General features: G+C 48.2%; 86 protein-coding genes, 1 tRNA gene and 2 pseudogenes (1 of these 89 cut by a window edge). 52 read left to right on the top strand and 37 right to left on the bottom strand.

Going from position 1 to position 115,343, the window contains the following annotated elements:
- A protein-coding gene (locus G451_RS0102880; RefSeq protein ID WP_245587760.1) for an EAL domain-containing protein crosses the window boundary here: on the top strand, positions 1 to 790 show its 3' portion. 32 nt of this gene lie to the left of the window's left edge; only the last 790 of its 822 coding nucleotides appear in the window; its start codon lies beyond the left edge, outside the window; it ends in the stop codon at positions 788 to 790.
- A gap of 74 nt (positions 791 to 864) precedes the next feature.
- Here the strand turns inward: G451_RS0102880 and G451_RS0102885 are convergent, their stop codons facing one another.
- The 9 genes from G451_RS0102885 to G451_RS0102925 all read right to left on the bottom strand — a co-directional run bounded on the left by G451_RS0102885 (position 865) and on the right by G451_RS0102925 (position 11,566).
- Positions 865 to 2,937, bottom strand: coding sequence for an HD domain-containing phosphohydrolase (locus tag G451_RS0102885; protein ID WP_084448330.1), 2,073 nt, complete (start codon positions 2,935 to 2,937; stop codon positions 865 to 867).
- A gap of 4 nt (positions 2,938 to 2,941) precedes the next feature.
- Complete coding sequence (locus tag G451_RS0102890; RefSeq protein ID WP_027183092.1) at positions 2,942 to 3,322, bottom strand: DUF1987 domain-containing protein; 381 nt, start codon at positions 3,320 to 3,322, stop codon at positions 2,942 to 2,944.
- Positions 3,323 to 3,343: 21 nt separating this feature from the next.
- On the bottom strand, positions 3,344 to 3,889 hold the full coding sequence (locus G451_RS0102895; protein ID WP_027183093.1) for a SiaB family protein kinase: 546 nt from the start codon (positions 3,887 to 3,889) through the stop codon (positions 3,344 to 3,346).
- 38 nt (positions 3,890 to 3,927) lie between these two features.
- Positions 3,928 to 5,943 (bottom strand): PAS domain S-box protein, encoded by a 2,016-nt coding sequence (locus G451_RS32175; protein WP_051261065.1) that lies wholly within the window; start codon positions 5,941 to 5,943, stop codon positions 3,928 to 3,930.
- Positions 5,940 to 6,530, bottom strand: coding sequence for a SpoIIE family protein phosphatase (locus G451_RS0102905; protein WP_027183094.1), 591 nt, complete (start codon positions 6,528 to 6,530; stop codon positions 5,940 to 5,942). The genes G451_RS32175 and G451_RS0102905 overlap by 4 nt, the downstream gene beginning before the upstream one ends.
- Entirely contained in the window at positions 6,517 to 6,972 is a 456-nt protein-coding gene (locus tag G451_RS0102910; RefSeq protein WP_211236323.1) for an anti-sigma regulatory factor, read from the bottom strand. The genes G451_RS0102905 and G451_RS0102910 overlap by 14 nt, the downstream gene beginning before the upstream one ends.
- Positions 6,926 to 7,423 (bottom strand): STAS domain-containing protein, encoded by a 498-nt coding sequence (locus tag G451_RS27190; RefSeq protein WP_034640510.1) that lies wholly within the window; start codon positions 7,421 to 7,423, stop codon positions 6,926 to 6,928. The genes G451_RS0102910 and G451_RS27190 overlap by 47 nt, the downstream gene beginning before the upstream one ends.
- A gap of 62 nt (positions 7,424 to 7,485) precedes the next feature.
- A complete protein-coding gene (locus G451_RS0102920; RefSeq protein WP_027183096.1) occupies positions 7,486 to 8,295 on the bottom strand; it encodes a PAS domain-containing protein in 810 nt (269 codons plus the stop codon).
- A gap of 745 nt (positions 8,296 to 9,040) precedes the next feature.
- Positions 9,041 to 11,566, bottom strand: a complete 2,526-nt coding sequence (locus tag G451_RS0102925) for a plasma-membrane proton-efflux P-type ATPase (protein WP_027183097.1) — start codon at positions 11,564 to 11,566, stop codon at positions 9,041 to 9,043.
- Between the two features lie 228 nt (positions 11,567 to 11,794).
- Here G451_RS0102925 and G451_RS0102930 point away from each other — a divergent pair.
- The 5 genes from G451_RS0102930 (at position 11,795) to G451_RS35265 (ending at position 16,937) form a co-directional block, all read left to right on the top strand.
- Positions 11,795 to 11,871, top strand: a tRNA-Pro gene (locus tag G451_RS0102930).
- Between the two features lie 246 nt (positions 11,872 to 12,117).
- The gene (gene dndB / locus G451_RS0102935) at positions 12,118 to 13,218 is read left to right on the top strand and encodes a DNA sulfur modification protein DndB (RefSeq protein WP_051261066.1); all 1,101 of its coding nucleotides are present in this window, start codon (positions 12,118 to 12,120) and stop codon (positions 13,216 to 13,218) included.
- Positions 13,219 to 14,628: a DNA phosphorothioation system sulfurtransferase DndC gene (dndC, locus tag G451_RS27195; RefSeq protein ID WP_051261067.1), complete on the top strand. Its 1,410-nt coding sequence runs from the start codon at positions 13,219 to 13,221 to the stop codon at positions 14,626 to 14,628. It begins immediately after the preceding gene.
- Complete coding sequence (dndD, locus tag G451_RS0102945) at positions 14,625 to 16,571, top strand: DNA sulfur modification protein DndD (protein ID WP_027183099.1); 1,947 nt, start codon at positions 14,625 to 14,627, stop codon at positions 16,569 to 16,571. Before dndC ends, dndD begins: the two co-directional genes overlap by 4 nt.
- Before the next feature lie 9 nt (positions 16,572 to 16,580).
- The gene (locus G451_RS35265; protein WP_051261068.1) at positions 16,581 to 16,937 is read left to right on the top strand and encodes a DndE family protein; all 357 of its coding nucleotides are present in this window, start codon (positions 16,581 to 16,583) and stop codon (positions 16,935 to 16,937) included.
- 14 nt (positions 16,938 to 16,951) lie between these two features.
- On the opposite strand, the gene G451_RS0102955 is transcribed toward G451_RS35265, so the two are convergent.
- The 5 genes and pseudogenes from G451_RS0102955 to G451_RS0102985 form a co-directional block, all read right to left on the bottom strand.
- Complete coding sequence (locus G451_RS0102955; RefSeq protein WP_027183100.1) at positions 16,952 to 18,547, bottom strand: hypothetical protein; 1,596 nt, start codon at positions 18,545 to 18,547, stop codon at positions 16,952 to 16,954.
- Between the two features lies 1 nt (position 18,548).
- Positions 18,549 to 20,762 carry a sensor histidine kinase gene (locus G451_RS0102960; RefSeq protein ID WP_027183101.1) on the bottom strand — a complete coding sequence of 738 codons (2,214 nt, stop codon included), beginning with the start codon at positions 20,760 to 20,762 and terminating at the stop codon, positions 18,549 to 18,551.
- Positions 20,763 to 21,056: 294 nt separating this feature from the next.
- Positions 21,057 to 22,168, bottom strand: a pseudogene (locus tag G451_RS33535) (IS3 family transposase).
- Positions 22,169 to 22,233: 65 nt separating this feature from the next.
- Positions 22,234 to 22,704, bottom strand: a complete 471-nt coding sequence (locus G451_RS0102980) for an L-2-amino-thiazoline-4-carboxylic acid hydrolase (protein WP_027183102.1) — start codon at positions 22,702 to 22,704, stop codon at positions 22,234 to 22,236.
- Positions 22,705 to 22,714: 10 nt separating this feature from the next.
- Complete coding sequence (locus tag G451_RS0102985; protein WP_027183103.1) at positions 22,715 to 22,939, bottom strand: hypothetical protein; 225 nt, start codon at positions 22,937 to 22,939, stop codon at positions 22,715 to 22,717.
- A gap of 260 nt (positions 22,940 to 23,199) precedes the next feature.
- Here G451_RS0102985 and G451_RS0102990 point away from each other — a divergent pair, with 260 nt between their 5' ends.
- From G451_RS0102990 to G451_RS0103025, 7 genes and pseudogenes are all read left to right on the top strand, one after another.
- Positions 23,200 to 25,041, top strand: coding sequence for a hypothetical protein (locus tag G451_RS0102990; RefSeq protein ID WP_156921483.1), 1,842 nt, complete (start codon positions 23,200 to 23,202; stop codon positions 25,039 to 25,041).
- 49 nt (positions 25,042 to 25,090) lie between these two features.
- Complete coding sequence (locus tag G451_RS0102995; RefSeq protein WP_027183105.1) at positions 25,091 to 25,525, top strand: GtrA family protein; 435 nt, start codon at positions 25,091 to 25,093, stop codon at positions 25,523 to 25,525.
- A gap of 3 nt (positions 25,526 to 25,528) precedes the next feature.
- Positions 25,529 to 26,248, top strand: a complete 720-nt coding sequence (locus tag G451_RS0103000; RefSeq protein ID WP_027183106.1) for a glycosyltransferase family 2 protein — start codon at positions 25,529 to 25,531, stop codon at positions 26,246 to 26,248.
- Positions 26,249 to 26,554: 306 nt separating this feature from the next.
- Positions 26,555 to 27,703: a UDP-galactopyranose mutase gene (gene glf / locus G451_RS0103005; protein ID WP_027183107.1), complete on the top strand. Its 1,149-nt coding sequence runs from the start codon at positions 26,555 to 26,557 to the stop codon at positions 27,701 to 27,703.
- Positions 27,704 to 28,300: 597 nt separating this feature from the next.
- A pseudogene (locus G451_RS27215) lies at positions 28,301 to 28,924 on the top strand (IS256 family transposase); the annotation flags it as partial.
- Between the two features lie 699 nt (positions 28,925 to 29,623).
- The gene (locus tag G451_RS0103020; protein ID WP_027183108.1) at positions 29,624 to 31,360 is read left to right on the top strand and encodes a caspase family protein; all 1,737 of its coding nucleotides are present in this window, start codon (positions 29,624 to 29,626) and stop codon (positions 31,358 to 31,360) included.
- A 157-nt stretch (positions 31,361 to 31,517) separates the two neighbouring features.
- On the top strand, positions 31,518 to 32,369 hold the full coding sequence (locus tag G451_RS0103025; protein ID WP_027183109.1) for a C40 family peptidase: 852 nt from the start codon (positions 31,518 to 31,520) through the stop codon (positions 32,367 to 32,369).
- Positions 32,370 to 32,734: 365 nt separating this feature from the next.
- On the opposite strand, the gene lipB is transcribed toward G451_RS0103025, so the two are convergent.
- The 3 genes from lipB to lipA are packed head-to-tail and all read right to left on the bottom strand — an operon-like array spanning position 32,735 to position 36,434.
- Positions 32,735 to 33,514: a lipoyl(octanoyl) transferase LipB gene (gene lipB, locus G451_RS27220; protein ID WP_051261070.1), complete on the bottom strand. Its 780-nt coding sequence runs from the start codon at positions 33,512 to 33,514 to the stop codon at positions 32,735 to 32,737.
- Positions 33,511 to 35,589 carry a sigma-54-dependent Fis family transcriptional regulator gene (locus tag G451_RS27225; RefSeq protein WP_051261071.1) on the bottom strand — a complete coding sequence of 693 codons (2,079 nt, stop codon included), beginning with the start codon at positions 35,587 to 35,589 and terminating at the stop codon, positions 33,511 to 33,513. Before G451_RS27225 ends, lipB begins: the two co-directional genes overlap by 4 nt.
- Entirely contained in the window at positions 35,583 to 36,434 is an 852-nt protein-coding gene (gene lipA, locus G451_RS0103040; RefSeq protein ID WP_051261139.1) for a lipoyl synthase, read from the bottom strand. The genes G451_RS27225 and lipA overlap by 7 nt, the downstream gene beginning before the upstream one ends.
- 399 nt (positions 36,435 to 36,833) lie before the next feature.
- On the opposite strand from lipA, the gene G451_RS0103045 reads away from it, so the two are divergent.
- The 9 genes from G451_RS0103045 to G451_RS0103095 all read left to right on the top strand — a co-directional run bounded on the left by G451_RS0103045 (position 36,834) and on the right by G451_RS0103095 (position 47,413).
- The gene (locus G451_RS0103045) at positions 36,834 to 37,811 is read left to right on the top strand and encodes a thiamine pyrophosphate-dependent dehydrogenase E1 component subunit alpha (protein ID WP_027183111.1); all 978 of its coding nucleotides are present in this window, start codon (positions 36,834 to 36,836) and stop codon (positions 37,809 to 37,811) included.
- Between the two features lie 4 nt (positions 37,812 to 37,815).
- Positions 37,816 to 38,793 carry an alpha-ketoacid dehydrogenase subunit beta gene (locus G451_RS0103050; RefSeq protein ID WP_027183112.1) on the top strand — a complete coding sequence of 326 codons (978 nt, stop codon included), beginning with the start codon at positions 37,816 to 37,818 and terminating at the stop codon, positions 38,791 to 38,793.
- Between the two features lie 11 nt (positions 38,794 to 38,804).
- A complete protein-coding gene (locus G451_RS32185) occupies positions 38,805 to 40,502 on the top strand; it encodes a 2-oxo acid dehydrogenase subunit E2 (protein ID WP_051261072.1) in 1,698 nt (565 codons plus the stop codon).
- 10 nt (positions 40,503 to 40,512) lie between these two features.
- Positions 40,513 to 41,904: a dihydrolipoyl dehydrogenase gene (gene lpdA, locus G451_RS0103060; RefSeq protein ID WP_051261073.1), complete on the top strand. Its 1,392-nt coding sequence runs from the start codon at positions 40,513 to 40,515 to the stop codon at positions 41,902 to 41,904.
- Between the two features lie 37 nt (positions 41,905 to 41,941).
- Complete coding sequence (locus tag G451_RS0103065) at positions 41,942 to 43,198, top strand: M24 family metallopeptidase (RefSeq protein WP_027183114.1); 1,257 nt, start codon at positions 41,942 to 41,944, stop codon at positions 43,196 to 43,198.
- An 83-nt stretch (positions 43,199 to 43,281) separates the two neighbouring features.
- Complete coding sequence (locus G451_RS27235; RefSeq protein WP_034640515.1) at positions 43,282 to 44,025, top strand: cupin domain-containing protein; 744 nt, start codon at positions 43,282 to 43,284, stop codon at positions 44,023 to 44,025.
- 76 nt (positions 44,026 to 44,101) lie between these two features.
- Positions 44,102 to 44,992, top strand: coding sequence for an NAD(P)-dependent oxidoreductase (locus G451_RS0103075; protein WP_051261074.1), 891 nt, complete (start codon positions 44,102 to 44,104; stop codon positions 44,990 to 44,992).
- Positions 44,993 to 45,121: 129 nt separating this feature from the next.
- Positions 45,122 to 46,612, top strand: coding sequence for a sodium:solute symporter family protein (locus G451_RS27240; protein ID WP_051261075.1), 1,491 nt, complete (start codon positions 45,122 to 45,124; stop codon positions 46,610 to 46,612).
- A 351-nt stretch (positions 46,613 to 46,963) separates the two neighbouring features.
- Positions 46,964 to 47,413: a VOC family protein gene (locus G451_RS0103095; protein ID WP_027183116.1), complete on the top strand. Its 450-nt coding sequence runs from the start codon at positions 46,964 to 46,966 to the stop codon at positions 47,411 to 47,413.
- A 188-nt stretch (positions 47,414 to 47,601) separates the two neighbouring features.
- Here the strand turns inward: G451_RS0103095 and G451_RS0103100 are convergent, their stop codons facing one another.
- The 3 genes from G451_RS0103100 to murB all read right to left on the bottom strand — a co-directional run bounded on the left by G451_RS0103100 (position 47,602) and on the right by murB (position 51,410).
- Entirely contained in the window at positions 47,602 to 48,834 is a 1,233-nt protein-coding gene (locus G451_RS0103100) for an MFS transporter (RefSeq protein ID WP_027183117.1), read from the bottom strand.
- 5 nt (positions 48,835 to 48,839) lie between these two features.
- On the bottom strand, positions 48,840 to 50,327 hold the full coding sequence (locus G451_RS0103105) for a GNAT family N-acetyltransferase (RefSeq protein WP_027183118.1): 1,488 nt from the start codon (positions 50,325 to 50,327) through the stop codon (positions 48,840 to 48,842).
- 99 nt (positions 50,328 to 50,426) lie between these two features.
- A complete protein-coding gene (murB, locus tag G451_RS0103110; RefSeq protein WP_034640518.1) occupies positions 50,427 to 51,410 on the bottom strand; it encodes a UDP-N-acetylmuramate dehydrogenase in 984 nt (327 codons plus the stop codon).
- Positions 51,411 to 51,713: 303 nt separating this feature from the next.
- On the opposite strand from murB, the gene G451_RS0103115 reads away from it, so the two are divergent.
- Together G451_RS0103115 and G451_RS27245 are read left to right on the top strand one after the other, a co-directional pair.
- Complete coding sequence (locus G451_RS0103115) at positions 51,714 to 53,540, top strand: APC family permease (RefSeq protein ID WP_211236325.1); 1,827 nt, start codon at positions 51,714 to 51,716, stop codon at positions 53,538 to 53,540.
- Positions 53,537 to 54,085 carry a DUF3841 domain-containing protein gene (locus G451_RS27245; RefSeq protein WP_051261076.1) on the top strand — a complete coding sequence of 183 codons (549 nt, stop codon included), beginning with the start codon at positions 53,537 to 53,539 and terminating at the stop codon, positions 54,083 to 54,085. Before G451_RS0103115 ends, G451_RS27245 begins: the two co-directional genes overlap by 4 nt.
- Before the next feature lie 141 nt (positions 54,086 to 54,226).
- Here G451_RS27245 and G451_RS27250 read toward each other — a convergent pair whose 3' ends face one another.
- Complete coding sequence (locus G451_RS27250) at positions 54,227 to 56,527, bottom strand: methyl-accepting chemotaxis protein (RefSeq protein WP_051261077.1); 2,301 nt, start codon at positions 56,525 to 56,527, stop codon at positions 54,227 to 54,229.
- A gap of 900 nt (positions 56,528 to 57,427) precedes the next feature.
- Here G451_RS27250 and G451_RS0103130 point away from each other — a divergent pair.
- The 4 genes from G451_RS0103130 to G451_RS0103150 all read left to right on the top strand — a co-directional run bounded on the left by G451_RS0103130 (position 57,428) and on the right by G451_RS0103150 (position 63,376).
- On the top strand, positions 57,428 to 58,738 hold the full coding sequence (locus tag G451_RS0103130; RefSeq protein WP_027183121.1) for a sigma-54-dependent transcriptional regulator: 1,311 nt from the start codon (positions 57,428 to 57,430) through the stop codon (positions 58,736 to 58,738).
- Positions 58,739 to 58,746: 8 nt separating this feature from the next.
- Positions 58,747 to 60,957: an ATP-binding protein gene (locus tag G451_RS32190; protein ID WP_051261078.1), complete on the top strand. Its 2,211-nt coding sequence runs from the start codon at positions 58,747 to 58,749 to the stop codon at positions 60,955 to 60,957.
- Between the two features lie 390 nt (positions 60,958 to 61,347).
- A complete protein-coding gene (locus G451_RS27260) occupies positions 61,348 to 62,316 on the top strand; it encodes a Hint domain-containing protein (protein WP_084448335.1) in 969 nt (322 codons plus the stop codon).
- Between the two features lie 148 nt (positions 62,317 to 62,464).
- The gene (locus G451_RS0103150; RefSeq protein WP_027183122.1) at positions 62,465 to 63,376 is read left to right on the top strand and encodes a caspase family protein; all 912 of its coding nucleotides are present in this window, start codon (positions 62,465 to 62,467) and stop codon (positions 63,374 to 63,376) included.
- Positions 63,377 to 63,384: 8 nt separating this feature from the next.
- Here the strand turns inward: G451_RS0103150 and G451_RS0103155 are convergent, their stop codons facing one another.
- On the bottom strand, positions 63,385 to 63,936 hold the full coding sequence (locus G451_RS0103155; RefSeq protein WP_034640521.1) for a twin-arginine translocation signal domain-containing protein: 552 nt from the start codon (positions 63,934 to 63,936) through the stop codon (positions 63,385 to 63,387).
- 52 nt (positions 63,937 to 63,988) lie between these two features.
- Positions 63,989 to 65,665, bottom strand: coding sequence for a GMC family oxidoreductase (locus G451_RS0103160; RefSeq protein ID WP_027183124.1), 1,677 nt, complete (start codon positions 65,663 to 65,665; stop codon positions 63,989 to 63,991).
- 241 nt (positions 65,666 to 65,906) lie between these two features.
- Here G451_RS0103160 and G451_RS0103165 point away from each other — a divergent pair, with 241 nt between their 5' ends.
- On the top strand, positions 65,907 to 66,116 hold the full coding sequence (locus G451_RS0103165; RefSeq protein ID WP_027183125.1) for a hypothetical protein: 210 nt from the start codon (positions 65,907 to 65,909) through the stop codon (positions 66,114 to 66,116).
- 222 nt (positions 66,117 to 66,338) lie between these two features.
- Here the strand turns inward: G451_RS0103165 and G451_RS0103170 are convergent, their stop codons facing one another.
- On the bottom strand, positions 66,339 to 68,777 hold the full coding sequence (locus G451_RS0103170) for a methyl-accepting chemotaxis protein (RefSeq protein ID WP_027183126.1): 2,439 nt from the start codon (positions 68,775 to 68,777) through the stop codon (positions 66,339 to 66,341).
- Positions 68,778 to 69,708: 931 nt separating this feature from the next.
- On the opposite strand from G451_RS0103170, the gene G451_RS0103180 reads away from it, so the two are divergent.
- From G451_RS0103180 to G451_RS0103195, 3 genes are all read left to right on the top strand, one after another.
- Entirely contained in the window at positions 69,709 to 69,900 is a 192-nt protein-coding gene (locus G451_RS0103180) for a hypothetical protein (protein WP_027183128.1), read from the top strand.
- A 383-nt stretch (positions 69,901 to 70,283) separates the two neighbouring features.
- Positions 70,284 to 71,213: a radical SAM protein gene (locus G451_RS0103190; RefSeq protein WP_027183129.1), complete on the top strand. Its 930-nt coding sequence runs from the start codon at positions 70,284 to 70,286 to the stop codon at positions 71,211 to 71,213.
- Positions 71,214 to 71,271: 58 nt separating this feature from the next.
- A complete protein-coding gene (locus G451_RS0103195) occupies positions 71,272 to 72,273 on the top strand; it encodes a hypothetical protein (RefSeq protein ID WP_156921487.1) in 1,002 nt (333 codons plus the stop codon).
- A 66-nt stretch (positions 72,274 to 72,339) separates the two neighbouring features.
- Here the strand turns inward: G451_RS0103195 and G451_RS27265 are convergent, their stop codons facing one another.
- From G451_RS27265 to G451_RS35270, 3 genes are all read right to left on the bottom strand, one after another.
- Positions 72,340 to 73,488 (bottom strand): sensor histidine kinase, encoded by a 1,149-nt coding sequence (locus G451_RS27265; RefSeq protein WP_084448337.1) that lies wholly within the window; start codon positions 73,486 to 73,488, stop codon positions 72,340 to 72,342.
- Entirely contained in the window at positions 73,485 to 74,021 is a 537-nt protein-coding gene (locus G451_RS32195; protein ID WP_156921488.1) for a hypothetical protein, read from the bottom strand. The genes G451_RS27265 and G451_RS32195 overlap by 4 nt, the downstream gene beginning before the upstream one ends.
- A gap of 485 nt (positions 74,022 to 74,506) precedes the next feature.
- Positions 74,507 to 74,692, bottom strand: coding sequence for a glycosyltransferase (locus G451_RS35270; RefSeq protein WP_084448338.1), 186 nt, complete (start codon positions 74,690 to 74,692; stop codon positions 74,507 to 74,509).
- 521 nt (positions 74,693 to 75,213) lie between these two features.
- Between G451_RS35270 and G451_RS0103215 the strand changes: the two genes are divergently transcribed.
- Positions 75,214 to 77,328, top strand: coding sequence for a molybdopterin-containing oxidoreductase family protein (locus tag G451_RS0103215; protein ID WP_034640523.1), 2,115 nt, complete (start codon positions 75,214 to 75,216; stop codon positions 77,326 to 77,328).
- A 310-nt stretch (positions 77,329 to 77,638) separates the two neighbouring features.
- Here G451_RS0103215 and G451_RS0103220 read toward each other — a convergent pair whose 3' ends face one another.
- The 8 genes from G451_RS0103220 to G451_RS0103265 all read right to left on the bottom strand — a co-directional run bounded on the left by G451_RS0103220 (position 77,639) and on the right by G451_RS0103265 (position 90,185).
- The gene (locus tag G451_RS0103220) at positions 77,639 to 78,784 is read right to left on the bottom strand and encodes a hypothetical protein (protein WP_027183132.1); all 1,146 of its coding nucleotides are present in this window, start codon (positions 78,782 to 78,784) and stop codon (positions 77,639 to 77,641) included.
- Positions 78,785 to 79,529: 745 nt separating this feature from the next.
- Entirely contained in the window at positions 79,530 to 80,924 is a 1,395-nt protein-coding gene (locus G451_RS0103230; protein WP_027183134.1) for a nicotinate phosphoribosyltransferase, read from the bottom strand.
- Between the two features lie 247 nt (positions 80,925 to 81,171).
- Positions 81,172 to 82,854 (bottom strand): sulfatase family protein, encoded by a 1,683-nt coding sequence (locus G451_RS27275; RefSeq protein WP_051261081.1) that lies wholly within the window; start codon positions 82,852 to 82,854, stop codon positions 81,172 to 81,174.
- A gap of 22 nt (positions 82,855 to 82,876) precedes the next feature.
- Positions 82,877 to 84,019 carry an anaerobic sulfatase maturase gene (locus tag G451_RS0103240; protein WP_027183135.1) on the bottom strand — a complete coding sequence of 381 codons (1,143 nt, stop codon included), beginning with the start codon at positions 84,017 to 84,019 and terminating at the stop codon, positions 82,877 to 82,879.
- Between the two features lie 185 nt (positions 84,020 to 84,204).
- Complete coding sequence (locus G451_RS32200; RefSeq protein ID WP_156921489.1) at positions 84,205 to 84,465, bottom strand: hypothetical protein; 261 nt, start codon at positions 84,463 to 84,465, stop codon at positions 84,205 to 84,207.
- A gap of 53 nt (positions 84,466 to 84,518) precedes the next feature.
- Positions 84,519 to 87,932 (bottom strand): CHAT domain-containing protein, encoded by a 3,414-nt coding sequence (locus tag G451_RS27285; RefSeq protein WP_156921490.1) that lies wholly within the window; start codon positions 87,930 to 87,932, stop codon positions 84,519 to 84,521.
- A gap of 197 nt (positions 87,933 to 88,129) precedes the next feature.
- Positions 88,130 to 88,771 carry a peroxiredoxin gene (locus G451_RS0103260; protein WP_027183136.1) on the bottom strand — a complete coding sequence of 214 codons (642 nt, stop codon included), beginning with the start codon at positions 88,769 to 88,771 and terminating at the stop codon, positions 88,130 to 88,132.
- Between the two features lie 25 nt (positions 88,772 to 88,796).
- On the bottom strand, positions 88,797 to 90,185 hold the full coding sequence (locus G451_RS0103265; protein ID WP_027183137.1) for an MBL fold metallo-hydrolase: 1,389 nt from the start codon (positions 90,183 to 90,185) through the stop codon (positions 88,797 to 88,799).
- Positions 90,186 to 91,268: 1,083 nt separating this feature from the next.
- On the opposite strand from G451_RS0103265, the gene G451_RS0103270 reads away from it, so the two are divergent.
- Both G451_RS0103270 and G451_RS0103280 read left to right on the top strand, forming a co-directional pair.
- Positions 91,269 to 91,478 (top strand): TOBE domain-containing protein, encoded by a 210-nt coding sequence (locus tag G451_RS0103270; RefSeq protein WP_027183138.1) that lies wholly within the window; start codon positions 91,269 to 91,271, stop codon positions 91,476 to 91,478.
- Between the two features lie 1,031 nt (positions 91,479 to 92,509).
- A complete protein-coding gene (locus G451_RS0103280; protein ID WP_027183140.1) occupies positions 92,510 to 92,719 on the top strand; it encodes a TOBE domain-containing protein in 210 nt (69 codons plus the stop codon).
- Between the two features lie 130 nt (positions 92,720 to 92,849).
- On the opposite strand, the gene G451_RS0103285 is transcribed toward G451_RS0103280, so the two are convergent.
- Positions 92,850 to 93,941, bottom strand: a complete 1,092-nt coding sequence (locus G451_RS0103285) for a glycerol dehydrogenase (protein WP_027183141.1) — start codon at positions 93,939 to 93,941, stop codon at positions 92,850 to 92,852.
- Positions 93,942 to 94,099: 158 nt separating this feature from the next.
- Here G451_RS0103285 and G451_RS0103290 point away from each other — a divergent pair, with 158 nt between their 5' ends.
- The 14 genes from G451_RS0103290 to G451_RS27310 all read left to right on the top strand — a co-directional run bounded on the left by G451_RS0103290 (position 94,100) and on the right by G451_RS27310 (position 110,258).
- Positions 94,100 to 94,810 carry an SDR family NAD(P)-dependent oxidoreductase gene (locus G451_RS0103290; protein ID WP_027183142.1) on the top strand — a complete coding sequence of 237 codons (711 nt, stop codon included), beginning with the start codon at positions 94,100 to 94,102 and terminating at the stop codon, positions 94,808 to 94,810.
- A gap of 328 nt (positions 94,811 to 95,138) precedes the next feature.
- A complete protein-coding gene (gene speD, locus G451_RS27290; protein ID WP_084448372.1) occupies positions 95,139 to 95,564 on the top strand; it encodes an adenosylmethionine decarboxylase in 426 nt (141 codons plus the stop codon).
- On the top strand, positions 95,554 to 96,483 hold the full coding sequence (locus G451_RS0103300) for a spermine/spermidine synthase domain-containing protein (RefSeq protein ID WP_034640657.1): 930 nt from the start codon (positions 95,554 to 95,556) through the stop codon (positions 96,481 to 96,483). The genes speD and G451_RS0103300 overlap by 11 nt, the downstream gene beginning before the upstream one ends.
- A 234-nt stretch (positions 96,484 to 96,717) precedes the next feature.
- Positions 96,718 to 99,243: a type VI secretion system Vgr family protein gene (locus tag G451_RS32205; RefSeq protein WP_051261085.1), complete on the top strand. Its 2,526-nt coding sequence runs from the start codon at positions 96,718 to 96,720 to the stop codon at positions 99,241 to 99,243.
- A 9-nt stretch (positions 99,244 to 99,252) separates the two neighbouring features.
- Positions 99,253 to 101,958, top strand: coding sequence for a DUF2169 family type VI secretion system accessory protein (locus G451_RS0103310; protein ID WP_027183144.1), 2,706 nt, complete (start codon positions 99,253 to 99,255; stop codon positions 101,956 to 101,958).
- Entirely contained in the window at positions 101,948 to 102,964 is a 1,017-nt protein-coding gene (locus G451_RS0103315; protein ID WP_027183145.1) for a pentapeptide repeat-containing protein, read from the top strand. The genes G451_RS0103310 and G451_RS0103315 overlap by 11 nt, the downstream gene beginning before the upstream one ends.
- A gap of 9 nt (positions 102,965 to 102,973) precedes the next feature.
- Entirely contained in the window at positions 102,974 to 103,618 is a 645-nt protein-coding gene (locus tag G451_RS0103320) for a DUF3540 domain-containing protein (protein WP_027183146.1), read from the top strand.
- A gap of 486 nt (positions 103,619 to 104,104) precedes the next feature.
- On the top strand, positions 104,105 to 105,940 hold the full coding sequence (locus tag G451_RS0103325; RefSeq protein WP_027183147.1) for a YcaO-like family protein: 1,836 nt from the start codon (positions 104,105 to 104,107) through the stop codon (positions 105,938 to 105,940).
- 108 nt (positions 105,941 to 106,048) lie between these two features.
- Positions 106,049 to 106,336, top strand: coding sequence for an NHLP leader peptide family RiPP precursor (locus G451_RS0103330; RefSeq protein WP_051261086.1), 288 nt, complete (start codon positions 106,049 to 106,051; stop codon positions 106,334 to 106,336).
- A gap of 152 nt (positions 106,337 to 106,488) precedes the next feature.
- Positions 106,489 to 106,770, top strand: coding sequence for an NHLP leader peptide family RiPP precursor (locus G451_RS27300; protein WP_051261087.1), 282 nt, complete (start codon positions 106,489 to 106,491; stop codon positions 106,768 to 106,770).
- A 120-nt stretch (positions 106,771 to 106,890) separates the two neighbouring features.
- Entirely contained in the window at positions 106,891 to 108,720 is a 1,830-nt protein-coding gene (locus G451_RS0103340; RefSeq protein ID WP_027183149.1) for a YcaO-like family protein, read from the top strand.
- 176 nt (positions 108,721 to 108,896) lie between these two features.
- Positions 108,897 to 109,052 (top strand): hypothetical protein, encoded by a 156-nt coding sequence (locus G451_RS34015; RefSeq protein WP_156921492.1) that lies wholly within the window; start codon positions 108,897 to 108,899, stop codon positions 109,050 to 109,052.
- A gap of 499 nt (positions 109,053 to 109,551) precedes the next feature.
- Positions 109,552 to 109,950 (top strand): PAAR-like domain-containing protein, encoded by a 399-nt coding sequence (locus G451_RS0103350; protein WP_027183150.1) that lies wholly within the window; start codon positions 109,552 to 109,554, stop codon positions 109,948 to 109,950.
- 68 nt (positions 109,951 to 110,018) lie between these two features.
- Positions 110,019 to 110,258: a hypothetical protein gene (locus G451_RS27310; RefSeq protein ID WP_034640529.1), complete on the top strand. Its 240-nt coding sequence runs from the start codon at positions 110,019 to 110,021 to the stop codon at positions 110,256 to 110,258.
- On the opposite strand, the gene G451_RS0103360 is transcribed toward G451_RS27310, so the two are convergent.
- Positions 110,255 to 110,734, bottom strand: a complete 480-nt coding sequence (locus G451_RS0103360; protein WP_027183151.1) for a hypothetical protein — start codon at positions 110,732 to 110,734, stop codon at positions 110,255 to 110,257. The genes G451_RS27310 and G451_RS0103360 overlap by 4 nt on opposite strands.
- Before the next feature lie 436 nt (positions 110,735 to 111,170).
- Between G451_RS0103360 and G451_RS32210 the strand changes: the two genes are divergently transcribed.
- From G451_RS32210 to G451_RS34025, 3 genes are all read left to right on the top strand, one after another.
- Positions 111,171 to 114,350 carry an EAL domain-containing protein gene (locus tag G451_RS32210; RefSeq protein ID WP_051261088.1) on the top strand — a complete coding sequence of 1,060 codons (3,180 nt, stop codon included), beginning with the start codon at positions 111,171 to 111,173 and terminating at the stop codon, positions 114,348 to 114,350.
- A 359-nt stretch (positions 114,351 to 114,709) separates the two neighbouring features.
- Complete coding sequence (locus tag G451_RS34020) at positions 114,710 to 114,871, top strand: hypothetical protein (RefSeq protein WP_156921493.1); 162 nt, start codon at positions 114,710 to 114,712, stop codon at positions 114,869 to 114,871.
- 68 nt (positions 114,872 to 114,939) lie between these two features.
- Positions 114,940 to 115,101 carry a hypothetical protein gene (locus tag G451_RS34025; protein WP_156921494.1) on the top strand — a complete coding sequence of 54 codons (162 nt, stop codon included), beginning with the start codon at positions 114,940 to 114,942 and terminating at the stop codon, positions 115,099 to 115,101.
- Positions 115,102 to 115,343 lie beyond the last annotated feature (242 nt).

Here is a 115,343-nt window from a genome sequence, read left to right on the forward strand (position 1 = left end):
GAAAGATTTTATTGGGATGCAACAGCTTTCTTCCCTGGTTGCCCGTCTCCAAGGTTCATGGCTTATAAATCTGCTGCAGGAAGAGCGGCTGACCGCTTTTTTTCAACCCATTGTCCAGGTAGCACAGCCTGATGTCGCGTACGGCTATGAATGCCTGTCCCGAGGGATCGATTCGGCAGGCGCATATATTGCTCCAAACAAATTATTTGGTGTGGCGAAGTCCGCCGACTTGCTTTTCAACCTTGACAGGGCTTGTCGTTTAGCAGTGATACGAGAGGCCAGCTTTCACGGCATAGATAAAAAACTCTTTATCAACTTCAATCCAACGTCCATTTATAAACCTGAATATTGTCTTAAAACAACACTTGCCGCCATCAAGAAGGCTGGAATACCTTCCGAGCAGGTCGTTTTCGAGGTTGTTGAGAGTGAAGATGTCGGTGATACCGAACATTTGACTCGTATTTTGGATTATTATCGAAATCGTGGATTCAAAGTTGCTTTAGATGACATGGGGGCAGGCTATAGCTCTTTGAATTTACTCTCGAAATTGAAGCCAGATTATATGAAACTGGACATTGAACTGATCCGCCACGTGGACAAGGATCTTTACAAGGCGAAGATTACTGAAAATCTTCTTCAATTAGCTCGCGATCTCAACGTATTGAGTATAGCAGAAGGCGTTGAAACCATTGATGAATGGAATTGGATCAAGTCACATAGGGCCGATTTTGTTCAAGGTTATTTGTTCGCAAAGCCTGCTCCAATTCCTCCTGCTCCTCGGATTTTGTAGAGACGTGGACCGGCTATTCTGCGCTGTAGCGCATTGCAAGAAAAGCAGTCTTCTCCCAAAATATATTTCTTTCCTCACTCCTCTGATTCCACAGCCACCTGAAGAAATTTAACAATATCAACGTCGTCGATTTGTTCGGATTTGAGGTGTTTTTCTGCGAAAACGCGGTAGATGCCGCTTTCGAGGAAGAGGTTGAACAAGTCGGGGTCGATGTGGCCGTCGTTGCGCATGAAGCTCATGATGCGTAAGGCTTCATTGAGTGTTTTGGCTTTCTTGTAGGGTCTGTCTGAAGCGGTGAGGGCTTCGAAGATATCGGCTATGGCCAGGATACGGGCTTGGACGGGCAGAGCTGTTTGATCGAGTCCACGAGGATAGCCCGTGCCGATCATGGTCTCATGGTGACAGGCGGCAAATTGAGGGACGCGTGCGAGTTGTCTGGGAAAGGGGAGCTGTTCCAGCATGATGAGCGTATGTATGGCGTGTTCTTTAATCTTGAAAAATTCTTCTGGCGTCAGCGTGCCCCGTGCGATGCGTAAATTGTAGAGTTCTCCCAAGTTGTAGAGATGACGCGGACGCTCCATATTGATGCCGTACTCTTTAGGATCGTAACTGGCTTCTCCTTTGGAGCGGTGAATAATGTGCTCTTTCTTATCAGCAAGCAGATGCTCGGTCGCGGGGAGCGGCGCTTCCGGAACTTTTGCATAGCGGAGCAATTCCGCTTGTGACAAGCCTAGACGATCGTTGAAATGTCGGGTCCATGGTGTTTGAGCGATGGCTTCAAGACGATTGATTTTGTCCGGACTCATGAACTCGCCACCAACATTGCAGTCGGCAACAAATGCAAAATCATCGTGGAGTGCTTGTATTTTCGCGTCGAGTTCCGCTTTCAGGGCATCGGCGTCGGCATCGGGTTGCGCAAGAGCTTCAAGGTAGGCAATGGTTTCGTCACGGAGCAATATCTCGAAACGCATGCGGATTTCGTGAATACGGTTGTAGATGGTTTCGAGTTTGGTCGCTTTATCCACAACATATTCGGGCGTTGTTACCTTCCCACAGTCGTGTAGCCAACTTGCCAGATGAAATTCGCGCCACTCCGCGTCCGTCATGTCGAAATCGGCAAATGCGCCATCATTGGTCTCGCAAACCGCTTTGGCGAGCAGATTTCCAATGATTGGTACCCGTGCGCAGTGGCCGCCGGTATACGGCGATTTGGTATCAATGGCTCCGGCAAGAACTTGAATGATGGAGTCGAGCAAGCTGGTCTGTGCTTGCATGAGGTTTTTGTTGTCTTGAGCCACCGCCGCTTGCGAGGCGAGCGCCTCGATGAATCGTTCGGCATCCTCATTGAATGCAACGATGCGGCTGGTTCCGCTTACACGAGCATTGATGAGAACAAGCACACCGAGGATTTCACCTTTTCGCGGTTTAAGCGGAACAGCAAGGAACGACTGTGATCGGTAGTCGTGCGCTGTGTCGAATGCGAAGATGTCCTGAAAATCGAAATCTGTACTTTCGTAAATATTGGGCACGTTAATGGTGCGTTCGGTCAGAAAGGCATGGGCGATGGGATTGAAATAACGAGGCCTACCTGTCTCATCGCGCAGTGAAATGCATTCTTCGGGGGCATTTCGACCAGAAAGGCCGCCGAGGCGTAATTCAAGTGTGTCAAAGCGAAGAATTTCATAGGCGAGATGGTTTTCGTCACGCAAGGAAAACAGGATACCACCATCGGCGTTGGTCAGTTCCTTCTGGCCCTGTACAACCATTTCCATGAATCGGGCATGCTGGCGTTCCATGGAAAGCGCAATACCGAGTCGCACCAAGCCTTCGAGCTTTTCTTGCGCGGCCATAAGCTCCGTGGTGCGTTCTTTGACTTTTTCTTCGAGATTCTGGGCGTGTTCCGATAGCTTGTGATGCGCTTTTTCCAGTGCCTTTTGCTGGTGCTGGATTTGGACGTTGGCCTCTTTGAGGCGTTCTTCGCTCCGGTCGCTCATGCGCACCAAGCGGTTGGTCGTTTTGAGCAACTTGGAATAATTTTTGAGCAGTTGCTTGTATTCGGATGGGAAGTCGGCTGTTTCCGCCTGGCCCAGAACAGACTCGCCATGCTGGATGACTTTGAGCTCGGTCTGATACGTATCGAAACCCATGGGACTATTGCGCCTGCATGATGAAGGTGGCGTGCTCCAGATCTTCCCCGAACTCCTCTCCGAGCTCCTCCATGTTGTCATCGTCTTCTTCATAGACCCAGATGACGCTGACGGTATTCCCTCGTTCGGCGACTTCATCAAGCAACTCGAAGAGACCCATGAGAATTTTCGCCGTGCTACTATTGAAGTAGATGAATTCGAAGGTAAATCGAACATCGGCATCTTCCAAGTCGTTCAGGTAATCTTCCAACTTGGTGAGCGGTGGCCCGTAGAATTCCTTTACATCTTCGGGGTAGGATTCTCCTTTGATAATGAAATTGTTATTGTCGAAGTCAAAGAAGATTTCGGGAGAGCGTTCTGTAGTGTTTATTTGCAACGTATTCATGGGTGGAGTACCTTGGTGTCTTTAGATGAATGCCTTAATGGTGAAAAACGATCGAGATGCGTCTATTTCCGCGAAATCAAATTCAATTCCTCCTTCAGCACGTCGGGCGATGTCGATAAAACCCACTCCAGCCCCTTTACTCCCCTCAGGGGTTTCGCCTTTCAGTGTTTCCTTCCAGAGGGCTTTCAAGCCTTTTTTGTCAAGACTTTTGATTTTGTCCAATCCTTCCTTAAGACGGGGGACGTCGTTGGCTTCAATAACATTACCGCAGGTAACGAATACCTGACCATCGCTTTCTCCGACTGAAACAATACCATAGCTGAGTTCCGCCTTGTCGACTTGGGTTTCACGTTCGGCCGAATAGCGGATAACATTCTGCATTTGCTCAACAAAGATTGAAAAAACCGACTTGCTCTTTTTTTTATCAATTTCGGAATGTTCCAATTTTCTTTTGATTGTATTGCCGATGCCCAACAACAGATCTTCGGTCATAAATCCACAGTAACAAAAGGCAATGCCTTGTTCCTGCAGTTGGTTTCTGAAATTCATCATGGTTTCGGCCAGCATCGTTCCTCCGCTATGACAGAAGTATCGTTGTCAGTTGCTCAAAACTCCAATCCAAGCATGGAAATGTCGTCACGTCGGCTTTCGTCGCCCTGATAGTCTTCCAACATGGCGTAAAGCCGCTGACCATGTTGTGGAAAGGGAATATCGACGAGCGACAACAACGCGTGCTTAAAGCGTTTTTTTCCGAAACCTCGTCGTTTCTCTCCACCAATTTGGTCGAAAACACCATCACTAATCATATACAGGCGAAGTCCTGGTTCAAGGTGGATACGACGTTCTTCAAATTGCTGTTCTTGGGGGATGCCACGATAGCCAATACCTTTCTTATTGGGTTTAATTTCTTCGATATTTTTACCCTGAACGACAAAGAGAGGGAAGCGCGCTCCGGCATAGATCATCGTATTATTTCCAGGCTCCACATAACATAGCCCGAGTTCCATACCGTCATCGGATTCACCGTTTGCCGTATGTTGGTTGAGCCTGGATTGCACGATTTGGTGTGCACGCCCCAGTAATTTTCCAGGATATCCGGGTTCGACTTCGGTAAGGGCTCGTGACAAGGCGCCTGTCGTAATGAGTGTCATGAATGCGCCTGGAACGCCGTGACCGGTGCAGTCTCCCAAGGCGAAGAGGTGGCCTTGACCCCATTTTGCGCTCCAATAGATATCGCCGCCTACAATGTCACGAGGATACCAAATGATGAAGTGACGAGAAAAAACGTTGGTAAAGTCATCGTCAGGGGGCAATACGGCGCGTTGGATGCGACTTGCATAGCGAATACTACCGGAAATTATATCCAATGCGTCGTGCAGATTATCCTGGGCTTTTTTGCGTTCAGTGGCATCAAGGCCAATACAGAGAAGGCCTGTGGGGTCTCCCGTGTGTTCATCCAGGGTAATTTGATTCGTCCAGCTTACCCACACGCGCGAGCCGTCACGACACATGTTCTCGTTTTCATTTTTTTCGTATTGTTCGGGATGTTGGATGATGTTGCTGATCAATTGTTCTAAATCTCGGCCTCCGGCCTCCGAGGCAGGGACAATGGTACCGACAATCGGTCGTCCCACGATGTCTTCGGATCGCCACCCAAAGAATGTTTGCGCATATTCATTGAAAAAGGTGATATAGCCGTTCAGGTCAAGCTTGAGAATGATACTCTTCGCGGATTCAACGAGTTCTCGATACTTGCTTTCGCTTTGTTGGATACGTTCCTGGGCTTTGACGCGCTCGGTAACATCGCGAAAGTCTTCAATGATCCCAAGTCGCTCACCTTCCGATGAGGTGAAGGGAGTAACGCTGACATCGCAATAGATCGGGATTCCCTGGCTATTGGCCTTACGTGTCGTGAACTCAACACGGTGCTCTCCCGCTTGAATCCGGTGCAATGGGCACGCTGCTGTTTTGCAGGTCGGTCCACCGAACATTGTGAAGCATTTTTGCCCAATAATTCTTTCGCGATCGTAACCCGTTAATTCAACAAAAGCATTGTTGACCTTGAGAACAGTAAAGTCGTTGTCGATGACCCGCATACCGCCGCCAGCCGTATTGAAAATTTGTGTCATTTCAGCTTGAGCACTCCGAAGAGCCTCTTCGGCTTGTCGTCGTTCGGTCACTTCCTGTTCAAGCGCGTCATTTTTTTCTTTGAGTGCCTGCAAGAGTTCTTCACGAGACTGACGGGCGAGCATGTCGCGCAATTCTGCAAGATTGGCATCAGAAAGTTGGAGCTGTTCGCGGGGAAGACGCCGCAAGCAGAGCATGGCGTGAGGGCTGTCGAACTCAACGACATCAAAAAAACGGCGGATATGTCCAGGAAAAGATGAGAGAGATGAAAAACGGAAAGCAAGTGATGGCGCATCCGATGTGATGGAAAGGCGTATTGCGACGGATACGGGAGGGGATCCCGGTTCTGGACGCGTTATCTCCGAAAAGATTGAAGCCAGTCTGGAACCTTCGATCTCGTTAAAACCGAGCCTTTTGGCCAAGCGTAATATTTTACGTCGGCCTTCATTGAATGTCTCGATCGTTCGAATATCGAATGTTCCAAGCTGTATCATTTCAGATACCTCAAAACGAGACACGAGGCATCGTCGTTCTCTTTGGAGAACTGAGAAAGTATTTGTTGGGCAATATTTTGGGCATTTCCACGAAGGAGTTCTGGGCGTTCAAAAAGGTTGAGGTGAGAACGTACGCCATCGGACGTGAGAATGATGACGTCTCGAGGAGTTATCTGCACTCTTGTCAGGCGTGGTGTTGCCATGGAATATCCGACAATGCCGTCGCGAGATAGCAGCGTACGGTGATCACCCATAGTGAATATCTTGGCATTGATATTTCCAATGCCGGTGAAGGAAAACCAGCCTGAAGCAATTTCAAGTCGTCCCACAAAAAGAACACATCCACGAGATCTTTTGATGTGAGTGTGCAGTTCCTGCACGAGTACATCAAGGTTTTCCCGGTTGTGTGCACGGAGGTAATCCTGAACAACGGAAGCCAGTTCGGCGGCTTTGGGACCATGTCCAAGAACATCAATCAAGGCAATGAAGCATGTGTCTTCGTCGGCGATGATGACGCCGGCATCTCCCGATTCGTTTGGGTTTCCGCTCAAAGCCAGATTGGCACAATGAGAGTCAATATGAGGCATATGGTATGTCCAGCCATTTTCGGGCTCGGCATGTGGTACCGCACCCTGTTTGCGAACTTATGCTGAAGTCATCCATGATTCGTTTGACACTGGGGAGCCCAAGACCAAGGCTTTTACCGGTTGTGTAATGGTCTTGCATGGCCTGTTCAACATCGGCAATGCCTGGTCCGGAATCCACCGCGATGACTTCGATGCCTATCTTTTCGCCCTCTTGGATTCGTCGCAACGTAATATGCCCCGCGCCAGCATAACGAAAAATGTTCGTTGCCAGCTCGGAGACAACGGTCGCTATAAGAAATTCATCGGACTCGCCAAAACCTATTGTTCGTGCCATGTCTCGTGCGATGGTAATGGCGCGGGCATTATCGCATGTCTCGTTGATTTCAAGGCAGATTTCATACGGAAGTTCCGTCGTTGTCGTGGTCGATTTCATCGCTGTCATCTGGTTGCTCTTCTGTTACTTCATCGCCTTCATCGTTCTTGTCCTCATCGTCTTCCACTGTGGCACAACTCGACCGCATAGAGCGGTGCAAAGCAAGCCCATCTTCAAGCGTGGACGCGCAGAGAAGATCGTCGCAGGGAATGTCCATATCGATAAGTGCCGAGACAACACCGGGTTGAAATCCAACAAAGACGGTTATTGCTCCGAGGAGTTTGGTCATGCGAGCGCCTTCCGCCAACGTGGAAAAAATCACTCGATCAAAGAAGTGCATTCGGGAGACATCAATAATGACATGGCGGATATGTGCCGTGTGCACTGCGTGGAGAATGCCTCTTTTGAGCTGCGCGTAGTCCGTGTCGGTGGCGTTGGCCGGGGCAGGAACAATAAGGGTTTCCTCCACAATGTGCATGCCTTCGTTTTCATCAAGCCGCGTTCCACGGGACTGTGTCATGTATTCTCCATCTGCGGGAAGACAGGGCATGCCTTTGGTTGATTTGAACGGAGATTCCTCGTTTATTTGCCTTTGCGCACGTCAAAATTCAGCATGGTGAATGCGTCGCTAAGGGCATCTTTCAGGCTTGAGTTGGTGGCAATATCGCCAAGGTCGATGCCGAGTTGGACAATGGCTTCAGCAACGGCTGGAGAAATCCCTGAGATGATACAGCGACAGCCCATCAACTTGGTTGCTTTCGTGATTTTGATCAGATGGTTGGCAACGGCAGTGTCAACGGCAGCCACCCCCTGAATGTCCAAGATGATGATTTTGGCAGAGGTTTCCTTAATCTTGGAAAGCATGGCGTTCATCATTTGCTTGGCGCGCATGGAATCGACCACACCGACAACAGGAAGAACAACAATGCCTTCCCATAAGCTAATGGCTGGAGTGGAAATTTCTTGAATGGTGCGACTTTGTTCTTTGAGTTTTTTTTCCGCGCGGACACGTTCGGTGATGTCAATGATGTATTCCAGGCCACCGACTAAATGACCGTCAGCATCTTTGAGAGGCGTTGCCGAGTATTCGATGGGGATGCGACGTCCATTCACATTCAATTCGTTTCTGGCCATGAATGACTTGCCTTCATCCATTGCGCGACGCATGCAACATTCTGGTGTATTGCAATGCTCTGAGTTAAAGAGTTCATAACAATACCGCCCCTTGGTATCTTCCAAAGACATACCGAGCATGTTGAGACCAACCGTATTGATGAAAATAATTTCGAAACCATTATTAATGGCCATGATGGGAGTTGGAATTTGCTCCAGTACGCGTTTTGCTAAATCTGTTTCAAAATTGTTAATCACTTCATTGTCAGCTTTAGACATAAGGTATCTCCTCTATTGTCTCAGTGCTGTTGTGATGAATTTTTTATCACAGAATAATATTGATCTCATTACTCATGCGACAAATGTACGTGCTGCGTCAAGGTGAATTTACCATATTTGTTGTCGTAGTTGTGTTTGTCAAAAATGACATAACCTGAACTATTTTTTAAAAAAGAATGATTCTGGGAAGTAGCATTATGATGCCTGTCTGTGTTAATTATTATTAAAAAAATAGTGATGTTGATGATATGGCATTGATATGTTATGTGATTTTGTATTACATCTTGTGGTGAATGAAGATGTGGAACATAGCGTATGGTATGAATTGAAAACATATAGAATTTATGATGAAAGCACTGCGAAGAGACGATATGTGTCAACGGGACAGTGGGAACGGTGGTCGGTGTTGTAAAAGGAGGTGTATGATGTTGAGAACAGCGAAAGGCAGTCGAAGAGCGCATAACGGTATTCTCATCTCAATGAGAGGGAACTCACTCTAATGAACGTATTAGTCTCATAGCCATTGTACTGAAAATGATCGTGTATGATGCAGAGATATATCGCTTCTGTTGTGGAGAAGCAAGAACGAGAGAGGAGGAGGGAGACGCCTTGTTGAGGGCTGGATAAAATTAATGTGTGAATGAAGTTTTCTGGAAAGCGGTCGCCTTTGACTTTATATTTGAAAAACGGCTGAGAAGGGTTTCCTTCTCAGCCGTTCGATCTGTGTTTGTGTGTTGAGCGTTCCTTACGATCTGTGCAAATCTCCGTGTGAATGCAGCGAGCGGGACATGTTTCGGAGAAAACCTCGTTTGTGTTTGGCTTCGTTGTTGATGAGCGTGTAGGTACCGAGCTTGACGAGATCTTGCACGAGCATCCAGATAAAGTTGTAGAGCCAGACATACCCGATAAGATCCCAAGGAATCGCTGGAACAAGTCCAAAGCCATACCCGCAGAGAATGACTGCAAAAATCTGAGTAAGAACGATAGCCCAGAATAACTGCCAACTTGGGTAGGGTGGCAGAAAGAAGGCGCGTTTGGTCCGCGTGAGAAAGAGCATGAGGTGGCCGCCGGCAACAAGCTGGAGGAAGAGCATAGTCTGGATATGCTTGATTTGCAGTCCCCACATGGGCATGGCGTACTTTTCGGCGAGGTAAAGCAGGCCGAACGTTTCGACAACCGCTAGCCCTCCGAGGACGCTGGAGATACTCAGCACGCGGTGCATGTCCCATTTGACGGGTTTCTTTTCCAGAAACGCATTATCATACGCAATCGTCATGATGGGGATATCGTCGAGCAAGGCAAGCAAAATGATCATGACGGCCGTCAATGGGTAGATATCGTACACGAGCATGGCCAACACCACGAAAAACATAATGTCGATGGTCATGGCGATACGATAAATGGTGTAGCTCATCATGCGTTCGAAAATGCGGCGTGCCTCTTCGACGGCTTTGATGATGACGGACAGACCCGGAGCGGTCAGAACCAATGCCGCCGCGGCGCGGGCCGCATCCGTTGCACCGGAAACAGCAACCCCGGCATCGGCCTGTTTCAGGGCTGGTGCATCATTGACTCCGTCACCGGTCATTGCCACGAGGTGCCCGCGTTTTTGCAAGGCTTTGACGATGCCATACTTGTGTTCCGGAAAGACTTGACCAAATCCTTCGGCTTTTTCGATGCGGGCCGCCACGGATTCAGGGATATTGTCGATGTCCTGAACGTCTTTGAACACATCCGAAGCAGACTGAATATTCGTGCCCATACCGAGCTGGCGAGATATTTCGCGACCGATGGCCGTATCGTCGCCGGTGACCATTTTGACCTGAATACCATGTTCCATGGCTTGGCGGATGGTTTCGGCCGAGTCGTCGCGCGGTGGATCATAGAGTGGCAGAATGCCGAGATAGGTCCATGTTGTGCCATCCTCGCTTCGGGCAACGGCGATGGTCCGATAGCCTTTGGCGGCAAGCTCATCGACGGTCTGAACGGCTTTGGTCGAGTCGGCTTCACTCATATTGGATAGGGCCAGAATGACTTGCGGAGCGCCTTTGGCAATGGTGAAGGATTTCCCCGATGCATCCGTAATATTGGCCGATGTGCGTTTGCTCACGGGGTCAAACGGCGTAAATTTGGTCTGAGTGTAACCGGAAAGGGTGCTTTGATCCTTCACTCCGCCGAGAATGGCCAAATCGATGGCATCCTGGTTTTCCGCTTTGGAAGCCAGGGCCCCGGCCAGGATGAGTTCGTCGGCATTCTGCGCTCCAAACAAGATGGGGTCACCCAAAGTGAGCTGGTTCTTCGTCAGCGTGCCGGTTTTGTCGGAACAGAGGATATCGATGCCGGCCATTTCTTCGATGGACTGAAGTTTCGCCACAATGGCTTTCATCTTGGACAGCGAGAGCGCGCCAAGCGCCATGGTAACGGACAGCACGGCCGGCATAGCTACAGGAATGGAGGCAACAACGAGGATCAGGACGAACTGAACAAGATCGAGAATGTTCTTTCCGCGCCAGATTTCCGTACCAATGAGAATAATGGCCAGGCCAATGGCGACGAAGATGAGGAAGTCGCCCACCTTCATAACGGCCTTTTGGAAATGCGAGGTTGCGCCGGCCGATTCCACAAGTTTGGCCGTGCGTCCAAAAAATGTATTCCCACCGGTTCCTGTGACAACGGCGACCATTTCGCCTTGTTTAGCCACTGATCCGGAATAGGCCACATCGCCGGGCTGTTTGTTGACGGGCAGAGATTCACCGGTCAGCGCAGCTTGGTCGATGCTGATATAGTCGCCATCGAGCAGTTTGACGTCGGCCGGTATAACGTCGCCAAGACGCAACCGGACAATATCGCCGGGCACGAGGTCTTCGGCCGGTGTTTCCTGCCATTTTCCATCGCGCAACGCACGAGCCTGCAACGCAAGTTGGCTTTTGAGCGCATCCAATGCGTTTGCCGCTTTGAATTCTTCCCAAAACCCGATCAAGGCATTGAAAATGAGGAGCGCCATAATGATGGAGAAGTCGACCCAGTCGCGAACGACCACCGATAAGATGGCCGCAGCTTCAATCATCCAGGGAATCGGACCCCAGAAATAACCGAGAAATTGGAGAAGCGGATTGACCTTGGTGGTTTCCAAAGCATTTTTGCCGACCTGTTCCAGTCGACTGGCGGCTTCGTCCGAGGACAACCCTTGGGAGAGTGACGTCTTGAAGTACTGAAGAACTTCGTCTCCCGATTGTTTCTGCGCGGTATCGCTGTCAATTTGCCAGTCCATGTCACCTCCGTCGCGTTTATCAGGGAAATTCCAAAAAAAACACGGTTCGCCGTATCCTATTGCATAGATAAGAAGAAATGGAAATGGCGAACTGGTGAATATATGAGGTCTCGCCGGCGCAAAATGTGAAGAAAGGCGAATCCCATCCTTCGAATATTTTTTTTCAAAATTTTTTTAAAAAACCTTTGACAACTCCAGTACGTCAACGTAAAAAGTCCTCCTTCGCGTCGGGATGTAGCGCAGCCTGGGAGCGCACCTGAATGGGGTTCAGGGGGTCGGAGGTTCAAATCCTCTCATCCCGACCAGAAAAGAAAAGAATTCAGGCCGGTTAGTTGAAAAGCTAACCGGCCTTTTTTCGTTGCATTGACGAGTACCACCCTTTTTACCACCCACCCAGGATGGCAGGGGGAAGACTACGTCAAAGAAGGAATTGAATCTCATAAGGTTGTGGTTCTTCATCATTGACTGGCGTAAAGACATGTTATACCTGATGTGGAAGTGAAAAAAACAACTTCCACTAGGTGCATTATGTTTTTACCAGGAGATCTTGTGTGTTAATTAATCAGCCGACAGAATTATATGAGCGTAGATTTTTCGCTGTGAGAGGAGTTCAGGCTGGACGAGAATATTATCTTGTGAATTGCCCCTTTTACCTTTTACCCGAAATTTTTAACGATTTAGATAACACAGGGATTCCGCCTTCTCAAAGAGCTCAACGAGTAATTAATAAAACTCGTGTTAAAGCGATTGAGAAGTATTTGCTTTCAAATCTAAATGGTTATGTCTTTTCAGCTGCTACTGTATCGATCGATGGTGATATTAATTTTGAAAGTACTGACGGAACTTCAAATGTTGGATTGTTAATTGTAAAGGATAGAGCTCAATATATTATAAATGATGGGCAACATAGGATTTCTGCAATAATAGACTCTTTAAAAGAACATCGGGGCCATGAATATGAACTTTTACCGATAATTTTTTTTAACGATCCTGGTCTTGAAATGAGCCAGCAAATATTTACCGATTTAAATCGATATACGCTTAAACCAGCACAATCGTTAAATATACTATATGATACAAGAGATGATTTTGCTAAAATAGCACGAACTGTAGCTAGCGATGTTTCTTTTTTTCATGATGTTATTGAATTTGAAAAAACTACAATTTCAAATCGTTCAATAAAGTTATTTACTTTGAATGGAATTTATAATGCGACAAAAATTTTACTTGGAAAACGTAATGACTCTACTAAAAAAAATAGTAGTTACGCGTGTGACTTTTGGGAAAAATTGGGGAACGAACTTAATGAATGGCAGGAACACTTTAGAGGAAAATTAGCTTCAAGTATATTGAGACAAAATTACCTAAGTGGGCATAATATTTTTCTCAATTCTGCTGCTACAATAGCAAGTGCAGCTGGTGAAGCTGGAATTGGAACAGAAGAAATTATATCAATTGTAGCAAATGAAGATTGGCGACGGGATAATCCACTATGGGAAGGTCGTGCATTGCAAAATGGAAAAATTACAAAATCAAACATGAGTCTTATGCTTACCACTAATATACTCAAATTGAGATCAAATATTTCACTTAATGAAAGAGAGTCCAATGCTGAACAATTATATCAGCAAAAGCAAAGGCTGTTAAAATAGATGAATTCAATTTATGCTGGCCGTCACCTTGATGATATCTATAAAGAAATACAGGAACAATATCTCGCAGATAGTTGGCCATGGATTTTGGGCTATAGTGGTGGAAAAGATTCCACTGCTCTTGTTCAGTTAGTGTGGCATGCTTTGGCTTCTCTCGAAAAGAATAGACTCTTTAAACCAATATATATTTTATCATCAGATACACTTGTTGAAATTCCGAAAGTTATTAATCATATTGAGCTAAATTTAAAACGGATGCTTGAAGCTGCAAGATTACAGCAGATTCCAATAAGGCCGATTAAGGTTTTTCCCGATGTGAAGAATACCTTTTGGGTTAATCTTCTTGGAAAAGGTTATCCTGCACCGACGAATAATTTTAGATGGTGTACTGATCGATTAAAGATTGAGCCAACTTCAAATTTTATTCGCTCTCAGGCTTTTGAAGCTTCTGGAGCAATCTTGTTGCTTGGTTCACGTAAAAGCGAAAGTTCAGTTCGAAAAAAGCGAATAGAGTCGCATAAAGTTTTAGGGAAGAAGTATAATCCTCATCCTGACATACCGGCAGCTCATGTCTACACGCTGATAGAGGATTGGGAAACGGAAGAAGTTTGGGATTACCTATTGGAATACAGTTCTCCATGGGGAGCAGATAACAGAGAACTTGTATACATGTATAAAAATGCAAGTGATGGGGAATGTCCTTTAATCTTAGATATTAAATCTCCGAGCTGCGGAAAAAGCCGTTTTGGTTGTTGGTGTTGTACTGTCGTTAAAAATGAAAAGGCATTATCTTCACTTATCAAGCATGGTGAAAATTGGTTAGCACCTCTTCAAGAGCTAAGGGAAATTTTGCTTTTAACCCAAGAACCAGACAAAAAGAAACTCTATAGGGAGCATATAAAGCGAAACGGACAAATCCTTTTCATTCGGGGAAAGCTGGAAGAAGAAGGTGTCAAAGAGCTAGCTCGTGGCCCATATACTATGGAATTTAGAAAAAAATTTTTACGTTCTCTTTTGCAAACAGAAAGGAATTTAAATAACTGTAATCCATATCATGATTCAGATTATATCAATCTAATTCAGCAAGATGAGCTTCATGAAATCCAACGTCTTTGGAAGGAAGAGAAGAACGATTGGGAGAGCAGTGTTTATGCCATATATGAGGAGGTGTACGGCAAGAAAATAGATAATGGTATTGATGAAATTGGATTTCTTACATTTGAAGACAAAGAAGCTGTAATGAGTATTTGCAATGAAGAAGGGTTCCCTGCTGATCTTGCAATGGAATTACTCACAGCGGCCCAGTACCATCAAGGTCTACGATCCAAAGTGCAATTGAAGAACAAGGTGGCTAAGATATTTAGTAAAGAGTGGCGTTCTGAAGTTGAAATATACAGAGACATCAAATGATTATAGATTGTATCAAAATTAAAAATATTGCGTCTTTCAAAGGTGAGCATCAGCTTCACCTTCATCATAAGCCGGGAAATACAATTACTGTTATTTTAGGAGAAAATGGTGCCGGGAAAACGAGTATACTTCAAGCAATAAAAATAGGATTATATGGCCCTTTTTTATTTAATAATAATAAAAAAAATTACCATACATACCTAAATAGTTTTATTCGAAGTAGTGAAATTTCAGCCTCGGTTGAGTTAGATTTTCATCTTCGTACTTTAGCAGGGATTGAAAAATATACACTTAGTCGAGAATGGCAGCATTCTCACAATAAGATTCGAGAATCATTATCCATTTTAAAAGAAGGAATCCCATTTCAGGATGTCACTTCACAATTTTATCAAGAATTTGTTTTTAGTATAATTCCACTTGGGATGATGGGACTCTTTTTTTTCGACGGTGAAAAAATTAATCATTTAGGAGAATCTTTAAGTTCTGGTGAAATTAGTAATGCAGTGAAAAAGCTCATAGGGTTAAGTGCTGTGAATGATCTTGAGGCTGCGGTACAAAAATACAACACCGAATCGGTAGAAGGAAAAACAGAATATAAAGAATTGCTTTTAAAGTTAGAAAATATCAATGCGGAATTGCCTATACTGCATAAAAGAGGAGAAACCCTTCATCAACAATATGCCGAAATCAATGAGTCCATTAAAAAGTGTAAAAAGCAATTGGGAAGTAAGGAAGCAGCTTTTTTTGAGGCTGGCGGCAATCTCGCTTTATCCCATGAAATGTTAAGAGAAAGAAAAAAAAATTTAGAGCAGAAAGTTGAGAATATTCAAACAAAAATAAGAGAACTTTCTCAAAACTACCTTCCTCTTTGTGTTCTTTCAGGAGAGTTAAAAGAATTATCCGATCAATTGATTGTGGAACGAGAAACTTCTGTTAAATTAGTCATTAACAGCTATGTTGAAAAAAAAAGAAAAGAACTTGAATGCGTTTTAATTAAGGAAAAAGTGCCTGTAGATGCTATACAAGCAGCTCTTGATACTCTGGTTGTCTCATACTGTTCAACACAGCAACCAGTTCATGGCCTTTCTTCAAAACAAACCGATGATATTTTAGCTACGATACGAATGGTAAATGATGTCGTTCGACCTCAGGCTTCAGAGCTCTTTTCTGAAATGAATACAGTCTGTCATGAACTCTTAGCAATAGAATCTGCTTTAGAGAAAATTCCTGATGATTCTGAACTTGCTAAAGTACTTTCAGAAATAAAAAGCCTGAACGTTCAGATTATGAAACACGAAAAACATCAGGAAGAGCTGCTTGGGCAAAAAAAACGCATTGAAAACGATGTTACTATCGTTATGAATAAAAAGAAATCGATTTTGAAGCAAATTGAAAAGAGAGATACAGAAAGTAAATCGGAATATCTAGCAAATAGATTCCCTCATATCCTGGGCCGCATCAAAATAGATTTGTTTCAACGCAGATTGGAAACCCTTCAGCGTCTCATTTTACATAACATAAAAATTTTGTTCCGAAAAAAACAACTTATTACTGATGTTCAAATCACAAGCAATTTTTCAGTTCTTCTTTTGGGGCAGAATGGAGAATACATTGACTTGCGATCTCTTTCTGCAGGAGAGCAACAAATGTTTGCTACAGCTATCCAGTGGGCTTTAGCTGCACTCGCAAGCAGTAATATTCCCACAATTATTGATACTCCTTTGGCAAGATTGGATAGTTTTCATCGAAGAAGTCTTGTCGAGAATTACTATCCTTCGATTAACCAATTGATATTGCTCTCTACAGATGAAGAGATAAACAATGATTTACTGCAACAACTCAGCCCAGCCGTTTCAGATGTCTACTCACTTAAGTACAATAAATTAGAGCAATCTACAGACGTACTAAAAGTGAACATCAAAGGAACACGAGAAGCGGCATAAAGAAAACCAATGAAATTTACACGAATAAGACTTCCTAAACAAACAACCAACAGGCTCATTAGCCTGAAAGGAAAAACGAGCCTTAATCCCAATGTTCTCATTCGGTATGCAATTCTTTTATCTCTCAAAGATAAGTCTGACCCGATTTACGAAGAACAAATCTGTGATGGAATGGAGTTTCACAGATCTGTCTTGTTGGGGGAACTCGATCAAATTATAACTGCACTAATCATTCAGCGCTGTGCGAAAAGTCTTCAATACGTCGATACTTTTACATGTTTTAAGGCCCACCTCTATCGAGGTGTGGATATTTTATTTGCCCAATGTGCAAAGTTTAGTGATATTGAAACTCTCTTATCAGTTTAGTTTGTCTTGATTTCCTAAAAGGTCCTGGCCCCAAGCCGAGAGTTATGCTGGCCAAATTTTTGCATTAGATTAGCAAGAATAGAATCTTTAAGCAGGTATCGTGTTTTAAAATTTTCTCTGTCGAATTCACGATGGATGTTTTTTAAATCAAAACAAAAAACGAAATAGGCTCCTTCTTCTATCAGTACCGGTGGTATTTTGTGGAATCTATCTTTTTCAATTGCTCGAAAATATCTGAATGCTTTAGAGTAAGAGCTATATGGATGAATTTCTCCCCCCAGGAATAAGCTTGCGTCTGTATTTCCTTGAGCAATATCACAAGCAGGGGTAATGTTAATATATACTTTACAATTCTCTTTATTAGCTGAGCCGTTTTTTAAAGAAGAACTTTCTGTTAGGTTTTTATTTAAATACAGAAGTCCTGGTAAATTGTTTAGATCAGATACAACAGTATCAAAGAAAGATCGAAAGTTTAATTGTGCTATTATGTCGCACAAAGAAGTTTCAGTAGCGTTTGTAACGCATGATTTGACTATTTTTTCCAATTCTTTTTCGATTTCATCTGGAAGCTTCTTGTTACACTTTTTAAGTGATCTAGAAAAATTTTTATAGTTAGTTTTGACATGATTCTCTATATGTGACAATTTTTGCTCAATATTATTATCCAAATCATCAAATATTCCCGTTATTTTCTTTTGGCAAAAATGGCTTCTTAAGTAGTCATACAATAAACTTGACATATAACTAAAAGAGTATCGTGATAGAATATCACAAAAACCACCTTCTTGTCTTTTAGAAAAACCAAAATAAGAATATGTTGTGTGTTTGAGGATATTAAAAAATTCAGTTTCTAAAGGTGTGTTACTTTCTTTTGCAAGCATTTCTGCGTAGTGCTGCATGTCTTTATACGTTAATGCCGCAGAGTTTAAAACTTCCTCATTCCAGTGGGCAAAGAACTTTGCCATTTTGTCTGATTGTAATTGCTCATTAATTGTTTGGATCAGATTAGAGTAATCGCTATTTTCCCAAAACGTAGCTTTTTTAATGTCAACAATAAACAAAGGCTTCGTGTTCTCTCCTAGTGCTTCGCTATAAAACATTTTTTTCATATATTCTAGAGTTGAATAAGCTTGTCCGTCTGGGTCCTCATGCGGGGACGTTGATTCTTTTGACCAGACGACTATGCCATAAGGCACTGTTTTGGGGCTCAGTTTTTTTTTAAGCAGATTCAAAGCATAGCTGACTTGATTTTTTACATTTTCCGCAGCAAATTCAAATCCAAAATCAATATCTAAAAAAATAAGATTATAGTTACATGTGGTTCCATCTGTCAGTGATGCTATTCTTGTATATGATAGTACTTCGTTGTTAAGTTGTTCATGAAATTTATCTAAAATGTTAACAAGTGTATCCTTCATATCCTCTTCTAATTCATCTAAAAATTTAAGATTTAAACTCTCTTTTAAAGAATCGTTGTCTGGATTGGGATTATAGTAGCTTGTAGAAACTCCATTAGAATTCAGCATTTGTATTAGACTTTTTACTTCCCCCCATTTATCATCAATAATAAGAGCTGATCTAACCCAGTTTGAAATATTAATACTGTTCATTTTAATTAGCCTTCTTGAAATTAAGTGCGATAATTGCTCCTGATGCAAGTGTGTCATCAAGAAATTCAGATACATCATCAAAATCAGGAAAAGAAAGAGATCCTTGCATACCTTCCATTAGTTCATGTGCGATATAGAGCCCGAGACCTGATCCTATAGAATACGGCTTTGTCGATACAAAGGGCTTCATAAGATACTTTGGATTAGCAGGGAATCCAGGGCCATTGTCGGCTATCAAAATTGTTACATAACCGTCTGAATATTGATCAGTAATGTAGACCCTGATAAGCTTATTTTTTTTCCTTGTATTATTTATCCAATAAATAGAATTGTCGAATATGTTTAATAATACATTTGTTGCATGATTCATTGATGCGATGCATTTGGAGTTGGTATCGCTGTCCATAGTTAGTGTAATAGAATGATGAAGAACTCGGAGTTCAACAAATAGTAGGGCCTGTTCATATACAGACTCAATATTGTGTTTTTTTTTGTCTGTTTTTTTTATCAAGAAAGAAAATCTTTTTATCGTCGAATTCAAACGGCGAACAAGCATCTTTACCTTGTCCGAAGCAGGGGCACAACTAATCTGGTTGTTGAGTTCTTTAATCAATTTTTCAATTTCATGAACGACTGATGTGCTCAATAGACCCAATCCTGCACTGAGATAAAGTGTATCGACAATTTCTTTATATTCTTTCTCTATAGTATATATATGTTTCGTGAGGACTGCTTTGTGTTTTTTGTTTTCAATGTATTTTTCAATATAGTCTTGTGTCTCTTTAAGCAAAGCGATTACAGGTTCTGCCGTTTTTGAATAGTAAGAGGATAGTATGTCTTTGTCGATGTTTCTATAATTTAAAAAAGTGTGCTTTATAGCCCATTTCAAAGCATCAGTAAAAAGAAAATATTCATAATTTTCAATAAATCCTTCGCGATTCGTTTTTTCAATTAATTTACCACTGTTTTTTCTATCTAGAAATACATATCCAACGACATGTTCATTTCTTAACTGCTTTCCTATATTGCTCGTGCTGCTTAGTCCAAGCCAATCATTGCCTTTTTCTCCATAATCATAAACGCGCATTCCATTTCGATAGACACGAATACCAGCACTTTCCCTTAAATAGTCATCAACATCTCGACCAAGACCTGTCTCCCTTTTAATGGTAGCTGTTTTTTCAAAAGCATAAAGTTTGATATAGATATCCCCAATTTCTTTTTGAGGAAGCTCAATAACTTCAGATTTTTTAAATAGGCCCTCAGGAGTATTGCCTTCTTGTGGCTCATTCTCGCTAAATTGTTCTGCCTCTCGTTGTAGTAGGCGTTCATTGGCCTGAAGATCGATAATGGTTATAGATTTCTCGTCAAATTTTTCCTCAAGTTTACCAAGGGGGTGGAAGTAATACTGGAAGTCAAGGATTTGGTTGCCACTTAGGAACATATCACATTCGTAACAGGCTGATTCTTTTATTTCATTAAATGTTTTAAGGTTTTTAAAAACAGTACTATTTCCTTCGGACTTTATTTTCACTCGAAATTGGTCACTAGTATTACTTTTATTTGCAAATTGAATAAGCTTCTGAACTTTAGTATTCTCTTTGAGGTTGCAGTCGCTTTGTGAAAATTCTACGTTAAGTGCAGTAAGAGCTCGATAAATATTTCTTAACTTTGTTTTGGACCATTCTCCTTTTATATTTTCGATTCTATAGGTGAGGCCTTTGGGCCTTGAAAATGGAGCTTTATTCTCTTCTATGTTGACATTAAAGTCATCAAATGACTGAGAATGTTTCAATTTTGTCCAGTCAATATTGAAAGAGAGAGGGGCCGTGTGTTCTGTCTTTGTTTTAATGAATATTTTTTCACCTAATTTATGTACTCCAAATCGGCCTATTCCTTTTTCTCCAAGTGGTATTCGCTTCCCTAAGGTGGAGGCTACAACCTCATGCTTTTTATGATCAGTTCCAACGGTCAACCAATAGTTAACAATGTCTTCTCTCGTCATTCCATCGCCATCATCCCAAATTACTATTTTGAACGGTTTATAATTCGACTGATCCGATTCATCGAAGAAAAATTTAACAGTACAATTTTCAGCGTTTGCATCATAAGAGTTCTTCACAAGTTCCGTCAGAGCGATGATCTCATTCCGTATGAGACCATCACCAAAGTGAGCTAAAATTCTTGGCTTTATGGTGAAAGGACTTGTTGACATTGCTTACTCTAGGTCAAAGATGAACGTGTTTGGTGTATTTAATGTCCATATCACGAGTATTTTTAAAAGAGAATGATTAAATACTTAGGAGGGGCGGGTGTGTTGAAAGAAGTAGCTCTCAAAATCTGGACCAGCAGTTAAGGTAATGGCACTCGGTTGGAGAAGTGGCCTCTATTTGTTAGACAGTTCAGCGGCCTTGGCAAGGTGCATTCGTTCATGGATGTGCCGCTAAATCCTATTCCGGTACAGGCCAAATCAGCTACGGCCAGTAACGTCTTCTTTAGACAGCCTTCTTCAGACAAGAGTCATGTGTATCTCTTCCGGCGTACGGCCGTCCAGACTCGAATGCGGCCGATCACTGTTGTAGCTTTTGAACCAATCTCCAAGTACGGTGCGGGTCTGGCTGCCACTTTCCAGCTCGTGCAGATACACGCTCTCATACTTCACCGTCCGCCAAAGTCGTTCGATAAAAACATTATCCATCCATCGCCCCTTGCCGTCCATGGAGATGCTCACACCAGCGTCCTTGAGTGTTTGCGTGAAATCCAGGCTCGTAAACTGGCAGCCCTGGTCGGTGTTAAAGGTTTCGGGCGGCCAAACCTCGTCAAGGCATCCTCCAACGCGGCGATACAGAAGTCCGAGTCCAGCGTGTTGGAAAGCCGCCAGCTCAGCACGCGGCGGCAGAACCAGTCCATCACGGCCACAAGGTAGAGAAAGCCGTGTCGCATCGGGATATAGGTGATGTCCGTGCACCAGACTTGGTTCGGTCTGTCGATCAGCAGGTCTCTCAGTAAGTAAGGATAAATTCGATGAGCCTGGTTTGGAGTTGTGATTCGCGGTTTGGGATAAATCGCAACAAGGCCCATGAGACGCATTAGACGGCACACCTGCTTGCGACCAACACAGTAACCTTGGCGACGCAGCCAGCGCGCTATTTGGCGAGAGCCATAACTCGTCTTTTCAAAAATTGCTCGTCAATCAGACGCATGAGCCTGAGGTTGAAGGGCGACTCGCCTTTGCTTTCGTAATAATGTGTCGCTCGGGCGATAGGGAGCAGCTGGCATTGACGAGTGATGGAAAGCCGGTTGTCGGACTTGACCATATTTTTCCTCCGGGTGTGGCTCAGCGACCGAAGGCCTTGGCTAAAATATCGCGTTCCACGGTAAGTTGGCCCATCTTGGCGTGGAGATCCCGGATTTCGTCCTCGCGCTGTCTCGCCTTGCGGGCATGACCAGTGGCAAAAACTTCAACCGCTTCCTTGCGGATTTTGGCCGTCCACTGGGCAATCAGGTTGGCATGTACGCCGTGCTTGGCCGAGAGCTGGGACACATGGTGAGTTCACCGGTCAACGCTTCGAGACCGACTTTGGCTTTGAACTCCGCGGAGTATTTCTTTCTCTTCGTCATAATTGTGGTCCCCTTTGATAGAGGAATACACCTTAGCACACTGTCTGAATTTGGGGGACCACTTCTCACAGTTGTATTCTTTTATATGTGTGATCACAAAAGCTATCACCCGTACCGATTTGATGAGCCCTTTCGAAAATCCATTTATCTGAGTTGTCATGAGCAATGGCCCAATCTCCCTCGCAAATATATGCACTCAGATTTGGAAAACCGAAGCTATTCAAGGCTTCACAGAAGGGGCAGTTTGAAATAAAAAGTTTAAATACATTGCTGTTCTCTTCAGAAACTTCAATGTCGTAAAAAAGTCTCCATAATTTGAAGTTCCTTTTCATTTTTTGGGGAAATGCATCAAATTCATTCGGGACACAAATTGTCGGTACCCAATATTTCAAAGTTTGTTTTGCAATTACTGTTACTATTGGTCCTATTTTTTCAATGGCTTTTTGTTGACTCATGAAAATGGAGAGAGTTTTTATCGCTATGACAAACGGGAGAACAACTATGATGCCAATCAGTTTTCGAAATATATTTTTCATCGAAATCCCCCTAAGCGTGTTTCTCAATTACCGCAACCAGATGAGACATGAAGCGAGAGTGACCATTCCCAAGAAAGTAATCTCCAATTTCTCGTAACGAGTAACGATCCATCTGATTTTTTTGAGTTTGCAAAAAAAGCACACTACGAGATGTTGTTCTTTGTAAATGTAATTCAACCAGCATCACGGCATTGCGCTTAAATCCCGCATCATATTTTCTACGAGAGTTACTCATCCACATCTCTTGTTTGCTCGTCAGGATAGTGGCTTAACTTCGTGTTCACAATTCTGTAGCAGGATCGCGTTCAGCCCTCTACCAAATAGGAGAAACATTTTGGGTTCGTAGACTGGATGTGGTTGTAAACAAAAACGTAATGATATACCCTTGGTAACATTGTTTTAAGTGGGTGGATTGTTCAGGTTAGATAAGGCTATACGTCAAAGAGATTTGAAAAAGGGAACTCCATTTTGTTTGTTTTAAAGAATTATGGCGATATGCCTAAGTTACCCTTATTATTCAGTGTTTTCGGAAAAATAGCAGTCTGGGGATTTATTGCATTTGTTATCTTCTTGATTTCTTATATTACATATAAAAATTTGTATTTACCTCTTGATTATGATGAGGCGTATAATCTTCAGGTTGTCGATTCTTTCGCCCGTGGTGACGGCTACGCAAGTTATGGGGTCCTTCATGAAAATAGTCCCCAAGAATTTGATTCCAATGTTACGACTGGGCCGGTAATATTGGTACCACTTGCAGCTGTCTGGGCTCTTACTGATGGAAGTATTTTGGCGGTTAGAACTTTTATGGCCAGCTTTTTATGGATTTACGCAGCTGGTCTTTTTTTGCTTCTTCGTCGATTACAGGGAGGAATGCTCCTCTGGTCGCTTTCGATTGCTGCACTGTTATGTATTCATAGCCTCCCTGTAGGGAAAGTCGAGGGTGAACTCCCAGCGGCAGCTGCGCTCATTTTAGCAGCTGCATTACTATCGAGAAAAAAAATATTATTGGCAGCGCTCGCTGTTGGGATTGCGATTCAAATCAAAATTATCTTTGGATTAGCTGGTGTTATTCTATTGTCAACGGTTTTTGTTTATTATGTTTTTTTACAATATAATCTCAGTATTAAACATATTGTATTTGCGCTCGCTCTAATATTAACTCCAACTCTTGCATTTGAATTTTTTCGGTATTGTTCGCTTCATGATATAAGGTCGTATTTATTCTCGATTGATGAATTTCGGTCCTTTTTAAGGATGCAAAATGTGAACAATACTGGAACATGGCTAGACCCTCAAGTCCTTGGGGTTAAAATTTCAGGGCTATATCAGTGTATTCCTTCTTATACATGGGGTGCCGCTGGATTAGCTACGATTGCCATACTTGTTTCCTCTAGCATTCAAATTACTAGAGTTTCGACGGTTCACGTCGATACATTGAGGCAAGATGTAAACAAAAGCGATCCTTTTGTCCTTATTTTATCTGCTGTTTTGCTTATGGCTGGAGGCGCTATGCTATTAGGCTGGCTTACTCAATCTAAACAAGCAGCAGCACGTCAAGCATTTCCGTTTTTATTTTTATTCATGCCTGCTCTTTTTATACTCGGAGCCTCATTTTTCATTAAACTCCGCGAAGACGGTAACAAAAAACAATCTTTTGTTGGTACAATTTTTCTGCTTTCCATATTCATTTTATCTGTTGGTTCACTCGTTTCTGTATTGCAAGAGTCAATAAGCAGTGATTTTAAATTGAGAATAGATGAACAGCTTAAAGTTGTTTCTTCTCTAAAGAAAGCAGCACCGAAATCTCTTTTTGCTGATGGCTGGTGGCAGAATCCGGAATACCAATTGCTAACAGGAATTCCTACAATTCCATTCAAGACCGGCGATTCACAAGTGCTTGTCGTTCAAGACTACCAAGTCCGCTTGCTTCATTCGGATTGGGATTCCTATAAACGCATGTGTTCTAACATCATATATTCTTCCCCATGGAACTTAGTGTGTTGGCTTCCTGACCGGAATTATAACGATGTCGACTTTAAAGTTCTTGATTGGGGACCACAAAATACAGAAGTGGGGAGTGTCCCCAACGAACAAGTTGATGGTGGGGCTGGCATTTGGATCAAAATACAGAAGCTTGATCCTCTTGAAATAGGAAATGTCAAAGTGTACTTTGGGGATACACCTTCTCGATCAACATATCAATCAGCAGATGGCGAACTCATTACTGCTTCCATTCCCCCTCGCCTGTTTGATACTGTTGGTTCATACGAAATTACCGTGCAGCAAATGGCAACAAAACGCCATTACCATGTTGGCGTATTTACCGTAAAATAGGTTTTCATGTGCTATCCTCTCTCATCTTTTTAGGTTTATTAATATCGAAATGAAGTTCTTTAATTCGTCATTGACTGCCCAAAAAGGGCAGACAGTATTTAACCGTTGGTTACTGCAAACGGTGGCTAAGGCTATTAGATATGGGGTTATCGGAGCAAGCTGTGCACTCATTGATTTAGGGCTCTTTGCATTTTTCGTGTCGGTGACTTCATTTTCGCCTGTAATAATTAATGTTTTCACTTACTTCATTGGTACTCTTCTTTCTTTTTACACCAATGCTCGTTTCACATTTTGCTGTAATGACAAGATGTTCCGTCGTGCCAGCCTGTTTTTCTTCGCTGCTGTCGTTGGACTGAGCCTATCTTCTTTTTTATTACATGCAGCACCATGGCTAGGAATAGGCGTTATAACAATGAAAATTATATCCATGATATTTGTGTTCGGGGTGCAATTTTCTTTCAATAACTTTGTAACTTTTGGTTAGCATATGGAAAAACTTTATATTATTATCCCTGCTTACAATGAAGCAAGCAATATCGAAGAATTAGTTTCTGAGTGGATCAACGTAGTATCCAATGTATCTCCAGAAAGTCGATTGTTGATCGTCAACGATGGTTCTCGGGATAATACTTTAGAGATTCTTCATAGATTAAAACAAGAATATATCCAGCTTGAGATAGAAGATAAGCCAAATGGTGGGCATGGGTCCACTATCTATTATGGATATCAACGAGCGATTGAAGCAGGTGCCGACTATGTTTTCCAAACGGATTCCGATCGGCAAACTTTACCTGAAGAGTTCAGTCAGTTTTGGAAAGTTCGAAAAAACTTTGACGCATGTATTGGCGTTCGCTCTCATCGTCAGGATGGGAGCTCTCGTGTTATTGTAACATCTGTTTTGCGCTTGGCTTTGTTTCTTGTCTTTGGATTAAATATCAAAGATGCAAATACCCCTTTTCGACTAATGCGGCATGACGTTCTGCGTGATGCTCTTGCATTGGTACCTCCCAATCATAATCTCACCAATGTTATGCTCTCCATCGTTTTATCCGCTCAAAAACGCAATATCGCATGGTTACCCATAACATTTCGTCCAAGACAGGGTGGTGTGAATAGCATCAATTTGCGTCGCATTTCTCGAATTGGACTGAAAGCTGTCCAAGACTTCTGGGCGTTCCGAAAAACACTTCGGCAAAATGGATTATAATGCCGTGTCTCGTTAGTCGTGCTCTTATCGCTTCCGCAATACAAAAGTGAAGGAACTCCATAGTAGACTTGAAATGAACAAACGAGAGTCGGGAGAGTCCTTTCTTTCAGAGACAACCGGGTAAGAGCGACAGCCCCTAAACAATGTACCGCCTTCATTGAGATGAAGCTTTTTAGGTCTGTGACAGGAAGTCATTATAAACTGCAATAGAATGTTATGCCATTCCTCCAGGCGGGTGAATCGTTTAAGTTAAATATCATATGTCGCCCAGGTTCATAATAATGAAAAACAGGAAAGACAGTTAACATGGAACAGGGACTTGAGTATATCATTGTTGGTGCCGGTTTTTATGGGGCCGTACTCGCCGAGCAAATTGCTGAAAATCTTGGGAAGCATGTTCTTGTTATTGATAAAAGAAATCATATCGGTGGAAATTCATACACTGAAAATGACTTAGAGACAGGGATAGAAAAACATGTCTATGGATCACATATTTTTCATACGGATAAAGAGGCTGTATGGAATTACATAACTCAATTTACATCGTTCAACAATTATAGGCATAAAGTCTTATCGACATATAAAGATAGTATCTATCACATTCCTATAAACCTTCTTACTATCAATGCTTTTTTCAAAACACGTATGAATCCGAAAGAAGCAAAAGAATTTATTCAACAACGAGCTCAAGAGGCTTTAATAAAAGATCCAAATAATTTTGAGGAAAAAGCTATAAGCCTCATGGGGCGCGAGTTATACGAGGCTTTTATCAAAGGCTACACACTGAAGCAGTGGCAAACCGATCCACGGAATCTTCCTGCCTCTATCATCAACCGTATACCAGCGAAATTCAATTATGATATGGGTTACTTTACCGATCCATGGCAAGGAATTCCAGTCGATGGATATACAAAAGTTTTCCAACGAATTCTTGATCATCCTCGCATTGAGGTCCAATTAGGAGTTGATTTTGAAGATATTCAAAATCAACTCCCCGCAACAGCATTTGTTATTTACAGTGGACCAATCGATGCTTTTTTCCATTATAAACATGGGAAATTAAAATACCGTTCTTTGAGATTTGAAGATAAAGTCGTTGATGTTGAAGACTTTCAGGGAACGGCTGTTATGAATTATGCCGAGGCACAGGTTCCGTACACGCGGATTCATGAATATCGACATTACCATCCTGAGTTAAATTATGTAAAAGATAAAACATGTATTACATATGAGTATTCACTGGACACTGGCACTGAGAATGAACCGTATTACCCTGTGAACACTCCACAGGACAAAAAAATACTGTCTAAATACCAAGCTGAAGCGGCTACGCTAAAGAACGTTCTTTTGGGGGGACGTCTGGGCTCATATCAATATCTTGATATGGATGATGCAATTGAATTAGCATTAAATGATTTCAATACTGTCATATTATCCCGAGTGAAAAATATGTAATCCAATGAAAAGCCCACGGTTTTGTCGGTAGACCAATGAAGTTTGACTTTTGCGGGATGTGGTTATTGCCTTAGAGCGTTTTTCAGTGAAACGGAAGAATGCCTCCGGCGGATTAAGAAACTTTTTGGAAAAAGTTTCTTAATAATCTTCAAAAACTTTAAATGGTTACAGTATGACTTGAAATGAACGGTATATCTGTCGGAATTTCAAGTTGTTCAACATAAACGATAAACACTCTAGCTCCGCATGAGAGGAGGTCTCGCTATGCCCTATGCCAGACTCATCTTTCCCTCTTTCGGGGTGAAACTTTATGATGAAGGTGGAGGGTCGCTTCGTCTGTATTTTATAGTATTTATTGAAATAATAGAGATTGTTGGGGATTGATAGTTTTGTTGAGCATTTTGGAATAACTATTGAGTTCTTTTGTGTTTGTTTCATCTGAACCGGAAGCGCTGGATGCTGCGTTTTTGATTTGAACTCTTGACCTCTATCAAAAGAGTTATACCCAGAAGTGGTGTTTGAAGAGGTAAGAGGGGTGACGTACCCTGTCGGGTGAGAATCCACGATGGAAACCGACAAACTGGAAGTACGTCCCCCATGAGCAAGGATAGTCTTTCGATCTTCGAGGAGCAAGCTGCAAAGCGGGATATGTTGACAGACTTGGCTCGGCAAGGAGCAAGGCAGATTTTGGCGCAAGCTCTTGAAATCGAAGTTCAAGAACTATTGGAACGTGTTGCCCAGCCTCTCGCTGACGGTAAAAAGGGCGTTGTCCGAAACGGTTATCTTCCTGAACGTGATATTCTTACTGGAGCGGGTCCGGTCCCCGTGAAGGTGCCGAAGGTTCGCGACAGAACTGCCAACGGGATCAAATTCACCTCCAAACTTGTTCCGCCGTATCTGAAGCGTACGGAGAGCGTCGAAGATTTTTTACCTTTGCTGTACCTGCACGGCATTTCCACCGGCGATTTCAAAGAGGTTTTGACGGCATTGTTCGGAGATAAAGCGCAAGGGTTGTCTTCAAGCAGTATCGGCCGATTGAAGCAACAATGGCAGGATGAACATCAGGAATGGAACAAGCGTTCCTTGAAGGGGCACCATTACATCTCCATTTGGGCTGACGGCGTGTACTTCAATATTCGGGCTGCTGATGACCGCCAATGCATCCTTGTGGTCATTGGCGCTACGACGAATGGTCGCAAAGAGCTTCTTGCCGTGGAAGACAGTTTGATTGGGCGGTACGTGCCTCGTCAACGTTAAGACTGTTGGTGTAATAGCGGCAGCTTTGCTTTCTCGAATCGATTCAATGGGGCAGCAACTTCGCAACTCACTCCATTCCTTTCTTTCCTTATGCCAATCAGTATCAGCAGATTGCCAGCATCGCCATGTCGCTATACAATTATGCTCTTTTTTATAGCAGGGTTAGAGTGCACAAAGAGGAAAAAACTACACACCAGATTAGTCTTGACGAATGTTCTTATAGGAAAAATATGGTGGACGTGATATTTTATTTAAAAAACATCATTGACCAGATTCAAGAAGCGTGGCATTGAATATACGAATATTTTCTTTTATGGTTGTAATGGTATGGATTAATCTGTTATTCGTTTTGTGCATGGTAGCCATGAAGTAGTAGTATGCCTTTCTAAGTAGCAATCAAAACTATTTGCTCCCACTGTTCTGTCTCAACGGAATTCACTGTCCATCTTTTGATTCTCCCGGTTCTTTGCGATTTAACAAATACGCTATTTCGTTATGTTAAACGAAGAGGATCAATCTTCATAAGAAGGCGGAAACCGCCACATCCGAGCCGTCTGACTAAAAGCCTTTAGGTTATCTCCTTTGCGGTGATTCTACTGAGCAACCGATGTTGATTTCGATATTTGCCAGAAAGTAACACTTTTAATGAGGGAGGTTAGTCTCATGTGCCGACGCCCTGAACGCCAGTTTCTTGAACATATTCAGAAAAATTGTGGTGATTTCGTACCTGCTTGGCCCATAGGTCAACAGATTAAGCTTGGTGATATTGTCGAACTTGTTGATGAAAAACGGGTTAACTACTTGGGGTCCATTTTGGATCCACTATTTGGTATTGGGGTTGATGTCCAAGAAGGGGATTCCGTTGACTACATGAATTGGCAAAAGACCACGGAACTTACAGTAGGATTGGACATTTCGGTACCCTTAATTTCAAATGTGGGCGCAACACTCTCCATTGGTTTCGGAAGTAAGGGGAATTTTCTTTTTGTTCTTCGCGACGTCGTTTTTCAGCGAATTCAGAATTTGGTCTCCGTTCGTAGGGAGGCTCTCCGTAAAATCTCTCCTGAATATTTTCTTGGAAAATCTGTTTTTCTTGTCACGGAGGTCGCTAGGGCGGGCTCCTACGCATTGGCCATTTCCAATTCTAGCAATGCTCGCCTTGAGATTACTTCCGATGCGGATCTTCAACTTGGTATTGAGGATCTTGCCAGGGTCGATATCGGCTTGAAAGTGGTTAGCGAAACTGACATGGCCTACACAACCATCGCCAACACAGGCGGGGACATTCTTGGTAAGGTTGAGATGATTCAAGGTAAGCCAGAAGCGAGACGAGAGTTAACTTTGGCCAATCCTCTCTTCGCTCATCTTGGGCAACGAGATTTCATCTATGCAATTCCAAAGACTCTGGCGGATAAAAGCGAGACAGACAGCCTCTTTGAATTTGCTCCCATAGGCCTTGGCGAGATCATTGAGGTTGTGAAAACTCAAAAACAAATCGCGAGAAAAGGTGCTCAGTCAGTGGCGCTTCTGCGCAGACAACAAAATAAGATATATGAGAAACAAAGGCGACTGGCATTATTGGTAGGTATTAATAACTACAAAAGAGAGGAGGACAGGTTGTATGGTTGTGTTAACGATGTCGTGAATATTCGCAATGTGCTTAAAACATTCTATGGCTTTATGAATGATGACATTCGTGTACTCGTTGATGATCGTGCTTGTAACGACGACATTCTTCACCGTCTTGAATGGATGGTTGCCAATGCCAAACCGGGGGATACGTGCGTATTCCATTTTTCAGGCCATGGGTCTCAAATTCTCGAAAGAAACGATTTTGACGAGCTGGAAGACGGTCTTGACGAATTGATTTGTCCCTGGGACATAGATTGGCATAAAAACATCTACATCACTGACGATATGCTCGCTGCTATTCTCAGCGATTTACGCGAAGATGTACATTTTGAGGCCATTTTGGATTGCTGTCACTCCCAAAGTGGGCTTAAAGAAATGAGCTTGCAACCCGCATCGGAACTTATCCCGAATACGGGTTCCCGGAGTAGGTTTATTTCTCCTCCAGTCGATATTGTTTCTCGTTTTGAAGGCGCAGAATTGAATCTGCAGACGAGTCATTTCAAACAGATCCAGACATCGGAATCGAAACCTCTGTTGTGGGCTGCATGTCAGGATTGGCAAACAGCGGCGGATGCTACGATATCGGGTTCTCGTAATGGAGCCTTCACTTACTTCTTATGTCATCACATCAGGCAATCTCAAACGCAGATATCTCGAAACGACTTGATCAATCGAGTTCGCGATTCACTGTTACACAATCGATTTGCGCAAATCCCCGAGCTTGAATGCGACCAGCGCTATCGAGATAAACCGTTGTTCAGTCGGTAAAAGCCTGCTGCAGTTTTGCCTCCGCACATAAAGGCGGAGGCAAAACGCAGTTGAATATTATCTCGTCAGGTTTGACGGCGCTACTGCTCTTCAATCCGACAAAACAGAAGAGTCTCTATTCGTTAACGCCTTATACTAAAAGAAGAAAGGTGATGACATGCAGGTCGTAACCAAAGATGCTCTCCGGACTGGGGACATTTTCTTATATCACTCCGAGTCATTTCTTGGCGGTATGATCCGTTTATTTGATGGTAGCGAATATAACCATGCGGGCATATTCGACGGCGAAAATGTTATTGAATCTCTTGGGGGCGGCATTACGACAAATACAATTTCGGAAAGTACTTGTAAGAACAAGTTCGTTGATGTTTTCCGCTTCCGCAATGATGCTGGAAAGCAGCTTGGTGATGCTGGTATTCCCACTCAAAACGTGACAGATACTATACGTCGTTATGTGAATGATGGCGATCGCTACGCTTTCGAACAAATTCTGCTTTTGGCGGCTCTCGCCACTACAAGGCGTTTCCCTTTTGGGGGTTGGGTTCCCGGGCTCTCCAAGTTTGTGCGCCAAATTACCGATGCTGCGGCGAGCGTGTTGTCTAAATTAATGAGCATGAACAAAGAACCCCTTATCTGCTCGGAACTTGTATATCGATGCTACGTCGAATCGGGGGAAGAATTCTTTATCAACATCGTGGGAGCCGATATTTTAGCTCAACGTTCTATCGGGCATACTTCAACCACGCTAACGCATCAATTTGACATAAGTTCTCAGAAGGAAATGAGCTCCACCGTCATGCAGGATTTCGAGGAAGCACAGTTGGCGAGCTATGAATTTTTGGAGACTTGGCAACGTGTCTCGCGAACTGCTCCTCTCGCACGCAGTGTGCCGGACGTTCAACAAAACGAAGTAGGAGTAGTGCAAAGTCGAGCTATAGCGGATTTTGTGACCCCCAGAGATCTCAAACAATCACCGAACACATATATTGTTGGGCGCTTAGCTTTATAGCGGGCTGGAAATAGAACAAAAGAAAGGTTCTGTCTTTATCGTTATTGTTTTCGATTCAATAGTCTCATGCGGTGAGTCTTATTTCTCGAAACTCAAAACGAAAAGGAAAAAAGAATGGCACTTCTTTTTCCGAGTAAGGCTCTGGTCACAGAAGGAATTGCTTGAACAGCTCTTTTCGACTTACGAAAAACTCGATGAAGATTTGAAGGCAGAGCTTCCTTTGAAACGGATATGGACTGTTACTCCTCAAGATCAGTCATAATGCGTTTCCCGTCTCAACCAAAGGGAACGCGAAAGAAGGTCGGTTCGCTAAAAAGCTACACCACATATTGAACGAAGGCTCATCCGGGAATTATGAGTCTATCCTAAATGATTTCGATTCCCTCATAAGGGCTTTGAGATACGGTCTCACAGGCTCCGCAGGCCCAGCAGATGGGGCATGGTTTCAATCCAAGTGCAGTGCGGATGTCTTCGGGAAGGTCTTCATGGATACGGCAGGGTATACCGAACACCGTTTTGAACGCTTCCACGCAAACCCGCTGGAGTTCGTCTAAAGGAATGGTTTGTTCACATATTGACTTCATAGAAACCATGCGCACGCCATCAATGCCGCAAGGGTTGATCATATTGAAATGATTTAGATTCGTTGAGCAATTGAGCGCGATACCGTGATAGCAGACACCCCGAAGCACGGCGACGCCGAGGGAGGCGATTTTGTCCGAAGGGCTGGTCCACACACCGGGAAAGCCTTTTTTGATGAGCCCTGAGATACCATAATGGGCCAAGGCCTCAATGACCATGGACTCCAACAAATGGACGTATTCTTTGATACCCAGCTTACGGGTCCGCAGATTGAGAATAGGGTATATGACCAGCTGACCTGGTCCATGATACGTGGCAAGACCGCCACGCTCTACATCGTATATGGTAATTCCTTCTTGAGCCAACTGATCAGCGGAGGCAAGGATATCACTTCGTTGGGTGCGACGTCCTGTGGTGATGACGGGATGATGCTCCACGAAAAGGAGCGTCTCCGGGCCCTCCCCGGCAATGATCTGCTCCACAAGTTTTTTTTGCAGAGCATGACAGATCTGGTAATCGAGACTCCTCAGCCATAGAACACGAATATCATGCTGTTTTGTCATGGAGACACCCGAGCAGGAATTTTGAACTCTTTTATCTTCCGGTAGATCGTCGCTCGGCCAATCCCCAGGAGTTTTGCCGCCTGGGAGAGATTGCCGTCGGCCTGAGCAATGGCCTCTGTCACCACTTGTCCTGTCAGATTTTTTGTTCCTGTCGGAAGAATCGTCTGAGTTGCGGGCTGGACTGCCGTGGTCTCCGGAATATATCCCGTGGGTTCCTGTGGGCGCAATATACGGCTGGGCAGGTGTTCCAATAAAATAGCCCCGCCTTCGGCCAAAATGATAGCTCGCTCCAGGCTGTTTTCCAATTCACGGACATTGCCGGGCCAATTGTATTTCAAGAACGCATCCATAACCTTGAAGCTGACACGTGGCTTGACCAAGCCCATACGTTGCGCTTTTTTCGTCAAAATGTGATCGCAAAGCAGTTCAAGGTCTCCTCGACGCTCACGCAAAGGGGGAATGAAGAGATCAACCACGCTGAGGCGGTAATACAGGTCTTCACGAAAGTTATCCTGTTCCACCTCGTGGAGCAGGTCCGTGTTCGTTGCCGCAATGATATGGACGTCTATGGAAATGGTACGGGTTCCTCCCAAACGCATGATTTCGTTCTGTTGGAGCACTCGTAAAAGCTTGGCCTGCATGTCCAGAGGCATGCCGTTGATTTCATCAAGAAACAGAGTTCCCTTGTTGGCGAGTTCGAACTTGCCGATCATGCCTTCGCGTTTTGCTCCGGTGAACGCGCCGGGGACATATCCGAAGAGTTCCGATTCAATAAGATCGTGCGGAATGGCCGCGCACGAAATGGCGACAAACGGCTCATGAACTCGACGGCTGGCGTTATGTATGGCCTGCGCAAAGAGTTCCTTCCCCGTACCGGATTCGCCGGTAATGAGGACCCTGGAATTGATTTTTGCGGCAATGCGGGCCAATTCAATTTGTTTCGTCAGCGATGTCGATGAACCGATAATGTCCGTGAACTGGTATTTGGCATAGTTGCCACCCAGTTTCTTGGCCAATTGTTCGACTTCCTGCGTTTCGGAAAGGCGGATCAACGCACCGTTCACCCCGTGGTGGCTTTTCAGCGGGTCCACAGAACAAAGAAAGTTTTTCTCAATGGCAGCAAACAACACTTCTTTGCTGCGAAACGGTGTTTTACTATGAAGCGCCAAGGCCAACGGGGCGTTCGGCGCAACGAAATCCAGAATGGAGCGGCCTTCCAACTCTTGGTGTTCCAGGTCGAGCATGTAAGCAGACATGGAATTGCAATGCGTCACCCGCAAGGATTCGTCCAACGCAATGATGCCCTCGGACATCGAGTCGACGATCTGAGACAGCATCGTATTGAGACGAATCTTGTCATGATTGAGTCGCTTTTCCCGCAACTGTCCTTCAATCGATTGCGCCGCGGAAATGATCAACGGCAACGTGTGCGGTTGACTTTCGGACATGGGGCCGGACAATGTCAGTGCGCCCATGACATCGCCATTCACATCCAAAAGAGGGGCGGATGAGCAGGTCCAGCCGTGAATGCTGGTACGGAAATGCTCTGGTCCCACCAGTTGCACCGGTTCGCCGAGTTCCAAACACAGGCCGATGGAATTGGTTCCGGCATGGTCGCAGGAACGCAAACAACCGGGGAGATAGTGATTGGCCATGGCTTGTTTCAGAATGTCTCGACCACCGGTAGCGGCAAGTACATAGCCGCTTTTATCTGCCAAGGTGATAATGTACCCGGTGTCCCGTACCGAGACTTCAATAATCTTCAGTGTAGAAGCCGCGGCCTGTACCAATTCTGCATTGGCCTTCCACAGCTTTTTGAACTCGGCCCCCTTCAGGCTTTGCGGCCCGACTTTTGCGTAGGGGTCTAAACCAAGTTTTCGGCATCGTTTCCAAGATTGTTTCACTTCTTCGCGGACCGAGTCGGGCCTCGGTTCTCGCCCATAAACCACCACGGCTTCCCATGCTGCAGACAATTCCTTCAAACGTTCGGGAGCAATCCATGGGTGAGACACATCAGACATATCCACCTGCGCTTGCGACTCTGTAAACTGTTCGATGGAGCTCTGCACTAACATGATGTGCTCGCCTTGTGAAACAGTCTGTCAGCCTTATAGGAACTCCGTACAAAAGAGCCACAAGCAGCGTCGGTAAATCCAATTTTTATAGAAAGCTCTTTGAATGAATTGAATTCTTCTTCTGTAATGTATCGTTTGACAGGGATATGCTTCGCTGAAGGCTGTAGGTATTGCCCTAATGTCAACACATGGCATCCCGTATTCCGAATGTCGCGTATCGTTTTCACTGTCTCAGCTGTTGTCTCACCGAGGCCGACCATCATGCCTGATTTGACAATTTGTCCCGGTCGCGATGCGGCGCGATGTAATACTTCCAGGGAACGCTCGAACCGGGCTTGAGGACGCACTTGCTTATAGAGGCGAGGAACGGTCTCCACATTGTGGTTGAACACTTCTGGTTTCGCGTTCAACACTCGCTCCAAGGCCGGCCAGTTTCCATTGAGATCCGAAAGGAGCACCTCTACAACAGTGCCGGGGCACATCTCTCGCACCGCTTCTATGGTGTCAATAACATGCGATGCTCCGCCATCATCTAAGTCGTCTCTAGTCACCATCGTCAATACGCAATACTTGAGATCCATCCGTTGCACGATCTCCGACACTCGTTGCGGCTCTGTTAAATCAACCGGGGCAGGCAATTGCTTGCCAACAGCGCAAAAACCACAGGTTCGGGTGCATCTTGGACCGAGCAAAAGAAATGTGGCTGTTCCTGCGCTGTAGCATTCGTATTGATTCGGACAACAGGCCTCGGCACAAACTGTATATTGTTCTCCCAATAACTGCGTAACACAACTTCCATCTCGACTTCCCACAGTTTTGATTCGTAACCAGTCTGGTCGTTTCATATCCATCATAACTCCAGCTCAAATGAAAATGCAGAAGGAAGGGTGCCCGATACGCCCGTTAAATGGGGGCTAAAGCAACAATCATACCATGTGTGAAGTGACAAAGGCGAAGAAATGACATCCAAGAAAAACAGATCTTACCAGCTGTTTCCCAGTTTTCTCTTTTGAGACACGTGAGGCAAAACTTGTCTCAAGGTGTCTCATCACTGTCTCTTGAGACATGTGGTGAGACATTGAGTTCTCAGAGAGAATACTGTGCTACCTCGATGTAAAATATCATTTTATCAAAAATCACAGTATATTATATGACTTGATCGATCTATCAATCAATTTGGCATCCATTTTGCCTTTAGCCTCACTGTACATTGCGAAATGAGAATCAACTCTTCGGAGGAATACATGCCAATAGAACGAGAAATCTTACTGCAGATGTACCAATCCATGGTCACCATCCGCCAGTTTGAGGAGCGGATTGCGGATCTCTATGCCAGAGGGTTGGTTCCCGGTTTGGCTCACTTGTATACCGGCCAAGAAGCCGTAGCCGTAGGGATTTGCTCAGCCCTGCGTGACGACGACTACATTACCAGTACGCACCGGGGACACGGTCATGTCATTGCCAAAGGCTCCAAGCTCAATGAGATGATGGCCGAACTCTTCGGTAAAAAGAGCGGATACTGTAAAGGCAAGGGCGGCTCCATGCACATCGCAGACATGGATATCGGCATCCTGGGTGCCAACGGCATTGCGGGCGGCGGTTTACCTATTGCCACAGGCGCGGGCTGGTCTGCCAAGTGGCGAAAGACCGATCAAGTATCAGTTTGTTTTTTTGGTGACAACTCTTCCAACAATGGAACGTTTCACGAAAGTCTCAACCTGGCAGCTCAATTTAAACTGCCTGTAATTTATGTTTGTGAAAACAATCTTTATGGCATTTCCAATCCCCATGAAAATCAAACGCCTATCCGTGATCTGTCGGTAAGAGCCATGGCATACGATATGCCGGGGCAGACTGTAGACGGCAATAGCGTGCTTGAGGTTTTCGAAGCAGCGCAAAAGGCGGCCAAGCGAGCCCGAGCACAGGAAGGACCGAGTCTTATCGAGTGTAAAACGTATCGCTGGCGCGGTCACCATGAGGGCGATCCCAATCAAGGAGAGCGGTATCGTTCCCGTGAGGAAATAGCACAATGGCGTAAAAAAGATCCCGTTGAGCGGTTCGCCAAATATTTAATCAAAGAAAAAGAAGCCACGAAGGCCGAACTGGCCGAGCTGGATGACGCCGTGACCGCGCGTATTAACGAGAGTGTAGAATTCGCACGTTCTTCTGAATTCCCTCTCTTGGAAGAACTGTATCACGATATCTACGTAAACGAGGGCTAGTTTTATGAGACAGATTACCTACTGCAAAGCACTCAACGAAGCCCTGGATCAATGTATGGCGGCCGACGATGCCGTGGTCCTTCTGGGTGAGGATATTGGACAATTCGGCGGTGTATTTCAGGTTACTGCCGGTCTGATGAACAAATATGGCAAAGAGAGAGTCGTGGACGTGCCCATAGCCGAGGCTGGTTTTGTAGGCGCGGGCGTGGGCGCTGCGCTAACGGGCATGCGCCCGGTGGTAGAGATCATGTTCATGGATTTCACGACAGTATGCATGGATATGATCGTTAACCAGATGGCCAAAATGCACTATATGTTCGGCGGTCGAGGGAAGGTACCCATGGTCCTGCGTACCAATATCGGCGCGGGGCGAGGAACGGCGGCTCAACACTCTCAATCCTTGCAATCTTGGTTTATGCAGGTTCCTGGGCTTTATGTAGCCGCTCCGGCCACGCCCTACGATGCGAAGGGCCTGCTGATTGAAGCCATTAGAAATGATAATCCGGTCATGTTTGTAGAGCATAAAAAACTGTACATCACGAAAGGAGATGTACCGGAAGAAGACTATACCGTTCCATTCGGCAAAGCGGCAATTCGCCATGAAGGATCGGATATTACAATCGTCGCAACGTTGGCCATGGTCCAGCGTGCTTTGGATGCTGCAAAGCTTGCCGCTGAAAAAGGAATCAGTGTGGAGGTTATTGATCCTCGCACCCTGGTTCCTCTGGATAAAGAAACCATCCTGAATTCGGTGAAGAAAACCGGTAAAGTGATTGTGTCCGATGAAGGACATAAAACATGCGGCGCAGCAGCCGAAATTTCGGCCATCATTGCTGAAGAAGCAGTGGAATACCTCAAAGCGCCCGTTGTCCGGGTCTGTTCACCGGATACTCCGGTACCTTTTTCTCCTCCCCTGGAGCAGGCTTTTATTCCCGACGTTAAAGATCTCATGCCCGCTATTGAACGGTTGGCTCAATATTAAAGGGGAATCTCATGGCTGTCGAAATCGTCATCCCCATGCTGGGCGTTACCGTAGAACACGGTACAGTGGTCCAATGGCTGAAACAGGAAGGGGACTCCATTGAGAAAGGCGAAATTCTGTTCGTCGTGGAGACGGAAAAAGTCACCACGGAAGTGGAGTCGCCCGCTTCGGGAATTCTCGGTCCGATTTTGATCCCGGAAGGCAAGGAAGTTCCCATTTTGACCGTGGTTTCCCATGTCCTGGAAGCAGGAGAAAGCAGTCCGGCGACGCCGGTTGCATCCGCTCAAGAAACCACTCCGGCCCCCGTTTCGGAAACGCCGTCGACAACGCAAGAGCAGGTTGTACCGGCGCAGGGTGTGACCGAAGTTGTTCTCCCGATGCTGGGCGTTACGGTAGAAAAAGGCATGATTACGCAGTGGTTGCACCATGAAGGTGACACCGTGCAGCAGGGCGAGCCCCTCTTTATCGTAGAAACCGAAAAGGTGACTACCGAGGTGGAAGCGCCAGCCTCGGGGGTGTTGGCTAAAATCCTCTATGGCGAAGGAGTGGAGGCCGATCTCCTCACTGTTGTGGCGTATATCGCCGAGCCGGGAACGGATTTTTCCGGATTAGGGGACATCACTCCATCATCGGCCACACAGGGCGATGAAAATGTAACTGCTCCTTGTACTGTACAGCATTCGACGCCGAATGTTTCGGACTCCGGCATTGTTCGGGCCGTACCTGCAGCGCGACAATTGGCCAAAGACAAGTGCATCGCCTTAGAGACCGTTTCTCCCACCGGCCCGACCGGTGAAATCCTGTACAAGGATGTTCAAGCCGCGATTGCACAACAACCCAAGGCTTCAAGTTTGGCCAAAGTTGAAGCGGCTGCACAGAACGTGAATTTAGCAGAGGTCCAGGGGACGGGAGTACGCGGTCGAATCATGCGGGCCGATGTACAGAACGCGGTGCAAGCCGAAACGTCTCATGCGCAAACCGCCGTACCGACCGCATCCAACGGATCCAACGTCGTGCCTATGAACACGATGCGCAAGGTGATTGCGCGTCGCATGTGCGAATCAAAGTTCGGCGCTCCACATATCTATTTCTTTATGGATATCTGCCTGGATTCGCTATTGACCTTTCGCAAACAAGTGCTTGCCCAATTTGAGCTGGATACTGGAGTGCGAATTTCGATCAATGACTTTCTCCTCAAAGCTGTAGCCCTATGTCTGCGGGAATTTCCCGAGATTAATGCCTCATATGAAGGGGGCGGGGCGGGAGAAGCCATTCGCTACAACGAACGAATCAATGTGGGAATGGCCGTCGCTCTCCCCGGCGGACTGATCGTCCCGGCCTTGGCCGATGTGGACACAGCCGGTTTGGCGGAAGTGGCGCAGCAACGAAGCGATCTTGTCGCCCGCGCCCGTGACGGGAAGTTGACCATAGACGAAATGACACGCGGCACCTTCACCGTCTCCAGTTTGGCCCAGACGGGGGTTCGACAATTTACCGCGATCCTCAATCCGCCACAGTCCGGTATTCTGAGCGTGCCCGCAACGAGAGAAGAATTGTACCTGGAGGACGGTCAAGTGAAACAACATAAAGTCACGACGCTTGGGCTTTCGGTAGACCATCGTATCGTAGACGGTTCCATGGCGGCCGACTTCTTAAAGAGTTTAAAGATCAAGTTGGAAAACCCGGCTTTCACTTTCTTGAAGATATAAGGATATGACCATGTTCGATCTCATTATTGTCGGCGGTGGGCCCGGCGGCTACGTGGGCGCGATTCGTGCGGCACAACTGGGCATGTCCGTCATGGTTGTGGAAAAGGACGCACTGGGTGGAACGTGCTTGAATCGCGGCTGTATTCCGACGAAGTCCTTCTACAATGACAGCAAACTCTTCAAACAGGCGAAATGTTCCACCGTACTAACTGGAAATGAGCAGTTGGATATCTCGGTCGGCGCTGTGGTAGCGCGCAAGCGCTCCTTGGTGAAAGGCCTGGTGGGTGGCATCGCCGGGTTGTTGCAAGCTAATGGCGTGCAGGTGACGTGCGGTTCGGGGCGGATCAACGGAACCGGCTCCGTGACGGTGCAGGCTCACGACGGTTCGACCACAGACTATCAGGCCAAACATATTTTGCTGGCTACGGGATCACGCCCCCAGGTTTTGCCCTTTCTGACCGTGGACGGGCAGTTGATCCAGACGACGGATCACGCCTTGGATGAAGAGAATGTACCCGAACGGATCGCGATCATCGGGGGGGGAGTCATCGGTGTGGAAATGGCGGGCATTTACGCGAATATGGGACGCCAAGTCACCATCTTTGAAGTGCTGCCCGAGCTGATTATGACCGAAGATGCAGAGGTGAGCGCCCTGACGCGAAAGAAAGCGCAACAGCTAGGTATTACCCTCCACCTAGGAACAAAAGTTACCTCCGTAACTCCTCTGGATGGCGCTCTGTCTGTCTCTTTTACAGATTCGTCGGGTCAGAACGCTTCCATAACGGTTGACCGGCTGTTGGCTGCAACGGGGCGGGTTCCTTGTCTGGAAGGCGTTGACCACCTCGGTCTCGCTATGAACGGACCATTCCTTAAGGTGGATACGACGTTTCAAACCAGCCTATCCGGGGTCTATGCCATTGGCGACGTCATCGGCGGCATGATGTTGGCACACAAGGCCTCAGCCGAAGCCGAAGCGACCGTAGAGATGTTGGCTGGTCATCTGACGAACGCTCCCAAGATGCTCATTCCGAGCTGTATTTGGGGTCCAATAGAAATCGGAAGTGTCGGGCTGACGGAAGACCAGGCCAAAGACCAGGGGATTTCGGTTTCCATTGGACGTTTTCCATACAAGTTCAGCGGTGCGGCTGCTGCAAAAGGGGTAGGGGATGGATTTGTAAAAATTGTGGGCGACAGACATAGCGGCGAAATTTTGGGGGTGCACATAGCCGGTGAGGGGGCCACCGAGATGATTGGTGAAGCCATCTCTCTCATGGGTGTCGAAGGCGTCGTAGAAGATTTACACCATGTAATCAAACCCCATCCAAGTCTTTCCGAAACCGTGCTTGAAGCGGCTTTGGATTGGTCTGGACGGGCCGTGCATACCCCGCCTCGTAAACGTTAACGCATCGTGCAGACGATGTACGTCTTGGAGGTATACAATGCATTATAATCAACCACATGCCACCGCCACATGGGGCACAATGGGTACTGACTGGGAACGAGGTGTCGATTTTAGCGGCCTCATTCAGGAACGATTCGAACGTGCCCAGCAAGCGGTCAACAACAAAGGTTTGGGTGCTGTCCTGACCTTCGATTTTGACAATATTCGCTACATTACCGGTACACACATCGGTGAATGGTGTCGCGATAAGATGAATAGGTATGCACTTTGTCCCAGCAAGGGCAAACCGTATCTCTTTGATCCGGCGCTTCCGGCCAAACGCATAACGTGCCCATGGATGGAAGATCGCATGGAGGCACCTATTTCCAACATGTGCGGTTCCCTGCCTCCAGCCATGGATGTACAAAAAGCCTTCGCTCGTCAGATCAAACGCGTTCTTTCGGATTACGGTCTTGCCGACCAGCCTTTAGGTGTTGATTTGATCGAGCTGTCCATGCTCCGCGCCTTGGAAGATGAAGGTATTACCGTCGTTGACGGGCAACAAGCGATGCTGGACGCGCGTGAAATCAAGACCGCCAATGAAATCGAACTGCTGAAACAGGCCGCTTCCATGGTTGATGCGGTCTACGAAGACATCGCGCGAGCCATTCGTCCCGGTCGAAGGGAAAATGAGCTTGTCTCTCTGGCGAATGAAAAGCTCTTCCTGCTTGGTTCGGAACGGGTAGAATGCGTCAATGTGGTTTCCGGCGCCCGTGGCAAACCGCATTCCCACACCTTTGCCGACCGGATCATTCAGCCCGGCGACATGGTTTTTCTGGACATCATGCACTCGTTCAATGGCTACCACACATGCTATTATCGGACGTTTATCTGCGGCAAGCCTAATAAGTACCAAATCGAAGCGTATGAAAAAGCTTCAGAATGGATTTCCGCAGGTATCGACGTCATTAAAGCTGGTGTGACGACGGCGGATGTGGCTGAACAATGGCCTCAAGCCAAAGAATTTGGATACCGCAATGAAGACGAGGCGTACCTGTTGCAATACGGTCACGGTATCGGCCTTTCGCTGTGGGAACGTCCCATTTTATCGCGTCGTTTTAATTTCGAGCATCCCACGGAAATCAAAGAAGGTATGGTCTTTGCCGTGGAAACATGGTGTGGAGCGGCCGATGGATCTGGTGCGGCCCGTATTGAAGAAGAAATCGTGGTTACGAAAGATGGATGTCAGATCATCACCAACTATCCCAGCGATCACCTCATCTCGTGTGGATTGCCTGGATGCGAGGTGTATTAACGTTTGTGAAGCGACCTTTTGTGCGAATTCTATTGAACAATTTGTGATTGTTCATGCAAACGATAACGCAGTCGGAGGGAATAATGTCTGATTACGCAAAAGCTCAAGTTTTCAAAATGTCGGAATTGCCTTCATCTTGTCCCGCAAAACACATCGACACCGAAGCCTTTGTGCTTATCCCCAAAGAGACCGGTGCCAAACACTACACGCTGTTTTGTACGGAAGTCCATCCCGGCGGCGAAGCCGAGCTGGATACCCATCCTGGGCGCGAGCACTGCTATTTTGTCCTTTCCGGTGTGGGTGATGCGGAAGTGGATGGTGAGAAATTTCGCCTCCGCGTAGGTGATTGCCTGTGGATTCCTCCTGGAGCAGAGCACGGCGTCAAACCTGTCGGTGGTCAGACGTTACGCTTTGCCGTGGTTGTTTCTCCGCCGCCCTGGAGTGATCCTCTGCCCGAAAGCAACGACTACGCCCCGGCCAAAGTTTTCAGCATGGAGGAGTTGCCCTCAGCCTGCCCGCCCAAACACATCGACACCGACGCTTTTGTTCTTATTCCCAAAGAGACCGGTGCCAAACACTACACGCTGTTTTGTACGGAAGTGCGCCCCGGCGGTGAGGCCGAGTTGGATACCCATCCCGGCCGCGAGCATTGCTATTTCATCTTGTCCGGAACGGGAGACGCCGAAGTGGAAGGTGAAAAATTCCTTCTCAACCCGGGCGATTGCTTGTGGATTCCTCCAGGAGCGGCTCACGGCGTGAAACCTGTCGGTGGTCAGACATTGCGCTTTGCTGTGGTGGTGTCGCCCGCACCGTGGACGGAGTTGTAGTATCGATACTTCATGCACGGAGAGGGGGTTCTTCTCCGTGCTTGGTTCTCAATGAATTTCATATTGGAGGGCTCAAATGTCCGAAAAACTGAAAATTGGTTGGATCGGTCTTGGCAAAATGGGCGTCCCCATGTCCAAGAATCTGCTTAAGGCAGGATATGAGGTGTTGGTCTACAACCGCACCAAATCCAAGGCTAAGGAAGTTGTCGATGAAGGAGCTACATTTGTAGACACTTTGGCCGAACTGGGGGCCCAGTGCGATGTCGTCGTTTCCATGATTTCTGACGATACGGCACTCAAGCTGATTTCCATCAATGATGGCGGTGTGCTCCATACCATGAAACCGGGTACAGTTTATATCGATATGAGCACGGTTTCCCCGACCGCCTCGGCAGAAGTGGATGGCATGGCAAAGGAAAAACAGGTGTCCTATCTGCGTGCGCCAGTCTCGGGAAGCACCGTTTTGGCTCAAGCCGGTAATTTAACCATCTTCGCTTCCGGCCCTCAAGACGCCTACGACCGGGTACTTCCCTTGTTTGAAGTTATGGGCGCCAAACAGTTTCATGTGGGAACCGGCGAGGAAGCCCGGTTCTTGAAGTTAACCCTGAACATGATGGTCGGGATTACTTCGGCCATGGTGGGTGAAGCCTTGGCGTTTGGTGAAGCCGGGGGCATGGATTGGGAACAGATGCTTGATATTGTCGCCAATTCTGTCGTGGCCTCACCGCTCGTAGGCTACAAAGTCAACGCTCTGAAGGAACGCAATTTCGCTCCGGCCTTTACGGCATCGCAAATGGCCAAAGACTTCGACATCGCGTTGGATGCCGCCAAGCAGACCAACGCTCCTATGCCTATCACCGCTATGGTGCGCCAATTCTGGGGCATCATGAAAGCCCAAGACATGGGTGAGCTGGATTTCTTCGCCTATGTCAGCCTGCTCGAAAAAATGAGCGGCATGAGCAAATAAACTTCATTATTATCCAGCAGGATAGGCCTCAAGTGCATGTATTAAGCATGCCATGAAGGTCGCAAGGGGGACGCGAGATCCACGCGTCTCGTGTCTCCCTTGTACCCTGCGACCACAAGGAGAAGGCGAATGAATTACGGATTGCTTGTCTCTGTGATTTTGTACGAGGCATTGGTCATACTTGGAGTCGGATATTGGATTCATAAAAAACGAGCTCAGGCTGCTCAGTCTGAAGCAAGTGGCTCCTTTTTGCTCTCCAATCGCGACCTGCCTGTGGCCGTAGTGGGCGTGACAATGGCTCTTACCGTGTTGGGCACAGTTCACATCCTGGGATTGTTTGAAAATGCGTGGCACATGGGTGCCATCAGCATGTGGTTCAGTTTTGGTCATGTGATTCTGCTGGTGGTGGCCTGTTTGGCCACCGGTCGCTGGGCTCGCAGATTGGGCGTTTCCACTATGCCGGAGCTTGTGGAGATGCTTTTTGGAAGTACGGCCCGACTGGTGGTTTCCTGTGTTATGGCTGCGGTTATTTGGGGGATTTTAACTCTGGAATGCCAGGGGTTGGGGATCATCATCGCCACTATGACCGGATGGTCTATTCAGAATGGAGCCATTTTAGGTGCTGTGCTGGGGTTATTGTATGTCGTGTTGGCCGGAATGAAAGAAATCGGCTGGGTAAACCTGATTAATACGGTGTTTATGTATTTAGGTCTTATTGTAGCCGGGTTCGCGCTGACGACCAGTTTGCCCCAGGGTTGGGAAGGCGTGACAAACTATTATATCAATCAAGACCAAGATTGGATGTTGAGCATTTGGGGAACACCGGATTTGATGCTGACGTTTGCCCTCGGTGCGACTCTTTCCATTGTGTTTTGTCAGGGCATAAGCCAGATGCTTTTACAAACCGCCATGTCGGCTAAGAGTGAAAAAACCGTCAAAAGAGCCGTATGGATTGCCGCTCCGGTAAATGGTTTGTTTGGTGTTTTCACGGTCGCTATGGGGTTGGCCGCCAAAAGTATCCCCGAGTTTCACGCTATGGGGCCCAAACTGGCCGCACCAACCATGATTCTGAACCTTTTTCCTTTCTGGCTCGTGGCATGGCTCCTCGCCTCATTTCTCGCCGCCGTACTCTCTACTTTCGCCATGACATCCATGACGCCGGCCACGATTTTTACAGTGGACATCTATAAGAACCTTTTCAACCCGGCAGCCACGGAAGCAGATGAACGCCGTGTTGCCCGCTGGGGTATCGTGATTCTGTCCATATTGGCTGTTGGTGTGGCCGCCTTTTTGCCACCCATTGTCGCTGCCATTAACTGGCTTTTTGCCTGGCTGGTGCCGGTCTTCTTCCTGGTAACATTCGGGTTGTTTTGGAAACGATCCAACGGTGCGGCGCTACTGACGATGTTCGCGGCCTGGATCGCCAATTGCGCCTGGTCGTTTACGGAACTTCCTCATCTCATCGGTCTGTCTGAATACCCTAATGTGTACATTACCGTGCTCGCCAGCCTGGTGGTTGGCGTTGGCTCACTCATGATCATGGACACTAAGCCCGGTCTGTTGACCAAAAGAGCTCGTACGGAACTGAAACGCGCCCAAGAAACTATTGTGACCGCGTAAGGAGATGCACCATGTTTATTTGGGAACTGTTTGGTAATTCACTCATGTTTATCGTGGCCTGCGTTGTTGTGGGTTGGGTTCTGACCATGATCATTGAGAAAGCATACGCAGATGTAGAAGAGTAAGGAGAGAGACAATGGAAGATGTAGTCGTTACGAAAATGTGGATGTACGGCATCGTTGGTTTGATGGTTGTTTATGGCATATTCGCTTTCATTGGTGTGTCTCGTAAGAAAGCACGGGAAAATAAATAGTTTTCAATAATAATCTCCTTCCCAAAAACAGCTTCCTCGCGTTCACCCCCATGGCGCGGGGAAGCACAGGGAAGGAAACAGACTGGAGAGGTTGAGAAATGACAATGACTCTACATTTTCATCATGTGGCCATTTCCGTCAAGGATATGAATAAAGCACTTCATTTCTATCGAGATTTGTTGGGTTTCGAAATACTTTGGGAGGCAAACCGTCGATCTGGTGCCCCATTAAGCAACGTCGTAGGGCTGAACAATGCCGAGACGCACATTGTCATGTTGAGAGGACACGGTGCTCAAGTGGAGCTGTTCCATTATATTCATCCTGAAGGACAACCTGCGTATATTGTTAACCAGTGTGATTTCGGATTGACGCATTTCGCTCTAAGCGTACAGGGGATTCATGAATTCCACGCGCAACTTGTGAAGCAAGGCGTAGAATTCAATTGCGATCCGCAAAATTTACGTCCTGGCGTCTGGGCTACATATATGAAGGATTTTGAAGGAAACACCATTGAGTTAGTGCAATATGATGACATACAGAACAATTGATCTCTTTGTCGATACGCCTTCCGGATTCCGGGGTATTGAGAAGAGTAAATTGAGAATTACGAGGAATCTGCCATTATGAGCCGTTCCCAGTAAGAGTCATTTTGCTGCCTTTTTTAATTATTGCATTGGGGATCTCTCCCCAAATCGTAACCATTAAAACTGTCAGCATGTTTTTGAATGCATCACGACTACCGCAGATTCCCCCTGGCCGTTATGGCGGTGATGCCCATGAGCAGTGCTACCGGGGTCATGATGAGGACAAGCGTGGTGATGGGGGGTGAGGGCAAGTGCATGAGTGTGCCCGCCACTTGGCTGCCCAGCCCTTGCATGGCGAGAAGGAGGCTTCCGTACAAGGCTGAAGCCATGCCGGAATTGGCGTGGAAGGATGTGAGAATCGATTTGAGTCCGGCCGGTTCCATGAATCCAAAACTGAACGCGAACAGGGCTACGGGAACGACGAGCATCAGCATGGTGTTCAAAGCAGAAACGACATGCAGCCCGGCGAAGGAGCATCCCCCCAGCAAGGCGATGATCCCGCCGATGACATACACTGTGGAAGCGGAACAGCGTTTGATGGCGTTGGAGGACAGGTATTGTCCTGCTGCGGCGGAAGCAACAAACAGAATGTTGACCACGCCCAGGTACACCGAGGAGAGCTGGAACGTGTCACTCACAATAAACGGCGCTGTCGTATAAAACGCACCGAGCGCCGTGGCGCTGATGATGAGAGGTCCTCCCACGGTGAGCATTTGCCGCGAAAACAGCATGGAACGATATCCCATGATGACGGAAATGATGCCGGATGCTTTGGTGCGTCGCTCTTGAGGGAGGCTTTCCTTGAGGTAAAGCCAGCAGAGTACGGTCGTGACCAGTGAAATCACGGCTAAAAACGAAAAGATCATTCGCCAGCTTCCATACTGCGCCAAAGCGCCTCCCAGAATCATCGAGAGGGCGGGGATGATACCGGTCAGGGCTCCCAATATCCCTAAAATGCGGTACATCACTTCTCCACTGCATTCATCGCTGACCATCGCCATGACCGGAACCTGAAGCATGCCGGCCCCCGCGCCTTGCAATCCACGTCCAATATAGAGTGTGGAAACGCCATCGGAGAGACCGCAACTGATGCTTCCGGCCAAAAAGAGGAGAGACCCCAACAACAAAAAAACACGGCGTCCTAGGGAATCGGACAGTGGTCCCACCAGCGGCATGAGCAGCGCGTAGACGATATAGTAAATGGTGAGGGTGGTCCCCATTTGGGTGGCGTTCAGCCCCAGATCAGATTCAATGATGGACAGGGCGGGGATGTATATACTGGTCCCCATCCAGGTGACGGAGCTGACGCCGATGAGCAGCAGCGCAAATTTTCGGATTGATAATCCGCTCCGGGTCACGCGGTTGGCCGTATTCTGTTCCTGCATTCGCGTTAGCCTCCCAGCATGGTCTTGTAGAGGCCTTGGATATAGTCTTTCAGCCTCTCGGCCAGCGGGTCCGCCAAATTGATATTATCAAAATTCACATTGCCTACCGGCGCACAATACACCACGTAATATTCTTGGACAGAGATAGCGCTGACACCACAAAACACCGCGTTGAGATTCATGAACACGGCATCAATGTCGGGCGGTAACGGTTGCCAGGCTGGAATATGGATAACGATGGAGTCTATTTCTTTGTTGCGTAAGGAGAATATCTTCTTCCGCAAGTCCGTTGACCACTGCGAGCCAAGCTCGTTCAGTCGGATGTGGGCGAGACTGTCATTGATAAACTCATGTACAATATACGTTGTGCTGCTTCCAACGGGCTCCGCGGTGTCGGCCGATAAGCTGGCGTTGCAGTTGACTTGCGCCAACAAGGGCGACATCACGTCGTGATGTGGTGCCGGCAGATAGAGCGTCGAGAGTTTGTTTTCTTTGGTCAATCGAAGGTAGGAGACATACGACTCACGTTCCTGTGAATCTATCGTCATATTGGAATATGTTACGGGGGGGCCCACCATTAAAAACAGCGCCAGAGGATGCGCGCCGATGCGGGCGACCAATTTTTGAGACAGCGTATGGGCCGTCACGGAACAGCCCCAGTATAAGTCCACGTCCAGCGGGTTTTTCTCGACGAACTCTTCCAGTTTTTGCGTCATGATGAAGGCGGCGCGTGTCCGACGGTAGGCCGTCCCGATCATCAGACCACCCACATACGCGCAGGCGTTTTCCTCAGGTGTTTTGTAAAACGCAATTTGACCTATAATGCCCCCGCCTTCGGTGGTCAGCACCAAAGAAACCATCTGACCGGATTCAAGGGCGTTCTGTAATTGCTTCTCATCATAGAATTCAGGGTCCGTATAGGTATACCGGTAGGTATCGTAGGCTAAGTCTATCAGCTCACTGGCGTCACCCGGTTCGGCCAATCGGATTGAAAAATCGCGGGTTTTGGCATGATGGGTTGCAGCACGTGGTGCGGCCATTTTGAACGTGGTCGTGGCGAGTGCTTTCTTTATGACCACAAGCCAGCCGTCCATGCCACGATTCACAAATTGGAGGTCATCAACAAGCTTGCGGGCCAGGTAAAACCACAGTCCGTCCACATCCGAGAGGGGCGCTTCGGAATCGTACTGAGGAATGCGGCTCGCGTGGATGGGGGGGCCGGTGTTTCGAATAGAGGCGATGACGACACCATCATCAAAAAGCTCAATATCGAGATGAATGGATTCGAGCATGTCTTCATCAGGATAGGCGTCGATGATGAAGCACAAGACTTCGTCCAAGGCCAAGGAAAACGAACGTATTTCTTCCGGGTCGCCTCCCCCTAGCTTCAGCAAGTTCGCCGAGCAATGCTGTACGGTGGGGATAAATCTGACATCATAAGGAATTTCCAAAGCCGCTTTGTACATTCGATTGTGGGCTGGTACGTCTTTCATGCGTATTCCTCTCATTTCCGGGGGAAAACTTCAATCGTTCAGTCAGAAGAGGGGAAGGGGGCGGTCGAGACTCTTTTCGTTGAGCAGCGAAAATTGGAGTCACACATGAAGAAAATACTGATCTGCGCTGATATGGGCAGGTTGCATGGTGCCGGTGGGAGGAAGGTGTCTGACCTCGCATCCCAGTTTATGGCCGGTGCGTGCATACACCGCGGCGCGAATTTTTGAAATGAGACGCAGGATATCTGCCGAGGTTGCACCGCCGGTATTGACGATGAAGTTGGCATGTTGTGGTGATATCACGGCTCCGCCACAGCGCTCGCCTTTGAGTCCGGTCTCTTCAATGGCTTTTCCCGGGGGGCCTACCGTTTCATAGAGGGTGGGCTCGCTTAGAAACACCGAGCCGCAATTGGGGAGTTTGCGCGGGAATTTTCGGTTTCGCTCCCGCAACGTGTTGAGCATTTCGCGGCGCAGTGTTGTCGTTTTGCCATGTGTATATTGGAACGTTGCGCCAACGAGGATTATGTCTTCGTGCTGCAGCCGGGACGAACGATAGCCGAATGCGCAGTCTTGGTGCGACAGGGTGCCAATGGTTCCGTCATGATGGACCACTGTTGCTTCAACTAATTGTTCGCCGATTCGTTTTCGATACATCCCGCCGTTCATAACAATAAGGCCTCCCAGTGAGCCGGGAATACCAATAGCGTGGGTGCAGCCCGCAAAGCCCGCGCTGGCCACGCGGCGGACATAGCCTGGAGTCCAGATGCCTGCGCCGACGCGGACAAATCCGTTCGTATCAATGGAAAACTCGGACAAACTTTCCCCGATGCGCATAATAATTCCACGAAAACCGGCATCATCGAATAAAATGTTAGAGCCACTCCCGATGACGACCATGGGGAGCGCGTTCTGATGAGCGTAGTGTTTGACCTGCGCGACCTCTTCCACAGATGCAGGAGAAACCAGGATGTCGGCCGGACCGCCTATTTTCCATGTGCAAAACCGCGCCAATGGCGCATCGACAAGAATGCTGGATGGGGCCAAAAATTTTTGTAGATCGGTGAGAATTGCGTCTTTGTCCATTACGGGCCTTTATCGTTGGTTGAGATGGCAGTCCAGTGCGATTTTTGTGATGAGTAGGGATGAGGATTGCTGGCTCTGGCCCCCAAGAGAACGGAAGCAGCACGTTTGAGTTTGCACCTGGAGAAGTTACGGCGAAAATGTCAGTATTCAGAAGATTCGACATGTGTAACGAAAACGGATGACTCCCTTCTTGGCCAAGGTTATCATTGCATTATGGCTCATCTGATTGCAATAATTTGGAAACAAAACCGAGGCTCTTTTCAAAGGGTTCATTTGAAACGGTAGCAAAGAGAGTGTTTCGTTATGGCGAGCGTAACCGAGAGTCAGCTCAATGATGTTGAGTCGTCCACGGAAGGGGCTCCTGACGATCTGGCCCCCGTAAGTACTATCACATCGCATAAAAAAGGCGGAATGGGCACATTGCCCTCAACCGCTATCTGCGGCAACGACATCACCTCGTCATGCCTTTATGTTTCCGCGCTGGCTATTCTTTATGCCGGTCGATGGGCTCCCGTGGCGCTCCTTATGGTCGCTGTGGTGTTGTATCTCTTTCGATCCATTTACGGGGAGGTTGTCGGCGCACTGCCTTTGAACGGTGGCGCATACAACGCTCTGCTCAACACCACAAGCAAGTTTCGGGCGTCCATAGCGGCCTGCCTGACCGTGCTTTCCTATATGGCGACCGCCGTCATTTCGGCCAGCGAAGCCGTGCACTATGTTCATGCTATTTACAGCAACATACCGATCATCGGTGCGACCATCGGCGTGCTGGCGTTTTTTTCGATCCTGACCATTATCGGGATATCCGAGTCTGCCGGGGTGGCCATCGTTATTTTTCTCTTTCATCTGACGAGTATGGCTCTTTTGCTTGGGGTTGGCGGTCTTTTTATTGTCCACAACGGTCTTGGTATCTTTTATCAGAATCTCGCCACCCCGAGTGAGGGCGGCTTTGCCGTAGCCTTGTTTTTTGGATTTTCCGCTTCGCTTCTTGGTATTTCCGGCTTTGAGAGTTCGGCGAACTATGTCGAAGAACAGGCCGAAGGCGTCTTTCCGAAGACGCTGAGAAATATGTGGACGGCTGTTTCGATCATCAATCCAAGCATGGCCCTCCTGGCGTTGTGTTTGGTTCCCATGCAGGATGTCACGACTCATCAGGAAGCGCTCCTCGCACATATGGGTACTATCTCTGGAGGGAATTGGCTGTCTTTACTTGTGTCAGTTGACGCTGCACTCGTGCTTTCGGGCGCGGTTTTGACCAGTTTTGTCGGCGTGAATGGTCTCGTTCGACGTATAACCCTTGATCGCTGTCTGCCGCAGTTTTTCCTCAAGGTAAATCGGCGGGGGACAACACACCGCATTGTCATCACCTTCTTTCTCTTGACCGTATCGGTCCTTTTGATCACGGAAGGCGAACTCAAGGCCCTGGCTGGGGTCTACACGATCTCGTTTTTGACCGTGATGGCATTGTTCGGCCTCGGCAATTTGTATCTCAAGACAAAACGCGCCAGCCTGCCAAGACCGGAGACCGCACCGCTCGCCTCGGTTATGATCGCGATTGCCGCTGTCATCACCGGCCTGATCGGCAACGCCATGCTGAATCCGTCTTATCTCGCCGTGTTCCTCGAATATTTTATTCCGGCACTGCTGGTTGTCGTTGTCATGCTCGGCCGCATCCGTATCTTACAAGCGTGCCTCTTCCTTGTGCGCTCCGTGCTCATGTTCTTGATCAAGCGTATGACCAGCACAACCCAACAGATGCGTGCTATCATTGACAAGATCAACTCCCAGGAGATGGTCTTCTTCACTCGTGGCGACAATCTTGCCAATTTGAATCGTGCCATGCTGTATGTTCAACAGAACGAGCATACGAACAAAATCAAGGTGGTCACTATTGTTCGTGCGAAGGACGAAGTTCCGCCACGGCTGGCGAACGATCTGGAATTCCTGAATGAGGCCTATCCAGAGATCGAAATCGAATTCGTTGTCATCGAAGGAAAGTTTGGACCGGAGCTCATTGATGAGCTGTCGCACAAGTGGAATGTACCCACAAATTTGATGTTTATCGGTTCTCCTGGAAATCACTTCATGTACGGTCTGGCTGACCTCAAGGGAGTTCGGCTGATTATATGATTTTTTATCATATCCTTTCCCAATCCGCCTATGAGGCCCTTCTGCAGAGAGGATACCTGATTGGCGATGGTCGTCGTTCTATGGCTGGATTTCATAACGCTTACGGCTGGATGGTTGCGCAAATGGAATGCCGGCTTCCGAAGCGGCCCCGAAAATCCGGGAAATATCCCGTCTGGGCCTGGGCAACACCACGGCCGGATCTCCGTTGCAGTGGCTATCTCGCCCCGGGTACTCCTGGAGTGCGTCTTACGATCGAGATCGACAGTTCCTTGGTTCTGCTCTCCGATTTCATGGCGTGGCATTACTGTCTCAACGGCTGGTACTTTGCACCTTCAGAAGCAGAGGACAACGCGTGGGAGATGCGTGCCGCTACGATATCGCCCAAACAGCAACAGCAAGAGAAGCAACGCAGTTGGGAAAAAATTTTTGATTTTGATTCCTGGCGCGATCCCGATTGGTGTGGGGAAATTGAGCTCATTCAGGCGACGTTTTGGGTTCTGGAAGCGTCTATGGTCAAAGAGGCGAGACCTTTTACGTCGCGTTAATGTTGAAATGAGAGAAGGGTGGGGGCAAATTCGTTTATCCTAATCAGAAAAAACAAATTGAGGCCGGTGAACAAAAAAATGTCCGGCCTCAATCCGTTCTGTTGACGAGTGTCAGTCAGGTGGCTCCTGCCAGAGTTCCTCTTATGAAAGCATGCGCGGACCGGAGGCAATAGCCTGTGTTGCATTGCTTTCGGCGGTCATCTCTTGGATGAGCGTTTTTAAAACCTGTGCTTGGTTCGCCAGCTCGCTGACGGCTTGTGCTGATTGCTGCATTGCATGCGAAGTCTCTGATGAAATTCGGTTGACGTCCTCAACGTTTCGATGAATCTCTTCGCTCGCTGAAGATTGTTCTTCGGAAGCTGTGGCAATGGATCGGACTTGGTCCGAGGTGGATTCAACCAAAGAAACGATTTCAAGTAATGCATCGCCGGATTGATTTGCTAAATCCGTTGCTTCTTCCGTTGTTTTTCCCGATCGCTCGACGTTTTCAATGTTCTTCTTGGTGCCGTCTTGTATCTTTTGGATAGCGTCACCGACATCCTTTGTCGCACTCATGGTTTTTTCCGCCAATTTACGGACTTCATCCGCGACGACAGCAAATCCACGTCCAGCTTCGCCAGCTCGAGCTGCTTCGATGGCTGCATTCAGAGCAAGAAGATTGGTTTGGTCGGCAATATCGGAAATGACATTCATGATGTGGCCAATGTCCTCGGCTTGCTGTCCAAGGAGCCCCATATCGCTTTTCATTTCCAGGGATTGACGTTGGACGTCAGCAATTCTCCCAACGGCCAGACGAACAACTTTTGCTCCTTCCTCAGCTTTTTGTGCGGCCTGATCCGCCGTGTTGGCGGCGTGTGAGGAGTTTTGTGCTACTTCAAAAACAGTGGCGTTCATTTCTTCCATAGAGGTCGCAGTTTCGCTGGCGCGGTGTGCCTGTTCTTCTGCTCCATGACTTGCTTGTTCTATCTGGGAGGACAATTCTTCTGAAGCCGATGTGATTATTTCCACCACATCTTCAAGCTGCGTAGCAGCGTGGAGCATTCCCTCTGCTTTCGCTTGTTCGGCACGCGCTTTGGCTTTTTCAGCCTCGGTCATTGCTTCTTTAGCTTTTGCAGTTTCTCGCCTTGCTTCTTCTCCTTTGGCTTCGGCTTCGGCAATTTTTCCTTTGAGATTTTCTACCATGGTTCTCAGGGCATCAGAAAGAACACCAATCTCATCCGCCTGGTTGACATCAAGATGTTGATTAAAGTCTCCATTTGCAACGTTACGGGCATAGGCCGCTGATTTTTGAATTGGACGGGAAATGGTTCCGGTAAAGAACCATATAAAGATTATGCCGATGAGGGTGATCGCGGAACCTACTCCAATTTGCCAGCTTATACTTTCATCAGCACGTTCGTTCAAGGTGGATTGAAGAGTGTTCGCTTTCGCTAAAACAATATCTGCGGGCACACGAAGCAACATACACCATGGCTTATCTGTACGACCGAGTTGAATAGGGGCATAAGCCACTATATTGCCTGATGTATCACTTATGCCTACCCACTGGACCCCGCGTTGTACTTTGTCTATCACTTCATGAAAGTTGGAAAACAATGTTGAGACGCTTTTCCCGATACTTTGAGGATTGTCACTGTTGGCAACAACGAGCCCTTCATAACTGAGAATAACGACGTCGCCTTTGCCTTCATAAAGGTTATTGTTTACCTCTGTGGCCAACTCCTGTAAAAAATCTAGTCTCAGGTCTGTCCCAGCAATACCTAAGAATTGACCGTTTTTTTTGATCGGTACAGAAAGTGTTGTCAGCCAATCCTGTTTGCCTTGCACGATATAAGGAAAGGGATCAAGGACACTTTCTTTTCCACTTTCCTTGGGGGCTAAGTACCAGCCACCCTTACGTACTCCATTGGCATACGTATCTTGATCTTCATACCCGACGAGAGGCTGGCGAGCTATTTTCCCTGATTTATCGCGGTTCCAGTAGGGAATAAAGCGCCCGGTTGCATCATATCCACCTGCGCTGTCTCCAGCAAACTCAGCATCTCGATTGTCCAACGCGTTCGGTTCCCAGGCAGAATACGCGCCGAGATATGTCGGATTATTTTCAAGTACACCAAGTAGGATTTCGTTGAAAATATCCCGGAGTTCGTTGGCATCAACAGACGTTTTGAGCTTTAATGTTTCAAAAACTTTGGCAATGACCCGTGCCGAATCAAGATTGTCCTGCAAAGCGCTTTGAACAACTCCAGCCTGACTTGATGCCAACGATTCGAGATTTTGAAAGGCATTTTCTTTTAAGATTTTGCTTACATTGTTCAAAACAAGTCTGTTCGTATTGGACGTTGATATAAGTCCATAAATAATGAGACAGAAAGCGGACACAATAAGACAGACCCCAGACATGAAGGCAAATTTCTGTTTAATAGAACGAATTTTGAACATAACGGGTGATATCCTTTTTATTAATTGTTTATTTATGAATAGATGTGGAACAATGGCAATTGCTTGGAGTAATATTGATAGGTGCTCGAATTGAGTGTTTGTTGTTTAATATAAAAAAGTGCTTGATGCAATGATCGAGCATCTCGTTTGTTCGGTTTTTTTGTATAATATTGAACGAAATGAGTTTCTAACTTGACTGGAATTCTGTACATTTTATGTACAAAAACATCAAAAAACACAAGGTATGAGCTTGTGTTGACTCGACATTGACCTTGGTCATCGTTTGGTTGAATAACAATTTAATTAGGTGGTTAATGTGATAATGCAGTGTGTATATTTCGCCTTGGAAATTGCGTGATAGCACAGACGCATGTTGGAAGCACGTTGATTGGGCTCTGTGGAATGTCTTCCACTTATTAGTTGTGATTGCAAAAAAAGAATCTCTTTGAAAGATGCGCTGGAAAGCGCCATGTGCCATATTTATAGTGAGTTTATAACGGTATCTGTGATGTGTTTCCCGTATGCATATGATAGGTATTTTATATTTAATACTTGTTTCGGACTGACGAATCCATAACCCCACGCTTGTTTCTCCAATCCTGGAGGAAATAACCTACACCTTGAAGAGTGCTTGTATGCTGTTCAACTGACTTGCGATGCTTTCGGGCGTATATTCAGATTCCTGCGGCGGCAGGACCGGATATTTGATGATTATTCAAAAGGTAAGAGGTATCCTCGTACTTCAGTCAGCTCTTGACTGCTGCCTTACATTGAATCATATAGAGATAATGAGTAGAATCTTTGTATGTATTATCCAGTATCGCTGGATTGTTCTGTTTCTTGAAAGTGATATTGTGATATGATTTATCTTGCATCTCTTGAAAGAAAGCACCAGGGCCTATGATTTCTTCTCAAAAAAACAAAATACTTATTGTAGAAGATGATGATATAGATGCACGTTTTTTTGAGCATGTCGTCACTTCTGCTGGATTTAAAGCAAAAATTGCTAGAACTTCTCAAGACGCACTGGACGCTTTTGATACTGAAACATTTGATCTTGTTTTGGCAGATTTTAAAATGCTCGACATAGATGGGATTCAATTATTAGAAATCATAAAAAGATATTATCCTGGCATCGAAGTCATAATAATTACGGCTCATGCTTCTGTAGAGACAGCTGTAGAGGCTATGCGGAAAGGTGCGTATTCATATTTTGTTAAAGGAACACCGACGAGTAAACTGCTTGTTGAGATTTCATCCGCAATCAAACAACGATCGTTTGAACATTCCGGAAAAAATTATACTCATGATATCGAGTCATGTAGGCTTGTTACTCGTGGTGCAACATTCAAAAATGTACTGCATAGAGCGGAACAACTAGCGGAAAATGGAGGAAACGTTCTGTTGGTAGGAGTTCCCGGTACGGGGAGGGCTGCGCTTGCCCGCAGGATGCATGCGTGGAGCAAACGTCATCAAAGTCCTTTATTTGAAATCGACTGTGCAGACTATGATGATCCGTTCGCTCAACTGACCGACGAGTTGAATAGTCACATCACCGTGGGAACATTGTTGATTCAAAATATCGATCAAATCCCACCTGATATTCTTCAAGAGCTGTTTATTGCAGTGGAAAAGCGTTTTCCCCCGACGGAGGGAGACAACCTTAATCGAATTGTCTACATCACTTCTACTCAGAGCACCCCATATGAATTGAAACAATGGGTGGGAAACTCCTTGTTCTACCGGTATTGCGCGCTCCAGTTGATGCTGCCGACTTTAGCCGAACGCAACGAGGACATTCCTGTTGTGGTGGAGGCAATGCGGCAGCAGCTCAACAGTGAATTGGAAACTCGTGTTGAAGCTCTTGATCATGATCTTCTCAAGCATCTCTCGCAAACTGCTTTCATCCGTGAGTTCGCTGGATTGGAAGAGCTTTTGAAAAGACTTCTCCAGTCTCAAACAGAGGGAGTGCTGAAAATGGCACTTTTTAACAGGATAGAAACCTCGGATGTTGTTTTTGGCTCCGGATCGCCAATTGCACAAGGTGAACCCTCATCACTGTTGGAAGCTCGCTCTATTGCGGAAAAAAAACATATCGAACTCGTCTTGGGACGCACACAAGGCAACAGGACACGCGCGGCCGCCGCGCTGGGAGTATCCTCCAGACAACTCTACACCCTGTTGAAAAAATACGGCATCGGCCAGGATTGAGTTTGTCGATGAGCCTTCTCGATATCCGCACTCTTTTGCTCCTTTCCGGCCTGCTGTGGGTTGTGAGCGGAGTCACCATATTGCTCTTGAGAAGGATGGTCGAAATTCGAAGTGCTACCAGCTGGTGGGGTGGCGCGTGCATCATTGCCGGGGTGGGGGTAATTCTTATCGGCCTGCAGGGCATCGCGCCTAAAATTATTGCTCTTCCCGTGGCAAACGGCCTCTTGTTTTCAGGAGGGCTGTTTCTCTGGTCAGGTTGTAGAGTCTTTATGAACAAACGCCCGCTGTGGGGCGTCAAGTGGTGTGTTTTTCTATTTCCCCTGGCTGCTCATATCTGGTTTGCCTACCTTGATGATAGGCTTGTCGTCCGCATTGTTATAAGCATGATCCCGCAAATAACCAGCCTTTTCCTGTGCGCCAGCGAATTCTGGTGGAGGAAACGCCGCGCGTATACTCTTGCCGGCTTGCTCTTCGGGGTGATGGGAACTTTTTATACCTGCTGGACCATCACTTCGGTCTTTATGATCTCCGCTGACACGTATCTTTCATCTGGAAATATGAGCAGGATCCTGTTGCTTGCGGGATCGAGTTTTCAGATTTTCTTCATTGGGTGTCTCACCATGCTCCTTGGCGACAGGCTCCACGAAGACCTTGCCAAAGCGAAAGAAGCTGCAGAAACGGCCAATCGCGCAAAAAGCGATTTTCTCGCGATCATGAGCCATGAAATACGTACCCCCATGAACGCCATCATGGGCACTGCGGAAATGCTCATGGAATCGCCTTCAGCACAGGCTCGTGACTTGAGGACCATTCATGCCGCCTCGGAATCGTTGTCGGCCTTGCTCAACGACATCCTTGATTATTCAAAAATCGAAGCAGGGGAGATGGAAATAGAAAAGGTTTCATTCGATTTGATCGAAGTGATGAAAAGATTAGAGGAGATATGCCGTCTCGCTGCGTCGACCAAAGGACTTGCGTTCTCTGTTACCGTAGCACCACAAACGACTCGCTGGCTTGTGGGTGATTCGTTCAGGCTTGGGCAAATTCTTCTGAATCTGACCAACAACGCTATGAAATTCACTCCAGGAGGAGAGGTCTGTGTTGTCTCCAGAAACGCGTCGGATTGTGAAGCCGCACTTGGAGAGACATGGCTCGAATTCGAGGTGCGCGATACAGGTATAGGTCTGAATCCCCAGGCACTGGATAGCCTTTTTAAGCCGTTTACTCAGGAAGACACATCTACGACGCGCACACATGGCGGCGCAGGTTTGGGACTTGCGATTTGTAAACGTCTCGTGACGCTCATGGGAGGGACTATAGACCTGGACAGTAAGCCTCATCAAGGTTGCACCTTTACAGTGACCCTTCCGTTTGCGCTGGCGACAGACCAGAATGTCGATTGGAATTCCGTTCACAATCCACCAAGACAATTTTACGGCGATCATGAAGGAAAGCGGTTACAGCTTGCCCGCACCGTCAAAATTTTACTGGTGGAAGATACTGCAATAAACAGGAGTATTTTGACAAGAATGGTGCAATCCCTTGGGGCGATCGTGGAGGCGGTCGAAAACGGTCACGAGGCACTTCGGAACGTGTCGAATGCACAGTATGATCTCATTCTCATGGACCTGCACATGCCGCAAATGAGCGGCATTGAAGTCGCCCTTTCTCTCCAGGAATCCCTGGGCAGCAATGCGCCCATAATCGTAGGACTTTCGGCAGATGTGACAGCGAAAAGCATACGCAAGGCTCGCGAAGCGGGTTTTGTTGACTATCTGGCTAAACCCGTGAGCAGAGAGGCGCTGTATGCCTGTTTGATCCGAATTTTTCCAGAATGCGCCCAGGAAAGTGCCAACAACATTGGACACTCGCCAGGCGCTATGACCTTATCGGGCTTTGATCTCCAGGCCGCTTTGAACGACTGTTGCGGTGACGTCGAGTTTTACAAAATCCAACTCAACGCGTTTCGAGACCGGGTAGAGCATTTCCCCGACGAACTTGATTTGGTGCTGGCCGCAAACGACACAGAAAAAGCGGCGCAAATGCTCCATTCCCTGAAAGGGACCGCTGCGCTTTTGAAGGCCATAGATTTTGTGGCTCTCCTTGAGGATTTTGAAACCGCATTACAATTCCATTCCCCCCAAGAATTGCGAAGCAAAATTCCGACTCTCAAAGGCCGTTGCCGCAAACTGCGCACGATTACCTCTCGCATTCTGTAGTTTTCTTCCACGTCCCCTCCCACAAGCGTTTCGAACCGGAAGTTTTGTTCAGAAATATAGAAGGCGTAACAGTCTGATATGATTTATTTTTCATGTTGACTGTTCGTCTTTTGATGTTATTCTCCTGTAGAGCTACTTGGTAAGTATGCATAACGGTGTCATTTTAAGACAGTACTCTGATCATCAATAATAAATCAAAAGAATATAATTGTTATGTATGGTATTGTTCATATTTATACGTATGTTATTGATGCAATAACAGATTGTTGTTTTCTAGTACACATATTTATTGAAGTTGAAATGTTTCAACAAACACATGATGTTGATTTCATGAATTATGAAATCAATAAGATACAGTATCAATAATTTATACTCACATGGAAGGACGACATGGCTACTTATAGCACGACGGAATACGTAGCGCTTAACGGGTCATCTGATAACGGAACCACTCTGAGCTGGACTGGGACGAAGACTGTGGAGATGAATGATGGTATAATTGACGTTGATGGAGATATGTTACTCGATAGTTCTGTGGACTATTGGTTCTTGAGCAATTATACTTATTGTGGATATTATATAACAGACGGGTCAGGGAATAACTGGGGAATCTTTACTCAGGGCGCCTCCTATTATATTCCTTACGATCGCAATGAGTTGAGCCCTGTCGACGCGGGTGCCATAACACTCGGAGACGAAACCCCCGGCTCTACCGACTTGAAGTCCTCCGAGCTGGAGACGGTCGTTATCTGCTTTCTCAAAGGGACTCTCATTGACACGAAAAATGGACCGACACCCGTCGAATCACTCGCGATTGGTGACGAACTGGAAAGTTGCTTCGATGAAGGTACGACCAAAACGATCAAGTTTATACACCGATTGGCAGTAGATAAGCGCACAGGAATTGCCAACGTCACCCGCATCAATCCCAATCCGATACTCCTGAGAGCAGGGAGTCTCGGTGAAAATACGCCGAATAAAGACCTTTTTGTTTCACCTGACCACGCCTTCCTCATACATAACGAGATACTGGTTGAAGCGAACGCCATGGTGAATGGCAAGACTATCCTCTCCTCTGACACCGGGGAGCCGATTGACTATTACTATCATATAGAATTGGAAGATCATGCACTTGTCAGCGCTCACAATACATTGTCCGAAAGCTACATCGACAATGTTTCGCGCGCCATGTTTGATACTTATGAAGAATACAAAAAACTGTATCCTGACCAGCCTATTATGAATGAACTCGACTACCCCAGAGCAAAATCATGGCGCCAGATACCGCGTCATATTAAACAACAATTGGAAGAACGAAAAAATGCCTTGTGCCCCGAGGTGGTCAAGAACGTCGCATAATGATATATGAGGGAGCATACCGCACTCTCTTCTCAATTGTATCTGATGATTCCACCAGTCCAAGCTATCGCCACGAGTAGCCAAGTTCCCTGGGGTCGTGTACTGTTTCCCTCGTCGTGTAAGAGTAACTTTGAGGGGATTGGTGGCCATGTTTTTCTCCGGATTGTCGCGTTGCGGGCTGGTGGCATTGCTTGCGCTTTGTGTTTTTTCTTGTCCTGCGGCTGGCGGTGAAGCTGCAGGGGGCGTTGTGGCGCGTTCCTTCATTCTATCCATTGGCGTCTGCGTTCCATACTTCGCACCACCAGCGCCAGCATGTTGCTCCCATGGACCCGATGAGTTGATTCCCGTTCTCTCCAGGGCCCTGGGCACCGCGCCTGAGGATCTCCGGCGTTTGACGAATCAGCAGGCGCACTACGATGCTGTCATCAACGATTTGGTGTGGCTGGCGGAGTCGAGCCGCCCTGATGACATCGTGATCATCTACTATTTCGGGCATGGTCTGCTGTTGCCGAATGACGATGGAAGTGAGCGTGATGGGCAGGACGAGGTACTTTCCTTGTGGAGCGCACAGGAGCCGTTTTGCGTTTTGGAAGCCGTGCTCACAAAAAAATGGCTCTTGGATGACGAGCTGGGGCGTCTGCTCGACGCGATACCGGCAACGCGTAAACTGCTCATTGCTGATACTTGTCATGGGGGCGCGGCACAACGCCTGGCGATTTCAGATGAGCAAATCATGGCTTATGATGCCAAAACCGCCGCTCTGATGGCCGCAGCCCAACCCAACCAGAACGCCTTCCTCTCACCCCAGACATGTGTTGGATTGTTTACTCACGCGCTGACTGAGGCAATCCGTAATGGTGCCCCGAATATGGAAGCGGCATTCACGAGCGCTCGACGTACCGTGATGCGCGAGCGCCCAAAGCAGCCGAATGCGTTGAAAGTGGCCAGGCGTAACGGGCAGACGCCGACCCTGACCGATCCGGAGGGATTGAGCCGAATGATTCTCCTTGCACCTCCTGGTACACCTGAGGGTGCGACCAAGAGCGCGCAAAAGAACTGATCGTTGTCTTACCAGTGGAGAGGATCGGGTGGGCCGAAAAACGTTCGTTTCACTGCGTGGCAGGGAAGGTCGCAGCTTGGAAATCGCCAATCTCGGAGCAGGGTGTGAACCTGCGTATTTTGGACCGGTGGCTTGTTGGAGCCGCATAGTGCCCATCCTTCAGGCGAGCTATAGAAAATCATAACCGCATATGTCTGAAGAATTTTTAACGCAAAGAGGACGGGGCCGGGGATGTCTGCATCAGTATCAACATCGGCTATCTGGCGACTGAATCCATCCCAGTCCACCGTTTTCTTTGTGTCGGCAACGAATGTTTGTTCCACCCAGTTGAGGACGATGCCGCACGATGACGCAAAGACCGCTCCTCCGGCATGAAGGCATTGTGTGTACAGATCGAGCGTATCCCTGTCGTTGATATCCTCCACACCCAAGATTCGTACGAGCATTTCGTTCGCGAGCGATGTTGACTGGTGGGTGCGCGTTTTGCGCCATACCCAAGTCCCCATGCCGGCAAGCGCCACTCCGGTTCCGGCCAGTGCGATGAATTTTCGTCGATCCATGTCTGTATCTTCACACTCCGTTGTTGCCATAGTGGGCGCAATCAGCAGTATATCAGGAGAGTTCGTCCCGAATGGCACAGTCTGCCAGGTACTCGGCACCGCGCAAGGCTAAAGCCTGAATCGTCAATGACGGCGAAAGCCCACAACCTTGTGTGCAGAGGATGGAACCATCGAGTACAAAAAGATTCGGCACATCGTGGCTTTGGCCAAACGCGTTGACGACCGAGGATGTCGGGTCGTTCCCCATGCGGACTGTCCCGCACAGGTGTGATCCCGAAGCATCATCCAGTGAACTCATTGTGCCGGCGATGTGTTCAACTCCTGTTGCCTCGACCAGCGTCATACATGCGTCCAGCAGTTGCTTCAGTACGATCACGTCATCCGGTTGAAGTGTCACATCGAGGAGAGCCTTGGGCACGCCGTATTGGTCCGTTTCTGTCGCAAGACGGACTTGGTTGGTTGTTCGGGGAAGACATTCGGCCGTGGCAAACACCATAGCTTGGGAACCGAAACGTGTTTCCACGAACCGCCGATGTCTCTGTCCAATGCCAGGGGCAAGGCGCAGGGCAAACGTTCCGGGCGTTCGCGCGAAGTCCGGAGCACCGAAGGTACTTACTGTGCAGCCACGTCCCGGCACCATGCTTGTTGAGGGGGAGAGGAAATCGAAGACCTTCCCGTCAATAGGAACGCCTTTATGAGTGTCGAGTTTTTCAGGGAAATAGAAACATACTCCGGCGTGGATGTTCTCCATGAGGTTGCAGCCGACAAGTCCTGAGCTATTGGCGAGGCCGTACGTATGTCCGGGACAGGCTGATTGCAGGAGAAGCCGCGGAGTCTCCACCGCGCCAGCAGCAAGCACCACTGCCTTGCCGCGAAGCACCGACTGCTTTCCGGTGTGTTCATCCACGACATGGACTTCACGGACGCGCCCGTTGCGTCCCAACGCAATCCGAAGTGCCACCAGCCCAGAACGCAGCTCCAACTTTTCAGAGTGAAGCGCCTGAGGAAGCACGGCAACGTCAACACTCGACTTGTCCCCAATCAGACAGCCCTGGACACAGGCTTTGCAGCCGACGCACGGCAAACGTCCGCGATAGGGGCGGCTGAGGATTGCCAGCGTGTTCGGGCTCAAGGTCCAACCGAGTCTACGGCATCCCTTGGCTATACGCAGACTGGACGGACTCAAGCGGTGCGCAGGGTTTGGATAGGGGCCTTGTCGAGGAAACGCCGGATGGGGTTCACCAGCTACACCTAATATATCTTCCACCCGGGCGTAGTAGGGTGCGAGGTCGTCGTACGTGAGAGGCCAGTCCACTGCCTGGCCGAACAGGGTGTGCATACGAAATGTATGCGGAGGAAAGCGGTGTGCTTCAGCCTGGTAACGTAAAGTTGATCCGCCTACACCGCAGGCCCGAGCATAGTGTAGACGTCGCGACGAAGCGGTCTCGAACAACGTGGTGCGGAGTTCCTCAATCCCAGGAGGGTAGGCTTTGTTTTCAGAAACAACGGTGTCAGGAATGTGTGGCGTGAAGGGGTCGAGGAATTCGCCTCCGGGGCGTCCGAATGGATAGTCGTGACCGGGTGAAAAGCGCGGGCCTCGCTCAAGGAGAAGAGTTTGCAGGCCTCGCGCAGAGAGTTCCCACGCGGCGATGAGCCCTCCCGCACCGGCCCCGATAACGATAACGTCGAATTCACGACGAGACAACGTCTCTTCCTCCAATGATATCATAAGGTTGGATTTTTCCTTGCTCGACAGAGGACCTCTCTGTTCGGTGTCTGATATTCCCTTTTATTTTTCAATCATACTGGACTCGTCTATGAGCGACAACAGAGAAGCCGTTGAGGCGGGAAGGAATTGACGCAATAATGGAGTCAAGATATAGAATTGTTATCTCTATCCCGTATTGGCCTCAACAACGCCTTCTTGAGAATGGGGCGCCTTCGGGGCCGCAACCTGCACAGGAGTTTTTATGAAAGCCTTTGTTCTTTCTCTCGCCATGTTTATGGCTGCAACTCCGGCGTTTGCCGGTCTTCTTCTGGGCGCGGAAGATTTTTCCAAGGGTGCAATGTGTTGCGTTGAAAAAACGTGTGTAATCACCAAGAGTGAAGCCGATTGTACCAAGATTGGCGGTAATGTGGTCAAGGATTGCAAAGAGTGTGCTGCCGACGAAAAGAAATAGCTTTGAGCACTGCTCGGACAATACGGCGACGCATAGGCCTGTGGGCATGCGTCGCCGTCGTTTTCAGGTCTGCTTTGTCGTATTGTCGTGGGCTCTTTCGTCTTTGAGGGAGAGCGATAATGATGCGTTTTCGTAAAAAAACATGGTCTCCGAAGAAAGCCGGAGACCATGTTCAAGATCAGGAAATTGTCTTCCTGCAATGTCCGAAAATCCTCGATCCGATCAAGTCAATTGCTTTTGATCCAGGCTGTCCAAGATATTTTTTAACTCTAAAGACATTTGTGCCAAGTCCTGGACTGCGTCAGATGACTGTCGCATTCCATCAGCATTTTCAGACACAATTCGGTTGATATCTTCAATCGCTCTATTGATTTGTTCCGACGTTGCGGATTGTTGTTCCGCAGCGGTTGCAATACTGCTGATCAGCACGGAACTCTCCGTTGCGAGTGATACAATATGGTCTAGGGCTTCACCCGATCCATTGGCCAATTCCGTCGCTTGGGTAATGCTTATCACGGCACTTTCAACGCTTTTGAGATTCTCATTGGCAACGGATTGAATCGCACGAATATTGTTCCCAACCTCATTCGTCGCGGTCATCGTTTTTTCTGCCAGCTTACGGACCTCATCGGCGACCACGGCAAATCCACGGCCAGCGTCTCCAGCTCGAGCCGCTTCGATGGCCGCATTGAGCGCCAACAGGTTGGTCTGGTCGGCGATGTCGGAAATAACGACCATGATGCCGCCAATCGATTCCGTTTGCTGGCCGAGCCGTTGCATGTTGTCTTGGAGCTGCTTGGCAACCGTGTTGACATTACGAATAGCGTCTACGACTTTGTTTACCAAATCAGCACCTTCGTCGGCTTTTTCTTTTGCATTATTCGACTGTTCCGATGCCATGGACGCATTGCGGGCCACTTCGAGCACTGTGGCGTTCATTTCTTCCATAGCCGTGGCAGTTTCCCCGACGCGATCTTGCTGGAGTTCTGCTCCCTGACTGATTTGATCCACTTTGGACGAAAGTTCTTCGGCTGCCGCAGCCACTCGATCTGCGACATCATTGGCTTGCTCGGCGACATTGATCATCGTTTTTTGGGCGGTCTTGATTTCTGTCTGATCAATAATGGATTCCATGGCACCAACGATATCACCGGAGCGAGTCTTCAACGGGGTAGAACTGTAGCTTATTTCATATGTTGTCGTGCCCACATGCGAAACGGCGCTTGAGTTTACGACTTTTTGCGTATGCATACAGCGATCGGATGCGCAGTTCTCGGTATTACAGTCTGTCGTATTGAATAAATCCGAACATGTCGCGTCCATGCCGGAATTGACGCCAGCAATCTTTTGGGCTGTTTCGTTAAGATATTTGACTTTGTGGTTCGAAGATAATGTCATGACTCCAATTGGAAGATGATCGACAAAGTTGGAAAACACTTCAACCAACGTGTTGGCTCCCTCCACCAATCGAGCAAATTCGCCCGTATACTTACTGGGATCGCCAAACGCCTTCAATTCACCATGCTCTACTTTCGAGACGATGTGCTCGACTTCTCCGGTCGCATTGGAGACGGAAAGTTTGATATCTTGTAACGCGTCGCAAATTTTACCCACTTGATCGCGTTGACGTACAGAGATTGTTTTTTGGAAATCACCAGCGGCCACGGCACGAGCAAAGGTCGTGGCTTGAACAAGTGGGCGAGTGATAATGCGCGAGATGATAATTGCGAAGAAAAGTCCTATAATGACGCCAGAAATCGATAATATACCAACCAATTTTTGCGAGTATTCGCTCTGAGCCTGAACCATAGGGCCCAGGGTATCTTGGTCTTTTTTGATTGAAAGTTTCACGTCATCAATGTGTTTAGCAATAATCGGTCCCCATGTATCTAGTTTTTCAGTTACAATAGCGTTTCTCTGGATAACCGCCTCGACGACTTCGTCGAATGCCTTAGAGTATTGATCCGTGAGCTCGCCAGCTTCTTTCAGTGTGTTGCCCTGGTCAATGTTTCGCAACTCACGATGGAGTATCGTAAAGTTTTCTTTATACTCTGAGAAATTATTATGCACTTTTTTGACGATCTTAGGATCGTTGTAAAAAAGAAAAAGTGCACTATTTAAACGAGCCTGTAATACGTTACGTATTAAATGAGCAGCATGATAAGCAGTAATAGCATTTCCGTCATTTTTGGATGACTCCATGATATTGATCAACAACGAAACAATCTTTGCGCCATTGGCCACAAATATTTTTTCTAGTTCAAGGCGTTTATTTTGCAGCGTAACGGCATTGTTGAAATTTTTATTATATTGCTCGAGAAGCGTGTTGACTTCTTGTAGCAAGGGAGTTCGTTCACTATCGTGAATTTCATGAAGAGCTTCGGACATAAAGTTTTTTGTTTTCTCCATGTGCCCTTTGAATTCATCCAAGTATTCTTGGGTGGAAGTTATAAGGTAATTTTTGACGTTTAAACGTGCCATAAGCAAGTTCGCTTGGACTTGTCCCATCAGATTCGTTTCTCGGGCCAGAACTCGATATTGAGTAAATGATTGAACATTTTGGGCCATCGAATAGTAGGACACACCTCCAGAAACCATGAGCAACAGGAGGACGATTCCAAATCCAATCGACAACTTTAATCCGATAGGCATGTCCTTCATTGTCTGCTCCTTATGGTTTGACGTATTTATGTTTTGCTGTTTGATGCAGTTATGTGGTTAGCTATTTTTTTAGAATTTTGTATCAGCTCATACAATTTGATATAAATTGTATTCAGAGTTGAGAATGATACTGCAGTAGATCTCTCCCTTTTGTTTTTTTTGCGCAACAAAGTTTTCAAAAAAAACAAAAGTTTCAAAATGTTTACATGTAAATGTAAACTCATCTCGCCTGGAGATGAATAAAATGAATAACTCTTTTTTTTAATAAAAGGCAAATATTTTATAAACAATGTTTATCGTAATGGCGCTCGGATGGACTCTAGCTCATCGATACATAAGATTGAGATGAACGTTGGATCGTGAAGAAGCAACATGCTGTATAATTTTGTATCGAAGTAAATGTTTACAAACAGATAGTTATGCGACGCAGCTTTGTTTCCCCTTGGTTCAGAGAATAACTAAGTGTGTTCTGGTATGCCAAACAACACGTCGATAGTAACCTCATCATTTTATTCATACTGATGGAGCTGTTTTGTTGAGATCTATTGGTATGGAATTACAAAAAATTGAGAGAGATTGTTTCTGGATATGATTCACCGGCTGTAAGTTGAGAGCCTGCTCCCGTACATCATGTTCAGGGAGGCAAAAGGCGAGCTGCATGTTTTCTTTTCCCACCAAGAAAAAGCATAAGTTCAAGGCTGACGAGCAAGAATGCCCAACAGTTTTTTTGTTGACTATTCAACTCTGTGCTTTCTGAGAAGAGAAACCAAATTTGTTGAAGCACAATGTCGCTACTTGTGGTATGAATTGTTTTTCGGCGAATGGACGCAGGTTGTTGTCGTGTAACCGCCTGTGTCCAATACCCGACAAAGACCATGAACAGTGTTAACTCCTGGCTGTACGAAGGGAGAAAAATGAAGGTCGAAAAACAATGGCAAATTCTGTTGCATCCATCGTGAGTCGTGACGAAATGGATTCGCTCCTTAAAGGACATTTCAACCGAAAAGCCGAGGTTGCTCCTGTTCCTCAACGTGCACCGGAGACGGCACCTCGCAGTTCGACGAAAAACGTTATGACTTCTCTTGAGGTCCAATTTCTTACGGGTGGTCTCAGTGCGTATTGAGCGTAAAGCGTCGGGCCTATTCTTCATGTACTTTACTCTAAAGGGCATGAAGCACGCGTGACGCTATCTATGGAAACGTCACAGCGGATTTTATATCGGGGATTCTTCCCTCTTTATCCTCACCATATTCATCGTACCAAAGAAAGGAGCTTTCGTGCTTCTTTCGTGCATTATCTTGCCTTCATCAAGCTCCTGGAGAATATTCTTGTTCGTGTGGTTATGTATTGACCGCAAGGGATGATGTATGGAAGACGTGGTTTGTCTTGAATTCTTCTCGTGAATTCAAAGCGCTTCCGGCAAGACTTTCCCCTATAATTATTCTATCATTCGTCGAATATAATGTTGATATTACATGGAGAACATTTCCAAACAAGGATATGCGGATGAATCAACGCGACATACCTGAGACAACGCTGCTCAATATCGAATTGAATTCGTCGTGCAATCTGCGATGCAAGTGGTGCGCGCTTGATCATTCGAAACCGCGTATTCAGATGCGTGTTGAAACGATGGAGATACTGTTTCGACAGCTTGCAGAGAATCGTTTACCGCATCTCAGGAGAGTCGATCTCCATAACGCCGGGGAAACGCTGCTCCATGCGGATTTGCCGGCCATGCTCTCCGTTATCCGTCGATATAAAGGTAAAATTCCATCAAAACCGGTGGTCGGATTGCTCACCAATGCGATGTTGTTGAGTGAAAAGAAGTCTACGCAAATCATTCGCAGTCGGGCAGTCGACCAAATGCGATTTAGTCTTGATGGAGGTTCTGAAGACGCATTCGAGCAAATTCGCGTTGGAGCCCGATGGGACGTCGTTCGTGAGAATATTATGAAATTTCTCTTGCTCAATCGTCGCGCTAATGCTCCCATTACAACCGAAGCAATCTGCATTATTGAAGAATCTCCTGAAAAAACAGCAGCGTTCTCTCCGGCGTTTCAAGAATTGTTGTCGTTTATGGATAAAGTGAGTCTCCGACATCCCCACAATTGGGACGGGAGTGTTGAAATGGGTGTTGATGATTCTTCGTTTCGGGCAATCGCAGAAAAGAGCGTTGGCGAACCCTGCTTTTTACTGATGAAGAACATGGTGGTGCTTCCTGATGGTTCCGTCACGATCTGCTGCAATGATTTGAATGCACGTGGCGTCATGGGAACTATTTATGAACAACCGCTTGATGCGTTTGTATGTCACCCCATGAGAATGAAAATGATTGAGCTTTTTCGGCAGGGGAAAAAAGAACAGATCGACTTATGCCGACGGTGTACAGGATTTTATTCTAAACCGAAAAAAAGAATGCATGATGAAGCATAAGAATCTTTATATCAGCAGATTTCCCCTTCGGACAGGTGGGCATGGTGGAAACCGCAGAGTGTTGCAGATTCACGACGCGTTGGTTCAGGATGCGTGGGGAGTATTCGACATTGCTCAAATGCCGACAGACGGTGGACCGGAAACGCCGTCTCCACTCTTCAGCAATGATAGCGGACTGGACACGCGGTACAATTACAATGCGTATTTACACGGCCAGTTCAATCGAGATTTTCACCTGTCCAGGCAAATTAAAGACTTGGATCTGAATGCGGTCTTGCTCGACGATCCCGTGTTTTTTCCACATACGCTGCATGAATTGTCACGGTTGTCGATTCCATTTGGGATTGTCTTGCATAATATGGAGTCCATGGCGCGTATACCAAAGGATACGCAGCAACAATTTTCAATATTTCACGAAGAAATTGCAGCGATATCACAGTCAAAACTCTGTGTGACGATTTCTCGTGAAGAGACATGGTTGCTGGAAAACATGGGAATCAATTGCTTCTATTACCCATATTATCCAACGAAATCCCTTGAAGATTGGCTCTCGGCTGTACGAAGTGCACGAAATCAATCGGAGAAAAAATACATTGTATCCCTGGGCACGGCATTCAATCCGCCGACATACGAAGGGATGTGTGAGTTGGCGACGATGTGGGACTCCGTGAATCGGGGAAAAGAATTTCTCATTATCGCGGGGTTTGGTGCATCGCTTATCAAGCAAATCGATGCCAATTTTGAATCGATATATATCGCCAACAATGTCAGTGAAGATGAGATGTTCACCATCCTGACGGAGTGTAAAGCCTGTATTATACATCAACACTCCGGGGCCGGTGCGTTGACGAAGATTCCCGAATTGCTGCTTGCCGGTGTGCCTGTTATTGCGAGTCATCATGCGGCACGGAGCTATTACGATCAGTCTTCGTTATTCATGTATGATACTTTAGAAGATCTTCCCACTGCACTTGCCGCGGCGACGTCGGCGCCTCCACCTCGTTGTTCGGTAATGCGACGTGACGAGGGATTGCGTGCGAGTATCGCACGAGCATTTTGACCGTATGGTACCTCGTCATGAGTGTGATTCCATTGGGCTGACCCAATATATATATATATATCGCCTTCAACAAGATTGTGGAGGGTTTTCCTCGTCGGAAAGATTCTCGTCCAACTCGTGACACACCTCATCGCCATTTTTGTCCAAAGGCAGAGCCACAATAACCGTCGTTCCTTTGTCGAGGGTTGACTCCACTTTGAGGTGACCGCCATTGACTTCAAGAATTTCTCTGGCAAAGCCGAGTCCCAAGCCGGTGGAAAATTCTTTGGTGCTGAAACATGGCTCGAAGATTTTGGGGAAGAGTGTCGCCGGGATGCCTTTTCCGGTGTCCGTAATACGAAATATCGCTTTATCGTCTTCGCGTTCAGTGGCAATCGTGACCGTGCCGCCGTGAGGAGAAGCTTCAATCGCATTCATCAGAATCTCAGTAAGGCCAACCAGCAGGCTTCTGAAATCGATATGGAGCCACAATTCCTCTGAGGTTGCTACGGTGTGTATGTCAATTCGTGCGACGGCGCCTTTGATTTTGCCGGTTTTTTCCAAATCGGTAAGGATTTGCTGCACGGAAACGCGTTGCATGAGGCATGGCAGATCATGGCGGACCTTTAAAATTCCATCAATCAGCCCTTCGAGTTTATGCGATTCTTCGACAATGATTTGTAAGTATGCGGCGATGGGGTCGTCTTTTCCACTCTTACGAAGCAATGACTTGGCAAAGTTCGCGATGGTAAATATGGGGTTGCGTGTTTCGTGCGCCAGTGTCGCGGCCATTCTGTCAGATATGGCGTATCGTTCCAGCAAGATCATCTGATCTCGATTTTGACGTATTTCCTCAAAAGCTTCACCCAGTTTCGTGTGGGCTTGTTCGAGTAATAAAAACGCCTTTTCCACAACAACATAATATGACGTTATTGCCGCGATAAATATAAACGTGATGGTGTTTATTGCCCCACTGAGAGGATTTATGAAGGGCCAGAGCGCTTTATGGCCTGTGATGATCATCATATCGCGCACAAGATGCCCGACACCGCGTCCAACAGAAAAGGCCATCAGTGCCACGGTCAACATGTAGAGGTATGACCAGAGCAGTTCTCGGGGTTCCAGATGCATCAAGCGGCGTGCGTAATGTGTGGAAAGACATGACAGCACAATCATCGCCGTCGAGCCGAGAATATCGACCAGAAAGATTGGGAGTTCCGTCAGGTGCAGGGTCATTGGCGCTCCTTGCAAAACTCGCGAAGTCCTAAAAGGAAAAAGATCATGGCCGGTACGGCAAGGAGATGGTCAAACTTACAGGCATAAAAAATGAGCGCTTTCCACTCCGGAAGCGCAACCAACGATCTCTCCCATGGGGGGTCCCCTCCGGAAAAAATGGGGCCAGACAGACTTTCTTCAAGCCAATGCCCTAAAAACGCTACCGCATTCCACATGGCGAAAAGCAAGCACGATAACGAGATGAATTTCCATCCGCGAGAGCGGAGGTGCACCTGATGCCGGAGACGGAAGTATAACACGACCATCGCGCCTAAAAACAAGGCGTGACCGAATTGGTGAGCATATAATCCTTCCGCCATTCCATGCGTTTGGATCGCTAAAACCTCGGACGGAGCCAGCACGGTCAGAATAAGGAGTATTGCAATCCCAAGGGCTCTCCAATTCCGGCTCGGCTTATGCTTGTCTTTTCCCCTGAAGGAGTCATCTCGCTCAACGATTTTGAATATATCGTGATCATTCGCTGGAAAGGGCATTTTATTTTTCTCCCGACACATGCGACCCTCACAACACAATGATATCGATTTACAGCCCGTAACAATACTACACTGCATTTTGAGAAAGGCGAAGACGCAATATTCTTTTTTTTCTTTTTCCTCATGATTTTTTTCTTCGGATGTTGATTTCATTCGAAAAATTGATGTTGACTGCACTTTGATGTGGAGTTGTCTCGCAGTGATCACCTGTTCGTGATTATTAATTGTTTTGTCTCAAAAATAAAAGCATTGAGAGGCGTAAGTGGTAAAGTGTGAAGGGCGTAGGATATGCGGAAGAAATGAATTTAATGAAATGGCATCGCAGTTATATAGTACGTGTATAGAGAACGCTCTAACGATGCGCTCTTTTTTTAAAGAGACGTTGGGGGCTACTTCAATGAAGCAAAGAACCCCCGTATGCTTTTTTTGTTATTCATATAGTTTGTGGTGATTTGTTCGTAAAAGATTGTATTTTCAGCGTATTTTCACCATATATCAGAATAGTGAAGAATGTTGATATCTTGAATGTTCAAATCTCCTGTTTCCGTCAGCATCCACGTCCATTGGTAGTTCCACGAACAATCCAGCGCAGAAACATGTCCTTTCAACACTTTATTGAGCAGGTCTTGGTCATGAGCAAAAAGATACTCAACCTGAAATAACGTCTCTATGGCTTTTTTCTGTGGTTGCTCCTGTGGATTGTGGCGTTAAAACGTTCTGCCGGAGTGAAAATGTTTTAAATAGAAGGGAGAGTACCTTTTTCCGGCCTGCCTTGTGATCCTATACCCTGGTTGGCCGATGTTTTTTTACACGCCTGGAGCACAAGCACACAATCATAAATCTTCAGCCTTCGCAATTCTCCGTCAAGCACATTCAGAGAAAGCGCAAAACATTATTTCTATGAGGTCATTCGATACACTCATGATGCTGTAGTGCTTCCACTGTTTCATGGGATGGGGGCAACGTGCCGCGTGTCGTGTGTTGGGCGAGTCTTTTGCAGAGGTGGGCAAGAATGGCAATTTTCGGTATTGCTTTCATGAAATACAGCTCATCCGGTATGGTGTTCGTCATTGTTTGATAGCGCGAGAGTTCTGAGTATACTTTTGCATTTCTTGGAGGAGAACATGAAGGGCATTGTTGGCAAAGACATTTTTCGCGTTCATCAAAGTGTTTCGTACTTGGTTGTTGCCTTATGACCGCGTTCTCTCGTTCCGGCGAATTTCCCGGCATTTGTCGCTGGTGTCATGGAGGGTGTGCAGCGCAGTTGACGGTGGAGGATGGTCGCCTGCTGAAGGTTCAGCCCAAGGCGGGTTCGCCGTTCAATCTGAACCGCATGTGCATCAAGGGGCTGTCGACAGCGGATTTCGTTTCTCATCCCGATCGGTTGCTTTATCCGCAAAAGCGGGTCGGTTCGCGAGGCTCGGGGAACTTCGTTCGTATTTCCTGGGAACAGGCGTTGGACGAAATCGCCGCACGTTTGGATGCGATTCGACAGGAATCCGGTCCCGAGGCTGTTGCGTTGGGGCAAGGCACCGGTCGACATCACTATTTTCATGTCATTCGTTTTGCCAACACGTTTGGAACGCCCAACTGGTACGAACCCGGTCTTGCCAATTGCTTCATTCCCCGCATTACTGTGTCCAATTTGACGTATGGGGGATTTATAGCCGGAGATTATTATGGCGATACGCCTCCCCGTACGATTCTGTTTTGGGGACATAATCCTCTGGTTTCCGGTCCCGATGGGGAATTGTCCTTTCCGGTGCAAAAGGCCTTGGATGCCGGAGCCTATGGCATTGCCGTAGACCCACGACCGAGTGAAACGGCGAAGCGTTGCGGTCTCCATCTTCCCATTCGGCCGGGGACCGATGCGGCTCTGGCGTTGGCGATGATACGTACCATTATTGAAGAAGGTTGGTACGATCACGAGTTTGTGGAAGACTGGACAACAGGTTTCGACGTATTGCGTGAGCATGTGGCTGCGCGTACCCCGGCATGGGCAGAAACGATTACCGGTATTTCCGCCGCGGACATTGTGGAGGCGGCTCGTCGTTATGCCTTGGATAAACCGGCGATTCTTGATTGGGGGGTTTCCCTGGAGCAGCACCCCAATTGTTTACAGACGGTTCGTGCCGTGGCCATTCTGCGTGGTCTGACCGGCAACATCGATATTCCGGGAGGAGATGTTTTTGGGCAAGACGTCGTTCGAGCATATCCGGTCTTGCGTCAGGCCTTGCCTCCGGAGGCGTTATCCAAACGTATCGGCGCCGATCGCTTCAAGCTTTTGGGCGGCTTTCGCGCCTTCATGCCGTCTGCACATATCCCCGGCTTATTTGGAGCCATGCGCCATGGTGATCCGTATCGGGTTCGAGCGCTGCTTGTCTTTGGCAACAACCCCCTGGCAACAGTGGCCAACAGCCGCGGCGTGTACGAGTCGTTGAAGGCTCTGGATCTACTGACCGTGAGCGATTTCTTCATGACCCCGACGGCTGCCTTGGCCGATTACGTATTGCCCGCGGCCATGTGGCCCGAAATTGACCAGATTGTGGAAATGCCATTTGTGGCGGCTCAAGCGGTTTTTGCTCAGCGTGCTATGATGCAAGTGGGAGAGTGTCGACAGAACGAGCATATTTTGAATGGCTTGGCCCAACGTTTAGGGTTGCCCGGGGCCGAAGAGTCCTTGGAACACATCTTTGATTATCGCTTAGAGCCTACGGGGCTGTCGTTTGCGGAATTGGCCGACCAATTCATGATGCAGCGTCCACCGCGCTATCGACGATTCGAGGAAAAGGGATTTCGTACACTCAGTCGTAAGGTGGAGTTTGTGAGCAAGCCTCTGGCACGTCTGGGCTACGATCCATTGCCATCGTTTGTCGAGCCGCCGGAAAGTCCGGTATCACGACCGGACTTGGTGCACGACTATCCCCTGGTTTTGACCACTGGAGCCCGTCGACGAGCGTTTTTCCATAGCGAAGGTCGGCAAATTGAGCGATTACGCCGCGCCCATCCTGATCCTTTGGCCGAACTCGGACCGGAAACCGCCAAGGCATACGGTATCAGTGATGGCGACTGGATTCGGGTTCGCTCACCACGAGGGGAAGTGCGTTTGCGAGCACGCGTGACCGAAGGAATGCGGGAAGGGGTGGTCAGTCTCGATCACGGGTGGTGGTTTCCCGAACGCCGGGACGGCGAATGCGGAATATTTGAATCCAATGCAAACGTTTTGACCAGCGATACACCGCCGTATGATCCCGCCTTTGGATCCTACCAGCTCCGGGGGCTTTTGTGTGCCGTGGAGAAGGAATAACAGAGTACCTATGATTTCGCCGGCTGCATCCTGATGGTTGAGATAGAGAATGATGGTGTTTAGCACGTCTATTCTCTTATGGTCATCTTTCGAACACTGTTCTAAAAATGCGCACAATCCAACAAGTGTTTTTGTTGAAAAAAGTCATACATTGAAATCGATTTAGCAACGCACAGAGCGAAAAAAAGAGAGAAGCGACCACTGTTATGCAGTGGTCGCTTGTGTTGGTCTTCTCGCGGGGTATCCGGGCATGACGAGAAGACAGGGCAGATGGTTGGGGCTTACAATGATTCTGTCGAAATCTGTATGGTTATTCCTGCTTTTTTACGAGTCCATAGCTTCCGAAATACAAGATATAGACCAGCATGACAAAGTTTAACAAGTCAACCCACGTCAAAGGATCGCCGCCAAAACCGGGAACAATGGACGCTTCGTTGAGAACATCCATGGCAAACCATCGCATATAGACAACGAATGAGAGAATGCCGAGACTCCATGTGATCGCGAGGCGCACGAATCGATTCGCAGCAGGGCTCAGGGCATTGGGCACATTGCCGACGGCAAGCGGCCAAAAGATCATCCAGAACACGATCCAGACGCCCAACTGTGCCGGCCACAGTGTAATGGCTGCACCAATTTTTTCCACGGCTTCGGCAGGAATCAAAACGTTTTTCAATAACGCCAAGAAGACGAAGTAAATGACTGTGCCAAGAATAAAGTTGCCGATAAATGCACCGATAGCCGTCTTTGCTCGCGAGCCAAAACTCGTCCAAGGCCAGTGGTCGAGAACCTGTGCCGTCGTCAACCAGGACACAATCACGGAGTAAAACCAGCCGATTGCCGTCGGCAGTGGCATCAGCACCTTTTCAGGGCTCGTCCAGCTCGCAACGCTCGGATAGATAAGCAAAACGTAGCCAATACATGTCAAAAAGAATCCGACAAAAATTTGTGCAATGCCTGCCAAAGGCTGTTCAAGTCCGACATCGGTCCAGGGCCAGCCCCCCATATTGGTGGGCAACACACCGAATCCATAGAATCCAATGAGCACGATGAGTCCCACTGCACCATAGCCCACCCCTTCCGTGGCGGTGAATGCGGGGTCCATGGTGCCATATCCGAAAATCATGAGCGCTGTGATGGCGAATGCGATAAGAAGCGTGATTGCGGTTGCAATCAAGCCCCGCATGGGCTGATCATACTTGCTGAGTCCAAACATGCCGAGGTTGAAACCCAGAAACACCAGGACGAGGATTCCCCAGAATAAATATGCGCCAAACGGCTGCGGATAAAATTTCCAGACACCACGCACTGGATCAACAAACAAGAGCCAGACCATATAACTGACGACCTGGATAACAAGAAAACTCATGACCGAAAACGCAACAGGACTGAGTTCCAGTCCGAAAGGTTTTTTGGTTTCCACAGCATCCGCCGACGATTCTACTGTTCTTTCCATGTAAGCAGTCCCCCGTTGAATTGTGTTATGCCTTCTATTGCCAACAAACAGTGTAATAAATAAAAATACATCAGAAGTATGATGCATTGTGTTCAGGCGCTCGAGGCGAAACATTCTTTACTGCTCGATGTTTGATTGCGATCTATGTAACAAAAACATTTTTTCTCTTGAAACATGACAATAAGAGATAAATCATTACACATGGTTGGTTTTTCATTTGTGTACAGATCTTTCTCTCCACGCAAAAGAAGCTCCCCATGCTTCTCATTATCCAAGACATTGGATGCGTATGAGGAAAATTCAGAGTACGGTAGAACCATCCATCATAATATTCTGCGCTGACAATGACTCCGTTGCGTACTGTCCATTTTGCAAAGTCTGTGCCCGGAATTGTATACTTCATTGCTCTGTATAAGAGCGATGCCGAGACGAAGTCTGGTGTCGTGTGGCTTGAGAACATGCCCAATATGGGAGGGCCGGACCTTCTGTGAGCGATATTGCGTTCTCAACGAGGCTGCTGTGAACCACGAGACGGCTCGAAGAAGCCGCATTTTTCAGTGGCAAGAGAGAGACCGCAGGAGTCGGAAGTGTTTCCCCGTCTCATGCTTTTGTCTCATATTCGAACAGTTCGGTATTTTCAGGATACCAATGATAATTTCAGGAGGAGAGAGATTGGCAAGCATCGCGTTCGTGCAGCGCGACGAAGACGATGCTCGCCATGTGAGAAAGCGATGTCGTCGAGCTATTATGACGCGATGGTGTTTTGTACCCGCTCTCGAATCGTTGCAAAGTCATCATCCACGAGTAATTCGCCGTTTTGGAAAACGGGACGCAGGCAATTGGTTTCGTTGAATTCGGGCGACGTTTTCATGGTGTAATGGGTGCCGTCGTACGCATTCACGGCCAGGATGCCGCGTTTGCTGATTTTTCCGGGGTCGGAAATAGGATTCTTGAATACGTCGCGCCAATAGGTATGGCCATTGTCGTTGACTTGGATGGCACTGCACTTCATGGCGAACTTCAACGTATCGCGATTCATTTTCTGTAAAAGTGCCCCGCCCATGCCGAAGGCAAGGTTGGAGGCGGAAATTTCCGCATCGTGGAGGGCGCTCAGAATCTGTTCAATCGATTCCTCATTGACGCCATCGCCTTGCAACACGCGAATATGTTGCGGAAGAACACGAAATCCCTTGGAATTGGTGGTGAAGCCGAATTTCTGCATGAGCGTTTCCAGGGAATCGCGAACCATGGTGACGGGATCGCCGCTATCGAGGCGGATGACGACCGTTCCTCCCTTGGCCAGAACCTTTTCATTCAATCGCGGCCAAATGTATTCAATCGCCGTATAAATATCGTAGCTGTCCGAGACACAGGCATACAACGCATTCGGCGCGCCATAGGTTTCGACCATATTTTCATAGGCGCTGACTTCACTTTCCCAGCTCGTCACCGTGGAATGTTCCATCGCCGGAATGGAAAATCCGGCCATATCGCAGTGGTAATACTGTTTTGCTGCGGCCAGCCCGATGACGGTATCGGTTCCTTTGAAATTGACGAGATGGGCAACACCGCCCAGGGCTGCGCTCTCATAGCTCGATGCGCCGCGGGAGCCGAAATCGTGCAGTTTGAAATCAATTTCAGCGGCGGGATCGTCGGCAGTGCGTTCAAGGTAGGTGAAGATCAGCTTCTTGATTTCATGGCTCAAGGTACAGACGGTGGTCGGATACCAGACACCACGTAACAGTGCGGTTTCCAGATAACTCGGCAACCAAAAGCAGGCGGGGTCGGTCGCGCGAATCTGGACCAGACAATTTTTGACATCGATGACCGTGCCTTCGGGGATGGCTTCAATCACCACGGGTAAGAAACCGCCATGGTGGTCAAGAATATGCTTCCAACCGGCGGCATGAAATGGAACACCGTGCGCCTTGAGCATGGTTTCTGCTTCGGCAATATGCTCTGCGCTGAGCGGGGTGCAGAGGTATTCTTTCAGGAACATCTGCAAGCCAAAGAAGACCGTTTGCGCCCACTTCCCGCCACGGCTTTCAATATAACTATTCATATTGACCGTATTCGGGGGATATTGATTGAAATGTGATGTTTTATAGCTGTCGGTGTTGAGAATACTATTGTGCATCATGGTATGTCCTGATGAGGTTTGTGTGCGCTTTGACAGAAGGTGACATGGTGGCTTGGACAACGGCTCCATGGTTTTGGAAAAGAAAGCGATGTGTTCCGATGACTTCGTTGAGACGATGTCACCGAAAGAGTCCTGCGCACTATACGGTGTGAGACCTCATGTCGTCCAGGTTGGTGTATGTGCGGTGGGGGGATTTTTTCATATTGCCCCGCCCGCATGGTCTCATGCGGGCGGGATGATCGTCGTCCTATTCATCGAACAAGAGTACATTGAGGTATGGCAACGGTGGGCCGGGTGGGATTCTGGGGGCAAGGCGCTCGGCTTCGGTGGTGGCGAGCAGTTGGGCGAGTTCTTCGCGTTTGGCAGTATATGCTACATAATTGGTGCTGGCCGGATTGGCGAGGTTGTCCAACTCTTCGGGATCGACATCAACGCCGTTTCCATCACGCAGACAGTACATTTCGTATTCTTCATCCACTGCGGCCGCGGGATCGTAATAGCGGGCGTATTTCCATTCTCCGTCAGCATCCTTGTGGATGATACAACGGATATGACACGGCTCGGTAATGTAGGGCGGGACGGAACTTTGCCCGGCGTATTCATCGTCAAACGTGAACAGAATCGTATCCTGAAGCTGCGATGTTGTGCCCCGAAGAACCGGGGTGAGATCATTGCCCGGGAGATACGACCATTTCCAGCTCGGCACGCCGCACAGACTGGCCACGGTCGGCACCAGGTCGACCAGTCCGGCATAGGCCGTGGTCTGGCGCGGTTCCGGAAACAGGAGCGGATTGGAAAAGATCAGCGGAATATTGATGCATTGTTCATAGACGTTGAACATTTTCTGACGCAATCCATTGTGCGCCAGTCCCATTTCGCCGTGGTCGGCCGTGCGGACGATGACGGTGGATTCGGTGAGTCCCTGGTCTTCGAGGGCTTGCAGCACGGTGTTGAACTGGTCATCGATGATGGTTTGCAAATAGGCGTAGAAATTGACGTAATTGAGTTGTTTGGGCGTTGTCGCCAATGGTTCCAGACCGGCGGCATACAGTTGTTTGGCCTGGGTTTGCACCTGCGGTTTACGAGATAAGTCGTCCGTGTCGAGCGAATCGGGGAGGGGGATTCCCATGCTCAGATCGGCCGTATTCTTGTAGCACTTGTCTTCACACGACTCGGCGTCCCAGAGTTTGGGATAGGCCAGAATATCATGCGGATTGGCCAGCGAAACGACCAAACAGAACGGTTTGGTTTGGGTGGCTTCCGGTGTTTGCGTCTGGAGATAACTGATAGCCTGGTCCACGGTGGGTTCGTCCATATCGGGACAGCCGCCAGCCAAGGTGTTCACGTCGAGCGCTTCGCCGACATTGGTGGGCACCCAACCGTTGAATCCGAATTCCGCAAGATCGTCAGCCGTGGGCGTACTTCCCTCGTCGCTTTTGGAGAGATGCCATTTCCCGCGGAGCTGCACGTCATACCCGGACTCGCCAAGCAACTTGGCCAGGTTACGTAGGTCCGGAGACAGCGTGGTTTCAGACGGAGACAGCGGACCGCCTTCGGTCAGCGTGAGGGTGACGCCGTGTTGCGCCGGATAGAGTCCGGTGAACAGACTCCCGCGGCTGGGTGAACACATGGATGCGTTGCAGAACGCGCGAGAAAAATCCATGCCGTTGCTCAGTAGCCGTTGACGCGCCTTGGTGAGATTGGCATCGGCCCAGCCGTCAGGCCAGTCGCGGGGGTATCGTTCCTGGTCGCTGATGCAAATGAGGATATTGGGTTTGGCCGGGAGTGTCGCCGCTTCGGCCGGAGACGTGCCGCCGGTTAATGACGAAAATCCGGGGATGGCCGACGCCACAACACCCACGGTGAGCGCTTGTGCGGACTCTTTGAGAAATTCGCGACGCGTGACGGTGGTTTTTTTCGTGTCTGCCATGGGTGCATCTCCTTGCATCGGTTCATGTCGTCGCACGCCGAAAGGCGGGTTGTTGGCGGATAACCGCGGCCATGTCGGCGAGGTCCGGGTCGGCATGCGTCAGAAACGCGGTAAGTCCCGGACACAAATATTGTGCAATCGGCGTGCCCGGCGAAGGGGAAAATCGATCTTTGGGGCATCCGCCCCCACAAGCGAAGCGGAGCGCACAGGCCTGACAGGCTTCCGGCAGTGCCCCGGATTTGCATCTTCCGAATTCGCTCAAGGTTGGACTCGCCAGGAGATCGGCAAGCGACTGGTTTTCTATATTGCCGAGGCAATGCTCGGCATCGACAAAGTGGTCGCAGGTGTACAGGCTGCCGTCATGTTCCAAAACCAGCGCCCGGCCGCAATCCTGGGCCATGGCGCACAGGCTGCCGGGTTGGCCGAGATGCGCGGCCAAGGCCGCGTCGAAATGTCCGACAAACACCCGACCAACGTCTGTCTGTCGCCACATGTCCCACACGCTCGACAGAAAACGACCGAAGGCGGCCGGCTCGACACGGGCCGGGCTCGGCTCTCCCTGGCCACAGGCAACGATGGGAATGAATTGGATAAAATTTGCTCCGGCCTCGTCGCGCAAAAATCGATACACCGCTTCGGGCTGGTCCTGATTGGCGGCATGGACCGCACACAGAATATTGTATTCGACACGATATTTCCGCAGATTGGCGAGTCCGCTCATCACCTGGCCATGCGTCGGCCGTCCGGCACGGCGACGATAGACGTCATGACATGCCGCCGGTCCGTCGAGGCTGATGCCGACCAACCAGCCGTTTCGGGCAAAGAATCGGGCAACATCACGATTGAGCAGGGTGGCGTTGGTCTGCACGGCGTTGAAGGCCGTTTTTCCTTCCGGTGCATGACGACGCTGCAACCGTTGGATGTGTTCAAAAAACTCCAGCCCGGCAAGTAACGGCTCCCCGCCCTGCCAGGTAAACGGCACCACCGGCCCGGGATGCTGCTCGAAATAGGCGATGATAAAGCGCTCAAGAAGACGCATATCCATGCGGGGATGTGGATCAGAAAAGAGGGAAGCTTTTGAGCGGTAAAAGCAATAAGAACAGCTCAAATTACAGTCCGGCCCAACCGGCTTGACCATGATGGTGAAATCGTTGTTGGCAGTCATAACACCACGTCGTGGATGAAAACGTGCGGCCTCATGCGGTGCATGATACGCCACGGATGGTCATGACTCTATGGGATATCGTGGAGTTTGGGTAGTGCTGTGGTGGAAGGGGGGATGATGGAGAGAAATTGAATAGTTGCCAGAACACCATTGCAGAGTGGTGCCGTACGAAATGCGTGGGAATGCTATGAAAAGAGTTTCAACGCGGCGATAATGGTCACAGTCGCAGCAAGTAACGCCCCCATGCGAACGGTCAGGTCGTTTTTCATCTTCGCAAGCTCAGCGGCAATGCGCAATTCAAGTTCGCGTACATCGTGTTTAGTGGCAAGTTCTTGCTTTGAGGTTGCATCGAAGAGCGCCATGGTATTTTCCATCTTGAGCGCCGTATTTAGCATCTCAAGCAATGCATCCGGGTTACCTTTCCGCCAAGAGGGCTGCCAACGCACGAGCAGTCTCTTCAACATGGGAGCCTGAGACCGTAAATTCCAGCATACGCATGTTAATTTTCCTTGGGGTGGGTGGTGATATATTCTCGTGCCTGTTTCATGTTGGATTCCACTTCTTGCGCATCCGCTTCCCGGCTAAGTTGTCGAAATCCGTCAACACTCCGTTGGAGCACGTCAAGGCCTTCGTCATGATGTCCTGAAACGATAAGCAATTGGCCAAAAAATTGTCCAATAACGGCGATGCCTTCTAACCGTCCCATTGCACTGAAAAGAGCATAGGCTTCCGCTATTTTCGGTGCGGCGTCTTCCATTTTGCCGTGAGTCATTTCAATTTGAGCAATGTCCCACAACGTAGAGGCAATACTGTTCTTATCATCGAGTTTCATATAGACTGGAAGCTCTTGCTCCATTCGTATTTCCAGGGCCTGGTCGAGCTGTCCTCGTGCGAACAAGATGTCGGCGATCTTCCCCTGGGTGAGGGCCAGCGAACGCACGTCGCCGAGCTTCTCATAGACCGGGAGCTGAAGTTCCTGTCGTATTTCCAAGGCCTCGTCGAGCTGTCCTCGAGCTTGGAGAATGTCGGCGATCTGCCCCTGGGTGACGGCCAGTGAACGCACGTCGCCGAGCTTGTCATAGACCGGGAGCTCTTCCGTCAGGCGTATTTCTAAGGCTTCGTCGAGCTGTCCTAGTGTTCGGAGAATGTCGGCTATTTCTCCGGCAGCAATGGCCTGTTCACGTTCCAACTCCGTGGCAACAGCATGTTCTTTCATGTGCTGAAATTGAGTTTTAGCTTCCTCCAAAGCTCCCTGCCGTTGGAAGATTCTCCCTAGATCCAAGAAGAGGCTGAGTCTGGTGAGGTCTTCCACCGCTTCGCCATTCTTTTTCATTCGTTCCAACTGTGCTTCCAATGTTAGCAAAATGGCTTTGGCTTCCTCTGGCTTTCCTGCTGCAAAACAAGCCCGTGCGGTATAGATCAGCAATTTGGGAGGTGGACTAATGTTCTGTTGAGTACATAATTTCAATGCTACCTTTCCCATCGTTGCAGCGTCTCCATTGCCAATGTGGGAGACCAGAGCCTCGACAGCATATTCACCACAGGTTGCCGCAATCCGACCGTGTTCGACGACAAGCGCGAGACGGAAGAGTTCAATGTCTGTTAATGAGGCTTTCTTCCGATGATAATCGCCACCCCAGGCTGTATATAGAGGTTCCAAAATCAACGGGATGATGGCTTGAGCTTCGGTTTCCGTGACCTGTTTGAGACGAGCCGCCGCGAGGGCATTGACGGCGAGGGCGGTGTGAGTCGGCTGGACAAGGTCTTCAGAGGGTTCCAGCAGGCCCAGGCCGCGCAAATGGGTGATGTTGCCGCCCATGGTGTCGGCGAGGCGTTGTACGATGGACTCCGGAATGGGGAGTTCGACGCAATTGACCGCGCGTAAGAGATCCCGGCCAGCGTCGCCAGCCAGATCGAGCAGAGTATCCAGGGCGAGGTTTTCCAAAAAGGCGCGTGTCGTTTCCTCAGTCGGCAGGTTGCCTCCCTGGAGGTAGGCTTCCATCTCGTTGAGCACCTGTTCGACTCGCTCTTCGGGCACGTCGGTTTGGAGCGCGAATTTGCCGACGATCATATCTTGCAAGCCGGGGTTCCCCTGCGAGACTTTCAGCGCACGCTGCACCAACGGTTCTCGCGCTGTGTCCGTGCGTTTGGTTCCATCGGCAACTTGGCGTTGGCGCAACAACAATTTGTGCTGTTCTTCTTCCTTGAAGGCAGCAAGTTGGATGGTATGGAGGCGATGTTCCATACCATCGAGACGGAAAGCGTAGCGGCTTGTGAACAGCAGACGGCTTTTGGTTTGCCGTGGATCAAAGGTCTTCACAAGCGCGTGAAGAATTGGCGCATACGATTCGTGGACGTGATACGGACTGGTGTGATCGGTCGGTGGACGCAAAATTTGTTCGAGGTCGTCAATCACCAGCAGGACGGGCGTCTGTTGCCTGCATGGGGCCTGTTTTTCACACACGAGCCGTTGCAGCACGCGTTCCAGCGATTCCGGATGGCGGATCAATTCGGCGCGGCTCGACGAGATGATGTCTTGGGCGTCGGCATTGCCTTGTAAGGCTTCAGCGAGAGCGTCCAGAATGGCAATTGCTCCGTTGAACTTTCCGTAGACAACGGCCAGCGCCATGTCCGGTCGACGGGTGGCCAACCGGGCCGCCAAGCTCGATTTTCCCAGTCGTCCCATGCCCATCAGGAGTAGGCCGGCGCACTCATTGCCGGCCAATACACGCAAGCCCTCTTTAAGTTCACGCCGTCGGCCGACGAACATTTCATGACTGGCGACGGGGATGTCTGCCTTCTTGCCGAGAAATTCCTTATGGCCATGCGTGGCCGGGACCAATGAACGCTCCGTGGTGCCGCCAATAAGCGGCCCGCCGCCTTGTGCTCCCAACCAGAGCCGGGCCATGTGCCAGTCGTTATATTGCAGTTCCGTGTTTTCAAGCAGGCGGAAGCGAGCATGACAGACGGCATCTTCCAATGGCTGGCGATCTGCCAGACTCGCATAGAGTTCTTTGGCAAACAACGTCGCCGACTGATCGCCAACCGACCCGTTCCAGCCGAGCACGGCCGGTAAACCGGATCGGGCCATGGCCGCGGCCAAGGATTGCGCCGGCCCTGTTTCCATGTGTCCCGGCAGACTTGTTTTGCACGCTGAAACAAAGAGAAAACGCGGGGTGCGCCCGGCAGCCGTGGGAAGTTTCATGACGAGATCGGATGCTGTGGTCAACACGCAGTCGCCGGTTTCGTTTTCCAGAGCAAGACAGGGCGTTGGTTTATTCGTACCATGACAGGACACATGCAGCACGGTCATGGGATCGAGCCCGGCCAAGGTATGGGCCAGTTCGTTGAGTTCGCCGGTCTCCTCCACCACGAGATCAATATGCGTTTCGCCCACGGCCTGCAGAATCGCGGCTTCCTCGGCCTCGTAATCGAGTAATATTTCGTTACGTGGAGACGCTGCCATGAACACGACACCGAGGCGGAATGTGTCCAAGGTGGGTGGTTTTTTCGCTTCTTGTATGCGACGTACAGGCGTAAAACGCCGTGTCAGATCGTACGCGAAAAAGCCGTCTTCATCGGCGAGAAGTTCCCAGGGGGCGTCAAGTATGGCGGCCTCGGTCGCGTTGGGCTTCCGACTGGTACAGATGATTTCCAGCAACGCTGGAGAGCATTCATCCAGGGCACGTGACAACCCCGGCGCATTCGCGGCGATCCATGCATACAGCTCGCAACCCAGTGTCAACAGATCGGCCTTGGCCTGCTTGGGCCTTCGTTCCACAATCCCGTCATACCGTGACGCAAAATCGTTCAAATCGTGGACGGCTTTGTCATCGATATCGCGTGAGCCATACACTTCATTTCCAACAAGGGTGCTCAGATTCTGTTCACGTATACGAAGTTCAATGGGCATGGCGGCTCCATGGTGTCTCAAATAATAAATGCCGTATAATTCATCGAAAAATATGAAAACACAAGGTCGTATGGCGGGAAAACGATGTATAATGACGTGAGGGCAAGAGTGTTTGCCGTGGTTTGTTTTGGCCTCCACAGAAAACGGCCCAAGACAATCGTCCTGAGCCGTTTTCGATGGAGGGATGGGGGAGATATCTACAGTTTTTTGTGGCAGAACCACCAATCGAAGCAATCGGTGGTGCCGGTGCGTTCTTTGGCGACGGTGACGTCTTTGGCGGGCGGGATGATGACCGAGTCACCGATGAGCTCGTTGTTGGGCCAGCCGGCCGGGATGGCGACGCCGTTGGCATCGGAGGTCTGCATGCCTTTCACGGCGCGCAGCAATTCATCGATATTGCGGCCGAGTTCTTGCGGGTAGTAGAACATGATGCGCAGAATGCCTTCAGGGTCCACGATGAACACAGCGCGGACGGTGTTGGTGCCTTTGCCCGGATGGACCATGCCCAGTTTGGCCGCAACTTGTCCCATGTCGTCGGCAATGATCGGGAATTGGATTTCTTCACCCAGGTTGTCTTTAATCCACTCGACCCATTTAATGTGGGAAAAAACCTGGTCGATGGACAGGCCGATGAGTTCGCATCCGAGTTCCTTGAAATCATTGAACCGTTTTTGAAAGGCAACAAACTCCGTGGTGCATACCGGGGTGAAATCGGCCGGATGCGAGAACAGCAAAAACCATTTTCCTTCCATGTCTTTGGGCAGTTTCATGGTGCCATGTGTGGTCGTGACTTCCATTTTCGGGAACTTTGCGCCAAGCAAGGGGATACCGGATTCCATATTTGTCTCCTTCATTTTCCTGTGGTTAGTTGTGGTTGACGGTAGGACAGCCAGCCCGGCCCCACGCAAGAATGCCGCCGGCCAGGGATTTCACATTGGTGTATCCGTGTCGTTTCATGAATGAACCGGCCATGTTGGACCGGTAACCGGACCCACAGTAGACAACAATTTCTTCCTCCGTGGGCAGTGAGCAGCAATTGTCCAGTATTTCGGTGAATGGAAGGTGCTGGGCTTCGGCAATGAAACCGTTGTTCCATTCGGGATCGGTGCGCACATCAAGCAATATCGGCAAGGTCTTGTCGGTGGCGCGTTGGGAGAGTTCGGTCACGCCGACTTGTTCCAGACGGTCAACAGTGCGTCCGGAATAGATCCACGCCTGCATGCCGCCGGACAGATATCCCAGAATATTGTCATAGCCGATGCGGTGCAGCTCGGTGCGCATGGCATCGTAGTCTGGTCGATCATGCACGACGAGCAGAATGTCGGCGTCGGGTGGGACAACCATGCCGACCCAATTGGCGAGTTGTTTTTCAAAGCCGATGTTGAGGGCTCCGGGAATATGGGCGCCACCGAAGGCAGCCCCATCTCGGGCGTCGATGATCACGGCACCGCGCTCCATGGCGGCTTCGAAATCGGTCACAGACAGGGCGCGTTCCAACGGACAACGGTCGAGGAGCGGCGCGCCGTGTTTATTGGTGGAAATGATATGCGTGAAGCTTTTGGGGCGTACCGGAAAATCATTGCCGGTGGCCAGCGCAAAGGCTTGAAACGAATTGTATTGCAGTCGCGGGTTGTGTCGCCGTTCGTAGCCCAAAGACGTATTGGTCTTGGGGCTCATGCCTTTCCCGCACAATGAACCGGCGCCGTGTGCCGGATAGACTTCCAAATAGTCGGGAAGCGATCCCAATTTGTCGAACAGAGAACTGTACAGGTTCTTGACCTGCTCCTCCAGCACCTCTTTCCCGGCCAAGTCAGGACGCCCGATATCACCCACAAACAGCAAGTCGCCCGTTAGAATCAACCAGGGCTCTTCCGCACGTGCCAAGTCCGAGACAAGCAACGAGATGGCGTGAGGAGTGTGACCCGGAGTATGCAACACCTTGAGTCGGGCATTGCCGGCTTCGAGAATATGCCCCTCGGGCAGGGGCGTGAATGCGAAGTCCACCGGCGACTGCGGATGCATGCAGATTGCTGCACCCGTCCGGTTTGCCAACTCATGCGCTCCGGACACATGGTCAGCATGGACGTGGGTATCAATAATATAGGTGATGCGCATGCCTTCGTCACGCGAGATGTCGAGATAGTCTTGGATATCGCGTTTCGGGTCCACGACGATCATGGAGCCCGCTTGTGGGCAGCCGAGTACATACGACAGGCAGCCAAGTCCTGAGACTTGGATCTGTTTGAAATACATCGGATTCCTCCTTTGCAGTGTACAGCGTAGTCGAACCTGCCCGTGTTACTGCCTTTGGGGCATACCACGCTTCTTTTCACATACCAGTTGATGAAACTTTTCGTCCATAGTTAATGCTGATTTTTTGTATAGAAATTGTTGATCGATGTTTTCTGGGTGCGACAATGGAAGCACTCTATGTCTAGTAAGAATAATTCTCAAGTAAAAATAAAAATTAATATGCTTCTTTTTGAAAATATTTCCACACGTGGAAGAAATCGTTGGCTGAGCATTAAAAATAGTAAATAAAATTGAAGTGTTAATTTGGTAGCTTTCGGTAGTGCATATCGCTGGAGCTCATCAAATGCTTTTTTTCTATCCATTTTGTTATCGAAAAGTCTTCAGAAGGATATGGAAGGAATCGAGTGCTCGAAGTAGGTGGATGTCTCCTGACCGGTCTTTGAAGAGATATCGAAAGCACGCTGGGGACGAAGGATGCACGCAAAGAATAAAGAAGGAAAAAGGAGGGACGTCGTGCCAGAGGATGGCAGAATGCGAGGTTCCGTCCGAAATCGCTTCGTGGAGAAAGAAAACGTAAAATTGATTATTTGGAGTCACGATTAAAAAGTTTTTCGTGAATTATCACGAGAGCGCTTGCAATCGTGTCATATTGAGCATAAGAACCCAAGGAGTTCATGTGAAAATTATGGACTGATGTTTTTTCACTCTGTCTGGAGTGGTCACCATACGATAAATAAAGATTCTGTATACCTCATGCAGTGTATGAGGTGTATTGTTTTTTTTGTTTGTTGTATTCTCTAGATCGTCTTGTTCTCATCTTCATTCCTCTTTCCTTTCATCCATCTCATCGCTTCTTAGTGTCGCCTCGTTCCGTATTTGGATTTATTCTGATCTATATCAACGAAAGATAACATCCATTGTTTCTTTTTGATCTCTTAATCAGTGTAAATTTCACTTGAAAAATAATAAATGAATTGTCTTTTAGGGGACAAGTCAAAAATATACGAAAAGCACTTGTCATAAAAATATGGCTTTGTTAAGTAGTGACATCTCGCAACACACAAACCTCAAAGGAGAAATCTCATGAACGTAAGCGCACGCAATCTTATTCCTGGTACCGTAAAGAAAGTCAGCATCGGAATGGTTAACGCTGAAGTCGTTATTGAAGCCGCTCCTGGTGTTGAAGTTGTTTCCGTCATCACCAAAGACTCTGTTGAAAGAATGGGCATTAAAGAAGGCGCGAAAGTAAAAGCGATGGTCAAAGCGACCAGCGTCATGCTCGTGACCGACTAGTCTGTTCATTACAGATTAATTTTAGCAAGGTGGGCTTATGCATATTGCATGAGCCCACCTTGCTTATTATGATTTGCTATAGGATTTATCTATTGATTTTTATATTTTGTATTTTTAATATAAATACACAACGAGTTTAGTATAGAATTTTAATGTGAATTATGAAGTCATTGGGTCGCCGTGATATGAATTTGAGAGCGAGTGTGACGAGAGAGGAAGCCGCTTCGTTCAAGAAGCATAGTTGGGTGTTCTGTTCGTGAAGTGCTATGTGGAGTGATTTGGCGGGGGAGGAAGCGTAAGCCAGCCATACAGCGCCTTCAGACAGCTCAATGATTTCATCCTCTCGGTCTGTGTAGCAATATATTTCGTCAATCCGGCTAGAAAAAAGGGACGTCGGGTATGTCTGAGAATTTATCTCATAACAGCCGTGCGGCATCGTTGTTTCTTTATGAACTGAAGTGCGTGAAAAGACGTTTTATCCACAGGGTCCTAATACCTCTTCGCGCATCAATGATGCAGGAAGCTTTATCGAGGAGGCGTCCTTCGAAAGGATTCATACTGAGAGTAGTGTTGCAAACTGCATCTCCCTGGAACGCGGCACAATATGGCTTAATAAAACGAATATGCGCCTTTCCTCTGATATTTTAGAGATGCCTGACCAATTATCTAGACGATCCTGGTTCAATATATGTTTATGCATTCTGTAGTATGAATGTTATAAGAATAAGCGGAAGGGTTCAACCGTGGTATTATCAGGTAAAGTTTCAGTAGAGACAATGTATATCGTATTAAAAAAGACTTGTCTCTGTTTATTAAACTCTGTTATACGGTGATTTGTATTGTGAGAGCAATGAATGAATAGGAGTATGCACAGATATTCAGTTCAATTTTATATTTTATATTATATCTGTCACTCGTATGATTTTTTTAATGACAAGTTAAATAATTCAAAATAGATACTATGAAACAGTGAGATCGCGTGGTATAGGTCTGACTATCTTGAACCTTTATTATTGAAAAGGAGATTTTGTATGAAAGTCAGTGCACGCAATCTTATCCCCGGAACCGTCAAGGCCATTAACATTGGTATGGTCAATGCTGAAGTGGTGATTGAAGCTGGTCCTGGTGTTGATATCGTTTCCGTTATCACGAAGGAATCTGTTGAAAAGATGGGATTGAAAGAAGGCTCTGAAGTTAAAGCAATGGTGAAAGCGACCAGTGTCATGGTTGTTACAGATTAATGACGATTTTGGGTGCTGATTAACAAATCAATGGGACGTCGCATTCCGTGCGGCGTCCCATTTTTACAATGAGATAATACTCTGTTGTATTGCGTATCCAATTGTTTCCTGGATATTTACTTTGCGTTGCCTATGCCATCCGTCGTCTTCCTTCGGCATCAGCTGCTTTGAGAACAGAAAGAATGCGATGCGGCGTGATTTCAACAGGCTCGTTATGAATACTTTCCTCTTCGGCACATGCTTTTTCAGCGACACACAGGAGCTCTTCGTCACTGACACCTTCAAGACCTAAATCGCTCAAGGTGGTCGGCAGGCCTAATGATGCGCAGAGGGTATAGACTTCATCAATTCTGTGCATGGGTTGATCCGTCAAGAAAAGAGACGCCAGCACTCCAAACGCCACTTTCTCGCCGTGATACAAATGTTGAACGGCGGGCAGTACGGTCAGGCCATTATGAATGGAGTGTGCCGCGGCAAGTCCTCCGCTTTCAAAACCGAGTCCGCTTAAAAGCGTGTTGGCTTCTACAATGCGTTCCAGAGCGGGTGTCACCACGCCCGCTTCGCAGGCCGTGAGTGCGGAAAGGCCGTAGTCGCGGACGGTTTCATAGCACAGCTTCGCCAGAGCATACGCCGTCATGGACCCCACGCTTCCGGCGATATTACGTCCTCGACGAATGCGGCATGATTCGGCTTCGAACCATGTCGCCAGCGCATCACCCATGCCTGCGACGAGAAACCGAGCGGGAGCCTGAACAATGACATTGGTGTCCACGATGACAAGGTTGGGGTTGGTTGGAAGAATGTCCGCTCGTTGGAATACCCCTTCCTCTGAATATACGACACATACGGAACTACAGGGCGCGTCGGTCGATGCAATAGTAGGAACCATGGCGCAGGGAATTTTGGCTTGGCTCGCTACGGCTTTGGCAGTATCCAGTGTCTTCCCTCCGCCAACAGCTGTGATGGTGTCCGCACCGAATTCTTGGACGAGTCCCAACAGGCGGGCGATTTCCGCATCCGTGCATTGCCTGTTGAATCGTTCCACACGGACAGCTCCAACCGCTTCAATCGAGGGGAGCACAGGAGGAAGAAGGTGCTCCAGAGGATGGGGCGACGAGATGATAAAATGACGTTTTCCGAAGCGGGATAATTCTTCTCCGAGCCGGGTTACTGCTCCGCCTCCTTGGACATAGCGTCCAGGAAATAAAGTGATGGTGGCCATGGCATCCTCTTTTTTGGAGTGATACGAGAAGCATACGATCAATATGGTGTCGACTTCATGAAATTCGACGAACGTCGTCAAGAACGTATGTGCATTGTCGTCTTCAATATATGGTGGATGGAATCGCACGGCGAGTAAAAAATATGGAGGATGGTGTCGTGGAGCAAAGGCCATTACGGGCTGTCATTATTGGAGCCTCGTCAGGTATCGGCGAAGCGTTGGCACGACGTTTGTCTCACGCCGGTTGGCAATTGGGGTTGGCGGCGCGGCGTGTGGATAAGTTGAAACAGATCGTTCATGAGTTGGGGCAGGGTCACGTTGTTCGTCAACTTGATGTGACACATCCTCACGAAGCGATGACGACCATGGATGATATTATTCGTGATCTTGGTGGGATGGATCTGCTCGTTCTGTGCGCTGGAACGGGACATCTCAATACCGAAGCGGTTTGGGAGCCGGATCACGACACCATTGCCGTCAACGTCACGGGGTTTGCCGCCTTGGCCCAACATGGTTCGCGGTATTTTATGCATCAACACAGCGGCCATCTCGTCGGAATCACGTCCGTGGCATCGCTCCGCAGTTCGGGCGCAGGTGCGGCCTATAGTGCAAGTAAGGCCTTTGAATCTTTCTATCTTGATGGGCTGCGCGCTTTGGTCAAGGATCGCAAACTTCCCATCACCGTGACAGAAATCATTCCGGGCTTTGTCGATACGGCCATGATGCAGGCCGAGAAGCCTTTCTGGGTTGCTCAGCCGGAAAAGGCCGCTGAACAAATTTATCACGCCATACATCGCAAAGCAAAACGCGCCTACATCACCAAACGCTGGGCGATCATCGGCGCGTTGTTGAAGCTGCTGCCGCGGTAAAATGGTTGCGAGCTGTCTTTGCATATATACAGTCGCCGAGGAGATGTATTCGGCGACTGTATAATAGACTCAATTTTTTCAAATCGTGAGAATACTTTTTGTTATATTCATGAAGTAGCTGCGGGTGGCTTCTGACGAGTTTGTCTGCGAAAGCCTTTTTCCTTGACAGAGAAAAGTTTACTCAGATAACCGTTACGTTTTCCCCAACATTTAATTCGGAGAATTTATGGACGTCGACCCTTACTCTCGATCGCCGCTTGGCGGCGTATTCGATCCAGGGGGTGAACCTCGACATTAACCCTTTTTCTTCTCTATGGGAGGCGGCACATTGAACACCTGCCCGACTGGAATCCATTGTATCCTCGAAATTTCTGGATGTCCTTTCACACTGCTCGATAACGAAACCTTCGTTAAAGACTCCATTGAGCAAGCATCCCAAACGGCCTTGTCCACCTTACTATCTCTGACAAGCCACAAGTTTGAACCACAGGGCGTTACCGCGCTCGGACTCCTCGCTGAATCACATATTTCCATCCATACCTGGCCCGAACAAGGGTATGCCGCCGTTGATATTTTCACCTGTGGTGAGACGGCCAATCCGCAAAAAGCCTGTAAATTTCTTGTGAAGTCCTTTCAGGCGAAAAAGCATACGTTGCTTGTCGTGCCCCGTGGTCAAAATCAGAGTCAAGCGACATCCCCGATGGATGCACCACAACGCGCTATGGAGACCGGACGTGCCGGAAATGCCTCTTGATGCTGATCTCTGGTTGACCGAATACTTTACCGCCTACGACGGGTATACGCACGGCATTACCGATATCTTGGCGCACCGCCGGACCGCCTTTCAGGATATGATGATCGTCAAAACCGGCGTATATGGTCTTGCCTTGGTGCTTGACGGGAAGTGGCAGTGTTCACAGGCTGATGAAGCGCTGTACCATGAACCCCTTGTCCATGTTCCCTGCCTTTTGCATCAAGCCCCCCGGTCTGTGCTGATTTTGGGGGGGGGAGACGGATGTGCTGCGCGGGAAGCCTTGAAATGGCCCGGCATGGAAACCGTCGTCATGGTCGATATCGACGGGGATGTTGTTGCGGCGTGTCGGGAGCACTTGGCTCCAATGCATCAGGGAGCGTTTGACGATCCCCGGTTTCATCTTGTTGTCGATGACGCCTTTAACTATCTCAAGCAGACTGATATCGCGTTTGACATTGTCATTTCCGATCTCTCCGACCCTATCGAGGATGGTCCCTCGGCCCATTTGTTCACACAAGAGACGTTTGCGCTGTGTCAAAACGTGTTGTCGAAAAATGGTGTGTTTGTCATTCAGGCGGGTACCCTTGGTCCCTCCGAGCTTTCCATCCATGCACGTATCGTGAATACGGTTCAACATGTGTTTCCGCATGCGACACACTATGCTTCAAGTGTCCCGACTTGGGCTGCACCCATCGGGTTTGCCTTGGGAAGTCAGCAGCCTATAGTCTGGCCTGAGGCATCCGTCGTCGATGCGCTGTTGGGACAACTTCGTCCGGAACCGGTCGTGTTGGACAGCATCGGTCTGTTGCATGTACTTCATCAGCCCAAGCATATTCGCCAGGCCATTGCGGCCGAAACCACCGTGTATACCCATGCCGCACCACCTAAGGATTTTGGACGGGGTCTATTGGGAGAATAATCGAATAAAAGTATACGAGGGCATGCGATGCTGACAGTAAACAGCATGTCTCAAGGCGGTTGGGGAGAGCAATCTTCTCCAACCGCCTTTTTTTATGATGCGCAATCCTTGCGCTGTCGCTCTTATTTGTATTGGTTTCGTCATAAATAGCGCTGTTCATCCGGACTTTTTTTTGTATAGTGCAGCATCATGCGGGCAGGTCTGTCCTCGTCAACTCCAACCTGGGAGTCGTCCATGTCCGATACTGCATCAGCCAGAGCGGCTTTTTCACTGGAAGGCTTTGAGCCATCACGGTTTGCTGTCGTTGAATATAACGGCCGCGATGCCGTCAGTGAGCCGTATCGATTCTCCATCACCCTGACGACACACGAACTTGTTCCCGAAGGTACACCGGTGGTGACGCGGCGGGCCAGTCTGGAATTCGGGCCGGCAAGCCGGAGGACTGTGTATAATGGTTTGACGCGTTCCTTCAGTCTGGTCGGCAATCCGCGCCCCGGGCTGTTTGTGTATCGTGCTGAACTTGTTCCTGCATTCGATTTCTTGCGACAAACACGCAATAACCAAGTCTTTTTGGATAAAACGCTGCCGGAAATCATCCGCAGCATTCTCAAGCAGCAGCAAATCCATCAATATGAACTTCGGGTTTCGGGTGAATACCCGGTGATGGAGTATGTCTGTCAGTACAATGAGTCGCATTTTGATTTTTTATGTCGTTGGATGCAGCGTCGGGGAATGTATTATTACTTTGAACAACGCTACGGCAACGACGTGGTTGTCATCACGGACGACCGGAGCTTTCACCAACCCTGTTGCGACCAGCCATTGCGATATCAGCCTCCGAGCGGGTTGGAAGATATCCATGATCGAGGCTCCACCGTTTCGGCGTTCATAGCGCAACACAATGCTGTTCCCGAACAGGTGCTCCTGCGAGACTACAATTATCGAACTCCACATGTGCAACTTGAAGCTCCTGCTCCGGTTTCGGAAAATGGTGCTGGCACACATTATATTTATGGCGACTCATTCCAAACACAGGACGAAGGCACGGCCCTTGCCCGGATACGGGCTCAGGCATTTTCTTGTCGGGAAGTCGATTTTCGTGGCGAAGGATTTGCTTCGTGCTTACGTGCCGGGATGACGTTCAGCCTGCGCGGACATTTTCAACCTGAGCGGGATACCGAATATTTCGTCACCACGGTGAATCACTTCGGCGCACGGCCTGATGCAGATGCTTTGTTGGGAGAGAATGCGGCGGTGATTGGAAAATCCGTCTATCGCAATACGTTTTCCGCCATTGCGGGAAATGTTCAGTATCGCGACCATTGTACCACAGCCAAGCCGGCCTTTCGTGGAGTTCTGACGGCATTTGTCGATGCGGCTTCAAGTGGGCAATATGCTGAACTCGACGAACTGGGGCGCTATAAAGTGCGGTTGCCATTCGAAGAAGCCGATAAGCCGGGGGGCCGTGCATCGTGCTGGATTCGATTGGCCCAGCCCTATGCCGGTGTGAATTACGGTATGCACTTTCCTTTGCTTAAGGGAACGGAAGTCCTGCTTGATTTTGTTGACGACGACATTGATAGGCCCGTGATTCTTTCGGCCGTGCCCAATACCGAACTTGGGAATGTTGTCAAAGATACGAATCAGCCTGTTGGCGCCATCAAGACGGCTGGCGGCAATATTCTTTCCATGAGTGATCTCAAAGGAAAGCAATATGTCGGGCTGTCATCACCACAAAGTGGATCAACGATCTTTCTCGGTGAAACTCCGGCAGGGCCAGGAGTCGGTATCGGGTCGGATGGGTTTCTTGACCTGAACAGCTACACCCAAACGGATTCTTCGATTTTACGGACAACATGGACGGTCGCGAAGACATCAACTCTTGGGTTTGATACCGCGTATAATTTGTACAAAAGCACGTACAATCTTGCGAGCACGATTGATTGGAGTTGGGGCAGCAAACTGGAAATGCAGCGTGATGGGCTCTGTGTCTTGACCAAAGAATACAACTCATTGGCGGACAAACAAGTAATTGCCGGTGGCCAATCGGCCATGGTGAAAACGCTGCAAACAACGACGCACAACTGGCTCAAAATTGTCGCGGCGATAAGTCTTTTTGGATTTGGCACATCCATGGCCTCGAAAATGGTGACCTGGTTGGATAAACCCGAACCGACGTTGGACACGGTAGCAGAGTATTCTGGTTATGCTACGGGGATTGCTGATTTACTGGTGAGTACGATTGCCGTTGGTGGCGCGTTATCCAAACTGACCAAAGCGGTGCCAGCGTTACAAGTGGTTGCGACGTCGCGCTTCGAGCTTGATGACGATGGCATAATGGGAAAAGTCAATATCGCCAATAATCCCGGCGCGGAATTGAAACTCGCCGTTGGCCCTGTCGTTGTTGATACGGTGACGTTTACCATGGACTCAACCAGTGCGACGACAAAGGTTAAACCCTCCATGGGGACGATTGCATTAAGTAATACGGAGGCTAAACTTGGATATCCGACAAGCCAAATTACGGTGACACCGGCTGATATGAAGTATGAGCTGAGTGGTACTGCAATTATCAGTGCAGGGGCAACAACAACGGAAATGACTAATGTTCCCGGAACGGGTTCGGTCAAAATTACTCCCATGAGTACGACGGTGCAAAACAATGTCAGTACCACGATTTCGTCAAACGGACGATTGATTCTCGCCGGTGATGGCAGTGTCGACATTCAGGCCGATATCGGTCTTATCACGATCGGATAAGGTGTCGATATGCGTATCACCAAACCTGACACCGTCACGCTTGTCCATAAGCGTGTGGACTATCTGGAGCGCACCCGGTGTATTGTGTGTGCGTTCATCGGTTTCCCTTTGGATGATCATAAAGAAGGGCTTTTGTCCGAGCCCGACATTTGGCAGTGCATTGCCGACAATATCTCCGACGATATCTTCGACGAAGGGTTTCCCAAACCCTCGGCAGAGTTCTTTGTATACGGAGCCTGTTTTCCCAAGCCGGGAATGCGCGCCATGGAAACGGCTGTGCGTGTCGGAGATTTGGAAAAGCGTCTTGAAGTGTATGGGGTACGTGGATTTGACGGGTCGGGCATTGATGACCCTGAAACACTTGATTCCACACCACTGACATGGGCGCTTGCCTATGGTGGACCGGATTTTCCGGACAACCCTCTCGGTCTGGGACGTATTTCGGATGCCGATGGCGTGGTGACTGTGCCACAGATGAGTTATCCCGGTATGCCCTATGAGCGGCCCGATAAACCGGTTCGTCCCGCGGGGTTCACGGCGGTTCCCGCACACTGGCCCCTGCGGCGGCAGTATATGGGGACGGTGGATGAACGTGGCCTGTGGGATGAATACCCGTTGTTTCCGTCGGATACGGATACACATTATTTTTTGCGAGCTCCCGAAGATCAACGTCTGACCGGGTTTTTCCGCGGAGATGAAGTTGTTTCCATTGAAGGAATGCATCCCGATTTTCCGCTTCTTTCCGGTCGGCTTCCTGGTTTTCGGCTTCGTTTGTTTTTGGAGCGAGCGCCTGGGGTGGAATTGCATGAAGTCGAATCTTCGGCTGATAGTCTCTGGCTGTTTCCTCGCGCCAAACTGGGTGTCCTGCGATATTGCGGCATGGCCGTTGTGACGTCGAATGCGAGCGATCCGGCTGGGCTTCTTGTCGGTTTGGAATCTCTTGATGATCCTGTGCATCCTGCCGAGCATTATCGAGTCATTCCCCCCACGCCGGTTGCTGAGGCCGCGTCAGTCACCGAGGAGACGCCTCCTGCCGCAACGGCAGCCGTGGAGGAATCCTCCGAACACCTTGAAATTCCTGGACTGCTTGCAGTTGAGCAGCTTGTTACAGAGCTTTCTCATAAAGTCAAAGCGTTCGAAGACAAGGCTCCCATGCGTTTTGATGAAGCGGTGGCGCGGCGTGGCGAAATTTTGCAGGCTGTCAATCCTGAACATCGCGAGTATTTCAAATCGATTTTGGACGATCCTTTTACGGAAACGGTCAGCGAATCGACGAAATCGGATGATGGGTTGGAGCGCTTGCAATCATTGCAAGACGGAGTCAGCGCTGCGGTCCAGGATGCGTTGGACAAATCCGGTTATACTGAAGCCCGTCTTGCCGACGCGGAAGCGGCGATGTCTGGTCAGATCGATGAAATGCTTGGTATGGAGACTCAGCCCGACGATCCCTTCTCGGCGCTTTCGACCGCGCTTGACGGGATTATCGAGAAACATGGCGATCTGGAAATCCAGATGAAGGATGCTGTTTCCGGGCTTCACACAACGCTGACCGATGCCAAGCCCGAACTGGCCGAACTCTTTTCCGAAGCGGTTGCCGGTGACGATCTCATCTCGGGAGAGACCATGCACTTGAGTGAGATCAAAACCCAGGCGGAAGCATTACGTGCATCTTTGGCGGGGATTGCCGGCATGACTGTAGCAACAGCCTCATCGGAAGCCCCTCACACCGGAGCCACAGCAGAATCGGACGATCGACAACCGCTTGATTTTCGTGGCCTTGATCTTTCGGGCAAGGATTTTACCGGGCAAGGTCTTCAGGGTGCGCTCTTCTGTGACGCCATTTTAGAAGAAACCCGGTTCGATGAGGCCAATTTGACGGGCGCTGATTTTTCTCGCGCCGTGCTGCACCGGGCGCGTTTCCATAAAGCGAATTTGCAGAAGACTCGTTTTGACAAGGTGCATGCCTCGGCAGCGGTCTTTACTCTGGTGAAAATGGAAGGCGGACGAGCAGAGAAGGCCGACTTTTCCGAAACCGACTGGAGTGGCGCCGATCTTCGATCGACCTGTTTCGAGTCAACTTGCTTTGATCAAGCAACGATGACCGGGATGATTGCAACCAAGAGTCTGTTTCTCAAAAGCACATTTCGTCGTGCCATGATGCGTGATGTCGTTTTTGAGGGCGCGGATCTCACGCGTGTTGATGCGTCGGGAGCCGATATGACCGGGGCTTCACTCGTTCGGACGCGAGGGACAGGCTTACGTCTTGGCAAGGTCATCGCCGATAGGCTTGATGCCACCGAAGCCACATTGCCCGGTTGCCGGGTCGATCCCGGTGCGAGTCTGCGTCATGCTATATTTCGCAAGGCCGATTTGCGTGGAGCGCAGTGGCGGGGGGCCGTATTGCATGGTGCGGATTTGCGACAGACACAACTCGATAAAGCGGGCTTGGGGCTCGCCGATTTGCATCAGGCCAAGCTGCACGACGCCGTTGCACGAAAGGCGGATTTGAGCCAGGCGAATTTGCAGGAAGCCGGTCTTGCCGGCGTGAATCTGTTCAAAGGGTCGTTGCGCCAAGCCAATATGGGACAGGCCGACGCACGCGGTGCAAATTTCTATGGCGTCGATTTCACGGGGGCCAATATTCTGGGCACGAATTTTCAAGACTGTCTCACCGGAAAAAGCTTGCTCGATGTGGAGATGGAACATGACACGTGACGAATTGCTTGCCACGGCCGCTTCGGGGCAATCCATATCCGAGATTGATTTTTCCAACTTCAATGGAGCCGGCCTTGATGTGTCTGGCGTTGTGTTTGAGGCATGCCAGTTTGATGGTGCGGATTTCCATGACGCCACGCTGGATAACGTCATGTTTTTCAAGTGTTCTCTTCGCGGAATTCATATGGAACATGCCTTGTGCCGGCAGGTGCAGTTCATACAGTGTCATCTTGAAAAAGGGCACTTTGTAGCTGCCGATCTGACGCGAGCGAGTTTGACCGATTGTGATGTATCCCAAGCGTCTTGTTCGGATGCCATCTTCCATAGAGCATCATTGTGCCGTGTGAAGCTCGAAAAAACGGATTTTTCGCGAGCAGATTTCTCGCACGCTGTTGCGCCGGACACCGATTTTACGACTGCTCGCCTTGATGGGGCCAATTTAGTGAAAGCGTTTTTTCGGAAAAGTCGCTTCGGGGCGATGGTCTTTTCATCGTGTACTCTGCGATCGACCATGTTTGATGGAGCGGATTTGGTCGGAGCCGACTTTACTTCTGCGAACATCAATAATGTCGACTTTTCCCGAGCCAACCTGACGCAAGCACGGTTTCATCACGCGACGGGGCACGCCGTACGGTTTATCGATGTCGAGGCACCGCATGCCGATTTTCGTCAGGCGGAGCTACCGAAAGCCAATTTCAGCCACGCCCACCTCGCGCACGCCGACTTTCGTTCTGCACGCCTCTCATCGTCGCTGCTGTGTGACGCGAATCTCATTGAGGCACGCTGCAATCGGGCGCACTTGCAGTATGCCGATTGCAGCCGGAGTGATCTTCGGGGAGCGGTGTGTGCCGGAGCGAACTTATCTTTTGCCAATCTGCATCGTGTTCAGGCCGATCCGGAAACATTCAACGGCGCCCAACTTACCAATGCCAGACCAACCGACGAGGCGTTGCGGCGCGCTGAAACGTTCGTCACCGCAGGCTATGCCGAGGCGGTTTATCCCTAAGGAGATTCCATGTCACACGCCGTTATGACCGACGAGATGACCGGGTGCTTACTTCACGGTCAGATTCGTGTTCGCCGTGAAGATCAGTATGTTGTTGAATTGATGGATGGACGCGCCGTCAACGCGGTGCGTGGAGCCGGGTGTCTGCTTGAACCGGAAGCGCAAGATACGGCGTTGGTATATCTCGGGCCGGATGGCGCTCGATATATTGTGTCGATTTTAGAAAAACACGGGCAAACATCTCGTCTTTCCGCCCCGGGCAAACTTGTTGTGGGACACGACGAAGCGTGTTTGCGTCTGGATGGTCCTGTGGCCAGGCTGGAAGCCGATGAATCGGTGCAGTTGATATCTCACACCGTAAGAACGAATGCCGTTTCCACGGTTATCGATGCGGTCCGGGCACGGTTGTCCTGTCACCAATTCGAAATAGCGGCCCAAAAAGCCACAGCCGGTATCGGACAGGTTCGTACCGTCATTGCCTCACTTGTTTCCCGATTACGGTCTAGTCATCGCCATGTTGATGGACCGGATACCCACCACGCACGGACAATGCGTTTATCAACGGACACACAATTCATCCTCAATGCTGAATCGGCCCGGATGCAATCGGAAAAAGATATGACGATCGATGGAGAATCCATTCATCTTGGGTAAAAATGTGTTTTGTGGCGAATCCACATGAAATGCCCCGTCATTTTTGCCGCATTGATGGAACGCAAGGCTTTTTGAGAACGGTCTCGTAAAAAAGGGCAGAGGCGACCGCAAGGTACTCTGTTTCATCCTCCTCTCGCTGTATTTCTTTGTTTTTTCAAAGTTTTTTTAGTGATTAGAAAAAAGTCAAAAAAATATTGAAACTTTTTTCGTGCTCAGGCGTTCTTAATGGTATGGGAAAGAGCCTGATGAAAGTCTGTATCGTGGAATTTTCTTGAATTGAAAATTCGAGTCAGGAGGTATTCTAGCGTTTTTTAATGTATAGTAGGATGTTACATGCTCTTCGTCATGTCTCTAAACATCTTGTCGAGTGTGTCTGCAATATTTCGGAAACAACATGGAGACGTATCGTAGGCATTACGATATGACCTGGTATGAACTTTGAGTTTTGCTCTGAATCCAATATCTTACTTGAGGATATCCTGAACAATGACACAATGTATGCAGTCTTCTCAAAATGCATATGCTAATCATAAAGATTGTTCTCCGACTGAAACCATTGCAACCATACGAGCGCTTTTACGTAAGGTTGGATTCGGTACGAAGTGCCCTCTGTGTGAACTTTGGCGTTCACCGGGAGACGGCTGCTATTCCGTACGCATTTGGGATCCTGACTATCCGTTGATTGGAGCCAATGGAAAGGGCATCTCCAAGGTGTATGCGCTGGCGAGCGCGTATGCGGAGTTTATTGAACGATTGCAGTGTATGGTGTCTTCTCTGTTTGGTCGTTTGGGGAATATATATTCTCGAAAGACCGTTTTTCATGATGAAGTGATGTGTTCTTTGGATGAGCTTTTGCACGATATCCCGGATATTTTGTCTCAAATCGTGGAAACTCCGTCCTCTCTGCCTGTCGATTCGTTTCCGTGTTTACCGTTTTGGGATGTACGCAAAGGGAAAACGACAATTCTTCCGTATTATTTGATTCTGATGAATACACATTCCACTGGCATGAGTGCCGGAAATACGCCCGAAGAATCGGTATGTCAGGGTGTATGCGAGATCATGGAACGCTATGCGGCTCGGCAGGTGGGGGAAGGTAATCTTCATCCTCCAACAATTCCCCTGTCGGAATTGCCTCTTGAATCTACGGGATTGAAACAACTGCTGAAAACGCTTCATGAAAAAGGGCTTGATGTCGTGGTCAAGGATTGCACCATAGATGGGGCAATTCCCGTACTGGCCGTTATCGTTATCGATCGTGCCAATGATCGTTTCAATCTGCGTTTTGGTTCGGACCCCGTGTTTGATGTGGCTCTGCAACGATGTATTACCGAATTGTATCAGGGACATAACGAGTTGCCGCATTCGTATTCGTATTCGTATTGGAAGGAACAGCGAATGCCGCTCAACGATTATTTCAGTAATGTCCATTCAAGCTTGAGCTTTCTTCTGAACGATGTGCCGTCTACGCGTTTTCGAGAGGCGTTTACCGCTTCGGGGCAATCCAACGCGGCCTATCTCGCATTTGTTCTTGAGAAGATTCATGCTCTAGGATGTTCTGTCTATGTCCGTGATTTTTCTTTTCTCGGATTTCCAAGCCACTATGTGTATATACAGGGAATGTCCGCGACTTCTCCGCTCACGACGGAGGAATGTCATTTTTACTTGCTTGAGCTTCGTGAGGCTCTCGGTCTTCTGTTTCAATTGGCTCGAGGGAAGACCACGGACGTGTGTCGTCTTGCCGAGATTTTTTCCCGGAAAATCCGCAGTGAAAAACTCTTTTCGTCACTTCTTTTCCAAAATTTGTCGAATTACTTTTCCCGGTTACCGGTCGTGAGATGGGTAGAACCACGATGTTTCTTGGCGTTCATTTTTATTGAGGCCGGACTCTTGGATGACGCGATCACCGTTCTGACGGAGGTGCGCTCCCCGGGATCTGGTCCGCCGGAAGCAGAACTGTGGCCTCTTCTGCTCGATTATTGCCGTCTTGCCTCCGAGGGACAAGCCGATGACGGGATTCTTGCTCGCCTGCAAGAACGGTATGGAGACGGGACATATGGTCAACGCCTGCATCATCTCGTCAATCGGCATTACGCCGGTTTTTACCTCAACGCGAACGCTGATGATTCGGGAAGTCCATTCAGCTCGTTGCCCATGCCGCAATGCGAGACGGTGTTCTCTTGTCGGAACTGCAAAATGAACACGAGTTGTCTGTTATCGAAGTTTTTGACGATACGAAGCGCGTTGCACAAGACATATACGCCGATTGATCAAATGCAGTTGGGCGATATGGTGTCTTCAGCCTCTCTCAATAGAAGATGAGGATTTGACGGTTATGTCTTGTCGATAACGTCGTTAAAATTGTTGGAATGTGTATGTAATGACGTATTCATTTCGTATATTCACTCTAACCAGAATGTGGAGGTCACTATGGCAGGCATGACAGAGAGACAAAAACAATGGGAAACCATCGTCGCAAAAGCATGGGAAGATGAAGACTACAAACAACGTTTGTTACGCGATCCCGTGTCCGTGTTCGAAGAAGAAGGAATTGAGATTCCTGAGGGTTTTTCTATGAATGTTGTGGAAGCGAAAGAGAAAGAAATGGTGTTTGTCCTTCCTCTGAGGCCAGAGGGTGAAGACGTCATCACCGATGTCTCGGAACGATTAGCGGCGTCGAGCATGAGTAGTATGTGGTTTTCTGCTGCGGCTGGTTAAACATATTGGAGTGAACGGCGTGTTTGGTCTGCTTGAACAAGAGCAAGCACGTCTCTTCTTTGTGATCGTGTTTTCTGGAGATATAAAAAGAATTGTACGCAAGAGCTCTTCCTTGGGTGCATGAACAATATAACCCTCATGGAGCAATCCTCATGACAGACATGGCTGAAAAACAAAAGCAATGGGAAACCATCGTTGCAAAAGCATGGGAAGATGAAGACTACAAGAGGCAGTTGTTAAGCGATCCGGTATCGGTGTTTACACAAGAAGGGGTGGAAATTCCAGATGGTGCCTCTGTGAACGTGGTGGAAGGGAAAGAGAATGAAGTGCTCTTTTTTCTTCCTCCAAAACCATCGGGTGAAAGAGTCATAACTGATGTTTCGGAACGGTTAGCAGCATCAAGTTTGATATACGTCTCCTCAGTGATAGGATAGTAGTCTATTATAGTGAGCGGCGTGCTTGCTATGTGATGAGACTGTCAAGGCGTCGCTCTTTCATCGAATGTATCGTTGTTCTTCCCGTTTGTAATGTATTATCAAGGGATATGCGGAACCATGACTCAAAATGTTCGCCCTATGGCCAATGTGTATGCCAATCATAAGGACCGTTTGCCTGCGGAAACCGTTGCAAAGATACAAGCCATTCTGCACGAATTGGGAATCGGTGCAGAGCATCCCATGACGGAAGTGTGGCAGAATCCGGTCGATGATTGTCATTCTGTCCGTGTGTGGGATCCGAGTTATCCATTGGTTGGAGCCAATGGAAAAGGCATTTCCGAAGTCTATTGCTTGGCGAGCGCTTATGCGGAGTTCATCGAGCGTTTGCAGTGTTATTCGTTTCGCTGGTTCGGTGCTTTAGGACAAATTTATCCTCGAAAGCCCATCCATCATGATGAAGTAGTATGCTCTGTGGATGATTTGATGCAGGATATCCCCGAAATTCTACATGATGTGGTGGACGATCCGGGCGATCTTTCCGTCGATTCGTTGATGTGTCTTCCGTTTTGGGACGTCAACGCAAGACAACTCAGGATGTTGCCGTACTACTTGATGTTGACGGGCATCAAGTCGACCGGCATGAGTGCCGGAAATACACCCGAGGAGGCCCTGTGCCAAGGGATATGCGAAATCATGGAGCGCTATGCCGCCCGAGAAGTGATACAAGGAGCGTACATTCCACCAACGATTCCATTGGAGGAATTACCCCTTGAGTCGCACGGTTTGAAACACATGTTGGACATGCTTCATGGCAAAGGGTTTGAGGTTATCGTCAAAGATTGCACCATGGGCGGTACCATCCCGGTGCTGGCAGCTATTGTGATCGATCATGCCAAAGATCGCTTTAACCTGTGTTTCGGCTCGGACCCTGTCTTCGATGTGGCATTGCAACGATGCATTACGGAGTTGTATCAAGGAAGGGCAGAGCTTCCACATTCATTTTCCTATTGGCAGGTCCAGCGTCCTCCTTTGAAAGACTATTACAATCGGGTGTATGCGACGCTTTCCATTCTGTTGAACAATGCTCCCTCAACGAATTTCCAAGCGGCATTTACGGCCCCTGGGCAGTCGAATACGGCCTATTTCACGTTTATGTGCGAGAAAGTTCATGCGTTGGGATATCCCATGTATGTACGCGATTTTTCTTTTCTCGGATTCCCTACTTATTATGTGTATATTCAAGGTATGTCCTGTCCTCCCTCACCGTCAGTGAAAGAAGCGAATTTCTACTTGGATACGATTAATGAGGCTTTTGAACATATCTATCGGATGGCTCAAGGAAAGAACACGGATGTACATCGTTTGGCGGATATTTTCTCTCGGACTATCCGAAGTGAATCGATTTTTTCCTCAACGCTTGTCATCAGTCTAAGTCATCATCTTCATTCTCGTGTGCCGCTGGCAAGTTGGGTTGAGCCGTGTAGTTTTTTGGCATTTATTTTTATTGAAGCCGGAATGTTGGACAATGCTATCGATGTTCTTCAACAACTCCCCGGGGGAGAAACTCCGGATGAAGTTGAATTATGCTCGTTGCTGCTGGACTATTGCCGTCTTGCCTCCAAAGGACAATCCGATGCAGAGATTCTTACTTTTTTGCAGGAGCGATATGGTGAAGGGGAGTATGGTCGGAGTTTACGTCATCTCATCAACGGGCATTACGCCAGTCTGTACTGCAAAGCGGAAGACGATGCACCGGGGAATACATTCAGCCAACTTCCCTTGCCACAGTGCGATAGTCCATTGTCGTGTCAGACCTGCACAATGCGTTCAGTGTGTTCCTTGTCGCGTTATCTGGAGATACGAAAAGCACTGCACAAAGCCTACATTCCGATTGATCAGACGAAGCTTGGTGATATTGTGCCTCCAAATCCCTCATGTATGGCATGAAAATGTGGAGACACTGTCATCAAGAGACGAGAGAATGGAGCAGGCATTATTCCTCAGGCGCGTTTATCGTCCATTCAACTGGAGGAATCACTATGGCAGAGATGACGAAGCAGCAAAAACAATGGGCCACCGTTGTCGCCAAAGCATGGGAAGATGAAGCATACAAACAGTGATTGTTGCGCGATCCCGCCTCCGTCTTTGCAGAAGAAGGCCTGGAAATTCCGGAAGGTTTTTCGCTGAATGTGATGGAAGCCAAAGAGCAAGAAGCTGTGTTTGTTCTTCCCGCAAAGCCGACAGCTGAGAATGCCATTGCCGATGCCTCGGAGCGGTGAACGGCGGGTGACTTGGCCGTTGTGATAACCTTTTAACAAAGAAATTGGGTGGAACGGCGTGCGCAACATTATTGCGGAGAGTGGCCAAAAGGAACTCATGAAAAGCAGGAGGGGGCGGGCGATCACGGTATCCTTCCGTGTTCGCCTCACGACCTGAGATGCGCACCATTTCGAATTATACAACTTCCTTCATGGGGTCAGGGAATAGGATATTTTTTCGCTCTTCAATTATATTTTAAATATGGCGTGGGATCTGACGCCAGGATTTTACTCTGGGGTAGTCGAGTTCTTCCATGAAATGTGGGTCTGGATAGAAGGTCTTGTATTCTTCATATGTATCAAACATGGCACGAGAGACATTGTCTATGGAGCTTCCCGTGTGTGTACGCTTGTTCTGCTTTATGTTGACGTGCTTTGCGTTTTTGCGATAATTTTTTTTGTATAGGGAGAATACTCTGTCGCAACGCCTCCCATTCGTTATTGCCACTGGGGGTACGTCATGTTTATTTCCACGAATGAGAGTGGGGGACAGGCTCTCGGACAGCCAGACATGTGTTTTACCCCTGCTCCACCAGGGCCTCCTGTGCCTGTTCCGTATGTGAATGTTGCTGATTTGAGCATGGCCGTGGATACGGCCATGAATGTTCTTGTTTGCGGATCGCTCGGTTTGAACTTGAGTTCAACCGTCCCCATGAGTGATGGAGATCAACCCGGCGTAACGGGTGGGGTGGTTTCTCAGGTGTTTATGGATGAAGCAGGCTTTTCGGCGGGGAGCACAAAGGTGCTCATCGAAGGAGCACCTGCTGTGCATCTTGGAGCATCAACGACACAGAACGCATATAATTGTGTGGGGAGTATCGTCGCCCCGAGTCAGACCAAAGTCATTTTGGGCTCGTAACGAATACGGCAACGTACGCGCATAGTATGGTGGCGTATGACGTTCAAGGATCCGGTTGATGTTTCCAAATGAACGAAGAAGCGCTGAGCACGGTGGAGGATATTGTGGGTCTTGGGAATACAATTTTAGCTGTTGGTGTTGTTCTTTCAGCATTGTTCACGATCCTGAAATTGACCGGTAAAATCCGCTGGTCGTGGATGCTCGTGTTTTTTCCCATTTGGGGGCCGATTTTGTTGAGTATTCTTTTCGCGTTTCTTCTGCCTTTTTTCATGGACACGGGCGCCGGGTCTCTCACGTTACGTAATTAGTTGCGAGATACCACAAGCCGTGGTGGAGTTCCTTCGACTTCGAAGCGATACGCATCGCAGGCGCCATCGTCGACAACGAGAACCGGTCTGTCCGAAGCGTTTTTTTCCAGACCAAGTGTAACCGTGGCCGCGCACAGTCCGGCATCATTGACGGGAATTTCGGCGATGAGCGGTAATGCACTCCCTGTTAAACGGACGATGAGAAAAACGCGGTCGTCAGGTTGAATCATGTCTTTGGGTGCCAGAGCCAAAACTGCTGTATCAGCATGTGTGTCTGAATCCAGGTCGACTGTGGTGAAGGATGCCACATTAAAGAAGATGATGTCGGGAAGTTTGCTCGTGGCCGATGCGATGGTTTCGGCAAGTTTTGTCATGGTGGCGGTATCGAATTGATGTGTTGTGTCATCGGCCTGACCTGCACGTGGCCCAAAGCTGATGAGCACAATAATGGCCACACAGATTAATCCATGGCGCATGGTATACTCCTTTTGTGCTAGATATTGTTAAGGACATTGAGGCGTAAGGTTTTTCAAAGGGGACCTGTTTTTGGGTGAAAAGACGGATTGCTGTTTTCGTTTTTTTTGAAGACACTCGTATTGTCAGGATGTTTTCGTTGGTGGGATGAGGGATATTGTGTTCTGCGTTTTTTCTCTTTGCCACGGTGCAATTCCCTGTTGTTCTCTCCGCATATTTTTTTGCGATGTTGAGAGATAAAACATAGCATATTCTTCGTGTTTCATGAAGTGCGTCGAGAGGGGGAGAATATGATCGGCAAATACAGGGAAAATGAGGGTGTCGAGATGGTTGTTCTTTCGGTTCTCTCCGAGGAAGAACTTTACTGTTGGGTGTGCCCTTGACCGCCGGAAACGGTAGAATATTGGTGTCGTGCATTATGATATGAGGTTGTTAACAATGCGTTTTCGTGATTTATCCATTTCGACTCGTCTTGCTGTAGCTACTTTGGTGCTGCTGATACCTGTGGCCGTTCTTGTCTATTTTATGGATATCAGTTTTCGGTACGACATCAATATTGGGAAAGATGAGTTTGCGGGAACAGAGCTGCTGCGTCACGTGTACCCTTTACTCGAAATCATTTGTGACGATCAACACGTGATGACGGAAGAAGAAATGAAAAGAAGGCGAGAGTTAGCTCGTCATGCGTTTCAAGAACTCCATGAAATGGTTAAAGAAACTCCGAAATCTTTTATGTTGTCAGATGTTGATTTACGAATACGCGACAAGCTTGGAGTGAAGCCGGCGCAACTTGCAGAAGCGTGGGAAGCATATCTCGATGCACCGACAACGGAGGCAAGACAACAGCTTTTAAACAATACACTTGATTTGATGGTTCACATCGGTCGCTTTTCCAAACTTTTACTTGATCCAGCGTTGGACAGTGCCGTTTTGGCCGATGCTTTGGTAGCAGTATTGCCGAACTGTAAGCGAGATTTGCTTGACTTACGACGTTTGCTCAGGCTTACGCAAATGCCGGAGGAACGGGGGCCGATATCTCTTTTTACTTCGGACACGGCGTTTCGCGACATTTTGCTGCGGTGGCATGAACACTACATAACGAGTTGCTTGTATCGACTGCGAGATGACTCGACTGCGGCCCTGACGGAAGATCCCCTGTACTACGGCCTCAGTCCAAGTCTGCAACGGAATTATAAAGCAGCCTATGAAAAAGCAATGTCCGCATCCGAGCGCTTATCTTCAAGCGTCCGCGCGTTGATTGATGGCGAAAGCGTCAACTCGATGTTTTTGGCAGAACAAATCAAGACTGCTGATACAGCTGTGGATAAACTGTTTTTCACAGGATTAAATGAACTCGATATCTTGATCAAATATCGTATCGATGAATATCTTGATTGGCGCATTATGGCGGGTGCCCTCAGCGCAACGGCTGTTCTTCTCGCTATCGCTTTGCTTGTTGCCGTTTCGCTTTCCATCACACGCGGTTTGCGATGTGTTATGCAATACACGCATCGTGTCGCTACTGGGGATCTTGACGCCTATGTGAAGGAACCCATTGGGGCGGAACTTGGTGTGTTGGCCGATGGCATTCATACCATGGTATTGAATTTGAAACATAAAATTGGATTCCTTAACGGTGTGTTGCGTGGTTTAACGATTCCATGCTTGACCGTAGATACTGAAGAACACGTCACCTTTATTAATCAGCCTTATCTTCAATTGTATGGCCTCCAAGGGACACCCGATGACTACCTTGGGAAAACCCTTGGAGAATTATACTACAATGATTCCACCGCTGATACCATCACTGGCCGCGCTATGCGGGCAAGAAAGCCATTGTTAGGAAATGAGTCGTCAACCATCACGAGAGATGGGCGTTCTGTGCATGTTAAATACGACGTTGCACCGGTTTTTGATCTTGATAACCGTCTTATCGGGGCTTTTGCGATTATCATCGATCTGACGGAGATTAAAAAGAACGCGGAGAAGATCAGCCGCCTGGCTGCATTTCCTCGCAAGAGCCTCAACCCTGTTCTGTCCGCCATGAAAGGGGGAGCACTGCATTACATCAATCCAGCCACGGCGAGTATTACTCGTCGCTGGGGACTTGATCCGCGACGAGACCTCCTGCCAGGCAACCACTCCAGTATTGTGGATGCATGTCTTGCGACAGGCAGCACCCGCGACAATATTGAGTCTCTCGTTGGTGACCGGGTGTTTGACTGGACGTATACGCCGGTTCCAGGACAAGAATTGGTTCATATCTACGGGAACGATATTACGGAGCGCAAACGCATGGAAGAGCGTCTGTTGTATGATGCCTTCCATGACAGCCTGACCGGTTTACCAAACCGCGCGCTGTTCGAAGATCGACTCGGACAAGTTTGCAGACGCTATAAGCGTGATTCCGCAGCCTCATTTTCTTTGCTGTTTCTCGATCTTGATCACTTCAAGCACGTCAATGACTCTCTGGGCCATGTTGTTGGAGATGAATTGCTTACCGAAGTGGCCGAGCGCATTGTCTCGACACTCCGATCTTTTGATACTTTGGCACGCCTTGGGGGAGACGAATTTGTTTTGTTGCTTGAGAATACACAAGGTCTGGACGATGCGCAGGCTGCGGTCAAGCGAATCCAAGATGTTCTTGCGTCGCCGATTACCGTGGTGAACAGCGATATTTTTGTTGAGGTCAGTATTGGTATCGTCGTGTCCGGGCATCCGGATAAAACACCGGGAGAATTGTTGCGCGACGCGGATGCTGCCATGTATCGAGCCAAATCGTTGGGACGTGGTCGAGCGGAAGTATTTAACGATGATTTGCATAAGCAGGCCATGGATCGGCTCCACTTGGAATCCGAGCTTAAAAAGGCTGTAGAACACCAGGAATTCATTGTGTTCTACCAACCAATTGTGCATCTCGACACGGGGAAAATTCATGGTTTTGAAGCGTTGGTCCGGTGGGAAAGCCTGACGCGGGGACTTGTTCCTCCGGGAATGTTCATTCCTCATATGGAAAACTCGGGCCTTATTATTGACGTCGGTGCTTTCGTGCTGGAGCACGCATTGCAAACGGCGAAAATGTGGCGAGAAACGATTCCCGGGTATGAGCATCTTTTCATGAGTGTCAATCTGGCAGTCCGCCAATTGACGAAACCCGGTATCGTTGATGATGTTGCCGAAGTGCTCACACGCTGGCCTTGTCCGAGAGGAAGTCTCAAGCTTGAAATCACTGAATCGGGGATCATGGAGAATTTTCATGTAGCGCAGTCCATTCTCGCTGATCTCCGTGAGCTCGGGGTACGCCTTTCCATTGATGATTTCGGTACGGGGTATTCGTCGTTGAGTTATCTACACCGCCTCCCCTTTGATTCACTCAAAGTAGACCGCTCGTTTGTCACTCTGTTGCAGCAGAAGGCAGAGAACCTTGAAATCACCAAAACTATTGTTGCGCTGGCGCATAGTTTAAGCAAGGACATAATTGCTGAAGGTGTGGAAACTCCAAATCAATTGAATACATTGCGTCATCTTGGTTGTGAGTACGGTCAGGGATATCTCTTTGCCAAGCCGCTTCCTGCAACGGAGGCTGAACAGCTTTTGAAAAATCAACCATCCTGGTGATGACAGGTTATGGACATGGGGTCATTACTTTCTATAGCCATCGGTGTTGGTGGAGAGTGTCTTTTTACCGTGTGAGGAGGCTGGATATAGAAACGTTAATGCGCAATATGGTGATATAGAAGCGCATTTTGATGAGTACAATATGAAGCGTGTTTTTGTGTGATTTATTATATCTTAGAATCTAATTCTTTGAAATACAATGGATTGTTTGTTTAGTTGTTTTTTTCTTGATAAAAATTGCAAAAAGGGCTGGACATCGGTTGGTCAACTGATTAGTTGATTTTTTATTGGTTGGTTGACCAACCAATATTGAGCACGCATTGATCGCCAAATGGCGAAAGAGCACAAGGAGCTATGCCATGACTGTGAAAGAACTCAAGGCCGCCCTGCAAGCCATGCCCGAAACCTCCAATGTCACCGTGAGCCTGACGACTGGTCAGTCTTATCATGGGACAATACAAGAAACAAAGAGTGCTGTTTCCTTAAAACGCAACGGTGATACCGTGATTCTGCGCGGTTAATTCCGCAACGCGACAAATATATATCCACGTCAACACCGTATAAATACATACGTATGAGGAGTACCATCATGACTGTAAAAGAACTCAAAGCTGCTTTGGAACTCATGCCCGAAACTGCAGACGTCAACATTAGCCTTGCAACGGGGCAGTCTTTTCATGGAACGATGATCGAAACGAAATGCGCTTCTTCTGTCAAGCACAATGGCGAGACCGTGGTTCTGCGCGGCTAATTCAACGCCTTCTAACATATCACGCATACCTCACTATGCCCCCTGTGTGTCCCCCAGCACACAGGGGGCTTTCTTGTTGTTGGGGACGAGGTATGGTTTGATGTTGGGGAAGCCTATTGATGAGATTGGTGGCGGCTATGAATGACGAGTGCAGAGTGAGGAGCAGGGCATGTGTGCAGGAGCTAAGGATGTCCTCTCTCGTGCAGGGAAAATATATGCATGGTACTGCTGAAGAGTGGAAA

The organism is Desulfovibrio inopinatus DSM 10711 (genome assembly GCF_000429305.1).
Taxonomy (GTDB): domain Bacteria; phylum Desulfobacterota; class Desulfovibrionia; order Desulfovibrionales; family Desulfovibrionaceae; genus Alteridesulfovibrio; species Alteridesulfovibrio inopinatus.

What these genes read in the sequence shown, in the direction of transcription:
- G451_RS0102885 (WP_084448330.1), bottom strand. Translation starts at nt 2,937, where the DNA reads ATGGGTTTCGATACGTATCAGACCGAGCTCAAAGTCATCCAGCATGGC.
- G451_RS0102890 (WP_027183092.1), bottom strand. Translation starts at nt 3,322, where the DNA reads ATGAATACGTTGCAAATAAACACTACAGAACGCTCTCCCGAAATCTTC.
- G451_RS0102895 (WP_027183093.1), bottom strand. Translation starts at nt 3,889, where the DNA reads ATGCTGGCCGAAACCATGATGAATTTCAGAAACCAACTGCAGGAACAA.
- G451_RS32175 (WP_051261065.1), bottom strand. Translation starts at nt 5,943, where the DNA reads ATGATACAGCTTGGAACATTCGATATTCGAACGATCGAGACATTCAAT.
- G451_RS0102905 (WP_027183094.1), bottom strand. Translation starts at nt 6,530, where the DNA reads ATGCCTCATATTGACTCTCATTGTGCCAATCTGGCTTTGAGCGGAAAC.
- G451_RS0102910 (WP_211236323.1), bottom strand. Translation starts at nt 6,972, where the DNA reads ATGACAGCGATGAAATCGACCACGACAACGACGGAACTTCCGTATGAA.
- G451_RS27190 (WP_034640510.1), bottom strand. Translation starts at nt 7,423, where the DNA reads ATGACACAGTCCCGTGGAACGCGGCTTGATGAAAACGAAGGCATGCAC.
- G451_RS0102920 (WP_027183096.1), bottom strand. Translation starts at nt 8,295, where the DNA reads ATGTCTAAAGCTGACAATGAAGTGATTAACAATTTTGAAACAGATTTA.
- G451_RS0102925 (WP_027183097.1), bottom strand. Translation starts at nt 11,566, where the DNA reads ATGGACTGGCAAATTGACAGCGATACCGCGCAGAAACAATCGGGAGAC.
- dndC (WP_051261067.1), top strand. Translation starts at nt 13,219, where the DNA reads ATGAATTCAATTTATGCTGGCCGTCACCTTGATGATATCTATAAAGAA.
- dndD (WP_027183099.1), top strand. Translation starts at nt 14,625, where the DNA reads ATGATTATAGATTGTATCAAAATTAAAAATATTGCGTCTTTCAAAGGT.
- G451_RS35265 (WP_051261068.1), top strand. Translation starts at nt 16,581, where the DNA reads ATGAAATTTACACGAATAAGACTTCCTAAACAAACAACCAACAGGCTC.
- G451_RS0102955 (WP_027183100.1), bottom strand. Translation starts at nt 18,547, where the DNA reads ATGAACAGTATTAATATTTCAAACTGGGTTAGATCAGCTCTTATTATT.
- G451_RS0102960 (WP_027183101.1), bottom strand. Translation starts at nt 20,762, where the DNA reads ATGTCAACAAGTCCTTTCACCATAAAGCCAAGAATTTTAGCTCACTTT.
- G451_RS0102980 (WP_027183102.1), bottom strand. Translation starts at nt 22,704, where the DNA reads ATGAAAAATATATTTCGAAAACTGATTGGCATCATAGTTGTTCTCCCG.
- G451_RS0102985 (WP_027183103.1), bottom strand. Translation starts at nt 22,939, where the DNA reads ATGAGTAACTCTCGTAGAAAATATGATGCGGGATTTAAGCGCAATGCC.
- G451_RS0102990 (WP_156921483.1), top strand. Translation starts at nt 23,200, where the DNA reads ATGCCTAAGTTACCCTTATTATTCAGTGTTTTCGGAAAAATAGCAGTC.
- G451_RS0102995 (WP_027183105.1), top strand. Translation starts at nt 25,091, where the DNA reads ATGAAGTTCTTTAATTCGTCATTGACTGCCCAAAAAGGGCAGACAGTA.
- G451_RS0103000 (WP_027183106.1), top strand. Translation starts at nt 25,529, where the DNA reads ATGGAAAAACTTTATATTATTATCCCTGCTTACAATGAAGCAAGCAAT.
- glf (WP_027183107.1), top strand. Translation starts at nt 26,555, where the DNA reads ATGGAACAGGGACTTGAGTATATCATTGTTGGTGCCGGTTTTTATGGG.
- G451_RS0103020 (WP_027183108.1), top strand. Translation starts at nt 29,624, where the DNA reads ATGTGCCGACGCCCTGAACGCCAGTTTCTTGAACATATTCAGAAAAAT.
- G451_RS0103025 (WP_027183109.1), top strand. Translation starts at nt 31,518, where the DNA reads ATGCAGGTCGTAACCAAAGATGCTCTCCGGACTGGGGACATTTTCTTA.
- lipB (WP_051261070.1), bottom strand. Translation starts at nt 33,514, where the DNA reads ATGACAAAACAGCATGATATTCGTGTTCTATGGCTGAGGAGTCTCGAT.
- G451_RS27225 (WP_051261071.1), bottom strand. Translation starts at nt 35,589, where the DNA reads ATGTTAGTGCAGAGCTCCATCGAACAGTTTACAGAGTCGCAAGCGCAG.
- lipA (WP_051261139.1), bottom strand. Translation starts at nt 36,434, where the DNA reads ATGAAACGACCAGACTGGTTACGAATCAAAACTGTGGGAAGTCGAGAT.
- G451_RS0103045 (WP_027183111.1), top strand. Translation starts at nt 36,834, where the DNA reads ATGCCAATAGAACGAGAAATCTTACTGCAGATGTACCAATCCATGGTC.
- G451_RS0103050 (WP_027183112.1), top strand. Translation starts at nt 37,816, where the DNA reads ATGAGACAGATTACCTACTGCAAAGCACTCAACGAAGCCCTGGATCAA.
- G451_RS32185 (WP_051261072.1), top strand. Translation starts at nt 38,805, where the DNA reads ATGGCTGTCGAAATCGTCATCCCCATGCTGGGCGTTACCGTAGAACAC.
- lpdA (WP_051261073.1), top strand. Translation starts at nt 40,513, where the DNA reads ATGTTCGATCTCATTATTGTCGGCGGTGGGCCCGGCGGCTACGTGGGC.
- G451_RS0103065 (WP_027183114.1), top strand. Translation starts at nt 41,942, where the DNA reads ATGCATTATAATCAACCACATGCCACCGCCACATGGGGCACAATGGGT.
- G451_RS27235 (WP_034640515.1), top strand. Translation starts at nt 43,282, where the DNA reads ATGTCTGATTACGCAAAAGCTCAAGTTTTCAAAATGTCGGAATTGCCT.
- G451_RS0103075 (WP_051261074.1), top strand. Translation starts at nt 44,102, where the DNA reads ATGTCCGAAAAACTGAAAATTGGTTGGATCGGTCTTGGCAAAATGGGC.
- G451_RS27240 (WP_051261075.1), top strand. Translation starts at nt 45,122, where the DNA reads ATGAATTACGGATTGCTTGTCTCTGTGATTTTGTACGAGGCATTGGTC.
- G451_RS0103095 (WP_027183116.1), top strand. Translation starts at nt 46,964, where the DNA reads ATGACAATGACTCTACATTTTCATCATGTGGCCATTTCCGTCAAGGAT.
- G451_RS0103100 (WP_027183117.1), bottom strand. Translation starts at nt 48,834, where the DNA reads ATGCAGGAACAGAATACGGCCAACCGCGTGACCCGGAGCGGATTATCA.
- G451_RS0103105 (WP_027183118.1), bottom strand. Translation starts at nt 50,327, where the DNA reads ATGAAAGACGTACCAGCCCACAATCGAATGTACAAAGCGGCTTTGGAA.
- murB (WP_034640518.1), bottom strand. Translation starts at nt 51,410, where the DNA reads ATGGACAAAGACGCAATTCTCACCGATCTACAAAAATTTTTGGCCCCA.
- G451_RS0103115 (WP_211236325.1), top strand. Translation starts at nt 51,714, where the DNA reads ATGGCGAGCGTAACCGAGAGTCAGCTCAATGATGTTGAGTCGTCCACG.
- G451_RS27245 (WP_051261076.1), top strand. Translation starts at nt 53,537, where the DNA reads ATGATTTTTTATCATATCCTTTCCCAATCCGCCTATGAGGCCCTTCTG.
- G451_RS27250 (WP_051261077.1), bottom strand. Translation starts at nt 56,527, where the DNA reads ATGTTCAAAATTCGTTCTATTAAACAGAAATTTGCCTTCATGTCTGGG.
- G451_RS0103130 (WP_027183121.1), top strand. Translation starts at nt 57,428, where the DNA reads ATGATTTCTTCTCAAAAAAACAAAATACTTATTGTAGAAGATGATGAT.
- G451_RS32190 (WP_051261078.1), top strand. Translation starts at nt 58,747, where the DNA reads ATGAGCCTTCTCGATATCCGCACTCTTTTGCTCCTTTCCGGCCTGCTG.
- G451_RS27260 (WP_084448335.1), top strand. Translation starts at nt 61,348, where the DNA reads ATGGCTACTTATAGCACGACGGAATACGTAGCGCTTAACGGGTCATCT.
- G451_RS0103150 (WP_027183122.1), top strand. Translation starts at nt 62,465, where the DNA reads ATGTTTTTCTCCGGATTGTCGCGTTGCGGGCTGGTGGCATTGCTTGCG.
- G451_RS0103155 (WP_034640521.1), bottom strand. Translation starts at nt 63,936, where the DNA reads ATGGATCGACGAAAATTCATCGCACTGGCCGGAACCGGAGTGGCGCTT.
- G451_RS0103160 (WP_027183124.1), bottom strand. Translation starts at nt 65,665, where the DNA reads ATGATATCATTGGAGGAAGAGACGTTGTCTCGTCGTGAATTCGACGTT.
- G451_RS0103165 (WP_027183125.1), top strand. Translation starts at nt 65,907, where the DNA reads ATGAAAGCCTTTGTTCTTTCTCTCGCCATGTTTATGGCTGCAACTCCG.
- G451_RS0103170 (WP_027183126.1), bottom strand. Translation starts at nt 68,777, where the DNA reads ATGAAGGACATGCCTATCGGATTAAAGTTGTCGATTGGATTTGGAATC.
- G451_RS0103180 (WP_027183128.1), top strand. Translation starts at nt 69,709, where the DNA reads ATGGCAAATTCTGTTGCATCCATCGTGAGTCGTGACGAAATGGATTCG.
- G451_RS0103190 (WP_027183129.1), top strand. Translation starts at nt 70,284, where the DNA reads ATGAATCAACGCGACATACCTGAGACAACGCTGCTCAATATCGAATTG.
- G451_RS27265 (WP_084448337.1), bottom strand. Translation starts at nt 73,488, where the DNA reads ATGACCCTGCACCTGACGGAACTCCCAATCTTTCTGGTCGATATTCTC.
- G451_RS32195 (WP_156921488.1), bottom strand. Translation starts at nt 74,021, where the DNA reads ATGCCCTTTCCAGCGAATGATCACGATATATTCAAAATCGTTGAGCGA.
- G451_RS0103215 (WP_034640523.1), top strand. Translation starts at nt 75,214, where the DNA reads ATGACCGCGTTCTCTCGTTCCGGCGAATTTCCCGGCATTTGTCGCTGG.
- G451_RS0103220 (WP_027183132.1), bottom strand. Translation starts at nt 78,784, where the DNA reads ATGGAAAGAACAGTAGAATCGTCGGCGGATGCTGTGGAAACCAAAAAA.
- G451_RS0103230 (WP_027183134.1), bottom strand. Translation starts at nt 80,924, where the DNA reads ATGATGCACAATAGTATTCTCAACACCGACAGCTATAAAACATCACAT.
- G451_RS27275 (WP_051261081.1), bottom strand. Translation starts at nt 82,854, where the DNA reads ATGGCAGACACGAAAAAAACCACCGTCACGCGTCGCGAATTTCTCAAA.
- G451_RS0103240 (WP_027183135.1), bottom strand. Translation starts at nt 84,019, where the DNA reads ATGACTGCCAACAACGATTTCACCATCATGGTCAAGCCGGTTGGGCCG.
- G451_RS27285 (WP_156921490.1), bottom strand. Translation starts at nt 87,932, where the DNA reads ATGCCCATTGAACTTCGTATACGTGAACAGAATCTGAGCACCCTTGTT.
- G451_RS0103260 (WP_027183136.1), bottom strand. Translation starts at nt 88,771, where the DNA reads ATGGAATCCGGTATCCCCTTGCTTGGCGCAAAGTTCCCGAAAATGGAA.
- G451_RS0103265 (WP_027183137.1), bottom strand. Translation starts at nt 90,185, where the DNA reads ATGTATTTCAAACAGATCCAAGTCTCAGGACTTGGCTGCCTGTCGTAT.
- G451_RS0103270 (WP_027183138.1), top strand. Translation starts at nt 91,269, where the DNA reads ATGAACGTAAGCGCACGCAATCTTATTCCTGGTACCGTAAAGAAAGTC.
- G451_RS0103280 (WP_027183140.1), top strand. Translation starts at nt 92,510, where the DNA reads ATGAAAGTCAGTGCACGCAATCTTATCCCCGGAACCGTCAAGGCCATT.
- G451_RS0103285 (WP_027183141.1), bottom strand. Translation starts at nt 93,941, where the DNA reads ATGGCCACCATCACTTTATTTCCTGGACGCTATGTCCAAGGAGGCGGA.
- G451_RS0103300 (WP_034640657.1), top strand. Translation starts at nt 95,554, where the DNA reads ATGCCTCTTGATGCTGATCTCTGGTTGACCGAATACTTTACCGCCTAC.
- G451_RS32205 (WP_051261085.1), top strand. Translation starts at nt 96,718, where the DNA reads ATGTCCGATACTGCATCAGCCAGAGCGGCTTTTTCACTGGAAGGCTTT.
- G451_RS0103310 (WP_027183144.1), top strand. Translation starts at nt 99,253, where the DNA reads ATGCGTATCACCAAACCTGACACCGTCACGCTTGTCCATAAGCGTGTG.
- G451_RS0103315 (WP_027183145.1), top strand. Translation starts at nt 101,948, where the DNA reads ATGACACGTGACGAATTGCTTGCCACGGCCGCTTCGGGGCAATCCATA.
- G451_RS0103320 (WP_027183146.1), top strand. Translation starts at nt 102,974, where the DNA reads ATGTCACACGCCGTTATGACCGACGAGATGACCGGGTGCTTACTTCAC.
- G451_RS0103325 (WP_027183147.1), top strand. Translation starts at nt 104,105, where the DNA reads ATGACACAATGTATGCAGTCTTCTCAAAATGCATATGCTAATCATAAA.
- G451_RS0103330 (WP_051261086.1), top strand. Translation starts at nt 106,049, where the DNA reads ATGGCAGGCATGACAGAGAGACAAAAACAATGGGAAACCATCGTCGCA.
- G451_RS27300 (WP_051261087.1), top strand. Translation starts at nt 106,489, where the DNA reads ATGACAGACATGGCTGAAAAACAAAAGCAATGGGAAACCATCGTTGCA.
- G451_RS0103340 (WP_027183149.1), top strand. Translation starts at nt 106,891, where the DNA reads ATGACTCAAAATGTTCGCCCTATGGCCAATGTGTATGCCAATCATAAG.
- G451_RS0103350 (WP_027183150.1), top strand. Translation starts at nt 109,552, where the DNA reads ATGTTTATTTCCACGAATGAGAGTGGGGGACAGGCTCTCGGACAGCCA.
- G451_RS27310 (WP_034640529.1), top strand. Translation starts at nt 110,019, where the DNA reads ATGAACGAAGAAGCGCTGAGCACGGTGGAGGATATTGTGGGTCTTGGG.
- G451_RS0103360 (WP_027183151.1), bottom strand. Translation starts at nt 110,734, where the DNA reads ATGCGCCATGGATTAATCTGTGTGGCCATTATTGTGCTCATCAGCTTT.
- G451_RS32210 (WP_051261088.1), top strand. Translation starts at nt 111,171, where the DNA reads ATGCGTTTTCGTGATTTATCCATTTCGACTCGTCTTGCTGTAGCTACT.
- G451_RS34020 (WP_156921493.1), top strand. Translation starts at nt 114,710, where the DNA reads ATGACTGTGAAAGAACTCAAGGCCGCCCTGCAAGCCATGCCCGAAACC.
- G451_RS34025 (WP_156921494.1), top strand. Translation starts at nt 114,940, where the DNA reads ATGACTGTAAAAGAACTCAAAGCTGCTTTGGAACTCATGCCCGAAACT.